This window comes from Bradyrhizobium sp. CFUWI (genome assembly GCF_056429085.1).
Window position 1 is genome coordinate 283,249 of sequence record NZ_JBWJZE010000004.1, and the last position, 115,343, is coordinate 398,591.

At 62.8% G+C, this 115,343-nt stretch carries 95 protein-coding genes, 1 tRNA gene and 3 pseudogenes (2 of these 99 only partly in view); 31 read left to right on the top strand and 68 right to left on the bottom strand.

What is annotated here, in order from left to right; all coding sequences use genetic code 11:
- On the top strand, positions 1 to 555 hold the 3' portion of the coding sequence (locus AC066S_RS11765) for an acyl-[ACP]--phospholipid O-acyltransferase (RefSeq protein ID WP_478269726.1). It extends 2,850 nt beyond the left edge of the window; the window shows 555 of its 3,405 coding nt (coding positions 2,851–3,405); its start codon lies beyond the left edge, outside the window; the stop codon is at positions 553 to 555.
- A gap of 169 nt (positions 556 to 724) precedes the next feature.
- On the opposite strand, the gene tcuB is transcribed toward AC066S_RS11765, so the two are convergent.
- Together tcuB and tcuA are read right to left on the bottom strand one after the other, a co-directional pair.
- A complete protein-coding gene (gene tcuB / locus AC066S_RS11770; RefSeq protein WP_478269727.1) occupies positions 725 to 1,825 on the bottom strand; it encodes a tricarballylate utilization 4Fe-4S protein TcuB in 1,101 nt (366 codons plus the stop codon).
- Positions 1,812 to 3,203 (bottom strand): FAD-dependent tricarballylate dehydrogenase TcuA, encoded by a 1,392-nt coding sequence (gene tcuA, locus AC066S_RS11775; RefSeq protein ID WP_478269728.1) that lies wholly within the window; start codon positions 3,201 to 3,203, stop codon positions 1,812 to 1,814. The genes tcuB and tcuA overlap by 14 nt, the downstream gene beginning before the upstream one ends.
- Before the next feature lie 153 nt (positions 3,204 to 3,356).
- Here tcuA and AC066S_RS11780 point away from each other — a divergent pair, with 153 nt between their 5' ends.
- Positions 3,357 to 4,040, top strand: a complete 684-nt coding sequence (locus tag AC066S_RS11780; RefSeq protein ID WP_478269729.1) for a GntR family transcriptional regulator — start codon at positions 3,357 to 3,359, stop codon at positions 4,038 to 4,040.
- An 8-nt stretch (positions 4,041 to 4,048) separates the two neighbouring features.
- Here the strand turns inward: AC066S_RS11780 and AC066S_RS11785 are convergent, their stop codons facing one another.
- The 10 genes from AC066S_RS11785 to mobB form a co-directional block, all read right to left on the bottom strand.
- The gene (locus AC066S_RS11785) at positions 4,049 to 5,134 is read right to left on the bottom strand and encodes a HupE/UreJ family protein (protein WP_478269730.1); all 1,086 of its coding nucleotides are present in this window, start codon (positions 5,132 to 5,134) and stop codon (positions 4,049 to 4,051) included.
- 18 nt (positions 5,135 to 5,152) lie between these two features.
- Complete coding sequence (gene ybaK / locus AC066S_RS11790; protein WP_478269731.1) at positions 5,153 to 5,626, bottom strand: Cys-tRNA(Pro) deacylase; 474 nt, start codon at positions 5,624 to 5,626, stop codon at positions 5,153 to 5,155.
- Positions 5,627 to 5,849: 223 nt separating this feature from the next.
- Positions 5,850 to 8,618 (bottom strand): formate dehydrogenase subunit alpha, encoded by a 2,769-nt coding sequence (fdhF, locus tag AC066S_RS11795; protein WP_478269732.1) that lies wholly within the window; start codon positions 8,616 to 8,618, stop codon positions 5,850 to 5,852.
- On the bottom strand, positions 8,615 to 10,318 hold the full coding sequence (locus AC066S_RS11800; RefSeq protein WP_135170458.1) for an NADH-ubiquinone oxidoreductase-F iron-sulfur binding region domain-containing protein: 1,704 nt from the start codon (positions 10,316 to 10,318) through the stop codon (positions 8,615 to 8,617). Before AC066S_RS11800 ends, fdhF begins: the two co-directional genes overlap by 4 nt.
- Positions 10,319 to 10,644: 326 nt before the next feature.
- Positions 10,645 to 12,297 (bottom strand): OFA family MFS transporter, encoded by a 1,653-nt coding sequence (locus tag AC066S_RS11805; RefSeq protein ID WP_126259888.1) that lies wholly within the window; start codon positions 12,295 to 12,297, stop codon positions 10,645 to 10,647.
- A 345-nt stretch (positions 12,298 to 12,642) separates the two neighbouring features.
- Entirely contained in the window at positions 12,643 to 14,667 is a 2,025-nt protein-coding gene (locus AC066S_RS11810) for a sensor histidine kinase (RefSeq protein WP_126259890.1), read from the bottom strand.
- The gene (locus AC066S_RS11815; RefSeq protein WP_126259892.1) at positions 14,660 to 16,093 is read right to left on the bottom strand and encodes a sigma-54-dependent transcriptional regulator; all 1,434 of its coding nucleotides are present in this window, start codon (positions 16,091 to 16,093) and stop codon (positions 14,660 to 14,662) included. The genes AC066S_RS11810 and AC066S_RS11815 overlap by 8 nt, the downstream gene beginning before the upstream one ends.
- A gap of 124 nt (positions 16,094 to 16,217) precedes the next feature.
- The gene (locus AC066S_RS11820) at positions 16,218 to 16,451 is read right to left on the bottom strand and encodes a sulfurtransferase TusA family protein (protein WP_028134664.1); all 234 of its coding nucleotides are present in this window, start codon (positions 16,449 to 16,451) and stop codon (positions 16,218 to 16,220) included.
- Between the two features lie 45 nt (positions 16,452 to 16,496).
- A complete protein-coding gene (locus AC066S_RS11825) occupies positions 16,497 to 17,753 on the bottom strand; it encodes a molybdopterin molybdotransferase MoeA (protein ID WP_126259894.1) in 1,257 nt (418 codons plus the stop codon).
- 9 nt (positions 17,754 to 17,762) lie between these two features.
- Positions 17,763 to 18,290, bottom strand: a complete 528-nt coding sequence (gene mobB / locus AC066S_RS11830; RefSeq protein WP_126259896.1) for a molybdopterin-guanine dinucleotide biosynthesis protein B — start codon at positions 18,288 to 18,290, stop codon at positions 17,763 to 17,765.
- A gap of 210 nt (positions 18,291 to 18,500) precedes the next feature.
- Between mobB and fdhD the strand changes: the two genes are divergently transcribed.
- Positions 18,501 to 19,391, top strand: coding sequence for a formate dehydrogenase accessory sulfurtransferase FdhD (gene fdhD, locus AC066S_RS11835; protein ID WP_478269733.1), 891 nt, complete (start codon positions 18,501 to 18,503; stop codon positions 19,389 to 19,391).
- A complete protein-coding gene (gene mobA, locus AC066S_RS11840) occupies positions 19,372 to 20,013 on the top strand; it encodes a molybdenum cofactor guanylyltransferase MobA (protein WP_478269734.1) in 642 nt (213 codons plus the stop codon). The genes fdhD and mobA overlap by 20 nt, the downstream gene beginning before the upstream one ends.
- A gap of 5 nt (positions 20,014 to 20,018) precedes the next feature.
- Here the strand turns inward: mobA and AC066S_RS11845 are convergent, their stop codons facing one another.
- Positions 20,019 to 20,318 carry a hypothetical protein gene (locus tag AC066S_RS11845; RefSeq protein WP_235885161.1) on the bottom strand — a complete coding sequence of 100 codons (300 nt, stop codon included), beginning with the start codon at positions 20,316 to 20,318 and terminating at the stop codon, positions 20,019 to 20,021.
- Between the two features lie 109 nt (positions 20,319 to 20,427).
- On the opposite strand from AC066S_RS11845, the gene AC066S_RS11850 reads away from it, so the two are divergent.
- Positions 20,428 to 20,664 carry a hypothetical protein gene (locus AC066S_RS11850; protein ID WP_126259900.1) on the top strand — a complete coding sequence of 79 codons (237 nt, stop codon included), beginning with the start codon at positions 20,428 to 20,430 and terminating at the stop codon, positions 20,662 to 20,664.
- A 40-nt stretch (positions 20,665 to 20,704) separates the two neighbouring features.
- Here AC066S_RS11850 and AC066S_RS11855 read toward each other — a convergent pair whose 3' ends face one another.
- From AC066S_RS11855 to AC066S_RS11865, 3 genes are read right to left on the bottom strand one after another with little or no spacing between them, the layout of a single operon-like run.
- Complete coding sequence (locus tag AC066S_RS11855; protein ID WP_478269735.1) at positions 20,705 to 22,654, bottom strand: molybdopterin biosynthesis protein; 1,950 nt, start codon at positions 22,652 to 22,654, stop codon at positions 20,705 to 20,707.
- A gap of 12 nt (positions 22,655 to 22,666) precedes the next feature.
- Complete coding sequence (locus AC066S_RS11860) at positions 22,667 to 23,773, bottom strand: molybdopterin-binding protein (RefSeq protein WP_478269736.1); 1,107 nt, start codon at positions 23,771 to 23,773, stop codon at positions 22,667 to 22,669.
- 54 nt (positions 23,774 to 23,827) lie between these two features.
- Complete coding sequence (locus AC066S_RS11865) at positions 23,828 to 24,655, bottom strand: ABC transporter substrate-binding protein (protein WP_478269737.1); 828 nt, start codon at positions 24,653 to 24,655, stop codon at positions 23,828 to 23,830.
- A gap of 267 nt (positions 24,656 to 24,922) precedes the next feature.
- On the opposite strand from AC066S_RS11865, the gene AC066S_RS11870 reads away from it, so the two are divergent.
- Together AC066S_RS11870 and AC066S_RS11875 are read left to right on the top strand one after the other, a co-directional pair.
- Positions 24,923 to 25,816, top strand: coding sequence for a helix-turn-helix transcriptional regulator (locus tag AC066S_RS11870; RefSeq protein ID WP_135170450.1), 894 nt, complete (start codon positions 24,923 to 24,925; stop codon positions 25,814 to 25,816).
- Positions 25,817 to 25,916: 100 nt separating this feature from the next.
- Complete coding sequence (locus tag AC066S_RS11875; RefSeq protein ID WP_478269738.1) at positions 25,917 to 27,146, top strand: ABC transporter substrate-binding protein; 1,230 nt, start codon at positions 25,917 to 25,919, stop codon at positions 27,144 to 27,146.
- A gap of 69 nt (positions 27,147 to 27,215) precedes the next feature.
- On the opposite strand, the gene AC066S_RS11880 is transcribed toward AC066S_RS11875, so the two are convergent.
- The gene (locus tag AC066S_RS11880) at positions 27,216 to 28,178 is read right to left on the bottom strand and encodes a TAXI family TRAP transporter solute-binding subunit (protein ID WP_478269739.1); all 963 of its coding nucleotides are present in this window, start codon (positions 28,176 to 28,178) and stop codon (positions 27,216 to 27,218) included.
- 105 nt (positions 28,179 to 28,283) lie between these two features.
- Here AC066S_RS11880 and AC066S_RS11885 point away from each other — a divergent pair, with 105 nt between their 5' ends.
- The 3 genes from AC066S_RS11885 (at position 28,284) to AC066S_RS11895 (ending at position 30,287) form a co-directional block, all read left to right on the top strand.
- The gene (locus AC066S_RS11885) at positions 28,284 to 29,258 is read left to right on the top strand and encodes a Bug family tripartite tricarboxylate transporter substrate binding protein (protein WP_478269740.1); all 975 of its coding nucleotides are present in this window, start codon (positions 28,284 to 28,286) and stop codon (positions 29,256 to 29,258) included.
- 346 nt (positions 29,259 to 29,604) lie between these two features.
- A tRNA-Ile gene (locus tag AC066S_RS11890) sits at positions 29,605 to 29,680 on the top strand.
- A 160-nt stretch (positions 29,681 to 29,840) separates the two neighbouring features.
- Positions 29,841 to 30,287, top strand: a complete 447-nt coding sequence (locus AC066S_RS11895) for a site-specific integrase (protein ID WP_347338961.1) — start codon at positions 29,841 to 29,843, stop codon at positions 30,285 to 30,287.
- A gap of 180 nt (positions 30,288 to 30,467) precedes the next feature.
- Here AC066S_RS11895 and AC066S_RS11900 read toward each other — a convergent pair whose 3' ends face one another.
- The 3 genes and pseudogenes from AC066S_RS11900 to AC066S_RS11910 all read right to left on the bottom strand — a co-directional run.
- Positions 30,468 to 31,826, bottom strand: coding sequence for a metal-dependent hydrolase family protein (locus AC066S_RS11900; RefSeq protein WP_126259918.1), 1,359 nt, complete (start codon positions 31,824 to 31,826; stop codon positions 30,468 to 30,470).
- 755 nt (positions 31,827 to 32,581) lie between these two features.
- Positions 32,582 to 33,871, bottom strand: a pseudogene (locus AC066S_RS11905) (GntP family permease); the annotation flags it as partial.
- Positions 33,870 to 34,571, bottom strand: a pseudogene (locus tag AC066S_RS11910) (patatin-like phospholipase family protein); the annotation flags it as partial. The pseudogenes AC066S_RS11910 and AC066S_RS11905, both read right to left, overlap by 2 nt.
- Positions 34,572 to 34,809: 238 nt before the next feature.
- On the opposite strand from AC066S_RS11910, the gene AC066S_RS11915 reads away from it, so the two are divergent.
- Complete coding sequence (locus AC066S_RS11915) at positions 34,810 to 35,829, top strand: Lnb N-terminal periplasmic domain-containing protein (protein ID WP_478269741.1); 1,020 nt, start codon at positions 34,810 to 34,812, stop codon at positions 35,827 to 35,829.
- Positions 35,830 to 36,955: 1,126 nt separating this feature from the next.
- On the opposite strand, the pseudogene AC066S_RS11920 reads toward AC066S_RS11915, so the two are convergent.
- The 4 genes and pseudogenes from AC066S_RS11920 to AC066S_RS11935 form a co-directional block, all read right to left on the bottom strand.
- Positions 36,956 to 37,128: pseudogene (locus tag AC066S_RS11920) on the bottom strand (isochorismatase family protein); the annotation flags it as partial.
- A gap of 274 nt (positions 37,129 to 37,402) precedes the next feature.
- Positions 37,403 to 38,845, bottom strand: a complete 1,443-nt coding sequence (locus AC066S_RS11925; RefSeq protein WP_478269742.1) for a DUF1254 domain-containing protein — start codon at positions 38,843 to 38,845, stop codon at positions 37,403 to 37,405.
- Between the two features lie 113 nt (positions 38,846 to 38,958).
- Entirely contained in the window at positions 38,959 to 40,416 is a 1,458-nt protein-coding gene (locus AC066S_RS11930; protein WP_478269743.1) for a DUF1254 domain-containing protein, read from the bottom strand.
- An 839-nt stretch (positions 40,417 to 41,255) separates the two neighbouring features.
- On the bottom strand, positions 41,256 to 42,329 hold the full coding sequence (locus tag AC066S_RS11935; protein WP_478269744.1) for a SphA family protein: 1,074 nt from the start codon (positions 42,327 to 42,329) through the stop codon (positions 41,256 to 41,258).
- Between the two features lie 201 nt (positions 42,330 to 42,530).
- Here AC066S_RS11935 and AC066S_RS11940 point away from each other — a divergent pair, with 201 nt between their 5' ends.
- Positions 42,531 to 42,809, top strand: coding sequence for a hypothetical protein (locus AC066S_RS11940; RefSeq protein WP_167772156.1), 279 nt, complete (start codon positions 42,531 to 42,533; stop codon positions 42,807 to 42,809).
- A gap of 169 nt (positions 42,810 to 42,978) precedes the next feature.
- Here AC066S_RS11940 and AC066S_RS11945 read toward each other — a convergent pair whose 3' ends face one another.
- The 9 genes from AC066S_RS11945 to AC066S_RS11985 all read right to left on the bottom strand — a co-directional run bounded on the left by AC066S_RS11945 (position 42,979) and on the right by AC066S_RS11985 (position 51,340).
- Positions 42,979 to 43,425 (bottom strand): hypothetical protein, encoded by a 447-nt coding sequence (locus AC066S_RS11945; RefSeq protein ID WP_478269745.1) that lies wholly within the window; start codon positions 43,423 to 43,425, stop codon positions 42,979 to 42,981.
- Positions 43,422 to 44,351 (bottom strand): DUF2950 domain-containing protein, encoded by a 930-nt coding sequence (locus tag AC066S_RS11950; RefSeq protein ID WP_478269746.1) that lies wholly within the window; start codon positions 44,349 to 44,351, stop codon positions 43,422 to 43,424. Before AC066S_RS11950 ends, AC066S_RS11945 begins: the two co-directional genes overlap by 4 nt.
- The gene (locus AC066S_RS11955) at positions 44,348 to 46,012 is read right to left on the bottom strand and encodes a DUF3300 domain-containing protein (protein ID WP_478269747.1); all 1,665 of its coding nucleotides are present in this window, start codon (positions 46,010 to 46,012) and stop codon (positions 44,348 to 44,350) included. The genes AC066S_RS11950 and AC066S_RS11955 overlap by 4 nt, the downstream gene beginning before the upstream one ends.
- Positions 46,013 to 46,125: 113 nt before the next feature.
- Positions 46,126 to 48,018 carry an ATP-binding protein gene (locus tag AC066S_RS11960; RefSeq protein ID WP_126259928.1) on the bottom strand — a complete coding sequence of 631 codons (1,893 nt, stop codon included), beginning with the start codon at positions 48,016 to 48,018 and terminating at the stop codon, positions 46,126 to 46,128.
- A gap of 93 nt (positions 48,019 to 48,111) precedes the next feature.
- Positions 48,112 to 48,399, bottom strand: a complete 288-nt coding sequence (locus AC066S_RS11965; RefSeq protein ID WP_126259929.1) for a hypothetical protein — start codon at positions 48,397 to 48,399, stop codon at positions 48,112 to 48,114.
- Entirely contained in the window at positions 48,396 to 49,133 is a 738-nt protein-coding gene (locus AC066S_RS11970; protein ID WP_478269748.1) for a DUF2092 domain-containing protein, read from the bottom strand. The genes AC066S_RS11965 and AC066S_RS11970 overlap by 4 nt, the downstream gene beginning before the upstream one ends.
- A gap of 132 nt (positions 49,134 to 49,265) precedes the next feature.
- Positions 49,266 to 49,679: a hypothetical protein gene (locus AC066S_RS11975; RefSeq protein WP_478269749.1), complete on the bottom strand. Its 414-nt coding sequence runs from the start codon at positions 49,677 to 49,679 to the stop codon at positions 49,266 to 49,268.
- A 22-nt stretch (positions 49,680 to 49,701) separates the two neighbouring features.
- Positions 49,702 to 50,937 (bottom strand): HlyD family secretion protein, encoded by a 1,236-nt coding sequence (locus tag AC066S_RS11980; protein WP_478269750.1) that lies wholly within the window; start codon positions 50,935 to 50,937, stop codon positions 49,702 to 49,704.
- On the bottom strand, positions 50,930 to 51,340 hold the full coding sequence (locus AC066S_RS11985) for a hypothetical protein (protein ID WP_478269830.1): 411 nt from the start codon (positions 51,338 to 51,340) through the stop codon (positions 50,930 to 50,932). The genes AC066S_RS11980 and AC066S_RS11985 overlap by 8 nt, the downstream gene beginning before the upstream one ends.
- 184 nt (positions 51,341 to 51,524) lie before the next feature.
- On the opposite strand from AC066S_RS11985, the gene AC066S_RS11990 reads away from it, so the two are divergent.
- Positions 51,525 to 51,977, top strand: a complete 453-nt coding sequence (locus AC066S_RS11990; protein WP_126259938.1) for a hypothetical protein — start codon at positions 51,525 to 51,527, stop codon at positions 51,975 to 51,977.
- A 28-nt stretch (positions 51,978 to 52,005) separates the two neighbouring features.
- Entirely contained in the window at positions 52,006 to 52,806 is an 801-nt protein-coding gene (ppk2, locus tag AC066S_RS11995) for a polyphosphate kinase 2 (protein WP_126259940.1), read from the top strand.
- Positions 52,807 to 52,878: 72 nt separating this feature from the next.
- Here ppk2 and AC066S_RS12000 read toward each other — a convergent pair whose 3' ends face one another.
- The 5 genes from AC066S_RS12000 to AC066S_RS12020 form a co-directional block, all read right to left on the bottom strand.
- Positions 52,879 to 53,313: a hypothetical protein gene (locus AC066S_RS12000; protein ID WP_126259941.1), complete on the bottom strand. Its 435-nt coding sequence runs from the start codon at positions 53,311 to 53,313 to the stop codon at positions 52,879 to 52,881.
- Positions 53,314 to 53,346: 33 nt separating this feature from the next.
- Entirely contained in the window at positions 53,347 to 55,047 is a 1,701-nt protein-coding gene (locus AC066S_RS12005) for an aspartate:alanine exchanger family transporter (RefSeq protein WP_478269751.1), read from the bottom strand.
- A gap of 19 nt (positions 55,048 to 55,066) precedes the next feature.
- A complete protein-coding gene (locus tag AC066S_RS12010) occupies positions 55,067 to 57,820 on the bottom strand; it encodes a decarboxylase (protein ID WP_478269752.1) in 2,754 nt (917 codons plus the stop codon).
- A gap of 143 nt (positions 57,821 to 57,963) precedes the next feature.
- Positions 57,964 to 59,667 carry a SulP family inorganic anion transporter gene (locus AC066S_RS12015; RefSeq protein ID WP_126259948.1) on the bottom strand — a complete coding sequence of 568 codons (1,704 nt, stop codon included), beginning with the start codon at positions 59,665 to 59,667 and terminating at the stop codon, positions 57,964 to 57,966.
- On the bottom strand, positions 59,667 to 60,344 hold the full coding sequence (locus AC066S_RS12020; protein WP_478269753.1) for a YoaK family protein: 678 nt from the start codon (positions 60,342 to 60,344) through the stop codon (positions 59,667 to 59,669). The genes AC066S_RS12015 and AC066S_RS12020 overlap by 1 nt, the downstream gene beginning before the upstream one ends.
- Positions 60,345 to 60,479: 135 nt before the next feature.
- Here AC066S_RS12020 and AC066S_RS12025 point away from each other — a divergent pair, with 135 nt between their 5' ends.
- The 4 genes from AC066S_RS12025 (at position 60,480) to AC066S_RS12040 (ending at position 64,274) form a co-directional block, all read left to right on the top strand.
- Complete coding sequence (locus tag AC066S_RS12025) at positions 60,480 to 62,168, top strand: aspartate-alanine antiporter-like transporter (protein WP_478269754.1); 1,689 nt, start codon at positions 60,480 to 60,482, stop codon at positions 62,166 to 62,168.
- Positions 62,169 to 62,179: 11 nt separating this feature from the next.
- Positions 62,180 to 63,067: an alpha/beta hydrolase family protein gene (locus AC066S_RS12030; protein WP_135170435.1), complete on the top strand. Its 888-nt coding sequence runs from the start codon at positions 62,180 to 62,182 to the stop codon at positions 63,065 to 63,067.
- A 31-nt stretch (positions 63,068 to 63,098) separates the two neighbouring features.
- Positions 63,099 to 63,680 (top strand): invasion associated locus B family protein, encoded by a 582-nt coding sequence (locus tag AC066S_RS12035; protein WP_478269755.1) that lies wholly within the window; start codon positions 63,099 to 63,101, stop codon positions 63,678 to 63,680.
- A 162-nt stretch (positions 63,681 to 63,842) separates the two neighbouring features.
- A complete protein-coding gene (locus tag AC066S_RS12040; RefSeq protein WP_478269756.1) occupies positions 63,843 to 64,274 on the top strand; it encodes a hypothetical protein in 432 nt (143 codons plus the stop codon).
- 206 nt (positions 64,275 to 64,480) lie between these two features.
- On the opposite strand, the gene AC066S_RS12045 is transcribed toward AC066S_RS12040, so the two are convergent.
- A complete protein-coding gene (locus AC066S_RS12045; RefSeq protein ID WP_126259960.1) occupies positions 64,481 to 65,116 on the bottom strand; it encodes a response regulator transcription factor in 636 nt (211 codons plus the stop codon).
- A gap of 239 nt (positions 65,117 to 65,355) precedes the next feature.
- Here AC066S_RS12045 and AC066S_RS12050 point away from each other — a divergent pair, with 239 nt between their 5' ends.
- On the top strand, positions 65,356 to 66,036 hold the full coding sequence (locus AC066S_RS12050) for a helix-turn-helix domain-containing protein (RefSeq protein ID WP_126259962.1): 681 nt from the start codon (positions 65,356 to 65,358) through the stop codon (positions 66,034 to 66,036).
- A gap of 12 nt (positions 66,037 to 66,048) precedes the next feature.
- Here the strand turns inward: AC066S_RS12050 and AC066S_RS12055 are convergent, their stop codons facing one another.
- From AC066S_RS12055 to AC066S_RS12070, 4 genes are all read right to left on the bottom strand, one after another.
- Positions 66,049 to 66,738 (bottom strand): MarC family protein, encoded by a 690-nt coding sequence (locus tag AC066S_RS12055; protein ID WP_135170433.1) that lies wholly within the window; start codon positions 66,736 to 66,738, stop codon positions 66,049 to 66,051.
- Positions 66,731 to 67,237, bottom strand: coding sequence for a potassium channel family protein (locus AC066S_RS12060; protein WP_126259966.1), 507 nt, complete (start codon positions 67,235 to 67,237; stop codon positions 66,731 to 66,733). Before AC066S_RS12060 ends, AC066S_RS12055 begins: the two co-directional genes overlap by 8 nt.
- 138 nt (positions 67,238 to 67,375) lie before the next feature.
- The gene (locus AC066S_RS12065; RefSeq protein WP_478269757.1) at positions 67,376 to 68,239 is read right to left on the bottom strand and encodes an alpha/beta fold hydrolase; all 864 of its coding nucleotides are present in this window, start codon (positions 68,237 to 68,239) and stop codon (positions 67,376 to 67,378) included.
- Between the two features lie 9 nt (positions 68,240 to 68,248).
- The gene (locus tag AC066S_RS12070; protein WP_478269758.1) at positions 68,249 to 70,756 is read right to left on the bottom strand and encodes an alpha/beta hydrolase; all 2,508 of its coding nucleotides are present in this window, start codon (positions 70,754 to 70,756) and stop codon (positions 68,249 to 68,251) included.
- A gap of 132 nt (positions 70,757 to 70,888) precedes the next feature.
- Here AC066S_RS12070 and AC066S_RS12075 point away from each other — a divergent pair, with 132 nt between their 5' ends.
- The 5 genes from AC066S_RS12075 to AC066S_RS12095 all read left to right on the top strand — a co-directional run bounded on the left by AC066S_RS12075 (position 70,889) and on the right by AC066S_RS12095 (position 74,276).
- Entirely contained in the window at positions 70,889 to 71,815 is a 927-nt protein-coding gene (locus tag AC066S_RS12075) for an alpha/beta fold hydrolase (protein WP_478269759.1), read from the top strand.
- Positions 71,812 to 72,420 (top strand): hypothetical protein, encoded by a 609-nt coding sequence (locus tag AC066S_RS12080; protein ID WP_478269760.1) that lies wholly within the window; start codon positions 71,812 to 71,814, stop codon positions 72,418 to 72,420. Before AC066S_RS12075 ends, AC066S_RS12080 begins: the two co-directional genes overlap by 4 nt.
- Positions 72,421 to 72,501: 81 nt before the next feature.
- A complete protein-coding gene (locus AC066S_RS12085) occupies positions 72,502 to 73,149 on the top strand; it encodes a CoA transferase subunit A (protein ID WP_126259976.1) in 648 nt (215 codons plus the stop codon).
- Positions 73,150 to 73,153: 4 nt separating this feature from the next.
- Positions 73,154 to 73,804, top strand: a complete 651-nt coding sequence (locus AC066S_RS12090; RefSeq protein ID WP_135170427.1) for a 3-oxoacid CoA-transferase subunit B — start codon at positions 73,154 to 73,156, stop codon at positions 73,802 to 73,804.
- A 13-nt stretch (positions 73,805 to 73,817) separates the two neighbouring features.
- Positions 73,818 to 74,276 (top strand): MaoC family dehydratase, encoded by a 459-nt coding sequence (locus tag AC066S_RS12095; RefSeq protein ID WP_126259980.1) that lies wholly within the window; start codon positions 73,818 to 73,820, stop codon positions 74,274 to 74,276.
- A 187-nt stretch (positions 74,277 to 74,463) separates the two neighbouring features.
- Here AC066S_RS12095 and fabI read toward each other — a convergent pair whose 3' ends face one another.
- The 5 genes from fabI to AC066S_RS12120 all read right to left on the bottom strand — a co-directional run bounded on the left by fabI (position 74,464) and on the right by AC066S_RS12120 (position 80,836).
- Complete coding sequence (gene fabI, locus AC066S_RS12100) at positions 74,464 to 75,252, bottom strand: enoyl-ACP reductase FabI (RefSeq protein ID WP_126259982.1); 789 nt, start codon at positions 75,250 to 75,252, stop codon at positions 74,464 to 74,466.
- Positions 75,249 to 76,463, bottom strand: coding sequence for an acetate/propionate family kinase (locus tag AC066S_RS12105; RefSeq protein WP_135170426.1), 1,215 nt, complete (start codon positions 76,461 to 76,463; stop codon positions 75,249 to 75,251). The genes fabI and AC066S_RS12105 overlap by 4 nt, the downstream gene beginning before the upstream one ends.
- Before the next feature lie 5 nt (positions 76,464 to 76,468).
- Positions 76,469 to 77,431, bottom strand: a complete 963-nt coding sequence (locus AC066S_RS12110; RefSeq protein ID WP_126259986.1) for a phosphate acetyltransferase — start codon at positions 77,429 to 77,431, stop codon at positions 76,469 to 76,471.
- A gap of 29 nt (positions 77,432 to 77,460) precedes the next feature.
- Positions 77,461 to 79,680: a DUF3141 domain-containing protein gene (locus AC066S_RS12115; RefSeq protein ID WP_135170425.1), complete on the bottom strand. Its 2,220-nt coding sequence runs from the start codon at positions 79,678 to 79,680 to the stop codon at positions 77,461 to 77,463.
- 64 nt (positions 79,681 to 79,744) lie between these two features.
- Entirely contained in the window at positions 79,745 to 80,836 is a 1,092-nt protein-coding gene (locus AC066S_RS12120) for an AI-2E family transporter (protein ID WP_164718880.1), read from the bottom strand.
- A gap of 160 nt (positions 80,837 to 80,996) precedes the next feature.
- Here AC066S_RS12120 and AC066S_RS12125 point away from each other — a divergent pair, with 160 nt between their 5' ends.
- The 3 genes from AC066S_RS12125 to AC066S_RS12135 all read left to right on the top strand — a co-directional run bounded on the left by AC066S_RS12125 (position 80,997) and on the right by AC066S_RS12135 (position 83,857).
- A complete protein-coding gene (locus tag AC066S_RS12125) occupies positions 80,997 to 81,518 on the top strand; it encodes a GNAT family N-acetyltransferase (protein ID WP_135170424.1) in 522 nt (173 codons plus the stop codon).
- A gap of 77 nt (positions 81,519 to 81,595) precedes the next feature.
- Entirely contained in the window at positions 81,596 to 81,973 is a 378-nt protein-coding gene (locus AC066S_RS12130; RefSeq protein WP_235885158.1) for an HdeA/HdeB family chaperone, read from the top strand.
- Between the two features lie 270 nt (positions 81,974 to 82,243).
- Entirely contained in the window at positions 82,244 to 83,857 is a 1,614-nt protein-coding gene (locus tag AC066S_RS12135) for an MASE4 domain-containing protein (protein ID WP_135170423.1), read from the top strand.
- A gap of 310 nt (positions 83,858 to 84,167) precedes the next feature.
- On the opposite strand, the gene AC066S_RS12140 is transcribed toward AC066S_RS12135, so the two are convergent.
- From AC066S_RS12140 to AC066S_RS12180, 9 genes are all read right to left on the bottom strand, one after another.
- On the bottom strand, positions 84,168 to 85,490 hold the full coding sequence (locus AC066S_RS12140; protein ID WP_478269761.1) for an NAD(P)/FAD-dependent oxidoreductase: 1,323 nt from the start codon (positions 85,488 to 85,490) through the stop codon (positions 84,168 to 84,170).
- Positions 85,491 to 85,656: 166 nt separating this feature from the next.
- Complete coding sequence (locus tag AC066S_RS12145) at positions 85,657 to 87,120, bottom strand: aldehyde dehydrogenase family protein (protein ID WP_478269762.1); 1,464 nt, start codon at positions 87,118 to 87,120, stop codon at positions 85,657 to 85,659.
- A 38-nt stretch (positions 87,121 to 87,158) separates the two neighbouring features.
- A complete protein-coding gene (locus AC066S_RS12150) occupies positions 87,159 to 88,328 on the bottom strand; it encodes an alanine racemase (protein ID WP_478269763.1) in 1,170 nt (389 codons plus the stop codon).
- Between the two features lie 26 nt (positions 88,329 to 88,354).
- Positions 88,355 to 89,227 carry a GNAT family N-acetyltransferase gene (locus tag AC066S_RS12155; protein ID WP_478269764.1) on the bottom strand — a complete coding sequence of 291 codons (873 nt, stop codon included), beginning with the start codon at positions 89,225 to 89,227 and terminating at the stop codon, positions 88,355 to 88,357.
- Positions 89,228 to 89,413: 186 nt separating this feature from the next.
- The gene (locus AC066S_RS12160; RefSeq protein ID WP_478269765.1) at positions 89,414 to 90,724 is read right to left on the bottom strand and encodes an NAD(P)/FAD-dependent oxidoreductase; all 1,311 of its coding nucleotides are present in this window, start codon (positions 90,722 to 90,724) and stop codon (positions 89,414 to 89,416) included.
- 67 nt (positions 90,725 to 90,791) lie between these two features.
- Positions 90,792 to 91,670, bottom strand: a complete 879-nt coding sequence (locus AC066S_RS12165; RefSeq protein WP_126260000.1) for an ABC transporter permease — start codon at positions 91,668 to 91,670, stop codon at positions 90,792 to 90,794.
- Positions 91,671 to 91,707: 37 nt separating this feature from the next.
- Positions 91,708 to 92,658 carry an ABC transporter permease gene (locus AC066S_RS12170; protein WP_126260001.1) on the bottom strand — a complete coding sequence of 317 codons (951 nt, stop codon included), beginning with the start codon at positions 92,656 to 92,658 and terminating at the stop codon, positions 91,708 to 91,710.
- Positions 92,659 to 92,729: 71 nt separating this feature from the next.
- Entirely contained in the window at positions 92,730 to 94,397 is a 1,668-nt protein-coding gene (locus AC066S_RS12175) for a peptide ABC transporter substrate-binding protein (RefSeq protein ID WP_478269766.1), read from the bottom strand.
- Positions 94,398 to 94,433: 36 nt separating this feature from the next.
- Entirely contained in the window at positions 94,434 to 96,095 is a 1,662-nt protein-coding gene (locus AC066S_RS12180; protein WP_478269831.1) for an ABC transporter ATP-binding protein, read from the bottom strand.
- 649 nt (positions 96,096 to 96,744) lie between these two features.
- On the opposite strand from AC066S_RS12180, the gene AC066S_RS12185 reads away from it, so the two are divergent.
- Together AC066S_RS12185 and AC066S_RS12190 are read left to right on the top strand one after the other, a co-directional pair.
- Positions 96,745 to 98,070 carry an NAD(P)/FAD-dependent oxidoreductase gene (locus tag AC066S_RS12185; protein WP_478269767.1) on the top strand — a complete coding sequence of 442 codons (1,326 nt, stop codon included), beginning with the start codon at positions 96,745 to 96,747 and terminating at the stop codon, positions 98,068 to 98,070.
- Between the two features lie 115 nt (positions 98,071 to 98,185).
- Entirely contained in the window at positions 98,186 to 98,662 is a 477-nt protein-coding gene (locus AC066S_RS12190) for an Lrp/AsnC family transcriptional regulator (protein ID WP_126260007.1), read from the top strand.
- A 34-nt stretch (positions 98,663 to 98,696) separates the two neighbouring features.
- Here AC066S_RS12190 and AC066S_RS12195 read toward each other — a convergent pair whose 3' ends face one another.
- Positions 98,697 to 100,073, bottom strand: coding sequence for an aminotransferase class III-fold pyridoxal phosphate-dependent enzyme (locus AC066S_RS12195; protein WP_478269768.1), 1,377 nt, complete (start codon positions 100,071 to 100,073; stop codon positions 98,697 to 98,699).
- Positions 100,074 to 100,411: 338 nt separating this feature from the next.
- Here AC066S_RS12195 and AC066S_RS12200 point away from each other — a divergent pair, with 338 nt between their 5' ends.
- Positions 100,412 to 101,101, top strand: a complete 690-nt coding sequence (locus AC066S_RS12200; RefSeq protein WP_135170415.1) for a haloacid dehalogenase type II — start codon at positions 100,412 to 100,414, stop codon at positions 101,099 to 101,101.
- A 134-nt stretch (positions 101,102 to 101,235) separates the two neighbouring features.
- On the opposite strand, the gene AC066S_RS12205 is transcribed toward AC066S_RS12200, so the two are convergent.
- From AC066S_RS12205 to AC066S_RS12215, 3 genes are all read right to left on the bottom strand, one after another.
- Positions 101,236 to 102,693 carry an NAD-dependent succinate-semialdehyde dehydrogenase gene (locus AC066S_RS12205; protein ID WP_478269769.1) on the bottom strand — a complete coding sequence of 486 codons (1,458 nt, stop codon included), beginning with the start codon at positions 102,691 to 102,693 and terminating at the stop codon, positions 101,236 to 101,238.
- A 206-nt stretch (positions 102,694 to 102,899) separates the two neighbouring features.
- Positions 102,900 to 103,256 (bottom strand): cupin domain-containing protein, encoded by a 357-nt coding sequence (locus AC066S_RS12210; RefSeq protein WP_478269770.1) that lies wholly within the window; start codon positions 103,254 to 103,256, stop codon positions 102,900 to 102,902.
- 13 nt (positions 103,257 to 103,269) lie between these two features.
- The gene (locus AC066S_RS12215) at positions 103,270 to 104,193 is read right to left on the bottom strand and encodes a 2-hydroxyacid dehydrogenase (RefSeq protein WP_478269771.1); all 924 of its coding nucleotides are present in this window, start codon (positions 104,191 to 104,193) and stop codon (positions 103,270 to 103,272) included.
- A gap of 375 nt (positions 104,194 to 104,568) precedes the next feature.
- Here AC066S_RS12215 and AC066S_RS12220 point away from each other — a divergent pair, with 375 nt between their 5' ends.
- A complete protein-coding gene (locus AC066S_RS12220; RefSeq protein WP_478269772.1) occupies positions 104,569 to 105,447 on the top strand; it encodes a GNAT family N-acetyltransferase in 879 nt (292 codons plus the stop codon).
- 125 nt (positions 105,448 to 105,572) lie between these two features.
- Here the strand turns inward: AC066S_RS12220 and AC066S_RS12225 are convergent, their stop codons facing one another.
- The 7 genes from AC066S_RS12225 to AC066S_RS12255 all read right to left on the bottom strand — a co-directional run.
- Positions 105,573 to 106,901, bottom strand: a complete 1,329-nt coding sequence (locus AC066S_RS12225) for an aspartate aminotransferase family protein (protein ID WP_478269773.1) — start codon at positions 106,899 to 106,901, stop codon at positions 105,573 to 105,575.
- Positions 106,902 to 106,981: 80 nt separating this feature from the next.
- Positions 106,982 to 108,112 (bottom strand): phosphotransferase enzyme family protein, encoded by a 1,131-nt coding sequence (locus AC066S_RS12230; protein ID WP_478269774.1) that lies wholly within the window; start codon positions 108,110 to 108,112, stop codon positions 106,982 to 106,984.
- Positions 108,113 to 108,771: 659 nt separating this feature from the next.
- Positions 108,772 to 109,947, bottom strand: a complete 1,176-nt coding sequence (locus AC066S_RS12235; RefSeq protein WP_478269775.1) for a Gfo/Idh/MocA family protein — start codon at positions 109,945 to 109,947, stop codon at positions 108,772 to 108,774.
- A 13-nt stretch (positions 109,948 to 109,960) separates the two neighbouring features.
- Complete coding sequence (locus tag AC066S_RS12240; RefSeq protein ID WP_478269776.1) at positions 109,961 to 111,016, bottom strand: sugar phosphate isomerase/epimerase family protein; 1,056 nt, start codon at positions 111,014 to 111,016, stop codon at positions 109,961 to 109,963.
- Between the two features lie 480 nt (positions 111,017 to 111,496).
- The gene (locus tag AC066S_RS12245) at positions 111,497 to 113,215 is read right to left on the bottom strand and encodes a PHA/PHB synthase family protein (RefSeq protein ID WP_478269777.1); all 1,719 of its coding nucleotides are present in this window, start codon (positions 113,213 to 113,215) and stop codon (positions 111,497 to 111,499) included.
- A 112-nt stretch (positions 113,216 to 113,327) separates the two neighbouring features.
- On the bottom strand, positions 113,328 to 114,704 hold the full coding sequence (locus tag AC066S_RS12250; protein WP_126260026.1) for a sigma-54-dependent transcriptional regulator: 1,377 nt from the start codon (positions 114,702 to 114,704) through the stop codon (positions 113,328 to 113,330).
- A protein-coding gene (locus AC066S_RS12255; RefSeq protein WP_478269778.1) for a sensor histidine kinase crosses the window boundary here: on the bottom strand, positions 114,694 to 115,343 show its end. The gene runs 1,192 nt beyond the window's last position; the window shows 650 of its 1,842 coding nt (coding positions 1,193–1,842); the start codon falls outside the window, past its right edge; it ends in the stop codon at positions 114,694 to 114,696. Before AC066S_RS12255 ends, AC066S_RS12250 begins: the two co-directional genes overlap by 11 nt.

Sequence of the window (115,343 nt, forward strand, 5' to 3'; positions counted from 1 at the left end):
GGCACCGTCGGCCGCCTCTCGCCGCTGATGGAAAGCCGCCTCGATCCGGTCCCCGGCATCGAGGAGGGCGGTCGCCTCTCGGTGCGCGGCCCGAACGTGATGCTCGGTTACCTCAGGGCCGAAAATCCCGGCGTGCTCGAAAAGCTTGCCGAGGGCTGGCACGACACCGGCGACATCGTGGCGATCGACGCCGCCGGCTTCATCACCATCAAGGGCCGCGCCAAGCGCTTTGCCAAGATCGCGGGCGAAATGGTCTCGCTGTCGGCGGTCGAAGCCATCGCGGCGGCGTTGTGGCCGCAGGCGGCGTCCGTCGCGGTGTCGATCCCGGACCAACGCAAGGGCGAGCGCATCGTCTTGCTAACGACGCAGAAGAACGCCGAGCGTAGCGCGATGCAGGCCCAGGCCAAGGCGATCGGCGCGTCCGAGCTGACGGTGCCTGCCACGATCATCGTGGTCGACAAGGTGCCGCTGCTCGGCACCGGCAAGACCGACTATGTCACGGCAACGACGATGGCCCGCGAGCAAGCGTCCTCGCCCGAGCGCGACGTAGCGTAACCCGGCTCGTTCACCTCTCCCGCTTGCGGGAGAGGTCGCGCCGAAGGCGCGGGTGAGGGCTTTCCCCTCTTTGGGGGTTGTCCCACTGCGGAGCGACCCTCTCCCGCAAGCGGGAGAGGGAGCGCACTTCCATCGTTGAGCCGACCAAGCCTCATCCCATCATGCCTGATCACGCCGCCGATCGCCGCTCCTGTGCATAGCGCACCAAGGCGGCAAAGCGATAAATGCCGTGCACGAACTTGCCGTAGGGCATGGTGATGAACAACGCGAACACGGCGCCGAGATGCAGCGCGAGCAGCGGCCCCATCGCGCCGGTCTCGCGCAGGACCAGCAGCAGCATTCCAGTGCTGCCGGTCAGGAACAGCATGGCGATGAAGCCGACATCCATGCCGTAGCGGCTCTCATCGAGCAGCGCCGGATCGCGCCGCATCTTGGCTGCGAACAGACCGATCGGGCCAATGATCAGCCCGATGCCGCCGAGCGTGCCCAGCACCACGGGCAAGTCCCACCACGGATACGGCGCCTCGCGGCCGAGCAGATAGTGGTAGAGCGTGGCCACCGATGTCGCGGCGAAGCACAGGATGAAGCCGTAGAAGGTCAGGTGGTGATGCAGCTTGCGCCGGTCGGTCGGCTTGTCGTCCTCGTTGTAGCAGCCGACGCCGCCGCCATCGAGATAGCGCAGCTCGCCGGCGTCGCGGATCGCCTGGAAGATCGAGCCGCCGTCGGCACGGCCGCCGATGGGCGGGCCGATGTCGCGCCAGAAGGCGCGCAGGCTCATGAAAAGCGCGATAACGGCGTAGAGAAAGGCAGTACCGAACAGCGCGGCCATCACATGGTGCGGCATCAACTTGTAGAAGGCACCAGGGCCGGTGTGCACGCCGAACAGCACGCTGCGGTCGCTCAACGCAGCGAAGCCGAGGATGAAGGCGGCCATGCTGAGAGCTGCGACAAGGCTGATGACGAGACCGTTGCGCGCGAAGGCGCCGGACAGCGCGCCCGGCCAGGCATAGGCCGCATAGGATTCCGCGCGCGCGACCGCGAGCGTCTTCGGGACGTTGACGTTGAACTCGTGCGGCGGCGAGAACTGGCAGTCGACGTAGCAGGCGCCGCAGCCATGGCAGAGATTGGCGAGATAGTTGAGGTCGCCGTCAGAGAAGGCGCGGCGCATCTCCATGGCCGGAAACACGGCGCAAAGACCTTCGCAATAGCGGCAGGAATTGCAGACCGTCATCAGACGGTCGGCTTCGTCGAGGATTCTAGTTCCGTGCATGCTTTGCCGCTTCCCGCCCTGCGATTCGTCCGAACACGCTGCCGATGGTCATGCCCATGCCGGCGGCATAACCCTTGCCGAGCACGTTGCCGGCCATGATCTCGCCGGCCGCGAACATGTTGGCTGACGGCTTGCCGCCTTTCATCAGCACCCGCGCCTCCTTGTTCACGCGCGTGCCGAGATAGGTGAAGGTGATGCCGGGCCGGACTGGATAGGCGAGATAAGGCGGCGTCTCGATCTTGCGCGCCCAGTGCGTCTTGGGTGGCGTGATGCCCTCGGTCACGCAATCATCCAGAACGGTGTGGTCGAAAGTGCCTGATAGCACCGCGGCGTTGAATTCGGTGATGGTCTTTTCCAGCGCGGCCGGATCGAGCTCAAGCTTTCCGGCAAGCTCCGCCACCGTCCGGCCGGCAATCGGCGGGAACAGCGTCGGCATGAAGCTGGTGACGACAGTGGAATCGAAGATGATGTAGGCGATCTGGTCGGGCTGCGCCGCCACCAGCCGGCCCCAGATGGCGTAGCGCTTCGGCCAGATGTCCTCACCTTCGTCGTAGAAGCGTTGCGCGTGCTTGTTGACGACGATGCCGAACACGACGGAGTCGTGCCGCGTGATGATGCCGCCGTCGAACTTCGGCGCCCGGGCGTCGATCGCGACCGCATGGCACTGGGTGGGATCGCCGACCTCCTGCACGCCCTTGTCGAGCAGCATCTTCAGGATCGAGCCGCGATTATAGGGTGTGCCGCGGATCAGGAAGTTGTCGGCGGCCTCGCCCCAATATTGCTTCAGCCACTCGATGTTGGCCTCGAATCCGCCGGCCGCGGCAACCAGAGAGGTGGCGCGGATCTCGGTCTCGCCCTTGATCGGCCGCTTGAGGCGGGCAGCGAGGAACATGCCGTCCTTGATCACGAGGTCGGTGACCTCGGCATCGTATTCGACCTCGACGCCGAGGCGTTCGGCGGTGAGATAGAGCGCGTTGAGCATCGCGCGGCCGCCGCCGAGAAAGAAGGAGTTGGTGCGGCCAAGGCTCAGCGTGCCGCCGAGCGAAGGCTGCCAACGCACCCCCTGCTCCACGATCCAGTTCAGGATGTCCTTGGATTCCCGGATCATGTGGCGCGCCAGCGCCTCGTCGGTCTGCCCGCCGGTGACGCGCAGCAGATCCTCCCAAAACTCCTCCTCGGTGTAGGGACCGGTCAGGATTTCGGTGGCGGCGTCGTGGGCGCAGCGCATGTTGCGGGTGTGACGGGTGTTACCGCCGCGATAGAATTTTGGCGCGCCCTCCAGCACCAGCACAGACGCTCCGCCGCGCCGCGCCGCGATCGCCGCGCACAGCGCCGCATTGCCGCCTCCGATCACCAGCACGTCGTACTTGCTGCTCATGCCGCTCGTCCGATGCGACGAAATTGGAAATGGTCCTGCCGGCCGGCGCGTGCCGACTGCTTACCATTGCGTACTTTTGTATACAAAGATATACAGCAATGTCGCAAGCGGCATCTCTGCATGGCAGGATGCGTCGCGCGCTTCGAGGGCACTATGGCAAGACGCCCGGCAAAGACAGACGGATCGATCGTGCGCGGCGGCAGCGTTGCGCTCGGTGAAGCCGTATTCCGCTCGCTCTGCGAGGCGCTCCAGGCCGGCAGCTATCGTGCCGGCGACCGCCTGCGCGAGGAGGAGGTCGCGCAGCGGCTCAAAGTCAGCCGCACGCCGGTTCGCGAGGCGCTGGGCCGGCTCGCCGCACGCGGCTTCGTCGAGCCCGCCGCCGGCCGCGGACTGATCGTCCGCAACCTCGACATCTCCGAGGTGCTCGAGCTCTACGCCATGCGCGAGATCATGGAAGGTGCCGCCGCGCGCCTCGCCGCCGAACATGCCTCGGCCACCGAGATCGAGGCGCTCGGGGACATCGAGCAGGCCTTCGTCGAGGCTTCCGCGACGGACGCCGCCGAGATGGCGCGGCTCAACCGCGCTTTCCACGAGGCGATCTGCCGCGCCGCGCGCAACCGCTATCTCGACAACGCTTCGCGGGAATTGCAGGACTGGATCGCCCTGCTCGGCCCTACCACCTTCACCGTATCGGGGCGTCCCTCGACCAGCCACGACGAGCATCGGGCCATCATCGACGCCATCGCCGCGCGCGACGGCGACAGGGCCGAGCAGCTCGCGCGCGCCCATATCCGCGAGGCGCTGCGCTGCCGGCTCAAGCTGTTGCAGCAGCAGTAGCCGCCGGCTCAAGCCTCGAGGAGGCGCGTCAGCAGCCAATAGCCACCGAGCAGGCCGATCACCGCGGACATGGCGTAGACCAGCCTCGCCGCGCGCGCCGGCTCCTCCCGCCCGACCACAGTCAGACGATCCAACAAGCCAAGCACCGGCAGCATCAGCGCGACGATCGCAATCTGCCCGACCTCGACGCCGAGGTTGAAGGCGGCCAGCGCCGGGACGACCGCATCCGGCGGCAAGCCGATCTCCCGAAGCACGCCGGCGAAGCCGAAGCCGTGGACCAAGCCGAACAGGAACGCCACGCGCCAGCGCTTGTCGACATCGCGCGAGAAGAAGTTCTCGACCGCCACGAACACGATCGAGGCCGCGATCGCCGGCTCCACGATGTGGCTCGGGATGACCAGGACATTCAACGCCGCGAGCGACAATGTCAGGGAATGAGCGACGGTGAAGGCGGTAACGATCTTGACGACCGGCATCAGCCGGCGCGCCCATAGAACGATTGCGGCCAGGAATGCGACGTGATCGTAACCGAGGAAGATATGCTCGATGCCGGTCAGGAGATAGCGCCACATGGTCGAGGCCAGCGACGGCAGCTCCTTCGAGAGCGTGACCGTGACATTCTCGGAATCGAGCAAGGCCTGCGCCTCGGACTTGCCCTGCGCAACCAGCACGACCTGACGCGCAGCCTTGTCCCGTTCCGTCAGCACGGTGGAGCGGTAGACGATATCGCCGGCCGTGCTCGCGCAAGCAAAGCTGTTGCGATAGACGATGCCGTCACCATCGGGCAGAATCGCAGCATTGCCCGGCGCACAGGCCGCGCCGCCCCCCGTCACGGCCATATGCGTTTCGAGATAGGCGAGGATTGCTGCGCTGGCCGCTTCGACCACAGCGGGATCGACCGCGTCCTGCTTTGCGTCATACGTCCTCGTGCCGATCAGGCGATCGACATCGCTGCCCTTCAATCCGAGCTCGACCTTCACGATGCGATCGGCGGTCACCGCCACGCGCGCCGTGACGAGGTTGACCTGATGCGCCTCAGCCGGACGGTCGATGCCGAGCAGAATCGCAAGCCACAGCAGAAGCAGCCACCTCACGATCTCGCTCCACCGCCGTCACGCCAGCACATCCGCGACCACCGCTTTCACGACGTCCCGCACGTCGGTGGGCTTGAGCCGCACCTGCAGGCCGCGCTGGCCGCCATTGAGATAGACGAGATCATGCGCGAGCGCGCGCTGCTCGATCACGGTACCGACCTGCTTGCGCTGACCGAACGGGCTGATGCCGCCGACCTTGTAGCCGGTGACCCGCTCCGCCTCCGGCGGCTTCATCATCTGCGCCGACTTGCCGCCCACGGCCGCGGCGAGCTTCTTCATCGAGACTTCCTGGTCGGAGGGGACGACCACGCAGACCGGCTTGCCGTCCACCAGCGCCATCAGCGTCTTGAGGACGCGCGCGGGGTCCTCGCCGAGCGCGGCGGCCGCCTGCATCCCGATGCTCTCGGCATCAGGATCGTAGTCGTAAGCGTGGGCGGTGAAGGCAACACCGGCGGCCGTGAGCGCGCGGGTGGCTGGGGTGACTTTGGACATGCGCCAAATCTACCACCCTGATTGCGAGGAGCGAAGCGACGACGTGGGCACATTTGTCCACCGCACAACTACTGTCATCGCCCGGCTTGACCCGGCGATCCAGTACTCCGAGACAGTTATGGCTCAATGGATGAGCCGCGGCGTACTGGATGCCCCGCCTTCGCGGGGCATGACAGCGGTTTGTATGGCAAGTCTCGTGCGCGCGGTAACGACGAGACCTTCCCTACTCCGCGGCGTCCCGCATCTCCGCGCGTTCGGCTCTGACCGCGCAGAACTTGAACTCCGGTATCTTGCCGAACGGGTCGAGCGCCGGGTTGGTGAGCAGGTTCGCCGCCGCTTCCGCGTAGCAGAACGGCATGAACACCATGTTCTCCGGCACGTCGCGGTCGGAACGCACCTTGACCTCGACCGCGCCGCGGCGGGTCTCAAGGCGAATGAAATCGCCGGGCGCAAGCTGCATCTTGCGCATGTCCTTCGGCGACATGAAGGCGACCGCCTCCGGCTCGATCTGGTCGAGCACCTGGGCGCGGCGGGTCATCGAGCCGGTGTGCCAATGCTCCAGCACGCGGCCGGTCGAGAGCACCATGGGATATTCCGCGTCGGGGATCTCGTCCGGCGGGATGACCTTGGCCGGCACGATCTTGCCGCGGCCGCTCGCGGTCGGGAAGCCCGTGGTGAAGATGATCTCGTTGCCGGGCTGGTCTGGCCCATCGACCGGATAGGTCACCGCGCCTTCGCGCACCAGCCGCTCCCAGGTGATGTTCTTCAGCGACGGCATCAGCTCCGCCATCTCGGTGAAGACATCGCCGGGACCGGAATAATTCCACGGCAAGCCCATGCGCTTGCCGATCTCCTGAATGATCCAGAGATCCTGCCGCGCATCGCCCGGCGGCTTGATCACCTGGCGGGCGAGCTGCACGCGGCGATCGGTGTTGGTGAAGGAGCCGTCCTTCTCCGCGAAGGCCGAGGCCGGCAGGATCACGTCGGCGTGGAACGCGGTCTCCGTGACGAAGAGATCCTGCACCACGAGATGATCGAGCATGGCGAGCGCATGGCGCGCGTGCTGCAGATCAGGATCCGACATCGCGGGGTTCTCGCCCTCGATATACATGCCCTTGATCTCGCCGGCATGGATCGCGTTCATGATCTCGACCACGGTCAGGCCGCGCACGGGATCGAGATCCTGCTGCCAGAGCTTCTCGAAGCTGGCGCGCAGATCGTCGCGCCCCACCGGCTGATAATCCGGCAGGAACATCGGGATCAGGCCGGCGTCGGAGGCGCCCTGCACGTTGTTCTGGCCGCGCAGCGGATGCAGGCCGGTGCCGGGACGGCCGACCTGGCCGGTGATCAGCGCGAGCGCAATCAGGCAGCGCGCGTTGTCGGTGCCGTGCACATGCTGGCTGATGCCCATGCCCCAGAAGATGATCGACGATTTCGCCCGCGCATAGGTTCGCGCGACCTCGCGCAACGTCTGCGCCGGGATGCCGCAGATCGGCTCCATCTTCTCCGGCGTGAACTCCTTGATCTTCTCCTTGAGGTCCTCGAACCCCTCGGTGTAGCCGGCGATGTACTGGTCGTCGGTCAGGCCTTCGGTGATGATCGTGTTGATCATCGCGTTCAGCATGGCGACGTCGGAGCCCGGCTTGAACTGCAGATGCTTGGTGGCGTGGCGCGACAGCGACTGCCGGCGCGGATCCATCACGAACAGCTTGGCGTCGTTCTGCTTGACCGCGTTCTTGATGAAGGTCGCGGCGACCGGATGGTTCACGGTCGGGTTGGCGCCGATCACGATGATGACCTCGGCATCCATCGCCGCCGAGAAAGGTGCCGACACCGCGCCGGAGCTCAGGCCCTCGAACAGGGCCGCCACCGACGAGGCGTGGCACAGTCGGGTGCAATGGTCGACGTTGTTCGAACCGAAGCCGGTGCGCACCAGCTTCTGGAACAGATAGGCCTCTTCGTTCGAGCCCTTGGCCGAGCCGAAGCCGGCCAGCGCCTTCACACCCTTCTCGTCGCGGATCTTGACCAGGCCCTTGGCGGCGATGTCGAGCGCTTCGTCCCAGCTCGCCTCGCGGAAATGAGTGAAGGGGTTGGCCGGATCGACCTGGTCGTTGGCATCCTTCTTCGCATTCGGCAGTCGCACCAGCGGCTTGGTCAGGCGATGCGGATGGTGGATGTAGTCGAAGCCGAAGCGGCCCTTGACGCAGAGACGGTTGTGATTGGCGGGACCGTCGCGGCCTTCCGCATAGATCACCTTCTCGTCCTTGACCTCATAGGTGACCTGGCAGCCGACGCCGCAGAACGGACAGAGCGAATCCACCTTCTTGTCGGCATAGGTGACGCGGGTCTGCTTCTCGTCCAACATCACGGCCGGCATCAAGGCGCCGGTCGGGCAGGCCTGCACGCATTCGCCGCAGGCAACGCAAGTGGACTCGCCCATGGGATCGTCGAAGTCGAACACGATCTTGGAATCGTGATTGCGATAGGCCATGCCGATGACGTCGTTGACCTGAACCTCGCGGCAGGCGCGCACGCACAGGCCGCACTGGATGCAGGCATCGAGGTTGACGCGCATCGCCGGATGGCTGGCGTCGGTCGCCCAGCGTTCGGCTGCGGGAAAGCGGCTCTCGGTCACGCCCGTGGCCTCGGCCCAGTGCCAGAACTTCGAATCCGGATCGTGGCTGGTCTCGCGCGCCGGCTGGTCGGCAACGAGCAGCTCCATCACCATCTTCTGCGCGGACACCGCACGCGCGCTCTCGGTCTTCACCTTCATGCCGACCGACGGCGTGCGCTTGCAGGACGCTGCGAGCACACGTTCCCCCTCGATCTCGACCATGCAGGCGCGGCAATTGCCGTCGGGGCGATAATCGGGCGCCGGCGAATAGCACAGATGGGGAATGTCGCGGCCCTGCCGCTTGGCCACCTGCCAGATGGTCTCGCCGGGCTTGGCCTCGACCTGCTTGCCGTCGAGCTCGAACGTAATCTTGGTCATTCGGCCGCTTCCTTGAACTCGTCAGGGAAATATTTGATCACTGAGGACAGCGGATTCGATGCCGCCTGTCCGAGCCCGCAGATCGAGGCATCGCGCATCGCCTGGCTCAATTCTTCCAGCAAAGCGCGGTTCCAGACCGGCTTCTGCATCAGCAGCGCCGCCTTCTGGGTTCCGACGCGGCACGGCGTGCACTGGCCGCAGCTCTCGTCCTCGAAGAACTTCATAAGGTTCAGCGCCGCCGCGCGCACGCTGTCCTTTTGCGACAGGATCACGATCGCAGCCGAGCCGATGAAGCAGCCGTATTTCTCCAGCGTGCCGAAATCGAGCGGGATGTCGTCCATCGACGCCGGCAGAATGCCGCCGGACGCGCCGCCCGGCAGATAAGCGTAGAACTGATGGCCATCGGCCATGCCGCCGCAATATTCGTCGATCAGCTCGCGCACGGTGATGCCGGCGGGCGCCAGCTTCATGCCGGGATTCTTGACGCGGCCCGAGACCGAGAAGCTGCGCAGGCCGTGACGCTCGTGCCGGCCGTTGCCCTTCCACCAGTCGGCGCCCTTCTCGACGATGTCGCGCACCCACCACAGCGTCTCGATGTTGTTGATCAGCGTCGGCAGGCCGAACAGGCCGACCTGGAACGGATAAGGCGGCTTGTGCCGGGGCAGGCCGCGCTTGCCCTCGATGCTTTCGAGCAGCGAAGATTCCTCGCCGCAGATATAGGCGCCAGCGCCGCGGCGCATGTGCAGCGTCGGTCCGCCCGGCGGCAGCTTTGCGATCTCGCGCTCCAGGATCTCGCGCGAAGCCGGATATTCGTCGCGCAGATAGATGTAGACGTCGGACGCCTGCACCACATGCGCGCCGATCAGCATGCCCTCTATGAATCGGTGCGGGTCGCTTTCGAGATAGTAGCGGTCCTTGAACGTGCCGGGCTCGCCCTCGTCGCCGTTGATCGCCATCAGCCGCGGGCCGGGTTCGCCCAGCACGGCGCGCCATTTGCGTCCCGTGGGGAAGCCGGCGCCACCGAGCCCGCGCAGCGAGGCGTCGTCGAGCGACTTCAAGAGATCGTCCGTCGACAGCTCGCCCGAGCGCAGGCGGCCCAGCAGCTTGTAGCCGCCGCCGGCGACATAGGCGTCGTAGCCGACATAGTTCGGCAGATGGGCGTGGGTGTCGCCGGCCTTCGCGACCGCCATCACATTGGCGACGGTCGCATGATCGACGAAATTGTGCCCGACCTCGGCTGCAGGCGCGGTATCGCAGCGCCCAACGCAGGGCGCGCGCACGACGCGGATGCCGGGACCTGACGCGCTTTGCAGGTCCTCGAGCAGCTTCTCACCACCAAGCATCGCACAGGTCAGGGAATCGCAAACGCGGATCGTCAGCGGCGCGATGTCAGGCTCGCCCTCCTTCACCACGTCGAAATGCGCGTAGAAGGTCGCGGTCTCGAACACTTCGGCGAAGGCGAGCTTCATCTCGTCGGCGAGCGCAGCCAGATGCGCAGCCGAGATCTGGTGATACTTGTCCTGGATCAGGTGCAGATATTCGATCAAGAGATCGCGCCGCCGCGGCCGGTCGCCAAGCAGCTGCTCGATCTCGTGCGCGGCGGTGGGATCGACCTGCCGCCCCTTGGGCGTGGCCTTGGCGCGCCGGCGCCCCTCGCCGGGATGCTCGAACGGGCGGACCTCATGCACGTCGTGGCTCATCGATTCGTCTCGATCTCGTCGTTTAGAACAGGTCCAGTTCTAGCTCCTGGCATGCCAGATGCCAAGCAAATTATCATGCTCACGGAAGCAGTTAAGCGCAGTCCAAAGGCAGCCCTGGATCGCTGCCCGGAAAACGGCCTGGCGTTCGTCCAACGCGCCAATCGATAGAACGAAGCCCGAATTGATCCGGAGATCAATAAAGGCATCCTATGCTGCGATTGCGAAGTCGTATCGAGCTCCCGGCTCCGAGGCGACCGGTGTCCCCTTCACACGAAATCAGCGGCGGGAGCGCGAAAGGCCGCGCTCCCGCTCGCGAAGATGTGCGATCAGAAGATCTTCACCGCGCTCTCCAGCGTCTTCCAGACGCCCCAGGCCAGCGGCACGCCGACGAAGGCCCAGAACATTGCGGCACTGGCGTCCAGGCCGCCCTTGCCGATGCCGAACGAGCCGTACTGGATCGACGCCGCGCTCTTGGCACTCGCCGCCTGCAATTTGGCGACCTCCTCCTGGCTCATGTTCCACTTCGGATCGACCGGCTTGATCATGTAGTTGCAGATCAGACCGGCGATCAGCATGGCGCACAGGATGTACATCGTCGTGTTGTAGAGCTGGTCGCGTGGCACGCCGGCAGCGAGCTGGAACTCGCGGATGTAGTTGACCACCACGGGACCGATGATGCCGGCCGTCGACCAGGCCGTCAGCAGCCGGCCGTGGATGGCGCCGACGAACTGCGTCCCGAACATGTCGGCCAGATAGGCCGGCACCGTCGCGAAGCCGCCGCCGTACATCGACAGGATGATGCCGAAGCCGAGCACGAACAGCAATTTCGAGCCCATCGCCGCGAAGGTCGGCGCCAGCGCGTAGAGCGCGATGCCGAGGAGGAAGAAGGTGTAGTAGGTGTTCTTGCGGCCCATGAGATCGGACATCGAGGCCCAGAAGAACCGGCCGCCGATATTGAACAGCGACAGCAGACCGGCAAAGCCGGCGGCGATCGCTGCGATCGCAGCCTTCTGTTCACCCGAAAGCTGGCTGAAGCTCAGCTCCGGATGCCCGATCAGCTTGCCGGCGAAGATCTCCTGGAGCATGGGCGAGGCCATGCCGATCACGCCGATGCCGGCCGAGACGTTCAAGCAGAGCACCCACCAGATCAGCCAGAATTGCGGCGTCTTGTGCGCGTTGTTGAGATGCACATGGTGCTCGGTGATCATCGACTTCTTCTCGCTTGGCGGCGTCCAGCCCTCGGGCTGCCAGCCGGGCGGCGTGACCCGATACGAAAACGCGCCGATCATCATGAAGACGAAATAGATCACCCCCATCACGACGAAGGTCTGCCAGACGCCGACGTCACTTGTGCTCTTGAAGTAGTTGATCAAGAGATTGGCGAGCGGCGCACCGATCATCGCACCACCGCCGAAGCCCATGATGGCCATGCCCGTCGCCATGCCGCGGCGATCGGGGAACCATTTGATCAGCGTCGACACCGGCGAGATGTAGCCGAGGCCGAGCCCGACGCCGCCGATGACGCCGGCCCCAAGCCACATGATCCAGAGCTGGTGAACGTAGACGCCGAACGCGCCGATCAGAAGACCGCCGCCCCAGCAGCAGGCGGCGACAACGCCCGCCTTGCGCGGGCCGGCGCGCTCGAGCCAGCCTCCCCAGATCGCGGCGGAGACGCCGAGCAGCACGAAGAACAGCGTGTACATCCAGCCGAGACTTGCGACCTTCCAGTCGCAGGTCGTGGTGAACAGCTCCTGCCACAGCGAGATGTCGGCGCAGGCCTTGCTCTGCGAGATGCCGATCGCGCGCGACAGCGGCAGCCAGAACACCGAGAAGCCATAGGCCATGCCGATGCAGAGATGGATGCACAGCGCGGCCGGCGGCACCAGCCAGCGATTGAAGCCGGCCTTCGCGATCGTGCGTTCACGATCCAGCAGGCCGGGAGCACCAACCGGTGCATAAACGGTATCGGCAGTCGTCATAAGCATTTCCTCCCAAGCGCGGCCTTGCCGGCACATCGGTTTGAGACCGCTCGTGTGCGGGCCTGGCAGCCCGCGCATGACCGGTCGGATTTCATGCCGAAGTGGAATCGTCTGGCACGCATCGCCTCGTGTGCGCCGAGCAAGCAACTGATCGCGGGCGACGTCCCTTCGCCTTGCAAGCAGCGCGTTGCAGCGACGGCGATCGCGCCCTCGTCCCCCTCAACACCCTGTCTTGAGATGAGCAACGCGCGTGCCAGAAAGCGCATCGTGATGATTCAACGACTTCCCGCAGCGCAATGTGCCGCGCCGGACAGAATGTCTGGAATCCCGGGACAAAATGTCCAATCAGCTCGCTTCCGGCAGCCACATCGTGAATGTACTTCCGGAACCGAGATGGCTTTCGGCCGTGATCTGTCCACCCTGGCGCTTGATCAGCGTCTGGCTGATGGAGAGGCCGAGCCCGGTGCCTTGCCGCCGTTTCGTGGTGTAGAAGGGATCGAATATCTTTTCGATCACCTCTTCGCTCATACCGATGCCGGTGTCGGTGACCTCGATGGCGACGCCTCGATGGCCGTCGCGCTCGGCATCGAAGGAGCGAAGCGTCAGGGTCCCGCCGTCCGGCATGGCGTGGATCGCGTTGACGATGAGATTGACCAGCACCTGCTGCAGCTCGTTCCGGTTCATCAGCACGAGCCGATTGGCGCGATCCTCCCTGACCACGGCGATCTCGGTCTTGTTCAGAAGATGCTGCACCAGCGGCAGGCAATCGGAGATGACGCTGGCCGGCGCATGGCGCTCGACATAGCCGGCATATTCCTCCGGCCTTGCAAACTGCAGCAGCTTGGTCACGATCTGGCTGATGCGGTGAATCTGCTCGTCGAGCAGGCGAAACTCGACCTTTGCCTTGTCGGCATCCGCCCCGAACACGCTGCGGATGACGTCGAGGTTGCCCTGCATCACCGCGATCGGATTGTTGATCTCGTGGGCAACGCCGGCGGTGATCTCGCCGATCGCCGCCAGCTTCTCGGACATGATGAGCTGCTTGGTGGTCGCCTCGAGCTTGAGATTGGCGTGCTCGAGGTCCCGGGTGCGCTCCAGCACGCGGACGTTCAGCTCCTCGTTCCATTCCCGCAGCTGCCGGTCGCGCTCCTGGATCTGGTCGAGCAGGCCGTCGAGATGAACCGCGACGCGGCCGATCTCGTCACCCGACACCGGCATCTTGGTGCGGGCGGACAGGTTGCCGCGCTCCACCTCGGCGATCGTCGCCGTGACGCGCTCCAGCGGCATGAAGATGGAGCTAGCCCAGCGCAGGAAGATCGGTACGGTCGCGGCGGTGATGGCGATGAAGGCCGCGATGATGATCAGCAATGTCTGGTATTTGGCCTCGCTGAACGGCTTCTCCAGAAAGCCGACATAGAGCATGCCGACCCGCTTGCCATAGCTGTCGACCAGCGGCTCGTAAGCGGAGATGTACCAGTCATTGACCACGAAGGCGCTGTCGAGCCAGGTGCGCCCCTCGCCCAGCACGGCCGAGCGCACCGCCGCCGACACGCGCGTGCCGAGCGCGCGCCGTCCCTCGAACAGACGGACGTTGGTCGAGATCCGCACGTCGTCCAGGAACAGCGTCGCGGTACCCTGGCTGCCCTCCGGCAGGCTCGCGGCGCGATAGACGAGGTCGTTGATCGTGTCGATGAATTCGAGATTCTGGTTGAGCAGGGTGCCGCCGACCAACGCCGCGGCGCCGCCGTCGCGCAGCGTCGCCCGGCTCGCCGTATGCACGACCATGCCGCGCGTCTCCGTGCTGCGGTCGGTCGGCACCGCGTTCGGGGTCGGCACGAGATCCAATCGCGCGCGCTCGGCCAGGGCCGGCGAAATCGCGGCGAGCTCGTCATTGCCGAAAATATCGACGCCCGTCGCGGCGACCTGGCCCGACAGCGCCGACACGATGATGGGCCAGTCGCTTCTCGGTTGGTGCTGCAGCGGCGGCGACGAGGCCAGGACCTCGCCGCGATCGTTGCTCAGATACAGGAAGTCGAGACCGATTTCCTTGCGGGTCTCGTCGAGCAGATCCCGCAAGGAGCCGCGCGCATCCGGCGCCAGCACCTCGTGGAAGCGGGCCGAGAGGCCAAGCGCCCGGACCTGGACGCCGGTCTTCTCCAGGATGCGGGCGAGATATTGATGGGCGATGGTGAGATCGCCGTTCACCTTGGAGATCAGGGTCGCGTCGAATTTCGCGTTCCAGCGATAGATCGCAACGCCGAGCAGGAGCGGCAGGATGACCAGCATCGGCAGCAACGCGATCGCGAGCAGCCGGAAGCGGACGGAGCGTCCCCGCACCAGCTCGCCGCTACGGCCGGCGCCATCAGACATCCCACAACGCGCATTTGCGGTCGATGGTCTTGCGCGAGATACCGAGGCGCCGAGCCGCCTCCTCGCGATTGCCGTTGACCTCCTTCAGCACGCCGAGAATGTGACGGCGCTCGAGCTCGGCGAGGCTGTCGGCAGGCGCCGACTGACCATCGTTGCGGGAGCCGGCGAAATCGTCGGGGAAGGCACCGAGGATCAGCGTGCGCTCGATCAGATTGCGCAGCTCGCGCACATTGCCCGGCCAGTCATAGCTTGCGAGCGCCGCCCGCACCGAGGCGTCGATTGGCACCGGCGGCATGCCTAGCTGAACCGACAGCTTGCTCATGAAGATGCCGGCAAGCTCCAGCACATCGTCGCCGCGATCCTTCAGGAGCGGCAGGCGGATCTGCATCACGTTGAGCCGATAGAACAGATCGGCCCGGAAACGGCCCCTCTCGACCTCCTGCTGAAGCTCGGCATTGGTCGCGAAGATGAAGCGCAGGTCGACCGGAACTTCACGCTCGGAGCCGACCGGACGGACGCGGCGGTCTTCGAGCACGCGAAGCAGCTTGCTCTGCATCGGCAGCGGCAGCTCCCCGATCTCGTCGAGGAACAGCGTGCCGCCATGAGCGTACAGGAACAGGCCCTCGCGGCCCGAATCGGCGCCGGTGAAGGCGCCCTTGATGTGTCCGAACAGTTCGGCCTCGATCATGTCGGGCGGGATCGCCGCGCAATTCACGGGCACGAACGGCTTGTCGGCGCGGTCGGACAGCGAGTGGATCGAGCGCGCCGCCACTTCCTTGCCGGTGCCGGATTCGCCGGTGAGGAGGATCGAGGTCGGCAGGGGCGCGACCCGTGCGATGGTCTCGCGCACGCGCAGCGTCGGCGCCGACTGCCCGATCAGGTTGTCGCGCAGAAAGGCGCGGTCGGAGGAGGCGCGCAAGGCATAGCGCAGGACATAGTTCTCGCGCTGGAGCCGGACACGGTCGAGGCATCGCGCCACCGCATTGAGGATCTGGTTGGAGCGGAACGGCTTGAGCACGAAATCGGCCGCACCCGCGCGCAGGGCCTGGATCGCGGTGTCGAGGTCGGCAAAGGCGGTAATCAGGATGGCGTCGGCGAAAAAGCCCACGGCGCGCTGCTCGGCGAGCCAATCGACGCCATTCTTGCCTGGCATGATGTTGTCGAGAATGACGACGTCGTAGCGGTTGGAATCGAGCTTGCGCGAGGCCTGGTCGGTATCGGCCGCCTCGTCCACCAGCTTGCAGCGCGGTCCAAGCGTGCGCACCAGGAAATTGCGCATGCCCGGCTCGTCGTCGACGATCAGGATGGAGGCCTGCGCCAGCGCGCCGAACTCCGGCCCTGCCGCCGTCTTGCCGGGCTTGACGGCAGGCTCGCGGCCCGCTGCGGAAGGTGCGGCTGCGCTTGCCCTCGATGTTGAGAAAGTCATGCCCGATGTCTTAGGTTTGAGATCATCCACGCAACAGTCGGCGCCTTTCGCATTGCAGCGAAACCCGGCCGTTCCCCCGCCGGCGCAGCATAGTCAAACGCCGCCGCCGTGAATATGCACCTTTCTACGGCCCATCGCCCTTTTCGACCAGGAACACGATGCGGGCCTCATTGCGCTCGGTGATCTCGACCTTGTCGCCCGTCTCGCGGATCAGATTCGGAATGTCAATCACCGACAGGGGATCGGTGCAATGAACCTCGAGCTGATCGCCGGGTTGCAATGGCTTGAGCGCCTTGCGCGTCTTCAGGGCGGGCAGCGGGCATTTCAGTCCGGTGAGATCGAGCATCGTTCTGGTCATGGGCGCAACATGGCGGGACGAAGCGATGGCGTCAACGCAAGGCCGCTAGAGCAGATCGGCGTAGGACAGAAAGCCGACATCCTGCCCCGGCTCGACGCCCGTGATGCTCTCACCGAGTTCGACGAGGCCGTCAGTCTCGACCAGCGAGGACAACAGCCCGGCTCCCTCGCGCGGAAACTTGATGGCCTCGAGCCGGCCGTCCTGCGCGCGGCGCAGGGAAACGCGCACATATTCGCGCCGGCCTGCCTTCTTCTTGTAAGTGAACGCAGCGCGCAGCGGGATCGGCGTCAACGGTTCCGGCAGGCCGCCCGCCAGCGCAAGCACCGTCGGCCGCACCACATGGACGAACGTCACGAAGCTCGCGACGGGATTGCCGGGCAATCCGATCAGTGGCGTGCCGTCGATGATGCCCATCGCCACGGGCCGCCCGGGCTTGATCGCCATCCGCCACAGCACCAGCGAGCCGACGCTCTCGACCGCCGCCTTGACGTGGTCCTCCTCGCCGGTCGAGACGCCGCCGGTGGTGAGGATCAGGTCGTGGCGACCCGCAACCTGCTTCAAGCCGTTCGCAAGCGAGGTACGCTCGTCGCGCAGAATGCCGAGGTCGCTGACCTCGCAGCCGAGCCGGCGCAGCATCGCCATCAGCATGAAGCGGTTGGAATCGAACAGCTGCGAGGGCGCGCGCGGTTCGCCGGGCGAGGCCAGCTCGTCGCCGGTCGAGAACACCGCGACGCGAATGCGCCTGACCACGTCGAGTCCCGTCAGACCGAACGCAGCCGCCAGCGCGACGTGCTGCGGCCGCAAGCGCTGGCCCGCGCGCAGCGCGACATGTCCCTGCGGGATGTCCTCGCCCGCGGGCCGGACATTGGACCCAGGCTTCAGCCCCGGCGGCAGCACGATCCTGCCGGCCTCGTCGACGCGGACATCTTCCTGCATGAAGACGGTCTCCGCGCCCGGCGGCATCGGCGCGCCCGTGAAGATGCGCGCGGCGTGGCCGGGCTTGATCGGTGCCTGTGCAAGCCCGCCGGCCGGGATGCGGCCGTCAAGCGGGACTGCCTGCTCGGCGCCAGCAGGAAGGTCGGCATTGCGCACGGCGTAGCCATCGACGGCCGAGTTGGTGAAGGGCGGCAACGGCAGCGGCGCCGCGATGTCGCGCGCCAGCACGCGCCCGTCTGCGTCGGTGAGCGCCACCGTCTCCAGATCGGCGATCGCGTTGACGCGCGTCGTGATCAGGCCGACGGCGTCGTCGACCGACATCATCGGGCCGCCGAAGGCAAAGCAATCGTCCGAGAGTTGCGCCATGGTGCCTCGTCAGCGTATCGCGGCGCTCTTTGCCACCACTTCCTCGACCGGCATCGCCGCGCGCAGCAGCAACGCCGCAGCGGCCTCGATGTCGTCGAGATGGACAGTCGGCAGCCGAGTGTCAATGGCGGCGTCGGTCGCGATCCCGGCAATCCCGGGATCGTCGGGAAACAGCAGCGGCTTGCCGTTTGCCGCGCGATGCACCTCGATCTTGCGATGCGGCTCGCGCTTGAAACCCTCGACCACGACGAGATCGACCGCGGACAGCTTGCCCAATAGTTCCGGCAGCCGCGGCTCCGCCGCGCCGCGCAGTTCGTGCATCAGGGCCCAGCGGTTTGACGAGGCAACCAGCACCTCGGCCGCGCCGGCCTCGCGATGGCGCCAGGAATCCTTGCCGGGCACGTCGACGTCGAACTGATGGTGCGCATGCTTGATCACCGAGACGCGCAGACCTTGCGCGTTGAAATGCGGGATCAGCCGCGCCAACAGCGTGGTCTTGCCCGCCCCGCTCCAGCCTGCCAGGCCGATGACTTTCATTCCAGCTCCGTCGCTGCGCACGCCTCAGTCCTTGGGTGGAACCGCCGGTCCAACCCCGTCATTGCGAGCGCAGCGAAGCAATCCAGAGTGTCTCCGCGGATGCATTTCTGGATTGCTTCGCTGCGCTTGCAATGACGAACGGAGGCATTTTGTCCATTCCCCGCCATGCTTATATCGGCTTGACCCGAATGTCATGCTAACCTCGCGGCCATGATGAAGATCGACAAAGCCCCGGTGCCCCTGATCGTCCCCAACCCGGACGACCCGCGCCTGACCCAGAGCGTGACCGGGACCGACCAGACCGGCGCCAGGGTCGAGATCAAGGTGCCGATGGAGCGGCCGCTGACGCTTTACCTGAACGCCCAGGAGATCGTCACCATGATGACGATCGGCGACTATCCGGAATATCTGGCGCTCGGTTATCTTCTGAACCAGAACATGCTGAAATATAACGACGCGGTCACCGAGGTCGAATACGACGACGATCTCCAGGTGGTCGTGGTGCGCACCGAGCATCACACCAATTTCGAAGCCAAGCTGAAGAAGCGAACGCAGACCTCGGGCTGCGCGCAGGGCACCGCTTTCGGCGACCTGCTCGAAGCCGTGGAGAGCGTCGCGCTGCCGAAGGCGGAGCTGCGTACATCCTGGCTGTACCAGATGACGCAGACCATCAACACCATGCCCTCGCTCTATCTCGAGGCCGGCGCGATCCACGGCTGCGTGCTGTGCCAGGAGGGCACCCCGCTCTGCTACACCGAGGATGTCGGCCGCCACAACGCCGTCGACAAGATCGCCGGCTGGATGTATCGCCACGGCGTCGACGCTTCCGACAAGATCCTCTACACCACGGGGCGCCTCACCTCGGAGATGGTGATCAAGACGGTCCGCATGGGCATTCCGATCCTGGTGTCGCGCTCCGGCTTCACCGCCTGGGGCGTCGATCTCGCACGTCAGGTCGGACTGACGCTGGTCGGCCGCACCCGCGGCAAGCGCTTCATCGTCCTCGCGGGCGAGGAGCGCATCGTCTACGACCAGAACCTTGCTTACGTCGAGGAAGAGTCGGCGAAGCACAAGCGCAAGGGTGAAGCTGGTGACGACTGAATTCCCGGCCACGCAAGGTGTGCTGCTCGCCGGCGGCCTCGCCCGCCGCATGGGGGGCGGCGACAAGCCGATGCGCACCATCGGCGGCCGCACCATTTTGGAACGCGTGATCGCGCGCCTGAAGCCTCAATGCAGTGGATTGATCCTCAACGCGAACGGCGATCCCGCGCGTTTCGCGGCCTTCGGCTTGCCGGTCGTCCCCGACGACGTGCCCGGCTTCCCCGGCCCGCTCGCCGGCATCGTCGCGGCGCTGGACTGGACCGCGGCGAACCGGCCGGACGTCGAATGGGTGCTCAGCGCCGCCGGCGACTGCCCGTTCTTGCCGCGCGATCTGGTTGCCCGCCTGCATGACGCGCGCGCGCGCGAGAACGCGCAGCTCGCCGTTGCCGCATCAGGCGAGCAGTCGCATCCCGTGATCGGCCTGTGGCGGGTCGCTTTGCGCGACGAGCTGCGCCACGCGCTGGTCGTCGAAGACCTCCGCAAGATCGACCGCTGGACCGCACGCTATCCGCTGGCGACGGTGACGTGGCCCGTCGAGCCGCTCGATCCGTTCTTCAACGCCAACACGGTCGAGGATATCGCCGAAGCCGAGCGGCTGGCGGCACTGGATGATGCGGCCTAGCGGCGTTACGATTTCGGAAACTCGTTGAGAAGCTGCGCCCAGATGATCGCGAAGGCGATCAGGCCGCAGAGACCGAGGGCCGTGTTGAATCGCGGCAGACGGCCGATCGCAACCAGCAGCCAGGCCGGCAGAAAGAACGCCCCAAAGACCATGCCGAGCGGAAACACCGCAAGCCATTGAAAGCCGCTGCCGTCCCCCTGCGGGACATTCGCGATGTGATAGAAGGTGTAGAGCCAGAACAGCGTTCCGGCCGTCGCGATGAGTGCAGCAAGCTTGCGGAAATTGAAGGGCATCGATGCGGTCATGACCTGGCTCATATTCCTTGGTCGTAGCGGCGGCCATCCAAGTTCATGACGTCCTGAACCGGACCCGGGACCGCAGCGACCACTGACCGAACCCTGCCCCGGATGAGCCATGGCCGACTCGCTCTTGGATGTCATTTTCGATGTTGTCGATCTCGCGCTCGATGTTTCGGAGGTGATCGATCGCACGAAGCAGTTGAGCAAGCCCGACACCGTCGAGGTCCCGCCGGATCCAAAACCGCTACCGGCCGCCGCGCAGCGTGCGCTGGCCGAAGCCGAGAAACTGGAGCGCAAACGCGATCAGCCCGATCAATCCGCCAGCGGCACCGACCAGGCGTCGTCGCCGTAGACCTGCGCCAGATGTTGGCGCGCGATGTCTCCAGCACCCGCTACGCGGGCCGGAAGCCGGCCCGCTCCAGCGCCGCACGCGCCTCGTCCGAGCCGAGGGCATCGAGCAACGCCTGCACCGCTGGACGGCCTTTGCGCGCCGTCACCAGCGCAAAGTCATAATGCTCTTCCGCGAGCGGAATGAAACCGAGGCCGGCCGCATCGGCGACCGGCGCAATGGTCATGCCCCAATCGGCGCGCTGCTGCGCGACGGCCGCCGCGACGGCGTTGTGCGAGCGCGGCTGGTTCCAATAACCTTCCGGGCGCGCGCCGCCGAGCAGCCGGTCGATCAGGATGCGGGTGCCGGCACCCTGGTTGCGGTTGACCATGATGCAGGCGGGATCAGAGAGCGCGCCGGCCACCGCCTCCTTCGCATCAAGGCCCTCGAAACGCCTGTCGCCCTTGCGGAAGACAATGCCCTGCATCCGCCGCCAGCCTGGCACGAGCTCGAGGCCGTCGACGAGATAGGGCGAGTTGTAGGTCTCGCTCTTGTCGTCGAACAGGTGGATCGGCGCGACATCGCATTCGCCGCGCTTGGCGGCTGCGAGGCCACCGAGGCTGCCGACGGCGATCGAGCGCACGGTCAGGCCGGCATGCGCGAGCCCAGCGGTGACGAGATCGAGACCGGTGCAATGGCTGCCGAGGATGACGAGATCCGGCACGCGCACATGCGGCGTGAACAGCGTCACCTCGGTTGCGGTCCCGGCCGGCATCTGGTCGGCGAGCGCGTCGATGCGCAAGAAACCGTCGGCCTGCGCGAAGGACGTGATCGCGCCAGAGCCCTTGCCGGAGGGATAGGCGACTAACCCATTCTTGCCCTCGACCAGCGAGACCATGACGAATTCGGTGCGGCCGAGCTCGGACGCAATGCGCACCGGCACCGTCGCGTTCACCTTGGCATCGGAGCGTGGCGGCAGGCCGGCCAGCCTGCGCAGCACCGGCACAATCATGTCGTGAAAGGTGAACATCGCCGAGGTCGGAAAGCCCGGCAGGATCACCACCGGCTTGCCGTCGCACACCGCAAGGCACAGCGGCTTGCCGGGCTTGAGCGCGACACCATGCGCGATGATGCCGGGCTTGCCGAGCCGGCCGATGATGCGATGGGACAGGTCGCCCGCGCCTTTCGAGGTGCCGCCTGACAGCACCAGCATGTCGGCATCCGCGAGCGCGCCGCGCATGGCAGCTTCGAGCTTGGCTTCATCGTCCGGAATGGCGCCGAGGAAGGCCGCCTCGCCGCCGTTCTCGTCGATCGCGGCCGCGACGATGGCGCCGTTGGTGTCGTAAATCCCGGCAGGCGCGAGCCTCTGCCCGGGCTGAACCAGTTCATCGCCGGTGGAGATCACGGCCACAAGCGGCTTGCGCGCGACCTTCACCTCGGCGATGCCGCAAGCCGCCAGCATGCCGATCTCGCGCGAGCCGATGATGGTGCCGGCACGCAGCAGCGCCTCGCCGCGCGCGATGTCGGATCCCGCATAGGACACGAATTGCCCCGGCGAGACGGCACGACGAACCTCGATCGTGTCGGACCCCGCCGGCTGGGTGTGCTCGACCATGACGACGGCGTCGGCGCCACGCGGCAGCGGACCGCCGGTGGCGATCGCCGTCGCGGTTCCCGGCGCCACTTGCAGCCTTGGCGCGGTGCCGCACTGGATCGTTTCGCCGTTCAACCCAAGACGCACCGGCTTGCCTTCGCCCGCCGCGACGAGATCCGCCGAGCGCACGGCAAAGCCGTCGACGTTGGAGCGGTCGAAGGGGGGAACGTCGATCGGCGCCGTGACGTCTTCGGCGAGCGCTGCGCCGAGCGCATCGGCAAGCTTGCGCCGCTCGGCTGGAATCGAACGCGGGAACAAGGCTGCCTCGAAGCGCGCCAGGGCCTCCTCCCGCGAGAGGATCTTGAGGAACTGCGCCTGTTCGAAGGCGCTGCGGTCTTGCGACTGGGGGATCATCGTCATGCCGAACCCATATCACTCCCGGATCAGATAGGCATCGACCGGCGTTCCCGCCGCAAATCCCTCGCTGTCGCCGGGAACGAGCAGCCATGCGTCCGCACCGGCCATGGCGTGGAAGGGCCATTCCCCGACTGCGAGCGGCGTCCAGGCGTCACGCTCCTCGGCCAGCAGAACGATCTCGGCGATGCCGCCGCTGGATGCGATCTTGCGTGCCAGCGGCAAGGTGATCCGTCGGCGCGTCCGACGCGCTGTCAGGCGATCGACGAGCGGCTGCACCAGCGCGAGCCAGGCCGCGAGCGCAGCATCGGGCGAGCCGGGCAAGGCCAACACGGGAACCGGTCCGAGCCGGCCGACCGCGGCAGTACGTCCAGGGTGAAGCGCAAGGCCGTGTGCCTTCACCTCGCCCCGCCGGGCCAAGGCCAACACGGCAGCATCCCGGCGGCCGACGCCGCTGCCGCCGACGGTCAGCAGGAGATCACAAGAGGAGGCGTCAAGCGCGTCGGCAATCGATGCTTCGTCGCGCGCACCGGCTTCGCGCGGTTCGACGTCCAGTCCTGCCGAGCGCGCGAGACCGGCGATCATGTGCATCGTTGCCGTTGCACCCGGCACATTGACGATGCGCAATCGCGGCCGCCGCACGCCGAGCTTCGCCAAGCCCGCAACACGTGCGAGCAGCAGATCGGACGCACCGACGGGAGAGCCCTCGGCCCCGGCAGGCGTGCGTGCCGTCATGTCGCTGCCTGCGCGCCTGACGCCCTGTCCCGGCACGGCTTCCGCCAGCACCTGCACGAGCGGCCCGGACACCTCCACCGCGTCGGCATCGAGCACACAGTCGCATCCCGCCGGCATCGCTTCGCCAGCCTCGATCCATGCCGGGGCTTTCGTCAAAGGCAGCGGCGAATAAGAGGACGCACCGACAAGATCATTGGCGCGGAGCGCCCAGCCGTCCGTGGCGGCAATGTCGTGCGGCGGATGGGCCGCAAGCAACGGAGTGCCCGCCGCGATGCAGCCGGCCGCATCGATCAGCGGCAATTCCACCGGCGCAAGCGGCGCGAGCCCGTTCAGCAATGCGGCGAGCGCGGTGTCGAGCGGCGTCAGCGATGGCGGCAGGCGCTGGGTCATGCGCCATGGTGGACCATGCATCGCCCGCTTTGGCAACCGCCGGCGATGCGGGCCTCAGCCGCCGGACCTGTCCGAATTCGGGAAGAACAGCTGCTGCCCGTCGACCTTGTAGCCGGCGATCGCCGCCTGCCCCTCCGGCGAGGTCAGCCAATCGATGAAGCTCTGCGCGAGATCCTGCTTCACGTTCGGAAACTTCGCAGGATTCACCAGCATGACGCCATACTGATTGAGCAGCCGCCGGTCGCCTTCGACGACGATGTCGAGATCGCCGCGATCCCTGAACGAGATCCAGCCGCCGCGATCCGACAGCACATAGGCATTCGCGGCACGCGCGGCGTCGAGAGCCGAAGCCATGCCCTGCCCCGCCTCGCGATACCAGGCGCCCTTGGCCGCCGCGATGTCGATGCCGGCGACGATCCAGAGCGCGAGTTCCGCGGCGTGGGTGCCCGACCGATCGCCGCGCGTCACGAACGGCGCGCCCTTGGCTTCGATCGCCTTCAGCAAGGTCACGATGTCCTTGCCCTTCACCGCCGCGGGATCGCTCTTCGGCCCGATCAGAACGTAGTCGTTGTACATCACGTCGAAACGCTTCACGCCAAACCCGTCGGCGACGAATTTCTCCTCCTGCGGCCGCGCGTGCATCAGCACGACGTCGGCCTCGCCTCGTCGCGGCCCGTTGAGCACCTCGTCGGCGCGCCGCGCGATCACGGTCACCTCGATGCCGGTCTTGTCGTGGAAGATCGGCAGCAGATAGTCGAGCAGGCCGGACTCCTGGGTCGCGGTCGTCGTGGCGAGGACGATGCTGCGGTCCTCGGCGAATGACGCCGCAACGCCCACGGTGAGACCGCAGAACAGCGCGAATGCAACGGACAGGCGGCCCATGATCAGGTTCCCATTGGCTATGACGCCTTCATGATGCTGATCGAATGCGCCGCACTCGTGACGCGTTTGCGCGCTCCGCGCTCTCCAATCGGGAAATTTCGGCAAGGCTTCGCGCTTCGGAATCGTTCACCAAAGCAAAAATCGCATGCGAGGATGTGTTGCAAAGCAGCGACTTGATCGGGCATGGTTCCCGCGAACTCTTGAAATGCAGAATATCCACCTGCGTCGAACGTCAAGAAGAAGTAAGAATTTGCATAGGAATGCAGGATGGAATTCCTGACGACCAGCGAAGCCGCCGACTATCTTCGGCTCGGCGAACGCAAGCTCTATGAACTCGTCACCACCGGCGCGATCCCCTGCACCAAGGTGACCGGGAAGTGGCTCTTCCCGCGACACGAACTCGATCTCTGGGTGCTGTCGGGCCTCGCGCGTCCGGCCGGCATGCTGATTGCGGAGCCGCCGCCGGTGGTGGGCGGCAGCCAGGATGAACTCCTGGATTGGAGCCTGCGCGAATCCGGCTCGGGCCTGGGATCGATCAGCGAGGGCAGCGTGCGCGGGCTCGAGCGCCTGCAGCGCAACGAAGTGATGGCGGCGGCGGTGCACTTTCACGGGCAGGACGCTTCCGACGATGTCGCCGGGGATGCCAGTGTCGAGGCGCTACGCGCAGCTCCCGACCTGCACGATGCGGTGCTGGTGGCGTTCGTGCGCCGCGAGCAGGGGCTCGTGCTGCCGCCAGGAAATCCCAAGCAGCTGCACGGCCTGACCGACGTGCTCGCGCTCGGCGCCAGGGTGGCGATGCGGCAACAAGGCACGGGGGCGCAGATGCTGCTCGACGTGCTGCTGAAGCGCGCCGGCGCCACGACGCGGGATTTGCGCCGGGTCGAGACGCCGGCTCTCACCGGTCCGGACCTTGCCGAGCTGGTCCGCGCCGGCCAGGCCGATTGCGGCATCGCGACCCGCGCCAGCGCGCGCTCGGCGGGGCTCGATTTCGTGCCGCTGGTCTGGGAGAACTTCGACCTCGCGATGCGGCAGCGCAGCTATTTCCGCCCCGCCATGCAGGCCCTGCTGCGGTTTCTCGCCGAAAGGCGGCTGCGCCAGCGCGCCGAGGAGCTGACCGGCTACGATCCTTCGGCCGCCGGCCAGATCCGGTTCGCAGCCTGACATTGACGCCCGCCCCCAAATAGTTGCAAAAGAAACCAATTCAGCCGGGGGCACACCCGGAGCAACACCGGCCAACGCGCCGGATCAGGGGAGGAGACACGTGAATCCAACGAGATTTGGACTACCGGTCGCGGCCGGCTTTGCAGCAACGATCCTGGCGGCGACGCTGACGTCGGGCGCCGCCATGGCGCAGGTTTCCGACGGCGTCGTCAAGATCGGCGTGCTCACCGACATGAACGGGCCGGCGTCGGCGCCGACCGGCCAGGGCTCGGTGACGGCGGCGCAGATGGCGATCGACGATTTCGGCGGCACCGTGCTCGGCAAGCCGATCAGCGTCGTGGTCGGCGATCATCAGCTCAAGGCCGATATCGGCGCCTCGCTGGCGCGGCGCTGGTTCGACGTCGAGCAGGTCGACCTGATCGTCGACGTGCCGGTCTCGGCGGTCGGGCTCGCGGTGCAGAACATCGCCAACGAGAAGAAGCGGCTGTTCATCACCCACTCCACCGGCACCGCGGACTTCCACGGCAAGTTCTGCTCGCCTTACGCGATCCAATGGGTGTTCGACACCCGCGCGCTCGCGGTCGGCACCGCGGACGCGGTGGTCAAGCGCGGCGGCGACAGCTGGTTCTTCATCACCGACGACTACGCCTTCGGCCATTCGCTGGAGCGCGACGCCTCCGCGGTCGTCACCGCCAATGGCGGCAAGGTGCTGGGCTCGGTGCGGCCGCCGCTGGCAACGCCGGACCTCTCCTCCTTCGTGCTGCAGGCGCAGGCCTCCAAGGCCAAGATCATCGGCATTGCCGCAGGTCCCCCCAACAACATGAACGAGATCAAGACCGGCTCGGAGTTCGGCGTGTTCAAGGGCGGCCAGCAGATGGCGGCGCTGCTGGCGCTGATCACCGACATCCACGGTCTCGGCCTGCAGGCCGCGCAAGGCCTGCTTCTGACCACCTCGTTCTACTGGGACATGGATGACAAGACCCGCGAATGGTCGAAGCGCTACTTCGCCAAGATGAACAAGATGCCGTCGATGTGGCAGGCCGGCGTCTATTCGAGCGTGATGCACTATCTCAACGCCATCAAGGAGACCGGCAGCGACGATCCGCTCAAGGTCGCCGCCAAGATGCGCGAGAAGCCGATCGAGGATTTCTTCGCCCGCAACGGCCGTTTGCGGGAGGACAATCTGATGGTGCACGACCTCTGGCTGGTGCAGGTGAAGACGCCGGAGGAGAGCAAATATCCGTGGGACTATTACAAGATCCTGACCACGATCTCCGGCGACAAGGCGTTCGGCCCGCCGGACCCCGCGTGCCCGCTGGTGAAGAAATGAGAGTGGCGAATGGCGAATAGGGAGTGGCAAATGGACTAACTCCATTCGCTACTCGCAACTCGCCATTCGCTATTTCGTCACTCCGATCTCGCGAAAATACTTCATCACGCCGGGATGGATCAGCTCCGGCCTCGGCGCCGCCGCGACGGTGTTCGAGGCCGTGGTCTCGCAGGCCTGGGCGAGCTTCTTGCAGAACGTCGCCTCAACGCCGTGCAGCGTCTTCGCCAGGCGATGGGCGACGTCGTCAGGCAGATCCTCGCGCGTCAGCACGAAGCTCCACGAGCCCAGCGAAGCGATCGGCGCGTCCTGCTTCGGATAGCTGTTCGCCGGCACCAGCAGCGGCTTCAGGAACGAATGCCTGGCGCGGATGCGCGTCATCTCCTCGACATCAGGCGCGATGAAGCGCGCGCCTGACGCGCTCGATGCGACCGCGGCAAAGCCGGGCCAGCCGATGCCGGCGCCCCAGAGGGCAGCGACGCGGCCGTCCTCGACCATCGCGGGGCCGTCGCCGGCGCGGTCGAGATAGACGGCCTTGAAGTCCTCGTCCTGCTTCAGGCCGATGCCGTCGAGCACGTAGCGCGCCAGGATCGGCAGGCCCGAGCCCCTGGCGCCGAACGCGACGGGCTGGCCGACCAGATCGCGGATGGTCCTGTAGGGGCTGTCCGCGCGCACCACGAACATGCCGGGATTGGAATAGATCGCCGTCAAAATTTTCAGCCGCGCCGGCACGCGGCCGATGCCGGCGAAGGCCTCATAGGCCGGCTCGCCCGCGACCAGCGCGAGATCGAGCTCGCCCTTCTCCAGCAGCGGGATGTTCTCGTTGCTGCCCTTGGTGTTGCGCGGCGCGATGGAGAGGTGCGGATCGGCCGCGTTCATCACCTCGGCAAAGGCATTGCCATAGAGCGGAAAGCCGCCGCCGGGCGTCGCGGTGCCGAGGCTGAGTGTCGTGGTCGGAATGGCCGTGCCTCCGGTCTGAGCGGCAACCGGGCTCAAGAGCAGCGCCGCGCTGACGAGGATGATTGCGAATCTCATGGTCGTCCCTGAGGGCTCGCGTCAACACCGACTTGCGGCGATGTAGGCAGGGAGCCGATTTTGTGAAAGCATGCTCCCAACGACAATAGAACAACGGGAGGCGTCATGTTGCGCATTTTGCGGTGCGGTGTTTTCGGGCTCGCGGTCCTCACAGGTCTTTTCAGCGTCACGCCTCCAGCCTCCGCCGCCTATCCCGACCGCCCCGTGCACTGGCTGATCGGATTTTCCGCCGGCGGCCCGGTCGACATCGTGGCGCGGATCATGGCGCAGTGGCTGTCGGACCGTCTCGGCCAGCAATTCATCGTCGAGAACCGCACCGGCTCCGGCGGCAACATCGCCGCCGCCGCCGCGATCAGCTCGCCGCCCGACGGCTACACGCTGCTGTTCGTCGCGCCCAACAACGCGATCTCGACCTCGCTCTACAAGAAGCTGCCGTTCGACTTCCTGCGCGACACCGTGCCGGTCGCGAGCATCATGCAGCTCACCAACATGCTGGTCGTGTCCAACGCGTTCCCGGCCAAGACGGTCCAGGAGTTCGTCGACTATTGCAAGGCCAATCCCGGCAAGATCTCCTTTGCCTCGTCCGGCAACGGCACCTCGGTGCACATGTCGGCCGAACTGTTCAAGGTGCTGACCAAGTGCGACATGGTGCACGTGCCCTATCGCGGCTCCGCGGTCGCCTTCCCCGACATCATCTCCAACAAGGTGCAGCTGATCTTCGACAACCTGCCTTCGGCCATGGAGCAGGTGAAAGGCGGCAATGTCCGCGCGCTGGGCGTGACCTCGCCGCGGCGTTGGCCGAGCGTGCCCGACGTGCCCGCGATCGCCGAGACCGTGCCGGGCTTCGAGTCGGTCGGCTTCTACGGCATCTCCGCGCCGAAGGGCACGCCGAGCGAGGTGATCGAGACGCTCAACAAGGCCGTCGGCGAAGCGCTGAAGGACCCGAAGCTGGTCGCGCGACTCACCGAGACCGGCGGCATCCCCAAGCCGATGACGCCCGCCGAGTTCGGCAAGCTGGTCGCCGACGAGACCGAGAAGTGGCGCAAGGTGGTGGAGTTCGCCGGGGTCTCGGTGGATTAGCGAAGGGCCCAGCCGCGAGCCCGCCGTTCGCCGGCCAGACATCGGAGGGGACCGACAGGCCCCCTCGCGTCAAAAGTCGCAAAACAACCCCATGCACAGTAGACGAGGCCAACAATTTCAATGGGTTACCTGACCCGAGAAAGTCGGCCGTCGCAAGAACAGTTTGCGTCGGGCAAAACAGGGCTATGCAGGCATCAACGCCCGATTTCGGTTATTTACAAATGAGCAGCGATGCCGCCGGGGTGTTGCCGCCCGCCAGGGCCAGCATTGCACCCCCGCCTCCATCCCTGTAAACGAACCGCGCACCGTTGCCGGCCGCGCAAGTCCCGCGAGCCGCCGCGCGGCGGGGCCTGTAGCTCAATGGTTAGAGCCGGCCGCTCATAACGGTCTGGTTGCAGGTTCGAGTCCTGCCGGGCCCACCAGCCTTCGCTCGCGAAGCGAGTGAAGGCTGCCGCGCCGAAGCCCACTTGGGTGAAGGCGGGCGCTGCACGCGAGCTACGGCTCGGCAAGCCACCCTGCGCCCAATCAAAATATCGAAAAACAACCCCATGCAAAGTAGCCGGTGGTCGCTGGCATAAATGCTTGAAGCGAATCCAGCGAGATCATTTTGACACGTCGGGCAAATCAGTGGCACTAATGCATCGTCGCGCAATTCGAAACGCCGACCGGCCCCCCACAGCAGCAGGCTCTTCGGCGCGATTGCAGGCAAAACCTATACAAAACGTGCATGATCTCGATCAAGAACCGCTGATTTTGCTTGGTTTCCCGACAGAGCCCGCTGCCAGACTTGACGGCAATGTTACTCTCCACACGCTAAGCCATACGGCAGCGACCTGGCTCATGCAGCTAGGCACTGACCCATGGCAAGCGGTGAAGGTTATGATCGACACCTACGGTCATCACCATTCCGATTACTTGAAGGAGGCGTCCGGGGCGATCACTCGCAAGCGGGAGACGCCCAAGCGCGTCGTCGGCACCCGCGAGGCGGCCAAGCCAACCATCCGTACTCGCAGCATTCGAGCAATCTAGGCCGTGAAACTATAAATCTGCCGGCGGAAGGCTTGCCAAAGTCCGCTATGCCCGGATAGCAGGTTTCGCAGCGCAGCGAGTCAATCCTGCTTCGCTCGCTATGCCTTGTACGGTGCGCGCAGATTAGGCATGGAATGATCGCAAATCGGCAGTCGACATGCTTGTTCACAGAATCCTAGTCTAACGGGCTAGCGTATTCTTGTAGATATTTCCGTCCTTCATGATGATCTTGAAGTTGTTGGCGGGATCGGCAATCAGGTTGATATTGTCCAATGGATTTCCATCGATAAGGAGCAAATCCGCGAGTGCGCCCTGTTCCACGACGCCGAGTTTGCCGGGATAAGGATTCCGCTTACCGGACAGCCCCAGCAGTTCGGCGTTTGTCGATGTCGCCATGATCAGCGCTTCCGCGGGGGTGTACCAGCGTGAAAGCGAGGCGAGGATGGCCCCTTGTTGGCGTGCCAGCGCGGCGGAGAATAGGACGTCCGTGCCCCACGCCGTCTTGATCTTGTACTTCTTCGCCAATTCGTAGGACCTGGCTATGCCGGGCCAGACCTCATCGGCCTTGGCTCGCTGGACGGAGCCGACTGGAAAGCCCAGTCTCAAGTCCTCGGGGAGAGGCTGCATGCTCAGCCAAACACCCTTCTCTGCCATCAGTTTGGCTGTTGCTTCGTCCACCAGGAAGCCGTGCTCGATACACTTCACGCCAGCCGCAATAGCCCCCCGGATCGCAGCCGTTGTAAAGGCATGTGCGGCGACGTACGTGCCCCAATTCTCGGCCGCTTCAACCGCGGCGCGCAGTTCGGGCTCGGTAAAGGTGGTCACGTCGATCGGACTGAAGGGGGACGACACTCCGCCGCCCGCCGTCAACTTGACCTGGGAGGCGCCCTGCATGAGCTGTTCGCGGGCGCGCACGCGCACCTCGTCGGGGCTGTCCGCCACCATTGCGCCGCCGGTCTGCTCCATGCGGGTGGGCATGCCGCCGATCGTCCGCGGCAGGTCAGTGAGCTGGCGGAAATCCCCATGCCCGCTCGTGACGGTAATGACGGCGCCGGACGGATAAATGCGCGGGCCCTTGACGATGCCCTCGTCGATGGCGCTCTTGAGACCGAACACCGGCCCGCCCACGTCGCGAACGGTAGTGAAACCGCGCATCAGAGTGTCGGTGGCCTCGGCGCCGGCCAGGAGATTGAGGTAGCCGACGTCGCCGAGCGACTGTGCCGGTGTGACCCGGATCAACATCGCATGCCAATGGTTGTCGATGAGGCCGGGCATCAGCGTGCGCTCGCCGCCAGCGATGATGCGTGTATCGGCGCGGCGATCGACTGCAATTGGGGCGGTCGAGATGCGCTCGATAATATTGCCCCTGATCAGGACATTTGACGGGGCGGAGAGCGCGGCGCTCTTGCCATCAAAGATGCGAACGTTCTCGAAAAGCGTGACGCCGGATTGTTCCTGTGCGCCGCTTAGCTGACAGAAGCCAATGGATAGGGCCGAAAGCAGCGATGAAAATGCGGTTTGTCGAAACCATTTTCTCATTTCGCGCGCCTCACTGTTCCGACCGAAGTTCAAAGCCTATGACGGTTGGCGTGATCTGTTGCAAGAAAACGCCACAAGATCGCAGGCATTTCGCTCGAGCGAATGGGAGCCAGGCTCGCTTATGAAAGCAACTCAATTTCGCCACACGTTTCCTGCGCGATCCCAAACCTAGCGATGAATGTATCGCCTTCCGACAACTCGGCCGGATCGCTCGTCGATGGTTAGTCGCAAAAGGTCGCGCCCACGTCGCGTTTCGCCGCTAACAATCCAATGTCGTCCTCGCACACTCGCGCTTCTCACGCGATTGATGCCGTTCCGTTGCGCGATGCGTATCGCCTCACGCCGATCGATTCCACGCGATCTGCGATCGATGCGGATGCCGTCACGGTCGATCGTCACGCTTTGTGCCAATGCTGTCGAGACAGCGGGCATGGTGGGTGCGCAAAGACAAAGAACTAAGATGACAAGAGCAAGGTAGCTGACCTTTCTCATGACGCGTCCTCCACGTACTCAACGCGTGTGGCACATCCTTGCAGTCCGATCGCGGCCCTTCGAATCAACCAAAAGCCGGCAAAAATGAGGGCAGCTTCCCGGCTCGCGGATGGCAACTTTACCGTGTTATTCCTGGAACTTAAACGACAGGTAACCTGACACATTGGAAGACAGCATCTGGCCGATATTCCCATTCAAAAGCATCGTCGGCTCCTGCTGAGCCGGCGTTGATCGCTGCTTCAGCACGCTTCCCGCGTCAGGGATCAGAACGAGCCAAATGATGAGCCAAGGATGATGATTGCGGCGAGCGCAATGATCGGACCGACGATGCCGACTTTCACGGTGGGTTGATCCGCAAACGGTGAGCAGTGTAACCACCGCACCGTTGTGCGGTAGACTATCGAGTGTGCCCGAACCGATCACTGCTACGCGGTGCAGCAGCGCGGGATTGAGGCCAACTTCGGCAGCGCGCTGAATGTAAGTCGTTCCGAGTGCATCAAGGGCAATCGTTAGTCCGCCCCATGCCGACCCCGTGAGTGCCGCGAGCAGGTTCGTTGCGACCGCCAACGAGACGAGCGGACCGCCGCCGATATTCAACACCGCGTCCCGCACCACGCCAAAGGCGGGCAGCGCCGCGACCACCGCGCCAAAGCCGACCAGACTTGCGACGCTGATCGCAGGAAGAACCGATGCATTTGCGCCGGCATCCATCGTCATTCGAGGTGTCGGCAGCCGCTTCCTGTTGAGCGCAATGACGGTCGCAATCGCACATATCAGGGCCGTCATGACGGCCCAAACGCCACCAACAGCCGCCAGTGATGTTCCCCCCAACGAGCTTCCGCGAGGAATGATGTATCGAGAGAGGCAAGATGAGAGCCGACATTGTGAGATTGACACCGATGACAACGACGAGGGGCAGCGCGGCGAACGCTAACGACGGCGGGACATCGGTCATCTGACCACGCGAAATCTCTGCCGGATCAAAGTCGCGTGACGCCGTGGCGCGCTCTCGAAGCTTTTCGTCGTCGGCGAGACGATCTGGTGAAAACAGCACGTCGTCGCCGAAGCCTTCAGCATGTTTTCTGGCGCCGTCTCTTCTCGATTGAGCCACCAAAGCCCGAATGCCAGCATGATCAGGGATGCCAGCACGCCCAGTCCCGGAGCAGCGAATGGAGTCGTCCCGAAGAAGGGCATCGGAATAGCATTCTGGATCGACGGCGTGCCTGGCAATGCCGACATGGTGAACGTTGATGTGCCCAGCACAACTGCGGCAGGCATCAAACGCCGTGGAATGTCAGCCGAACGGAACAGCTGCTGCGCCATTGGTGCAAGCACGAAAAAGCGACGAAAAGGCTGACGCCGCCGTAGGTGACGAGTGCTCCTGCGCATACGACAGCAAGCACCGCTCGCTGCGAACCCAGTTGGTAAGTCATGAAGCTAGCGATCGCTCCAACCGATCCGCTATCCTCCATTAGCTTTCCAAATAACGCCCCAAGCAAAAATAGTGGAAAGAACTGCGCAAAGAAGCCGGCGGCGCTTCCCATAAAAGTCTTCGCGTGGATTGATCTGCACCAGGATCGTGTCGTGGGCGTCGCTCTCTCTCACGAGCGGTGTGATGGTCGGATTGCCGACATAGCCGCCGTCCCAGAAAAATTCACCGTCTATTTCAACGGCCTGAAACATCGTCGGCAAACACGCGGATGCCATGAGAACGAACGTCTGGAGTGATCTCCGAATTGCGAAAAATATGCCCGCGGCCAGTGCGGACGCTGGTAGCGGTAACGAACAGCCGCACCGGGGAGCGCGCGAGGCGTTCGAAGTCTATGCTTTTGGCGAGAATGGCACGCAGCGGATTGTGGCCGAACGGATTGAGATTGTAGGGTGAGAAGACGCGCGACGTCATGTCCATCGCAAGATAAAGCGGAGAAGTGTCGAGCGTCCAACGACCCATCAAACGGTCGAGAGGCGAACGTTGCAAGGGACTGAAAACGCTGCTTGCGATACCTGTCTCCAATAGACATCGAGCGCCGCCCGGGCACCCGCGGCTCCGCCCTTTGTCCATCCGTCCGCCAGCACTGCGGCGTTCATCGCTCCGGCGGAGGTCCCGGAAATTGCTTCGACGCGCAGCCAGTCCTCCTCGAGCAGCCGGTCAAGAGCGCCCCAGGTGAAGGCGCCGTGAGAGCCGCCGCCCTGCAGGGCAAAGTCAACGAGAACGGGCGTGCGGGAGGAAGCCTCGGTAAGCTCTTGCTGCATTTTCGGCTCCTTGTATTCGGAGGCAGCGGCAGGCTTTGTTGCAGCTTTGATTTCTCAAAAGCGCTTATTATCTCTCACCAAGATTGCGGCCCGATTGTCCGGTCTATACCACAACTCAAGCAAGAGGCGCCAATCAGTGTACACTGCCGGCTGACGCCTCTCTAGCAATATAGTGCGCTCGCCCCGGTGTCCGGCGCACCGATTCTGGGTTCGGCACTGATGCGGCAGGAGGAGGCAGGTGAGTTCAGTCCGGAAGTTCGTATCCACGTCGTTCGGCTGGTCGACCGAAATAATTGGCTTTCTCTGCCGGATCGTACTCGTCACATGGGCCGTTCTGGCCATCTATTACTCGAACTTGCCTTGGGGCGGGCCACGTACCATCTTGGCCGGAGCGTTTGCGGCGTTCGCGATTTGGGCGCTCTGGCTCTCGCGCCAACGGCGCATGTCCGTTGTCTTCCTCGTGATGTTTTCCGCTGTCGTCGCATGGTGGATCGCAATCCCACCCTCGCACAACCGCCATTGGCGGCCGGAAGTCGCGGTGATGCCGCGCGCGGTTATCGAAGGCGACCACGTGCGCCTGACCGGTGTACGTAACTTCGACTACCGAAGCCGGAACGACTTTACTGTGCGCTACGAGGAGCGCGTGGTGTCGCTGTCGCACTTGATTGCCCTTGATTTCTACGTTTCCTACTTTGCCGAGGGGCCGGTCGGACACACGTTCGTGAGTTTTATCTTCGACAATACGCCGCCACTGGCTATCTCCATCGAGACGCGCCCCGAAGTCGGCGAAGGCTTTGCGCCCGTTGCCTCCTTGTTCAAGCAATTCGAGTTAATCTACGTCGTAGGTGAAGAACCTGACGTCGTAGGCGTGCGTACCAACCATCGTCAGGAGCCGGTGTACCTGTATCGCCTCAATGCATCGGCCGAAGACGTGCGCCGTCTACTGCTGGTTTATTTGACGCGCATCAACGAACTCGCCGATCAGCCAGAGTTCTATCATCTGTTGACCAACAGCTGTACGGTCAACATCGTGCGCTATGCGAATGCGGCCGGCCGGAGGGGCCGGTTCGACATTCGCCATCTCCTCAACGGACTGATCGACAGCTACCTGTACCACTCGGGCCGGATAGACACGACGCTGCCATTTGATGAACTGAGGCGAGGATCCCTGATCAACGAAGCCGCACAGGCGGCCGATGGCGGAGCCGATTTCTCGCAGCGGATTCGCTTATCCTTGCCGACAATAGTCCTGCCTTAACTGGAGAGGACTCATGAGCTTGTGGGTCTAATCGCTGATCTACGACCTCTCGCGGAAATAGCAAGTCCAGCCATGTCCCCTATGCCGCCGAAAACGGAAGCAGATTCACAGCATTGGCTGGAACGCAGGGCATGGCGGTTGATCTCATATGATGCCAGCCGTTCTCCTTTGTTCTTCGGGTCCTGTCGGGGTCCCGATTGGGTCCCGCATGAACCTGAACGAACGCAGAAGATCGCAAATTGTCGACGTAGAAAACCTCGAAAAAACAAGGGCGTTCTGCTGATCCAGGCCGCTCATGCAGTCTGGTTGCAGGTTCGAGTCCTGCCGGGCCCACCAGCGGGATCAAGCACCTAGCAATCGCTGAGAGCGGTCGTGTACCGAAAGGTGCGCGGATTGATTTTCGGTCATTCGACTTGGCGCGCTACGGTTTCTCCGCCGCAATCCGACCATCCGGATCCATTTTCAGATGCTCACCGCGATCGGTGGTGAAAGCCGTGGTGCTGGGCAACGCCAGGCGCTGTCTCATAAGCCCTGTTGGGCCCAAACACGGGAGCCGCGCCGCCGGGGCGTTCCAGGCCCATTCTGCCTGCTGGAGTCAGTTCGCAGTCGTTCAACACATCCCGATCGGGATATTGCGCCTGAAACGAATTTGGATCTTGAGTCGCCCACAATGGGCACTGGGCGCTTGCAGAGCTTATCGCGCCAATCGACATCATCGCTGCAATAACAAAGGTCCTGAATCCAGTCATGGTCGTGCTCCTAACGGCTGTTGTTTTTGTGCGGAGCATTCGCGCTGGTTCGAATCGGCTGCTCTGTTGAACGCGTTTCCTTCGAGTTTCTTGGATGAACATTAGGTGGGTATGCGCTCGGGAAAAACACGCTGTGAAAAATCACAGCTGCGCGAATGGCAAATCGGTATGCTCACCATTGCGTGACGCACACCCCCATCCCCGCATGTCTGAAGCCGCGTCACATCGGACACGTTCGCCAGAGTCGCTCCAGCATCGGCTGCTGAGTGCAGAAGCCATGCGAGATCGAATATGATCAACCAGGCAGTTGGACTGTGGTGACAGCGCTGGCCTGCACCCCAATGTATGTCACCTGGAATTGACGCTCATGCGAAGGCTCACCCGGAGGAGATCACGGCAACAGCTTCGTTCGTTGTCACAATGGCACTGGCGCAGTTCGGCATGTTGACTCCAGCGCTGCGTGCATCTCCCGATCCGAGTAGCTCGCGATGGCGTCGCTGACCACCGTGACCGCGTAACCGAGCTCGGCAGCGAAGCGCACCGCCGCCTCCGCTTTGGATATCAACGGGCGTAGCGGATGAAGACGTAGTCGCGATCCTTAGCAGGCTCGTGGCAGGAGAAGCAGGCCTTGTGCACCGCCCTCGCTGGCAGGCTTGCCGTCCTTGAAATCGGTGGGACAGGGCGAGATTGCGGTCTCCGGCACGTGACCTGGTCGAACACGTTGGGCGCAACCTCAACGACCCGCGAGATCACGACAAAACTTCCCGACGGCGTCAAATAGTTCACCGGCGGCGGGACCAATACACGGGCTGAAATTTGCAGCTCTACGAAACCCTCTTTATTCCGGGCGGCTGCCAGGTTCCTTCGCCCGCGGGCAGGATCGAAGGTGGCTCTGTCTTCGGCCAGTAGAGCCGCATCACCAGATAAATCGGGCCGTCCGGAGCCGGCAGCCAATTGGCTTCCTTGTCGGTGCCCGGTGACTTGTTCTGGATGTAGAACGTCAGCGATCCATCGGTGCTGGTCTTCATGCCGGACAGCATCGGTGAATTGATCAGGTACCGGTTGATCGGGTTTTCGATGAGAAGCTGCGTTTTTCCGTCGTACATTGTGATGGACCAGAAGGCATTCACCGGCGGCTGCTGACCCGGAGCGAATGTCAGCGTGTAGGTGTGCTTGCTGCCATCGAGTGTCTGGCCATCACTGTCGGTGCGAGTGAGCGGGTACACCGCCTCCACTGCATCGTTGCCGTAGATGCCGGCCTTGGCGGCGACAGCGCGCTTCAGCCAGTCGCCGTTGTAATGCGCGCTATCGCCCGGCAACGAACTGACCCGCCAGCCGTTGACATCCTTGCCGACCGACGCGACAGCCTCATCGATCTTCCGCTCCCCTTCCTTCATTCCCAGGCCGATTTCGAGCTTCTGCTCCAGCGGCAGGTCTCTGAAGTTGAAGGTCTTGCCGGGTCCAACGCCGATGGTGGCAAGCTTTGCGCGCATTTCCTTCTCGTTCTCCTGGACGGGAGCAAACTGTAGGGCAAAATCGAGGAATTCGAAGAAATTGGTCTTCACGAGCTCCTTGTCGATCTTTGGAAAATCGATTGTCGCCGCGGCAGTCGTGACCGGTTGTTTCAGATAGGCAGAAAGCGTCTGTACTTTGTACCCGTCTTGCACCTTCTTGACGTTGTCGAGGTCGTCGGCGTTGAAAAGCTGGGTGCGATAGCCGGCAACTGAAAACTGCGTGCTTGACCGGAACACCTTCTTTATTCCAGGCGGGGTCGCACCCTTCCAGTCCGGCCCCACCACCATGTAATCGCCGGCCTCGCTTCCCGTGGCACGGTTACCGATGTAGCCGTAGTTGTAGGTGTTGCCGTCGCAGAGCATCACCGAATAGTAGCGCTTAGGGTCCACTGCCGGAACGGAAAGAATGATCGGCTCCGCCCGCAGGTCCATCCACACGAATGAATAGGGCGTGTCGCTGTTCGGCGTTACGATGGCGGTGTCCTTGTAAGTGAACACGTTGGGCTCGTTCTTTATCTGATTGAACGGCGCCTTGAACTGCCCCGAATTGCGATCCACGGCGTATTCATACATGACGGCATAGTTCATCACGATCGGCAGGCCGTAGATGAAGCCTGCCTCGGCAACGTCTTTTGCCTTCATGAAGCCCGGTCGGTCGGCGCTGGCCTGGGCAAACGCCGGCACGGTCCTTGTCGCTGCAAGGGTGATCGTCGTCATTGCAGCAGTGCGAAGCAGTTCACGTTTGGTCAACATGTGAATCTCCTTCAGGATCAACCCGCTTCAGCTTCGAACGATCGGTCTTCCAGAGGTGTTTGTGCTCGTGCGGTCGAACGCCGGCGCCAAAGCGCCGGCGTTCAATTCAACTTTTATTGAGCCAAGCCCACCGTTCCCGCCTGCGTCTTCACGACCGGCGGCGGATTCCATTTTCCGGTTAGCGCATCGGACTTCGGGCTGTAGAGGCGCATGGTCAGATTGAAGGCTCCCTTCGGCGCCGGAAGCCAGTTGGCATCCTTGTCCTTGCCCGGACTATCGCTCTGGAAGAAAATATCGAGCGACCCGTCTGCGTTGTACTTGAACGGCATCCAGCTGCTCACCGCAAAACGGTTGAGCACGTTGCCGACCTGGAAACCTTCGGGGTCGTATAGCGTGATCGACCAGAAGGCATTGACCGGCGGGGCGGCGCCCTTCTCAAACGTAATTGTGTACTTGTTGGCTCCATCCAGCGGCTTGCCGGTCTCGTCGCCGAGATTGAGCGGATAGATGGCATCCTCGGGCAGGTTCGCGCCCAGCCCAAGTTGGGCGACGATGGCTCGCTTCAAATAGTAGTTGCCGTAGACACCCATCGTATCGGTGTTCATCGACCAGCCGTTCGCGACCCGCGCCAGTGTCGGCACTTTCCATGCCATCAGCTTCTGGCCATCCTGCGGTGCGGTCTCCAGCGCCCGTTGCAACACCGGATCGAGCTTGCCGATGTCAAAACTCTTGCCAGGCTCGATGCCGATCTTCTTCATCCGCGCGACGATCGGCTCATCGGTAACGTGCGGCGGGTGAAGCTTGAGCAGCTCTGCGGCGTTGGCGAAGTACACGCCGGCCGACATGGTGTCGACCTGGACCTTCGGCGGCGTCTTCATGTCGATGCCTGGGTCCGGCTTGAATTCGACCGGCTTCGGTGTCTTGCCGTACTCGGAAAGCAACGTGACCTTGTAACCGGCCTGAATCTTATGGACGGCATCGTAATCCGGCGGGCCATCCGTCTTGGTGCGGCCGATCACCCAGACATAGGGCGTCGGCGCTTCAATGCGTTGGGTGTCGCCCGGAAGCCTGAATTCTTCCGCGAACCTGTCGCGCAGATCGGGCCGCCAGCCCGGGGGTGTGATCAGAAACGTACCGGCCTTGGTGCCCGTCGTTCGCCAGCCGGGCGATGCGAAGACGTCGGTCCACATGTCGAGCATCGGCAGCAGATAGTAGCGCCCATTTGTATCTGGTACGGAGATGACGACGGGCTCCTTGGTCATGTCCAGCCAGGAGGCGGAATACAGCGTATCGAAGTTCGACCGCACAACGCCCTTGAAATCCGCCGGGGGGTATTCCGGCACGTTGACAAAGGTATTCATCGGACCTCGGAAATCGGTCGTGCCGTTGGTGAATTGCTTTCTCGTGATGTCCATCGACATCAACGAGTAAAAGTAGACATAGGTATCCACCGCGATGGCATGCGCCTCTTGTTCGGTGATGGCCGATGCAGTGCCCTGCGCCCGCGCGGCAGGCGCGGCCGCCGCGCCGAGGCAAAGAGAAATTATCAGCGTCAGAATTCCTCGAAACATGTCGAATCCTCCTCTTACGATTTGGCGATTTCTGATTTCCACGGGAATTCGATACGAACAGCGAAGACACGATCTCCGGCTTGACCGCCGCCGTGGACGTACCGATTGTTTTCAGGGAATGCGAGACCGGCGGTGTTGCGCAACGTCTGCCTCCATACCCCCCAACACCATCGTTGCCAGTAATTCAGCGATCTGAACCAGTTTTGCACGCTTCATGTTTGCCTCCTCCTGTTTGGGAGGTTCGGCAGGCTTCCCGATGATTTTGTCTGCAAGCAGCCGATCGGTGGCCGGCGAGAAATCGAACGTCGGCGCCAAAGCTCTGACGCTTCACCCTTCACTGAGCCGACAGCGCGGCAAGGCAGAAAGATAAGGTCAGTCCTGGGACCCGCAGGAGCATGTCAAACACCCTTTCTGACCTTCACTATGATGCGTGGGATCTTCATCCCACAGGGCCGTCGCGCTACTGCGCGAGAAGGACATGCAACATCGCCTGCCGAAAACGCTGCATGGCGTCCGCAGAGATCGAAACGGATGCGCTGGTCTTGCTGGTGATAAGGTGCTTGTCGCTAAACGTGGGTGCGAAAAAATATTTCGTCAGCCTCTACGAGCACGACGCTAGCACAGCACGCCAGCTCCGGCCATGATCTTGTTCCACGTCGCGCCCGCGCTGTAGCAAGTCGTTCGAAGAATGCAGCTCGTGCGACTTAGCCAATGTTACGGGAAACCTTGTTGATTCCCGACGACTTTTGCTTCGCAGTATTTCCCGCAATTTTTAGTTGTCATGTGCCGTGGCGCAGCGACTTCGCTGCGTGATTTGGTCGCACCGCCGCGTGCCTCTCTTATTTCGTAGCTATTCGCCGCGTCGGCGCCGCAGTGCTCGTGGGCGCCATCGGCGACAGCGAGAAAGTCAGCCACGTGTTCCAGCCAGCCGGCCGATTTTCTGCGGCAAACTCGCCGTACCCTTTCAGGTTCAGATATCCCTGCATGTCGCCGACCGGAAACAGGTATCCGATCTGAGGACCGACTCCCACCACGCGCGACCGGAAACCACCCAGGATCGGGGGCTGGCCGAAATCGTCCGTGATCTGTTGGTAGTAGTAGCCGACCGCCCCGACGAAGAGCTGCTTCGAGAGAAACTGCGAAGCGCCCCAATCGATGTGGAAATCGATGCCACTTTGGTACTGCGTGTCAGGGTTCTTGAAATTGTAGGTAAACCCGGCAACCGCCGAAAATTCGTGCCCCAGTTTCTCATTGAAATAGGTGTAGCCACCGCCGCCGTCGATCGCGCCGTGACCGATGCCAAGGTTTGCAAGACGATTTGCAGAGTATGCGCCAACCGGAATGTCGCCGGTCAAATAGGTCATGAAATTGTGGACGCCAGCGTTCCACTTCAGCGTCACCTGCGGATATAGGTCGCCGATGGAGGAGACCGAATCGGAGAGGGTGCCGGTGCGTGTTGTCGCAAAGGGCCCAACTGCCGTTGTCAGCGTTCCATCGAGCGCTGCAGCGGATCGGCCAAACAGGCCGGTCATGCCGATCGCCAATTGTCCGCCGAGCACCGGCGTCGCGAACGTATAGGTTGGGTTGAGCAAGACAAGATCCGCCTGCGCGTTTAGACGCAGACTCAAATCGACATTGACGTTAGCGGGGATCCGGCCGACGCGAACTTCTCTTGCCGCGGCTGCGTTACCGAAGGCGGACACGGTCGTGTGATAGTAGACCTCGGCCATCGACCAGCCCGGGACCGCGGGGACTGCCGCGAGGCTGCTGAAACGCCCCGGAAGCCAGTACGAGACGCCGTCCTCGTCGGCATACGCAGCGTCGGACAAGAATCCGGCCATCGCCGTAGCCAGGCCGAAAGCTGCGCGGATGAGCCGATAACGAGACTTTGGTTCGGAGATGCATCGCGTCATTTGCTTGTCGTCCCCGCCAGCAAATGACAGTGTATCAACCCGCGATAGAATGTCTCGCTCTATGGTACTGTACCCTCAGATTTGACACTCGATGTTGCTCTGAAGGCACTCAAGCCCGCCGCTTATTGCGAGGACCGGGAGAAATACCGACAGCACGGTTGACCAGAAAGAAGGCCTGTAGCGTTTGAGAGGGAGGGATATATGTCGAAGCTCGTTGGTATCGTCCTGGCTCTGGCCGTCGGCAGTTCGGGAAGTAGTCTCGTGGGATCTCCCGCACGCGCGATCGAGGAGACGCCGCAGGTCATGCTGGCTGCCCAGATACGCATGCAAGGCAATGATTGCGGCAAGCCGCTCAGTGCAGTGAAGGACGCGAAGCGATCGAAGCCCGACCACGAGGTCTGGGTTCTCAAATGCAGCAACGCGACCTACAGAGTAAGCCGCGTCCCCGATATGGCGGCGAAGGTGGAGCGGCTCCGATAGCGTTTCCAGCTTCGCTCGTAAACGACATGCTACTTGCGAAGATCATTTTCCGTTCCTCACCCGATAGCGTCGGCTATGGGCCCCCACCGTACGAGTGGCCACTAGACTGATGGATCGCAGACCGCACCAGGTTCGCACCAGAAACAACCTCAACAAGGCTCCGTGCATCTCATTTGAGGCTTATCGTGATCGCGCTGACGTTGGCCGCGAGTTCGAGGCCAGCCTTGGGTCCCCGCAGAACCATGTTCACGCCCTTCTCGTTGCGCAGCTGGACGCCGTTGGCGCCGCCGACGAGGGCAAAGCCGCCGCCGACAGAGCTGTAGGTGCCGGCGAAATCGCTGACGTCGCGGATGCCTGAGGCCCAGCCGTCGAGCCGGCCAACGGTGGCTCCGGCGGTGATGCCGACGCTCATGCCGGTGATTTTGAACGGATAGGTCTTGCCGCGATAGGTCAGCACGCCGCTGCCGGCACCGCCGCCGACCAGGAGGCCGGCTTTGACGATCCTGGCGTGGACGTGCCCGGCGGCCTGCGCGAAGGATTGCGTACACGGCGCGACAAGGGCGAGCGCCAGCACGACGACCGCGGCGACGGGAGATGCGCGCCCTCGCAGCATCATTCGCCGTTCAAGGGTTTTGCGGCATCGACCTTTTTCCAGGTCTGATCGGGATTGAACAGCGTGGTACGCGAGGCGACGAAATCGGTTCGGCTGCCGAGATCCTTCTCGTAGACGGTGCCGGCATGGTTGACCAGGAAGGTCTTCACGCCGGAATTGCCGTATTCCGCAGGCCACGCGATCAGCGCGAAACCGCCGATCATCTTGCCCTTGACGACGTAATTGAGCGCGCCGCCGGGCGCGTCAGGGCCTTGTCCCTTCAAGATGTGGAAGTAGTAGCCATGATACGGTGCAGGACCGGCATCGCCGGCGCGATAGCCCTCCTTCGAAGCCTCGGCCACGAGCGCGCCGAGCGGGCTCGGATCGCTGTCGTCGCGCCAGAACAGGCCGTCTTTCTTGCCGGGTGAAGAGACGATGCGCTGCGCGTAGACGCCGGCGCCGTCGCCGCGATCCTTGTCGGCATACTCGTTCTGGGCATCGACAAAAGCGAGCGCGGTCTGGATCGCATCGAGCTCGTTGCGGCCGATGCGGCGGCGAAGCACCTCGATGCGTCCCTCGTCGGTGTCGAACTCCCAGCCGGTCCTGGTGTTGACCAGCGGAATCGGGAACGGGAAATCGTCCTGCCCCAGTAACAGGGTCGCGGTCTTATTGCCCTCGGCCTTGATGCCGTGCTTGGCGTCATACATGGACACGAAGCGCTGGCGTATGTTGTCGTCGGCAACCTCATCGCCGGAGAAGACGAGGTCCTCGGCTGCCTTGCCGAGCACCTTCAGGATATCGCGCGGTCCGCTCTTGACCGCGGCCGCAAGTGCCGTAGCTGCGTCCTCCGGTGTCTTGTAGGATTGCTGTGCCTGTGACGCGGAGCCAAGCAGCGCCAGGGCCATGATGCCCGGCAACAAGGCACGACGAAACGATGTCAGACCTGTCATGGCGTCACCTCCGCAGGAATCCTCTCACCGTCGGCGATCCAGTCGCGGTAAGTGCGGAATTTCAGACCAAGCTTCTCGTAATAAACCCGCAGATACCCGTCGCTGCCGCGCGTCACAGCGTTCGGCGCAACTTGTTCGACCTCCTGCGCCATGACGCCGACATAGGCCTTGTCACTTCCGATATAGCTGAAGCGATAGTAGCCGAGCCCATTACCGAGATGGCCAAGCAGGACGACATCATGCTTCAGCGCCATGTCCGAGCGCCGGCCGCCGCCGCCGCCTCCGCGGAAGCCGCCTCCGCCGCCACCGCGGAATCCGCCACCACCGCCCATCGACATTCCGCCGCCGCCACGGCCGGCCATGCTCGGTCCGCCACCGCCGCGCGGCATGCTCGCCATGCTGGATCGTCCACGCGCCGACGCCGCGGCCGCGGAGCGGCCGGACGAGACGTTCATCGCGCTGCCGCGATTTCCACCGCCGCCGCGGTTGGCCGCACCGCCGCCGGCGCGATTTGCAGCCTTCGCACGATCACCGCCGCCCTTGGTCCGGTTGCCGGCACCCTTGGCGCGATCACTCGCAGCGGCTCGATCGCCGCCGCCCGGCCGGTCTCGCGTACCTGCACCGGCGCGATCACCTGCTCCCGAACGATCGCCGCGGTCTCCAGCGCGGTCTCCGGCCCGGTCACCCGCGCGATCTCCCGCACCCTGGCTCGGACGCAGCACCTGATTGCCGTCACGGCCTCGGAAATCCATTCGATCCGACGCGCCGGCTTTCAGATTGTTGTTGCCGAAACGCTGCTGAACGTTGGTGTTGTTGTAGCGCACGCCCTGACGATGTGCCGGATTGTGCTGCCAGCCGTTGCCGACGTTGGTGGTGCGATGATTGACGTAGACGTTACGGTTACCCCAGTTGCAGCCGCCGCCCCAGTAATTGCCCCAGCGCCCGATCGCCCAGGCGGTGCCGAAGGCAATGCCGGCCGCCACCATGCCGGCGCCTATATAGGATGGGTAGCCCCAGTAATAGGGCGGGTACTCCGCATAGGGCCAGCCGCCATAGACCGTCGCGGGATCGTAATACGGCACGTACATCGCCGAGGGATCGGCCTGCTGGATGACGACGACCTGCTTGCCCTCCTGAGACTGGACGCTGACCTTCTGCTGCTTTGTCGTGACCAGCTTCTTGTTGTCGTAGGCCTTGTTGCGCAGGCGTTGGATCGCATCCATCACGTCCGCCTGCTGCGCGAGGAAGGCGTCACCGAGCTTCTTGGTCCATTCGAGCTGGTCGCTCATCATGGTCAGGACGTCGGCGGTGCTGCTGAGCGCCTTGACGCTGTCGTCCCAGGCTTGCTTGTCCACCTGGGTCTTCAGCGCATCGCCCTTCAGAGCCTTGTTCTGCTTCAACCAGCGGTCCGCTTGCACAACTTCGAGCGGATAGGTCGAGGCCGCCAGCACGTTGGCAAGCAGTTCGTCGGGATAGAGCGCGATCGGCGCGACCAATGCCTCAAGCTGCTCAGGCTTCAACAGGTCTGCGGTCGGAGCTGGCGGAGTGGCGGGCTGGGCCTGTGTGCTCGGCGACACCGGCGCTGGGGTCTGCGCCGTCGCTGCAACGGGAACCGCAACGACCAATGCAAGCGCCATAAAAGTCTTACAGCAGCGAAACATCACTCCCTCCATTGCACGTTCGAGCGGGAGGATCGGGCTGGCCGTCAGACGTTTGTTGATCGAGATCAATGAAATGGCGTCACGCCTTCGGCGTGCCGCCATGATGGTTTCAGCTATCTGCGCATGATCGGGAGCCGGATCGTGAAAAGCGCCCCACCTGAGGATCGGTTCGCGGCAGAGATCGTGCCGTCATGGGCCTCGATGATCGTCCTGGCGATCGCGAGCCCAATACCTATCCCTTGCGGCTTGGTGGTGAAGAACGGATCGAAGACCTTCGCGAGATCGGAGGCCGCGATTCCCGGACCAGTGTCGGCGACTCTGATCTCGGCGTGGGCGCCGGCCCGCACGGTGCTCACGCTAACCTCGCGCTTGACCATTTCCGCATCCGAGATCGCGTCCATCGCATTGATGACCAGATTGAGGATGACCTGCTGGAGCTGGACCGGGTCGCCCTTGACGTGAAGATCAAGGAGGACCGGCATGAAGGTCAATGCGATCCTCCGTCCGTTGGCGAGGGCAACGACAAGCCCAATCGCGTCCCGCACTGTCGCGTTGAGCTCGATATCCCGGACCTCGAACGGCGTCTTCCTCAGAACGCTGCGCAGCCTGCGGATCACCTCGCTCGCCCGCTGATCGTCGCGCCTGATATCGGCGAGGATCTCGCCGATCTCCTCCAGGTTGGGCGAGGCGCCCTTCAGCATGAGCTCTGCGGTTTCGGTATTGGTGAGGATCGAGCCGAGAGGCTGGTTCAGCTCGTGCGCGATCGAGGCCGTCAGCTCGCCGGCAGCCGCATAACGGTTGACGTGGGCAAGCTCGGCAAGTCGCTGGCGCGATTCGACCTCGGCACATTGGCGGCGCCTGCGCTCGTGCAGCAGACCACCGATCAGGCCGCTCTGCACCAGGATCACGCTCGCCAACAGCAGCACCTGCCACCTGTACCTTTCCCAGAGCGTCGGCTCGCGGAACAGGATCGCACTGCCAGGCGGCAAATTGCCTTCACTGATGTCCCAGCGCCGCAGTTCCCGCCAATCGTATTTCGGTCGGGCAAATCCAATCGGCGCGTAGGTGATATCGACCGGCTTCTCGCCGCCAAGAATCTTTGTCACGGCGTCGACGGTCTTCGAGGTCGTTTCGGAGACGGAATGCATCGGACCTCCGACCGTGCTGCCGCCGAAAAACGGTTCCTGGTAGGAAAAGATCGGCACATTCGCGACGGCATGAAGGCTTTGCAGGGCGATGTCGCCTTCGTGCACGATGCCCGCGGCGTCCACCGACATCAGCCCCCAGAACAACACAGTATGCTGTGGAAGTACTGACGCACGCTTGAGGATATCGTCGAACGACAGGTCGGAGTACCAAACGAGGTCGATCCGGCCCTCCAGCGGCTTCAGCTCTCGTTTCACCTCCTCGATCCAGAACTTCTCCAGCGGCGAGGCACCGATCACGACGGCCACCGTCCTGGTATCCGGAAGGAGCTGGAGAATATTGTTGAACGCGGCCACGAAATCGTTGCGGACCGCCACGACGACGTCACGGTCGGTGAGATCAACAGGATTCACCAGCCGCTGCTCGACCACGGTCACGACGGTCGGTGTATCGGGAAACAGTTTCGCTCTATATTGCTGCACGAAGCGCGCGGCAGGTGCGCCGATGCTCACCACGATATCGGGCGGCGCACCCTGATAGAGCGAGCTGAGATATTCGACGAAAGGCGCTTCGGGACCTGGATTGTTGAAGCGTGACGTGAGCAACGTGTGCTCCTGGATGTCGAGCGGCCAAGGCGATTGCCGTTCGAGCTCGGCCTTGATGCTCCGCGCATATTCGCTCCAGGGTCGGAATTCCCGCCCGAAGGAATGCAGCAGCAGCACGCGCTTCAGCTCGCGATAGCGAGGTTCGGCGCCGGCCGGCCCAGATGGGGTGCATGCAGCGAGGATCAGGCCGAGCCACAGCATGATCGCCGTGGCCCGCCGGAACTTAACGGTCCGATTGGTCCCGCTCGCGCTCATCATCATTCCCGCGCGGGTTCGAACGCCGCTTTCCGGAGAAATTCTAGCGGGAATTGCATAGCGCCGCCAGCGTCCGCGCGACCGTAACTCGTCTCAGCAGCGCGTGACGATGCGTCCGTAAGCATCGACGACCTGAACGCAAGACGATCCATAATAGGCTCCGGCCGCGCCCGCCGCGACGCCCGCCCCGACCACCGCGCGCCGCGTCGTCCGCCGGGCCACACCGGCATAGCTCATCGGTGTCAGCGGCCGGCCCACCCTGGCCTCAGCCTCCGCAACGAAGCTGCGGTCGAAGACTCCGCCTGTGTCATTCCAGAACAGGCCGGCAGCAAAGGCGGTTGCCGCCGAAGTGCCGATCAACAGTTTCCGCAACATGATCATTTCTTGGCTCCTGAAGGTGTGCCGGGGGGAAGCTCGTCGAATTCGATCATCGCCGCCGAATCCAGTGTCACCTTGGTCGCGCCGGCGGGCACCTTGAACACGAAAGTGTCGGGATCGGCGAAGGCGTCGGTCTTCCAATCCTTGATGCGCAGCGTGTATTGCGGCGCACCGGTCAGCGTCTTGCTGGTGATCACGTATTTGCGGGGCACCGGACTGGCGCCGATCTCGATCCAGATCTGCCAGTCGGTGTCGGCTGTACGGAATGCCAGATGTTCGCACTCGACGCCGTCAACCACGCCGTGGCCGATATGCTTGCCCTCCGTCGCGGTCTGCACCAGTTCTTCGTACGCATTGGAGAGCAACAGATCGGTGCCTGGCATGGCTGCGCCCGACGATGCCTGAAGCGTGTCGATCACCTTGTCCACCGTGTCGGGCGCATCTGCCTGCATGTAGGACTTGGCGTCGTTACCGTAGAGCGACACCGTCTTGCCGTCATAGACCAGCTCGACGTCGGCGTAACCGCCGGTGCGCCTGACCCGCAACTTGTCGGGCCTGCTCAGCTTGAATTGCCCTGAGCTCGCGAACTGAATCTTCTGAAGCTCAGGTGTAATGATCTCAATATCGCTGTCGAACGAAGCCGACAGGGATTTCTGGCTCGCCAGATAATCGGCCATCGACTTGAGGATCTTCGCCGGGTCATCAGCGCAGGCCGGTGAAATGGCGGCGAGCAGCAAGGCCGTGCCGACTGCTCCAATTGCGGTTCGTATGGTTGCTGCTTGGCTCATGCAATCCTCCCGAGGTGACGGAATTCAACGCATCCTCTGCGCCGCATTGCTTGACATGAATCAAGCGAAGCGAGCCTGTCGCTATCTGGCGGGGCAGCGTTGATAGCGAATTTCCATATCTTCCATACCCGGAAACAAGCGAGCGAGACTGTTCGCATCCAGCTCTTTCAAACTGAATTGAACACTTGAAAGCATCATGTCGGTGGCGCAGCTAGCGATCAGGTTGACGTTCGCCCCGCTGTCTTTCCTTGTCTTGATACGGCAGCGCGCAAACTTGCCGATGATCTGGTCACCGTCGATGATGAAGCCGCCGCCATAGACATCCGACATGTCGGTAAAACCAAGCTGCGCGCCCTTGCGTTCAAACACCTTGGCGCAATTGTCGGCATCGCTGACCCACGCCCCGTTAAGGTCCAAGGCATCAGTGCGACCAGACATGAGTAGCAGCGAGACCAATATCGCGCCGAGCACCATTAAGAAATGATGTGAACTCATTCGATTGGCCTTTCTTGTGCCCTCAATGGCCGCCGCTGAACACCAGGGTCTGGATCGGAAGCAGTAACGCCTGGATGCGCAGCAAGAGTGCGTGGACCAGGCCGACGCCGTCGACGACATGCAGCGCGACCTTCCGGCTGGTCGGCGTATCCTTGGCCGAGATTTCCTCGTGATTGCTGGTGTAGGCATTGACGATACAGCTACTGCCCGGCGTTACGCCGTCGAGCCCGCCCTTGTAGAGCGGCTCGAGGAACACCAAAATCGTGCCAGGCCGGACGTTGTTCTGAGCCTCGATCAACTGCTCGCCGGACCGAAACTGTCCGGCGGCGATGTAATCCTGCACGGTCGTGATCACGAGGGGGATGATGACCCAGGGCTTCGAGATGCAGGTCGCCTCCGCCACCATACCTTCCTTCATCACTTGCGCTTCGATCTGGCCGAAGCCCGCCTGCAGCGCCTTGCGACCGGCGCCCTCCGGAACAAGCACGCCGGCCGGCCGCATCAATTGGTTGACGACGTCGCCGGGGCGAATAAGGAACTGCTCGACCCTGCCGTCCACGCCGGCGCGCACGAAGGTCTTGTCGAGGTCGACCTGGGCCTGATCGAGCGCGGCCTCTGCACTGGCTTTCTGCGCCGGCAACAAGGTGGATACCTGCAGCGAGGCGGATTGCCGCGCTGCCGTGGCCGCGTCCAGGCTGGACTGACGCTGATCGAGCAGCACCTGGAGCTTTTCGATGTCGCGCTGCGGAACGATTCCGGGATTGCGGCGCTGCAGCTCGGTCTTGACGTCGAGCTCGTCCTTGGCCTGCTGATAATTGGCCTTCGCCTCACCGATCTGCGCGTCGGCCTTGACGACCTCGGACTGCGCCGCCAGCACGGCTGCATCGATCTCCGCGATCTTTCGCTTCGCAGTCTCGTACGCGGCCTGTTGCTTCGAACTATCGAGCGTGAACAGGACGTCGCCCTTCTTCACGGGAGCGCTGAAGCCAACCTTGACGTCGGCGACGCGGCCCGAACCCTCGGGCAGGATCGGCACGGTCCGAAAATACAGTGTTGCCGACGACGTCGTCGGGTGGAAGTAAAAAATCATCGTGATCAGCGACACCGTCAGCATCAGGCAGCCGGTGATGCCCCAACGGAGCTCGTACCAGATCGAGAAGAAGGTGATCTCCTTGCCGAAGCGCTTGCCCTGGCCGTAGCGGCGGTAGAGATAGTCGGGCAGGATGGTGACGAGGGAGCAAATCATGAGCTCAAGCATGATCGCGCTCCTTCTCCCGCTCGGGACTGACCACCGGTGGACGCGTCGGGCCTGATTGCTCAGGCTCCTCTTCGTCAGGCGCCGCATCGGCGATCTTCTCAACGGAATTGGCGATGCTGCGCAACGGCGTGCCGAAATCTGGAATATCGATCATCGCGAGTAATAGCCCGGCAATCCAGAAGACGTGCATGTGCGTGAACAGCGAAATGATCCCAAGCACGGCGACGATCTCGAATTGCAGCTTCTGCGACTTGTGCGCCATACGCTCCGGCAGGCTGTGTAGGCGCCAGTAGAGCGTGCCGACCCACAGCACGGTACCGATCAGGAACACGCCCATCACGACCATCATCGTGTCGGTTCCGCTTCCCGGTGCGAGGTAGAAGGGAAGATGATGCGGGGCCATCGGATGAAGCTGCTCGCCCAATATAATCTCCCACAAGCGACCGAGCCGACCGCGGCCCGCTACGGTCACGATCATTCCCTGGCAGAGGGCAGCTCTTGATCTGGATCAAGGGAGCGTCTCCACCCGGACCTAGCCTTCCGTCAGCGCATAAGTGGACACACCCCAAAGCAGGGAGCCGTCAGTCATGTCCGGCCTCGATGATCTCATTCCCAATGCCACTCAGATTCGGAAGGAAGCAGCCCTCAAGGAGGCCGAGAAGGCCGACGCGTACGCGCGCGCCGCTGCGGCCGCCGAGGCGGAGAAACGCGCACTGATTGAACGGCTCAGTAAACCTTCCGGCAAGACCGAGGAGGAGAAAATCAAGCTGGCCTCGACCATCATCCAGCGTGCGGTGCGGAACGGCCTGACCGAGGTCCAGGTCTATCGTTTCCCCAACACGCTGTGCACCGACAAGGGCCGGGCCATCAACCAGATGGAAAAAGGCTGGGAGGACACGCTCACCGGCATTCCCAAGGAGATATTCCAGCTCTGGACCGACTACCTTAAGCCGCGCGGCTATCGCATCGCGTATCAGATCATCGACTTTCCCGGCGGCGTACCGGGCGATATCGGCATCGTCATCTCCTGGGGGGATTGAGTGCCGCTCGAACTGGTGAGAGGACCGGATGGCAAAGGGCGAGCCCGCGGAGCGGATGAAGCGGAAGGACTATGAGAAGCAATTGGAGAAGCTCCAGGTCGGGCTTTGCCATCTTCAGGAATGGGTCAAGGCCCAGAAACTAAAGGTGATCATCATCTTTGAGGGCCGCGACGCCGCTGGCAAGGGCGGGACGATCAAGGCATTGACCGAGAAGGTGAGCCCCCGCGTGTTCCGCGTCTGCGCCCTGCCCGCGCCCTCCGACCGGCAGAAGTCCCAGCTGTTCATGCAACGCTATATCGAACAATTTCCGGCCGGAGGCGAAATCGTAATCTTCGACCGCAGCTGGTACAACCGCGCCGGCGTCGAATATGTCATGGGCTTCTGCTCGCCCACCGAGCACAAGCGTTTCCTGGAATTGTGCCCTCTGGTCGAGAAATTCGCGGTGGACGCCGGCATCGTCCTGATCAAGCTGTGGCTGGAGGTCGGGATGGAGGAACAGGAGCTTCGCTTCCAGGCGCGCATCGAGGATCCGCTGCGACAATGGAAGCTGAGCCCGATGGATACCGAGTCGTTCGGCCGCTGGTACGACTATTCCCGCGCGCGCGACATGATGTTCGAGGCGACCGACACCAAGCATGCGCCGTGGCGACTGATCCGCTCCGACGACAAGCGGCGCGCGCGCCTCAACGCTATCTCGCATATCCTGCAGACCATTCCCTACAAGAAGATCAAGCGGGAGAAGGTCAACCTGCCTTCGCGGTCGCATAAGGGACGCTATAACGACCAGGCCAGCCTGCGTGGTCTGAAATTCGTTGAAGAGCGATACTGAAACGCCCTGGATCCCGAAATGAAACGGGCTGCGGTGGCGCGGCCCGTTTTGTTGTGAGCCCGTTTGCTCTGCCTATTTCAGACGGATCGTGACGCCGCCGACTGCAGCCGAGACTTCCGCCCCGATCTTCGGACCACTGAGTTGAAGAATCACGCCATTGGCGTTCTGCAGCTGCACGGCACCTGCACCCGCTGCGACGGCCCCGCCTGCTCCGCCCACAGCGTAGGAACCTTCAATCGATGCCGGCCCTCTGAGATTGAGGGCCCGACCCACGAACTTGGTCGTGGAGGCACCGATTGTGAAGCCCACGCTCATGCCAGAGACAGTGAACGGATACTTCTTGCCCCGGTACAGCAACACGCCCTCGCCGCCACCGACGCCGACGATGAAGCCGCCCTTGGTGAAGACGACGGCGACCTGGCCGGTGTCGGCACGCGATGGCGTGCTGAAACCGGCAACGACGGCGAGCGAGGTAGCTAGTACGGCGCCGATAGCAAGCTTTCTCATGATGTCACTTTCCCTTTTGATTTGTTGCGTCGGCTATTGAGCCAGGATCATTGCGAAATAGCCGAACACGGTGAGCAGGATGCCCGAGACGGCATAGGCGACCGGGAATCCGATCCAGGGTACCGTGCTCTGGATTTCGACTGCCGCTTCACGACATGGCCCGGAATGCGACCGAGCGCCGGCAACGCCGCCCATCAGCACGGCCGGGTTGATCTTGAAGACATGGAAGCCGATCGCCCAGACGATGAATGGAGGGATCGTGCAGGCGATGAAGCCGGCGATGAATATCTTCAAGGCAATCGCGCCGGTGAGTTGCGCCAGGAGTCCGGCACCGGCATTGATGCCGACGATGGACACGAAGACGACGAGCCCGAGATCCTCCAGCACGTTGCGCGCCGCGTTCGGCGTGTTGCCGAAGAAGCGCAACCGCGACACGATCGAAGATACGATCACGCCGGACAGCAACAGGCCGCCGGCATTGCCGAGGCCGATCTTGGCACCGAACGCGGGGAATTCGATCCGGCCGATCAGGAATCCGAGGATCATGCCCACGGCCAGCGTCAACAGGTCGGTCGACGTGTTGGTCCGCGCAATGCGTCCCCACATCTCGCCGAGCTCATTGACGGCCGACTTGAGGCCGACCACCGAGACGATGTCCATCCGCTGCAGTTCGGTCTTGAGACCGGCGGCCAAAGGTACACCACCACGCTCGACCTTGGTGACCTGCAACTGGCCGGCGATCGCCGTGTCGCGGAAGGATTCAAAGGTCCGTCCGACCATCTCCTTGTTGGTGACAAGAATATCCGCCTGATCCATGGGAATGCCGAGCGCCGCGGTATCGGCCACCTCGGGCCCGATCAGGCCCATCTTGTCGGTGAGATGCTCGGTCGTGCCGCCGAGCGCGACGACGTCGCCCTTTTGCAGCACCAGATCGGGATCGGCTCCCTGTGGCTCGCCACCGCGCGCCACGTTGACGATGCGGTACTCCGGATGGATCGAACGGAACTTGGCGATGCTCATGCCGACCTGCGCCGGATTTTCCAGTCGATAGGCACGCAGACCGAACTGCCGATAACCGGTCAGGCCGCCGCCCTCGAGATCCTTGACGCCAAAATCCTTCTCGTACTTTTTCGCCGCCGCCTTGGCATCGATGCCCCACCAGCGCGGCAGGTATTTGCAGATCAGGATGATGCCGACGGTACCCCAGATGTAGGTGATACCGTAGGATAGCGCGATCATGCCCGTCGCATCCTCGGGCTTCATGCCTTCAGGCAGCTTGACGACACCCGAGGTGATGGCCTGTTCAGCCGAGCCGATCGCAGCCGACATGGTCTGCGAGCCCGCTAACATGCCGCCGGCGGCGCCAGTCGGGAGATCGAAAAGCTTGGCGAACATGACGACCAGCGCGAGGCCGAGAACGCTCGACACCACCGCCAGGAACACGAACTTGATGCCGTCTCCCCTCAAACTGTTGAGGAAGGAAGGCCCGACCCGCAAGCCGACACCGTACATGAAGAGATAGTAGAACAAGCTCTTGGTGAAATTGTTCAGCTCGAGCTTCACGCCGTAGCTCGAAGACCAGACCGCAAGCCCGGCGCCCACGACGATGGCACCGGCGACCATACCGAGGCCATAGCCCTTGATGCTGGCCCGGCCGATATAAACGGCGAGCCCGACGACGAAGAACAGCAACAGATACGGATTCTGCTGCAAGAATGTAAAGAACGGCTGCATGGTCGTCCCCTCTAACGGATTATGACGCGGCCTTGAGCTTCGGCGTTGCCGTCGGCTTTGGTCTGCCGAGCTTCGCCAAGGCTTCGGTGCGCACCAGCTTCAGCCCCTCCTTGGCGTCGTAGCCATGGATCTCCTTCACATCGAGCTTGCGCATGAAGTCGATCGTCTCCTGGGTGATGACCTGCCCCGGCACCATGATCGGGAAGCCCGGGGGATAGGGAATCACGAAATTGGCGGAGACGAGCTCGGGCCCGGCCTTCAGCCGCCGGTCGATCTCGGGATCGTTGAGGCGAATGTGCTCACAGCCCACCACGTCATAGGCGGCGTAGAAGCCGCTGCGGATGTCGCCTTCATTGGTCTTGGTGCCGGCATCGCCGCGGAAGCTCGGATGGAAATGCGAGAAGTTCGGCAAGTCAGGCACGTCGGTCATCAAGCTCTTGACCCGGGCTTCGAACGTCTTCTTCGCGTTGGCGCCGCCTTGCGCGAGTCCGCGATCGACCTCGCCCGCGATCTCGGCAAGGACGCGGATCAGATGCGCGACGTCGCTGCGGGTGTTGTTGATGTTGGACTGCACCAGCACCGAGTTGCGTGAGGTCTTGTTGACCTGGATGTTGTACTCGTTGGCGAGGATGCCCTTGAACTGGGTGCCGTCGTAGCCGGCCGTGCCGCACACCAGCGTCATCCGGGTCGGATCGAGGCAGAACTCGTCCTCGTCCAAACTCTTCAGCGTATTCGCCCAGTTGACGCCCGGTGCGAGATAATCGGTGAAACCGCTCTGGCGGTACTGCGCCGGCACCATGACGTCGGCGCCAAGAATGCGGAAATACTTCGAGAGCAGCGGGTTGTTGTTGACGGCGTGGCGGATGGCGAGCGCGATCTCCATCGCATTGGCGACGAGGCCATACCCTTCCAGCTCCATCTGACGCCGCGAGATGTCGAGGCTGGCGATGAGCTGCTGGTTCGGGCTTGTCGAGGCGTGAGTAAAGACGGCCTCCTTGAACTGCTGCTCGACGGTGTGGAATTCGACGTCCTTGACCGAGAGCATGGAACCCTGCCGGATCGCCGACATCGATTTGTGGGTCGAGTTGGTCTGATAGACGCGCAACCGGATCTGGCGCGGATCTGGAATCAGCCGTGTCTTGAGCAGCGCGTCATCCGACGGAGTCTTGCCGAGCTCGGCCCGCTGCTTCTCATAGGCCGCGACCGACTTCGGATCGTGCATCCAGGCCTCGATCTCGTTGGCGGCCCCCATGGCTGTGCGCCGGCGCAGGAAGGGCGAGAAGCGCGCGAAGCCGAACCAGGCTTCATCCCACAAGAAGATCAGGTCGGGCTTGATGGCGAGGCATTCCTCCATCACTCGGCGGGTGTTGTAGATATGGCCGTCAAAGGTGCAGTTGGTGAGGTCCAGCATCTTGACCCGCTCAAGCCGGCCGTCGGCCCTGGCGCTAAGCAGCGCCTGCTTGATCGTCTTCAGCGGTACGGCGCCGTACATCGAATATTCGGTCATCGGGAAGGCTTCGACGTAGAGCGGCTGAGCGCCGGCGAGCACCATGCCGTAATGATGCGACTTGTGGCAGTTGCGATCGACAATCGCGATGTCGCCCGGCGCAAGCAGCGCCTGCACCGCCATCTTGTTCGAGGTCGAGGTGCCGTTGGTCACGAAGAAGACACGATCAGCGCCGAGCGCGCGCGCTGCCTTCTCCTGCGCCTTCTTGATGTTGCCGGTCGGCTCCAGCATGCTGTCGAGGCCGCCCGTGGTCGCGCTGCTTTCGGCCAGGAACAGGTTCGGGCCGTAGAATTCGCCCATGTCGCGGATCCAGTCCGACTTGAAGATGGATTTGCCGCGGGCAATCGGCAGCGCGTGGAACGTCCCGATCGGGCGCTGCGCGTACTTCTTCAGATTGTCGAAGAACGGCGTATCGTAGCGATCCTGGATGCCTTCGAGGATCGACAGATGCAGCTCCAGAAGTTCCTCAACCGAATAGAAGATGCGACGGACCACGCTGGCTTCGGGGTTTCCGGCGAGCTCCTCGACGTCGCGATTCGAGATCATGTAGAGATCGAGCTCGGGCCTGACACGCTTGATGATCTGGGCAAGCCGCAGCGCGGACGCGTCGGACTCGTCGTTGAGGCCTGCCGTGGCCGTGATCGAGCGGAGCACCGGCGCGTTATGCCGCGAGCGCAGTCCAAATCCCTCGTTGATGATGACAGCGCCGATGTTGGGATTGAGCATCGTCGCACAGAAGGCGTCTTCGAGGCTACCGACGATGACCGGCTCATAAATGAAAGCATCGACCGGGCGCCGCAGCTTGCGCCATTCGGCAGCGAGCGCCGGCCATTGGCCTGGAGATACCCCGGTGACGATCAGGGTCTCGAAATAGGGCCTGCGTGTCGTATGCGCACCAAAGGTCGGTGGGACCAGCTCGGGCACATCGCCATTGCCTTCGTCCTTCGCGCTCCAGTCGCCGGCATGCTGGCGGAAGGATCGCGTCGCCAACGCCTGGGTGATCCGGGTCGCAAGGGCAAGCGATGTTGCCCCATCGCCGGCGGCCGCCGCTTCACGCAGCGCCGCCATCAATTGCAGGCCGGGATAGCCGTGAAACTCCTCGGTGACCGAGAGATCTGCCAGTGCTGCATCGTATTTTGCTCGGTCGCCGCCGCGAGCCCACGTCTTCGCAGCGTCGACAAGATCACGCCAATCGTCTGCCCGTGCCCCCGGGCCCGAAAAGAACTGATCAATGCGCTTCTGTGTGGGCTTGGCGTCTTTGGACATGCGTCTCTCCCGATCCCTGAGGCGAAGGTTGATGCGGGATCGTGGGTGCGGCGCCGGATGCACCATTGATCCAAGTCAACGGTCGCGCCATTCTGAGCAGGCCGCGATCGCTGCGATGCCAGTTGCATCGCAACACGGAGCCGCTATGGCGTTCGCCTGCTCGAAGCGTGCTGGTCGTCGCCCAAAACGGCATCCAGCGATCGCAGCCATTGGCCGCTGTCGGTCTTTTCAGCCAATCCTTCCGCCCGCAGCAGGTCCCGCAGTTGCGCATGCGCGCCGACGATGCAGAAGCTGGCGTGGCGGAGCGCGAGCTCATCGTTGAGGTCGCGCAGCATGCGCGCGCCAGCGAGATCAATGTAGGGCGACGCCGAGAGGTCGCAGACTACGAGGTGGAGGCGCGGCGAGTTCCGCAGTGCGACCAGCACCGTGTCCAGGATCGTCTCGGCATTGATGTAGAGCAATGAGGCTTCCGGGCGAAACGCAATGACGCCGACCAGCGGCTCGACATCATCGTGCCGCGCGCTGTCGGAGTAGCGACCGCTTCCCGGCAGCCGGCCGAGAAATGCCACGTTCGGCCGCGAGGCTCGCGCGAGCAGCAGGAAGATCGACGCAATCGAGGCCAGCAATACGCCCTGGAGGATGCCGAGCAGCAGCACCGACACCAGGGCAATGGCAGCGGCATAGAAGTCGATCCGGCTGACTTGCCACATCCGCAGCAGCGCGCGGAGGTCGACAAGCCTGTAAACGGCCGCAAAGACGATGGCCGCCAGCACCGCCTTCGGCAAGTTGGTCAACAGCCCGGTGAAGAACAGAAGGCATAGCCCAAGCGCCACCGAGCAAATCACCAGCGCCAGCGGCGTTCGTGCGCCGGCATTGTCATTGACGGCCGATTGCGACAGTCCGCCGGCGACGGGGTAGCCATGGCCAAAGGCGGTCGCGAGGTTCGCGGCGCCCAGCCCCAGGAACTCCTGCCGGACGTCGAGGGAATAGCCGTGCTTGGCGGCAAAGCTGCGGGCGGCAGAGACACCTTCTATGTAAGCCAGTAGGACGCATCCGGCGGCGAGCGGAAACAGCTCGTCGAACTGCAGAAGCCCGAATGCCGGCATCCCCAATCCCGGCAAACCCTCGGGGATCTTTCCGGTGACGGGCACACCAAGCGCCGGCAGGCCGAGCAGCGTTGCCACGACGATCGCGAGCGCCACGATCGTGATGCCGACCGGCTTGCCCGGCAGAAGCCGCTCGCCGAGCAGGAGGAGCAATAGCGCGACTGCGCCGATGGTCAGCACCAGAATGTCGATATGTCCGAGTTGCCCTGCCAGCTTGAGGGCACGATCGAAGAAATTGTGCCCGCCGCCGGCGACACCAAGCAGGCTCGGCAACTGGCTCATGATGATGGTAAGCCCGGCACCGGCCTTGAACCCGATCAGGATGCTGTCGCTGACGAGGCGAACCAGCACGCTGAGCTTGAACAGCCACGCGATGAAACAGAGCACCGCCACCGCGAAGGCTGTGAGACTTGCGATCTGTACATAGCGCGCTGCATCTCCACCGGCGAGTGCACCGACGCTGGCGGCAATCATCAGAGAGATCGCAGACGTCGGACCAATCGCAAGTTGCCGTGACGAGCCAAACAGAGCGTAACCGATGCCGCCGAGCATGTAGCCGTAGACGCCGATCTGGGGCGGCAAGCCGGCCAGCGCGGCATAGGCGAGCGAGACGGGAATCGCGTAAGCGGCGAGCGTGATGCCGGCGACGGCGTCGGAAGTCAGCCACTCGCGTCGATAGGCGGCGAGCCATTGCGCCGGCGGAAAGAGCCGGGTCCAACTCCGCTCGGGCGAGGCCTTCATCACGTCGCCTCGCGATGCGGCGTCTCGCATCGCAGCAGAACGATCAGCAGCGCGACCACGGGAATGGCGAGCGCGAGATCGGGAATGCCCTTGGTGGCGAAGGCGCCGACGGCTGCGCCAAAGCCGAACACCGCACACAGAGCGAAAAAGATACCGGACCGGCGCAACGTCCCTGGCGCCGCGCCTCCGGACGCAACCGCAAAAATCGTCTCGATCGCCTGGCGCATGTTGCCGGTGATCATCACCGTGCTGCAGATCGTGCCCTCGACCTTGCTAAAGGCCGCGGCCTGCATGGCGGCGACGACCGATATGCCGAGCGTGCCGGCGAGATCCGGCAGCCGGTTGTGCAGGATGCCTATCGCGATCAGCAACAGGATCTCGAGCAAGGTGCTGATTGCGCCGGCTCGCTCGCCGACGATGCGGCGCAGCCATGCCGCGATCACGATTCCGACCGCAAACGCCAGGATCGGAGGCACGAAGTGAAGTGCCTTCGGCCAGTCGCCTGCGGTCGCATAGACCCAGAGGAAAATCAGGTTGGCGGTCTGGGCGTTCGCCATCACGCCGTGGATGATCCAGGTATAAGCGTCGATAAAGCCGCCGGCAAAGGCGAGCAGCAAAACGATCTCGACCGTCTCGTCGCGGCGGATCGCGCCAGAGGCGACCTCCATAATACTCATGGCGGCAATGCGGGCTGGGGCAGGTTTCGCATGCCGTGATTGGCCGCGCCTTGTCGCCGGCAAGGCTTGATCTGGATCAAGAAACCGTCCGCGGTCACCAATCAAATCGGTGGCAGCTGCCGGGGGAATGCGATCATGGATACCGTCAGGTGGATCATCACCGCCGCACCGGAAATCTTTCTGTTGCTGGCAATCGCAATCGGCACCCTTCTCGGGCGGATCAGGTTGCGCGGTTTCGCGATCGGCACCACGGCCTGCATTCTGATCGTCTCAGTCCTGATCGGACAACTCGGGACCTTCACGTTCCCGTCCCTGCTGCGCGTGATCCTGTTCAGCCTGTTTGTGTTCACAATCGGCTACCGGTCCGGACCGGAGTTCTTTGCCTCGCTCAGCATGCGTACGCTGGCGCAGGTCGCCATGGCGCTCGTGCTCGGAGGCACGGGGCTTGCTATCGTGCTCGCATTTGCCTTCAGCTTTCAGCTTGATCCCGGCACCGCGTCCGGTATCGCCGCGGGGGCACTGACCCAATCCTCGGTGATCGGAACCGCATCCGGCGCGCTGGCTCAGCTTGGCCTGCCGAGCGACGTGTTGAAGCAGCAGGAAGCCAATATCGCCGCCGGCTATGCCGTGACCTACGTGCTTGGCTACATCGTGACCCTGCTCTTCGTGCCGTTTGTCGCGCCGAAACTAATGAGGGTCGACCTGAAAACCGAAGCGAGGAAGCTGGAGGCGGAGCTTTCAGGCGGTGAAGCGCCATCGACCGAGAATTTTGCCTACCGAAAATTCCAGGCCCGTGCCTATCTCGTCTCGACCGCAGCGGGCCGAACCGTCAAGTCGCTCGAGGAAGACCTCGGCAGCCGCACTGTGGTCGAGCGCATTGTCCGCCAGGGCGTGGACGTCGAGCCTCATCTGGATACGACGCTCGAAGCCGGCGACAACATCGTCATCACGGGACGAACCGCAGCCATCGTTGCGGCCAGGCCGATCATCGGCGCCGAGATCGACGCGGACGAGATCATCAAGGCGATCCCTGGCAACGTGGTCGAGGTGCTGGTCGACAACCGCCAGCTTCACGGGCGCTCCATCAAGGACGTGGCCGAACGCGTTGGCGGCAATGCGCGCGGCGTGTTCCTGCGCGCATTGACCCGGATGGGTCGCGAAGTGCCGCTGAGCCCTGATACGCGAGTCTATGTCGGCGACGTCATGACCCTGGTCGGCAGCACGCGCAACATCGAGCGGGCTGCCGCAAATGTCGGCCAGATCCTGCGCGCCGGCGACCGCACCGATGTCGCCTTCCTTGCCACCGGGATCGCGGTTGGCCTCCTTGCGGGCCTCGTCAGCGTCAAGATCGGCAGCGTCGCACTGACGCTCGGCGGCGGCGGAGGCGCGCTGATTGCGGGTCTGGTCTGCGGGTGGCTCCGCTCGCGCCGTCCGACCATGGGCGCGCTGCCACCCGCCGCGCAGCAGATATTGAGCGATCTCGGTCTCGGCGGCTTCATCGCCGCCATTGGGCTTGGCAACGGCGCCGCCGCCTGGGCCGCGATCCAGGCGCACGGGATGCTGCTGGTCGGCATGGGCCTTGTCATTACGCTGGTGCCGCTGATCGTCGCGACGCTCTTCGCCCGCTACGTGCTGCGCATGAATCCGGTCGTGACCTGCGGTGCACTGGCCGGGGCCATGACCGTCGATGCCGCGGTCACTGGTGCATGCGAGGTCGCCGAGAGCCAGACGCCTGTGCTCGGGGTTGCCGTGCCTTACGCGGTCGGCAACGTGGTCCTGACCGTGCTCGGTCCAATCATTGTGGCAGCCACCTACACCGGCTGAGGGGAGCGCTCATGCGTCCTATTCACCTGTTGCGCTGGCTGACCGCAGTTCTCGTGGCCGTCGCTGCGGCCCCCACCGCCCGCTCCGCTGATACGACGGAGACAATCCGCATCCAGGAAGAGATTTGGGCTCTGCCCCTGCCCTTGCCGATGTTCGCCTATGTCGTCCGGCCGGTCGGCAATGGTCCCTTCCCGCTGGTGATCATGAACCACGGCGTCTCGCTCGATGCGAAGGAACGCAGCTTTTTCCCGCTGGTGGAATTCCGTGATGCAGCGAAATGGTTTGCCAAACGGGGCAGCATGGTGGTGGCACCAGTCGGTTCAGGCTACGGCGCCGCCGCGATCGACATACCCGAGCGCGCGGTATTCGGCCCGTTCTTCTCCAAGATTGGCAAGTGCACCAACCCCAATTTCCATGACGCAGGTCTTGCGGTCGCTCAAGTCGATCTCTGGATCATCGATTACCTGGCAGCCGAGAAGCGCATCATACCGAAGGACGTCATCGTCGTCGGACAGTCTGCCGGTGGCTGGGCCTCGATCGCCCTGTCTAGCGTCAACCCGCCGCAAGTCAGGGCGGTCATCATCTTTGCCGGAGGCCGCGGTGGCCGCGTCGGCGGCAAGCCGAACAACAATTGCGCGCCCGACAAGCTGATCGAAGCGACAGCTGATTTTGGCCGGACGTCGCGGGTGCCGATGCTGTGGATCTATATCGAAAACGATACCTTCTTCGGCCCCGACCTGTCGAAGCGAATGCATGAGGCCTTCACCGCGGCGGGTGGCAAGGCCGAGTACCATTTGGTGCCGTCGTTCGGCAGCGAAGGACATTTCCTGATTGGCTCACCTGACGCGATTCCGATCTGGTCGCCGCTGGTGGCGAAGTTTCTCGACGCGCAGAAATAAGCGCGCAAGTGCCGATCCCAGAGGTGCATCCATGACCAATGCTAGTCATTGCCTGTCGATCCTGCTGATGGCCCTGCTTGCCACCCCTGCGGCCCCCGGCATCGCCTCGGCAAAACAGAAACCCCAAACCGCCACGACCGCCGAAGCCCCACGTGGTCAGCGCGAGGCAAAGGACATCACCTACGGCGATTGGAAAAAGCTCTGCTTCAAAGCGGGTGGCGCGCCCCTGCTTTGCCGGACGTCGATCACCGGCAGCTTTGCGACCGGACAGCTGGCAGTGCGCATAGACCTGATCGAGCGCGAAGGAGACAAGAGGGCGCGATTACAGATGTTTGTCCCTGTTGGCATGTACCTGCGGCACCCTGCCAAGCTGAGCGTCGATCAGGGCGGCACCTATCGGGTGCCGTATAGCTGGTGCGTGACCAATGCCTGCATAGCCGCGGATGTTGCCGACCCGAAGCTCATTAAGGAGATGGAAGCCGGAACGAGGCTCGTGCTGGAGGTCGTCGATTCCAATCTTCTGAATCTGACAACCGCGCTGCCGTTGGCAAGGTTTGCGTCCGTTCGCAATGGTGCGCCGGCGCAGACGCTGGAGCAGGATCTCGAAGAATAGCAAGACCGGCAGCTCGGGGCGCGCTTGCACGGATCTTCATCGTGTTCACTTCGTTGCTCCATCGACAAACTGCGTGCAGTCGCAGCAAATATCGCGACGAGCTACAGGCGCGGCACGGCAGCGATTTGTCGATTAATCGTTCCGGCGAACCAGGCCGGCTTCTTGATTCATATCAATGGTTGTCTCACCGCTTCGAAATCAACTGTCCTCGATGTCACCTCCAGACGGGAGATCAACATGCGGTTGTGGGTCATAGCGGCGATCGTCAGCCTTACGCCGGTTTCGGCTTTCGCCGTGTCCGACTGTCGGGTCACAGGCAATCCATCGGTATTCGGTGTCGACATGACTGCCTATGTCGCAATCAAGTCCGGCGAAACATGCAATTTCCCGATCCGAATTCCAGGCATAATGAACAACGCGGGCGTTGCCAGCAAGCCTGCACACGGGATATTGAAACAGCTCAACATAACGACTTTCAGATACACCGCGAAATCCGGATACAGGGGCAATGACACCTTTGCGATATATGGCGAAGGCAAAGGTCCGTTCGGCTCGGGCAGATCGGTCATCACAGTGAACGCAACCGTCGAATAGCGGTGAAGCAGTGCGCGCACAACGCGACCATACAACGTCGTTGGTTGCGATGCGCTACGCCATCCATCAAGCGGCGTGAGGATCGCGTGTCCTGCACACGGTCAATCTCGAAAGACCCAGCGCGCTCCAAAGAATACCTTGTCGCAAATCTTTTGTATTGTCCCTGGGAACACGGCTGTCCCGATGAGGGAAAGCTACTGAAATACCTACGGGCTCGCTAGGTTGACGTTCGCTTCGAGCAGTCCAAGACGTTCCGCGATGGAAACCAGTTCCGCCAGCGACCGAGCCTGCATTTTCTCCATCACCTGGTGACGGTGCGCCTTGATGGTTCGCTCGGTCGTTCCAAGATCGTATGCGATCTGCTTGTTGATCTTGCCGCGCACGATCAGGTCGAAGACCTGGCGCTCCCTTGGCGTCAGCAGGCCAAGCAGGGCACGCAGTCCATCGAGCTTGTCGCGCAGACTGCGAGCCTGGGATTGGTTCGCCAGCGCACGCTCGATCGCATCGATCAATTGCGCGGACGAGACAGGCTTGGTCAGGAAATCCTCGGCGCCGGCCTTGATCGCCCGCACGGTCGTCTGGGTATCGGCATGGCCAGTGAGAAAGACGATGGGAAGCGATGACCCCCGCTCGAGCAGGCGGCTCTGAAGCTCAGGTCCACTCAATCCCGGTATTTGCACATCGAGCAGGATGCATCCCTGCTGTTCGTTTCTAGGCAGACACTCCAGCAGATCCAGAGCCGATGCATAGGTCGCCACTTCAAATCCGGCAAGCTTCAGCCGCCGCTCGATGGCCGTCCGAAAAGATGCGTCGTCATCCACGACGTAGACGAAGCGAGACAATTCCGAACTCCCGATAACGACAACTTTCGGCAAAACAAATTTCCAATTAACAACAACCCCTGCTTCTCATTCCGTGCACGAAATTGCGCGGCCTGTCCTTTGGTACAATGTCCGTTGGAACAATGTGAGAAACCTCACCTTTATCGTAGATAAACCTGGAGGCGTGAGTATTACCTCTCAATTCTCATAATGGAATACCTGACTAAGACCAATTCGCGATCGGCGTTGAGGAGTTGGCCATGTTCGTACGCACGACCGATCCGCTCCCCCGCCCTAGTTCGCTCCGCGCCCTGGGAATGAGCAGCGGTTCAGATCCAATTGTCCGCCTCAACGAGATTACATACAAAAAGGGCAAAGAGATCTATGGCGAGAAGGAGCCTGCTGAATACGTCTACCAGGTCAAGACCGGTGCCGTGCGAAGTTATAAGTTGCTGTCGGACGGCCGGCGCCAGATCGGTGCATTTCACCTCGCCGGAGACATTTTCGGGCTTGAGAACGGCACGACGCACCGTTTCACCACGGAGGCCGTCGTCGATACGACAGTACTCCTGATCAAACGGCAGAGCCTGGAGACGGTCGCCGAAAGCGACGCCATGGTTGCCAAGAACCTTCTCGGCATGACCACGACCAACCTCCAGCATGCGGAAGATCACATGCTGCTGCTGGGACGCAAGACGTCGCTGGAGCGGGTCGCCGCTTTCCTGATTGAGATGGACAAGCGGCTAACCGCCGCAGGCGTGCTGGCGCTGCCAATGTCGCGGCGCGATATTGCCGACTATCTTGGCCTGACGCTGGAGACGGTGTCGCGAGCCATCTCGCATCTGCACGAACTCGGAGTGCTCGGCTTCGTTGGGAACACGCAGCGCCAGATCATATTGCTCGACCGTCATCAGCTCGCGAGCCTTGATCTACAACCCTGAACGCTTCAAAACCTATTGGGTAACGCGCGACGCTCCATCAAGAATGGTGCGCGCGATCTCCGATGCGCCGGTGATGATAATCTGGACACCGATGCAAAGCAGCAGAAATGCCGACAGCTTGGTCACGACGCTCGTGCCCTCCTCGCCGAACAGGCGAGCCATTGCGCTCGATTTCCGGTAGGCATGGTAGATCGCAGCGGTCACGGTGAGCGCGACAACCATGGAGACGATGGACGATGCGAACATGGCATCGAGGCTGTCGGACCGGCTTATCCCAATTGCGATCGCCGTCGCAATTGTCCCCGGGCCGGTCGTGAGCGGGATCGTCAGCGGAAAAAAGGCCATCCGTTTCATTGTTGCGAGATCCGCCGACGAAGCCACGGGAGGCTCCGCTGCGCCCGGCATGGCGTGGAGCATGGACCAACCGGTCGCCGCCACGACGAGGCCGCCGGCGATTCGGAGCGCCGGGATGGTTACGCCGAAAAAGTTGAGAATCTGGCTGCCGAGAAACAGCGATACCAGCAGGACCAGGAAGGCATAAGAGGCAACCCGCAAGGCAAGCTTCGCGCGCTCCTTCTCCGAGAGCCCCTTCGTTCTGTCGAAAAAGATGAAGGCCAGCCCATACGGATTGATGATTGCAAACAGCGCCCCAAAGCCGAACAGGAAGTCGGCAACCCATCGCGATGCTGCGAGTTCAGGCATGGGGGCCCGGGTCGTCTGTTGCGCCGCGGCCGAGCATGGGTGCATCGGGTTGGCGAGAGCCCGAAGCAGGCATGTCAATCAGTCCGACGTGATCGAGTGTCTTGCGCAGGACCTCGAACAAGATTGCCGCCGACCACCCAAACAGCAGGACGCCGTTCATGGCGGTCAATGGACCCATCAGCCGCCATTCGGGCACCGGCGTGATGTCGCCGTAGCCGAGCGTGGTATAGTTGACGAAGGCAAAATAGAGCAGATCGCTGCCGGGTGCGGCGGCCCGGACGAGGCCGTACGTCCAAGCCCACACCAGGATTTCGACCGTGTGCGCAACCTTCAACACCGCAGCCGTCGCGATCATCACGCCCATCAGGTGCAGCCTGGGTCTCTCGGTTCGCCGCAGCCCTGCGCCGCGGGCAATTCCAACCGCAACGATCGTGACAAGCGCGTGAAGGCCGATATTGACCACGCTTACCGAGCCACCGACCAGCAACTGCAACAACATAAGGATCGACCAGGCTTCAAACGTGCATAGCGGGCTTGCCCACGGTTCTTGCCTGATCGGTCATCGCTCGCGCGTGGCTCTGCAAGGCTCGGGCTGATGACCATTGTTCATGACAAGCCTCCTTCCAGAGCTGGGTGATTACGCGCGAAGTCCTCCAAACCAGGCACCGAAATAGCCGGCATACAGAGCCGGCACTTCAACATTCATCGAGTGCCCGACACCGGGCACAACCACGAGCCGGCAGTCCGGCATCGCCTCGGCCATGACGCGGAGATCGGCCGGAGGAATCCAGCCGTCCCGCTCGCCCCACAGGACCAGGTGCGGATGTCGAATTTCCGCCATGCGCCGCTCCAGTTCGCGGCTTGCTTTCTCCTTGGTCAGATTGACCGGCGTACCGATCCAGACTCCCTCCGAGACGCCGAAGGTCTGCTCGATGATCCGCTCGAAGAGCGCCTGACACTCCCCAAGGCCCGCGCGAAAGCGAGGAATTGCGTTGGCGGCCATGCTTTCCGGAACGAACAGCGAGGACGCCGCCGTGGCCATGACGGTCCGCGTCAGCTCCTTGCTTGCCATCATGGCGCGGAAGACGCCAATCTGGTCGTCGCTGAATAACATGCCCAGCGGCGTTACAGGATCGAGCGCGAAGACGCGGCCGAACCGCTGCGGCTGCATCAGCAGCATCCGCGCGGCGATGATGCCACCGGTCGAATGGGTTGCCAGGTGACAATACCGAATGTCGAGCGCATCAAGCGCCGCCAGCATGTCCTCAGCGTGCTGCTGCATCGCGTAGTTGGAATAGTCAGTCGTAGGCGTTGGCCGATCGCTGTCGCCGCAGCCGCGCCAATCGATCCCCACGACGCGGAGATCAAGGGGAAACAGCGGTGCGGCGAGCTCGATCCAGTCTTTGCTGGCGAGATTGCCGTGGACGAAGACGACGGTGACATCGCCTTCTCCCCACTCCCGCCAGCCCAGCTGGACCTCGCCCGCCCGCACTCTCGGCATCGGTCTATCCTATTTGTTCAAGCCGGCCGTCGGCGCGGCGCCTGGCGGCGTCGGCGCCACCGGCAGGGCCGAGACCACGGCTCCCTTGATCATGCGGTCGGTGCCGAGGGGGGACGAGGTGTCCACGGTGCCTTTGGTGACGAAATCCACCACGTCGGCAGAATATTCGACCGGATTGTCCGTGTGGATGAAATGACCTGTCTCCGGATAGACCTTCAGCATCGGTCGGTTGCCCGCATTGGTCATGCGGGTCATGAACGGCGTGATGACGTCGCGTCCGAGGTCCGTCAGCCCGTTAAAGGCGGGCGTCGGGATGAACGGCTCCTTGTCGCCGAAGGCCAGGAAAATCGGCGCCTTGATCTGTGTTAGCCGCTCGTAGAGATTCTTCGGATCATCCTGCTGGAGCTCGGCCCCGATCGTGTAGACGTCGAAGATGAAGACGTTGCACCACTGCTCGAGCTCCTTCGGGTTGCCCTTGGTCAACCCGACGCGCTGCTCGGTGTGGAAGCGGGCATATTCGCTGTCGCCGAAGAAGTAGCCGCTCTTGGCCGCGGACACGGCGTTCGTGTCGGGGTCGCGCTTCTTGAAGTAGAAGAAGTCGCGGATGTTCTGCTCGTTCCGCGCCTTCTCGGCGGCCAGGATCCCGGTCTGGTCCCAGGCCTGCTTCCACTTCTCGAAGTCACGGCCGAAGGCGTCGTCGAACAGGCGCGCCTTCTTGTCCTTGGCGATGGTGATGTCGCGCGGATATTCCTCAAGGCCGGACGGCGCTTCCAGGGCGAGCCCCTGCACCGCATCCGGCCACGTCAAGGCGTAGCCCATGACGAACTGGCCCCCGAGCGAATGGCCGAGGTAGTAGGCCTTCTTGACGCCGAGCTGGTTGACCACGAGGTCGTAGATGACCTCGCGCATATCCTGCATGGTGCGTGCCGGGCTCTTGTCGAGATTGCCGGGTCCGGACATGCCGTAATGCGGCAGATCGGGCACGATGACGCGAACTCCGTTGCGCAGGGCATACCGCATGACGTTGCCGTAATGCCCGCCGAAGGCACCCTTGCCATGGATGATGACAAGCGTCTTCGGGTCCCTGTCGGTCCCCGCATATTCGTCCATGTAGCCGATCTGCCAGGTGGTGCCGTTCTTGTCCTTCGCGTTGGCGTATTTCACCGGATAGGGATAGGTCACGAAGTCCTTCCAGAAGGACTTGCTCGGGTCGATCTTCTCGGCCACTCCAGGCACGCGATAGTTCTTGTCGACGAACTTTTGTGCACGATCGAGCGCTGCGACGTCGTCCATGAAGGCGACGAATTTCGGATCGTTCTTGCGCTGGTTGATGATCGGGAAGACGCCGTAATGGGCGACCGGGCTTTCCTGCGCGATAAGGTCCGCGCCGGGCACGCGATCGACAGCCTTCTCGGCCAGCTTGAAGTTTAGCCAGAGATCGTTGGTGATGTGCATCACCAGCGTCCGCGCCTGGATGCGGCCGAGATAAGGATTGACGTTGTGCGTCTCGCCAACCCGGTTGCGCCAGACGAGATCGACCGCGTCGTAGAGCTTGGCACGATTGGTGACGTTCAAGCCGGCCTTCTCGTTCGGCGAGTCCCAATAGAAAATTTCGGGCTGGACGGCAGCCCAGTTCTGGCTCGTGCGGTAGGCGAAGTCATACCCCGTCATGCCGAGAATTGACCAGCCGAACGCCACGCCGGGGACCGGATGCTTCTCCTTGGGCAGCTTGTAATAATCGCCCTTGCTCGCCTGCCACACCGGATCGGATTCGATCGCCGCCGTCATCATCTGGAACGTCCAGTTGCCGACGGGGTCGTCGCCGTCCGACTGCGTGGTGCCGCCGATAGGCATCAGCGCGTTGATGTATTCCGGATGCATGACGCCCCAGACATAGGTCTGCGTGCCACCCATGGACACGCCGGTCACCAGCGCGACGCGCGCAACCTTCAGCTCGTCGCGCAGCAGGCGGTAGTTGGCCTGCACCATGTCGTAATAGCTGTACTGCGGGAACTTGATGCCGAGGCCGTCGGACGGCTTGCTTGCGCCCCACGTACCCAGCGGATCGACCATGATCACGTAATAGCGGTCGGTATCGATCGGCCGGCCCGGGCCAATGATCGGCACGCCGCCCGAGAGCGGTGCGCCCTTGACCCACTGCTCGTACATGTCGGTGGAGTCGCCCGAATAATAGGAGTTGATGACGATCGCATTGGTGATCTCGCCGGCGGCGTTGCGGCGTGCATTGCCGATCGCGATGTAGCCGGTCCGCAGCTTACCGCCGCCGAGCGATTCCAGCGTGACGCCGCCTTCACCGCCGCTCTCCCATTTGGACGGATTGGTGAGATCGTACTTTCCCCCGAGGCGGAAGTTGGAGATCTCGTAGGACTTCTTCAAACCATCGTGCTGCATCTGCGACGAGCGCCGCGTGAAGGGCTGGGCAACGGCTAGGGCCGTGCCGACCAGCAGCAAAACGAGGGTGACGAGGCAATGCCTCAGAGCGCCTCTCCCGGACATGACGTATCCCTCCCGATGATGTTTCTTGCGAAAACGCTAGGTGGGGCGACATGGGGAGGCTTGATCTAACTCAATGGAATCCTCTTCCGAGGATCGAGGATAGCGCGACAGAATATCTGGCTGGTCGTCCCAATGCCTTTCCTCGATCATGGCTCATATCGGATACGCTATGAGCTGGAAGGGCCGGCCGGCGCGCCCACCTACGTCCTCGTCAACGGCCTGACCCAGTATGCCGAGTTGTGGGCCGCCTACCGCGATGCACTCGTGGCCCGACATTTTCGCGTTGCGACATTCGACCTGCTGGGGCAAGGCGGATCCGACAAGCCTGCCCTCTTCATCAACCAGGATGACCAGGTTACGGCACTTCGTCTCCTTATCGACGAACTGGGCGACGGACCGGTCTTCCTCAGTGGCATCAGCTTCGGCGGCCTGATCGCGCTGCGCTATGCCATCGCGCATGGCAAGCGTCTGTCCGGCCTGGTGCCCATGAGCTGCTTTGCGGAACTCTCGCCGCAATTGCTGCTGATCGGCAATGCTTTGCGCACCGGACTGATTCTCGGCGGCACCGGCTATCTCCAGGATCTGCTGCTGCCCATGAACCTGTCCGACCAATGGTTGACGCCGCTCCTGGACAAGCTCGACAGCGTCAAGCGGCAGGGCTGGCTCGTCAACGACGTCTACGCGCTTCAGAACCTGATGGAATCTTTCCTCGACTTTCAGCCACTGACGCCGCAGCTCTCGTCGATCTACGTCCCGACCATGATCCTCAACGGCGAGTTCGACTTCCTGACGCCGCGGCCTCTGCATGAAACGCTCAGGGTTGAAATTCCGGACAGCGCATTGGTGATCATTCCGAAGGCGTATCATGCGTTTACGCTTGAAAGAGGCGCACTCACGGCCGACCTGCTGGCACGCTTCGCCGAGAACGTGCTGGCCGGGCACTGGCAGGGCAACAAGGCAGTCTGGATCGCCCCGGAAGACCCGGGCGGCGAGCTTACGCCGTTCCCGGCCGGCTACGATCATCTGCGCGCGATCCCCGTTCAGAGGACGGCGACATGAGCGGATTTTTCGGCCCGCTCGATTCCGAGGGCCGCGTGCCGGCGAACCAGCAGACGCGCGTCGCGGCCTTCCTGATCTCGGCCCATGGGGCGCTGGCGCGCCAGTTCGCATTCACTCTGCCCTTGAAGCTCGACACCGCCTGGCAGACTGAACTGAACGCACAGCTCTACCGTGAGGCCGAGATCGTCTCGCTTCTGATGCGCGCGACGGCATGGGTGCCTGATCTTGCCCTGGGTTATATGGTTGCATCCTGGGAGACCGCCTGGCTTCCCGCACCGATCGACGGCGTTGCAGACCGTTCTCTTGCAGGCGCGATCCACCTCGCGACGCTCGCGCACGCGATTCATGCCGGCATCCGGCCGGCGGCTCTTTTGCCAGTGAACGCCAAGGCCGACGACCCCTTCGTCATGGCGCTGCGCCGCATCGAATTCGAGAGCGGCCGGCTGCTGCAGGGCCAAATCTTGTTCCTGAAAGGTCCCGAGCTGGTGCCCTTGCGCGATGCCGTGAGCGCGGCGCTCGAAAAGCGCCACGCCGCCGTGCGCAAGCTCTGGCGGGAAGCGCTGGAAAGCGTCGGTATCACGTTCACGAATGATGCGGAGCGTTGACGCAGATCAAAGGACCGAAGCAACCGCCGACCAACATTCCCGCACCGCCGCCTTCGACACGCCCCGACCGGAGTTTCAATCATGAAGGCCGTCTCCATCGAAGAAGCCGTTGCCATGATCCCATCGGGCGCGACCGTCATGGTGGGCGGGTTCATGGGCGTCGGAACGCCGGAGCGACTGCTCGACGAGATGGTCCGGCAGCATAAGACCGGGCTGTCCCTGATTTCCAACGACGCAGCGACGCCAGGTAAAGGTGTCGGCAAGCTGTTCGAGGCTTCGCTGGTCTCCCGATTGACCGCGACCCATATCGGCCTAAATCCGAAAGCGCAGCAGCAGATGCTGACGAACCAGATCGCCGTCGATCTCGTGCCGCAAGGAACCTTCGTCGAACGCATTCGCGCCGGCGGATGCGGCCTGGGTGGCATCCTGACACCGACGGGCGTCGGCACCCTGGTTGCAGAGGGCAAGCGCCAGATCGAGGTCGACGGCAAGCCGTTCCTGCTCGAGACCGCATTGCGAGCCCAGTTCGCGCTGGTGCACGCCTTTCTCGCGGATTACCTTGGCAACCTCGCCTATGCGCTGACGTCGCGCAACTTCAACCCGATCATGGCGATGGCCGCCGACACCGTGATCGTGACGGCGGAGCACATTGTGCCCGTCGGCGTCATCGCACCCGACCACGTCGTGACGCCTGCACCGCTCGTCGACTACCTCATTGCGAACGGGTGACATCATGGATCCGCAGATCGTCATCGCCCGCCGCGTCGCCAAGGAGCTGAAGAGCGGCGACCTCGTCAATCTCGGCATCGGCATTCCGACGCTGGTTGCGAACTACGTGCCCGCCGAGTTGAAGGTGTTCTTTCAGTCGGAGAACGGCCTCATCGGCACCGGTCCGATTCCGGAGCAAGGCATGGCGCATCCGACACTGACCGATGCCGGCGGCCGCCCGATCAGCGCACTGCCGGGGGCTTCGGTGTTCGACAGCGCGATGTCGTTCGGGTTGATCCGCGGCGGCCACGTCGACGTTACCGTGCTCGGCGGGCTTCAGGTCGACGCACACGGCCATCTCGCCAATTGGATGATTCCCGGCAAGATGGTGCCGGGCATGGGCGGCGCGATGGACCTCGTCACTGGCGCCAAGCGGGTGATCGTCGCCATGCAGCACGCCGCCAAGGGCAAATCGAAGATCGTCAAGCAATGCAATCTGCCCCTGACGTCAGCACGGCAGGTCGACCTGGTCGTGACCGACATGGCCGTGATCGGTTTCCCCGAGGGCAGGGCCACCCTGCTGGAGACCGCGCCCGGCGTCAGCGTCGGCGAGGTCCTGGCGGTAACGGAGGCCGAGCTCGTCGTACCCGACAACGTTGCGGAAATGAAGCTCTGACGAGGCCACGATCATGCGGATATTCGGCGACTTCAACGAGATCAAATCGGCCGTCGGCACTGAGATCGGAGCCAGCGACTGGGTTGAGGTGACGCAGGACCGGATCAACCAGTTCGCGCAAGCGACCTGCGACGAACAGTGGATCCACGTCGACCAGGAGCGCGCGGCCAAGGAGATGCCCGGCGGCAAGACCATCGCCCACGGCCTGCTCTCGCTGGCGCTCGCGCCGCTCTTCATCCGCTCGGTCATCGGTCTGAAGGGGCTGCGCAACACGCTCAACTACGGCGCGGACCGGATCAGATATCTCGCGCCGGTGCCGGCGGGGTCAAAGCTGCGTGGCCGCGTCACCGTGGCGGAGACCGAGGACGTGCCGCCGGACGGCTTGCGTGTGAACTACCATCTCGTGATCGAGATCGAGGGCGGCAAGAAGCCCGCTTGCGTCGCCGAGCTGATCGCCCTGCACTATCGCTAGCAAAAAAAGGCGAAAACAACCCCATGCACAGTAGGCTGGGGCTTGAAGTCATTACGTTTTGTCGGTCGGCGACAGTCAGCCAGAAAGACGGTTGCTCCGTCGGGCAAAACACCGACATAGGTGGCATGATCAGTCCCTCGTCTCCGAGACTGCCGGACGCGACAGCAACAAGTCCGCGCTCCGCGCCTCAATCGATGATGTGATAGCCGCCGTCGACGTAGAGCACGCCGCCGGTGATCAGCTTGGCGCCGTCGAGTGCGAGGAACGCCGTGGCATTACCGACATCTTCGATGCTGACGAGGCTGCGGGTCGGCGCGGTGGACTGTGCCTTGTCCATCAGATCGTCAAACTCGGGGATTCCCGACGCGGCACGCGTGGCGAGCGGCCCCGGGGAGATCGCGTGGACACGGATGCCCTTCGGACCAAGCTCGGCTGCGATGTAGCGGACGGCGGCTTCAAGAGCGGCCTTGGCTACGCCCATCACGTTGTAGTTCTTCACGACCATCTGGCTGCCGTAATAGGTCATGGTGAACATCGTTCCGCCATTCTTCATGAGTGGCTCGGCAAGATGTGCCATCCGCATGAACGACCAGCATGAGACGTCCATTGTCTTGAGGAAGCCGTCGCGGCCGACGTCGACGACACGGCCGTGCAATGCTTCCTTCGGCGAGAAGGCGATCGAGTGCAGCAGGAAATCGAGTTGCCCCCATTCCTTCTCGATGCGCTCGAATACCGCCTCAGTCTGCCCCTCGACCATCACGTCCATCGGCATGAAGATCGGAGCCTCCAGCGCCTGCGCCAAGGGCTCGACGTGCTTTTTGGCCCGATCGTTCAGATAAGTCACCGCGACCTCGGCGCCGAGAGCGCGGAACGCCCTGGCGCATCCCCACGCGATCGACTGATCATTGGCGATACCGACGACGAGGCCCTTCTTGCCCTTGAGGGCAACCTTGCTGTCCGGGAAAACGGGAATCATGACACCCTCTTGGTTCTGGAATCGTGCGATTTGCCGTTCATCAGGAGCGCCAGCGTGTGCTGCGCAATCATCAATTCCTCGTCCGTCGGCACGACGTAGACGGGAATGGCACTGTCGGGACGCGATATCAGTCGGGCGTGACGCGCATTCTCGGCTGCATCGAGCGTAACGCCGAACCAGCCGAGGTGCTCCACAACGCGCGCGCGGATGCCGGCGGAGTTCTCGCCAATGCCGGCGGTGAAAACGAAGGCATCCAGGCCCTGCAGGGCGGCGGCGAGCATGCCGGCATTGAGCCCGATCCGATAGACGAAACAATCGATCGCCAGTTTTGCGTTGAAGCTGTCGCTGGCTTCGAGCTCGCGCATGTCGTTGCTGATGCCGGACAAGCCTTTCAACCCGCAATCGCGATAGAGAAAATCCTGGACCTTCGCGGCGGACAGCCCCTTCTCCGACATCAGGTAAAGCACGACGCCGGGATCGAGCTGGCCGGGCCGCGTCCCCATCGGAAGCCCATCCAGCGCGGTGAATCCCATGGTGCTTTCGACACTCTGTCCGCCCTTGATGGCACACATCGATGCGCCGCTGCCGAGATGGGCGACAATGATCCGCCTGGTCGCGATCTCAGGGGCAATCTGGGGCAGCGTTTTCGAGATATATTCGTAGGAAAGCCCGTGGAAACCGTACCGCCGCACGCCTTCCGAATGAAGCTGATGCGGGATCGCGTAATGGTCCGCGACCGCGCTATGCGTGCGATGAAACGCCGTATCGAAGCAGGCGACCTGGGGCAGCTTCGGAAAGTTGACGAGGATCGAGCGGACTGGAGCCAGATTATGCGGCTGATGCAGCGGTGCCAGCGGGACCAGGCGATCGAGACGTGCCACCACGCCATGATCGATCAACACCGGCCGGTCGAACTCCGCGCCGCCGTGCACGACGCGATGCCCGACTGCAAGCGGATTGACCTGCATCTCGTTCCGCAGCCAATCGCCCGCGACCTCCATCGCGGCCGGAACGTTTGCCACCGCCTCGATCGGATAGCAGCGGTCGGCCCGCGAATCGCCGTTTGCACCACTGGCCCGCAGGCGCGGCCGGGTGCCGATGCCATCCATCTGGCCTTTGATCTGACGGCGAAGAGTGCCTTCGCCCTCGACCGAATAGACCTGGAACTTCACACTCGATGAGCCGGCGTTGACGACAAGGATCGTATCCATGGCGATCACGCGGCAATCGTTGGCGTTTTCAGTCGTCTCGCGTTGGCGTAAAGCGCGGCGACCGCGCAGGAGGCCATTCGTGCACGTGGCGAGTCGGCGCGCGAGGTCAGAACAACCGGCACCCGGGCGCCGAGCACGATACCCGCACCATCCGCCTTGGCAAAATAGGCGAGGTTCTTCGCCAGCATGTTGCCGGCCTCGAGATCGGGGACAACCAGGATCTGGGCCCTCCCCGCAACGTCCGACTTGATGCCCTTGATGCGCGCCGCCTCCGGATCGATCGCATTGTCGAAGGCCAGCGGACCGTCGAGCAGTCCGCCGGTAATCTGGCCGCGATCGGCCATCTTGCAGAGCGCCGCAGCCTCGATGGTCGACGGAATCTTGGAAGTGACGGTCTCGACGGCGGAGAGGATGGCAATCCGAGGCAGCTTTCCGAAGCCGGTCTGCGTGTAGAGGTCGATTGCGTTCTGGATGATATCGCGCTTGGCATCGAGATCCGGGAAGATGTTGATGGCCGCGTCCGTCACGAAGATGGTCTCGGCATAGGCTGGCACGTCCATGACGAACACATGGCTGATGCGCCGATCGGTGCGCAGGCCGCCGACCTTCGCCGTGACGGCGCGCATCAACTCGTCGGTGTGCAGGCTGCCTTTCATCAGCAATTCGCCTCTGGCGGCATGAATGAGTTCGACGCCCTTCGCTGCCGCGGCGTCGCTGTGCGCGGCATCGACGATCTCGTATCCGGAGATATCGACGCTGAACCTCGCGGCCGTCTCCCTGATCTTGCTAGCGGGCCCGACCAGCACCGGCGCGATGATCCCAGCCTGGGCGCTCTCGACCGCGCCGCGGAGCGAGGTCTCGTCGCACGGATGCACCACGATGGTCGGGGCGGGCGATGTCGCCCTGGCTGCCGCGATCAGCCGATCATATTTGCTAGGAGACTGTGCCGGTCTCGTATCGGCTGACATGATGTCGCCCTCCATCCTTCCAATATGCGTCAGGACGCCCTCGCCTTGGGGTCGAAAGGGGCAACGTTCGACGTTGTCTCTCCCGAATCCACGCCGAACAGATCGGCAATGCGCTTCAGGCGGTCCGCACGTTCTCCGGAAATCGCCTCGCTGGCCGACAGCACCTCGCGGATGGCGGCAAACGCTGCGCGCCTTTGATTCAAGTCGTCGGGCAGCAGCTTGGGAATCGCGGCCAGCGTTGCGTCCCTATCCAGCAGCAGCATGAAGAACTGCTCGCGCACCAGCGTTTTGAACTCGGCAAGCGTCAAACGCGCGCCGCCATGTTCGCGGCGAACCTGGCGCAAGGCCTCGATGCTGCGCTCGTCGACCATGCCTCGCGCCGAGCCCACGTAAAGCAGCGCACGCAAGGCCGCTTCGCGGAGTCCGCCCTCACCGATTTTCGCCTTCAATTCGGCGATCCGCTGCTTGAGCATGGCGCGGTGTTCGGGCGACATCTCCCGCCGGCGTGATGGCTCGGACGTCGGATCGACCCCGACAGCCGCCTGCAAGAGAGGCGAACCGTAGACGTTGAGGAAGATCGCTTCGCTGAGCGCCTCCTGCGAGTCGCGCCAGCTGTCCAGCACGTGCACGATCTGCTTGGACATCTGCTCCTGGAACGCCAGGAACGGATTGTCCTTCGCGACAGGCTTGCGGTTCTCCTCGACCCCCTCTGCCGCGGACTTCACCATCGCCATCCAGGGATTCTGGCTGCTGAGCGCTTCATACTGGAGGCGCAGCGGATGCAGATTGCGCATCGCTTCGGCCAATTGCGGGGTCGTCATGCTCTTGATCCAGGGCTGGACGAATTTCTGGTAGGCAGCAAGATTGAGTTCCGAAACGCGCTTGGCAGCCGCGAAGCGTCGCTCGTCCTCGGGCGAATTGCCGCCCATGGCGCGGATGTCGTCGAGCGTGCGCGCCTCGCAGCGCATGACCCATTGGCCGACGACGAGATCCGAACTCGTGGTCTCCTCGCCCTTGGCTTCGAACGTCGCCTCGTAGAGCCCCGGCGGCAGCACGTCGATCAGGTCAATATTGCTGGAGAATTCGGCATGCTCTTTCTTCGCGACACCGCCGGAGACGAAAATGCCGAGGTGCCCGATGCTCTCGTGAACCGTGTAGACGATGGTCTGCCCGTAAGCCCTGATCTCATCGACGTCGGCATAGCAATCGAGGATCCAGTGCAGCGCTTGCTGCGGCGGCGTGACGTTGTCGCCCTTGGAGCAAAACACCAGGATCGGCGACCTGATGTTGCGCAAATCCACCTTGCGGCCGTCGGACATCTCGATCTTGCCCGCCGCGAGATTGTTGCCGACGAAGAGCTCGTCGACGATGAACTGGATCTCCTCGGCGTTGAGATTGACGTGCCCGCCCCACCAGCGTTCGAACTCCAGGTAGCGGTCGGCTTCGGTGTCGACCTTGGAATAGACGTTGTATTGCTTGGTCCAGAGCGTATTCGAGGGATTCTGGCTCTCGAAGTTCTGCACCAGCCACGCGCCGTCGAACTTGCCGGCGCCAAGATCGCTGGTCAGCGCCGTCAGCCAGCTTCCACCAAGCAGGCCACCGGCATAGCGCATCGGGTATTTTCCGTGCACGCCGGCCCAGTAAGCGAGCGGGGCCCCGGCAATGATCAGCGGACCGAACAATTCCGGACGTAGCGAGGCTAGGATCATGACGGCCCAGCCGGCCTGGCAATTGCCGATCACGCACGGCTTGCCGTCGGCCTGCGGATGCAGGCTGATGACTTTCTCCACGAACAGCGCTTCAGCTCGAGCGATCCGCTCGATGGTCTGTCCCGGCATCGGCTCCGGCAGGAAGCCGACGAAATAGCAGGGATGCCCGGCCTTCATCGCGACGCCGATTTCGCTGTCCGCCTTGAAGCCGCCGATGCCCGGACCGTGGCCGGCGCGCGGATCGACCACGATGAACGGGCGGCGCTCAAGATCGAGTTCCACCCCCGCCGGCGGGATGATGCGCACCAGCGCGTAGTTGACGGGCTCGTCGAGCTTGCGGCCGTCCATGATCAATTCGGCAGCATATTGCAGCACATGCGGCGCGGTCTGCGAGACGTGCTCGCGGTACTGGTCGCCGCGCTGGCGCATGATGTCGAGAAACAGCACGCTGCGCTGGCCTGCATCGACCATGTATTCGACAGCGGAGGCAACGACCCCGGACAGCGGGCCGCCGGGCAGGCTTGGGATTTCCATCGACATTTTCGGACCTCATCACCGCGCGGCTTGATCCAAGGCGCTCGGGGACGGCCGACGTTGATTTAGGTCAACGTTCGGGGACTGCATGCCGCGCCGGGCTGGTGCGGTCGGTCCCGATCCAGGCCACCGCAAGTTCCCAGGCCACCGACAGGATGATCGGTCCGATGAAAAGACCGATGATCCCGTGGCCCAGGGTGCCGCCGATGACGCCGATGAGGATGACGAGCGTCGGCGTCGTCAGGCCTCGCCCCATCACCATGGGCTTCAATATGTTGTCGAGAATGCTGACTGCGCCGAGGAACAACGTCAGTAGCACGGCCGTGGAGACGTCCTTGTCGGTCCATATCCATATGATGACCGGGAGCATGACGGGGGCGGCGCCGATCTGGACAATCGAGAGAAGCAGCACCACGAGCGCCAACAGGCCGGCGATCGGGATGCCCGCCAACTTGAAACCGATACCGGCCAGCAGCGCCTGGATGACGGCTATGCCGATCACGCCTTGCGCTACCGCCCGAATGGTGGCGCCTGCCAGATCCAGAAAGTGCTCGCTCTGCTCGGGTACGATCCGCGACAGAAAGCCCCTGCCTGCCGCGACCAGCTGCGCCCCATAGGGAAAGATGAAGCCGGCGACCGCGACCGAGAGCAGAAACTTGATCGTGCCTACGCCGGCATCGCCTGCAAGACCAAGCAGCGTGCCGGCGAATGGCTTGAGATACGGCGCGATCATTTGCAGAACCGGTCGCAGATTGGTCGAGGCCTGATCCCAGAGCTCGTAAAACTGCGTGCCGATCAGGGGCCAGCTCTTGATCGCCTCGGGCGGCGACGGAACCGCCAGTTCGCCGACCGCCAATTGGGCTGCAAAATCCTTGATCCCGTCCGCCGCGCCGAGGCCGAGCCAGGCCGCCGGCCCGATGACGACGGCGAAACTGGCCGCCGTGAGAATAGTCGCCGCGAGCTTCGGGCGGCCGCCCAGGAGCTTGGCGAGCAGGACGAAGGCTGGATTGAGCGCGACCGCGAGCACGAGGGCCCAGACCAGAATCGTCACGAACGGGCGGATCAGGTAGAACGTCCAGAAGATCAACAGCGCGAGTAAGCCGAGCCGGATCACCAGCTGGATCACGTCCTCTCCGGTGAGAAGCTGGCGAAGTGTCTTCACGGGTGCCCTCAGCGGTAGCCGCGCATGCTGCGCAGGAAAGGCTAGCCCGGGGCGTCGTTCAGCCTGCTTGATCCAGATCAAGCGGAGTGCGGGCGCCCCTGCGTCTCATGAGCGGCATCCCCGGCAGTACGCTGTCCGGCCCGCTGAGACGAGAGCCCGCATGTCGAACGTCGCCACCTACAACGTATGCGAGCACCTACGGGACGGCAGCCGGGTCGAAATCCGGGCGCTTCGGCCGAACGACGAGGCCGACATGCTTGATGCACTGGACCAGACCAGCGCGCAATCGTTGCAGCGGCGATTTTTCGTCACCAAACGCCATTTCTCCGACAAGGAGCGCGCGTTCTTCATGAACATCGACTTCAGCAATCACGTCGCGCTCGTGGCCGAGGCCGAGCAGGCCGGCCGTACAATGATCATAGGAGGCGGCCGTTACGTCGTCTTTGAGCCCGGGAGGGCCGAGATGGCGTTCGTCGTCATCGATGCCTGGCAGGGCCGCGGCGTCGGCGCCCTGCTGGCGCGTCACCTCACCGCACTCGCTCGCAAAGCCGGGCTCAAGGAGCTGACAGCAGAGGTGCTGCCGGAGAACAGCGCTATGCGGCGCATATTCGAGAAGCTCGGGTTCAAAGCCGCGGCCACGCCAGACCCTCAGGCGATTCACTTGGTGCTGAAGCTGAGCTGATTGGATCAAACCGGGTCCACAACGCAGCGCGGATCCGACCGGTCTGCCCTGCGTCATTGTATGAGCAACTCATTCCTTTGATCCAGATCAAGCGCAAGGCGTTCCCCCCGCCGAACCCTCCGCATGAGCGGATGATCATTGTGGGACTTCAGATGGTTGGGTTCAGATTACGCAAGCTTGTCTTCGCATTGTTCGGCGCAACGGCTGCGATAGGAGCAGCCGAAGCCCAGGTCATGGTCGACGTTTCCAAAATTACCTGCGATCAATATATCACGCAGCGCATTACCCACAGCCAGACCGTCAATGTCTGGCTGAGCGGCTTTTACGCCGGCCGTCGGAACAATCCTATGGTCGACACTCAGGCTCTCAGCCGCAACGCCAACAGAGTTTCGCGGTTCTGCGAATCCCATCGCGACATGCAGCTTCTCGACGCCGTGGAAGCGGTAATGAAGTGACGGCGATGCCGATGCCACGTCTCGGTCAAGCTCCTAGTCCCACGCGTTGACCTCATCGAGCTCGCTGGCAAGGCCGGGTTACGGCCATGGCCAGCGGAGGTGCTCGCCGGCGTTGAACGTCTCCGCAAGCCAGGCTTCGAGCCGGCCTCCGGGAGCTTTTGGCATGAAATCGCGTTGTGACGCTCCTCTAGAGAACCGTCCACTTGACGCTTACGCTCAACTCGTTCTCACTGGCGGCGGCCGACCGGTTAATGTCATTGGGCTTCCTCCATGCCGGTAGATTCTCCTCACGACCTCCCGCTCGTGATCTCGTCGCTGCCTCCGACGCGCCAGCAGCGGGTCGCAGCTTCGGCTGCTGCGATCATCCTGCTCGTGATCGCCATGCTGGTTGCTCCGTTCGCCCACCTTCAGCTCGCACGGATCGACGTGTTCGTTCCGGTACTCCAGACGGTTCTGAGCCTGGTCGACCTGCTCACGGCGATCCTTTTATTTGCACAATACGCGATTCAGCCCCACAGGGCGCTGCTTGCCGTGGGCAGCGCTTACATCTTCAGCGGCGCCATGGCCTTTCTGCAGACGCTGACCTTCCCCGGCGGCTACGGGCCCGCCGGTGTGATCGGCGACGGCAACAACAGCCCCGCCTGGTTCTTCGTGCTCTGGCATACGACTTTTCCTCTCTGCATCATGGCTTACGCCTTCCTGAAGGACGAAAAACCGACCTCTCGAATTGCGCCGGCGAAGAGCCTCGCGATGACGATCTGCGGCGTGGTGGCGGCGATTGTTGTGCTGGCCTGGCTGGTGACGGCAAACGTCGCACTGCTGCCGCCATTTTACACCGGCAGCATCACGCAACAGACACGGTTCGGAAACCAGATCAATATTGCGCTGTGCCTGCTCGGCGCGATTACGCTCGCCGTACTGTTTGTCCGCCGACGCACCATTCTCGACCTCTGGCTGATGGTGACCTTGCTGGCCTGGATTCCGAATTTCCTGGTCGCGGCGGTCGCGAGCTCGGTCCGCTTCTCCTTGGGCTGGTATGCCGCGCGTGGCTTCGCACTCGTCGCGAGCTCACTGCTGTTGAGCGTGCTTCTGACGGAAACGGCATTGCTCTACTCGCGCCTCGCCAGCGCGTTGACGATGCTGCGACGAGAAAGGGGCAACCGGCTCATGAGCATCGACGCGGCCACCGCGGCGATCGCCCATGAGATCAGATCGCCATTGGCGTCGATTCCGCTAAACGTCGAGGCCGCGCGCCTGCAGCTTGGTATGGAGCCTCCAGACCTGGCCAACGTCGATGTCATTCTGCAGGACATCGAGGCGGCAAGCCTGCGGGTCAATGCAACGATCTCGAGCGTCCGAGAGCTGTTCAAGGGCTCGGGAACCGTCACGACCACCATCCACGTGGAAGCCGTCGCGCTGCAAGTATTGCGCCTCCTCGAGCACGAGCTGCAGCTCCACAAAATTCAGGTCGCGGCGAATTTTTTCACGCCGGGCCACTATGTGCACGCAGACCCCACGCAGGTTCAGCAGGTCATTCTCAACCTGGTGAAAAACGCGATCGAGGCAATGAGCCCTGCATCGGGCAGGCGGGAATTGACATTGTCCTCACGGTCCGAGCGCGGCTCTGCGCTCCTGATCGTCCAAGATACAGGACCCGGTGTTGCTCCCGCGGATCAAGAGCGAATATTCGAACCGTTCTTCACCACGAGGCCAAACGGCATGGGTCTGGGCCTCGCGGTCTGCCGAACGCTTCTCGAAAGAGCGGGCGGCAAGTTGGCTCTTGCTCGATCAGGCCCCGAAGGGTCGATCTTTGAGGTCAGACTTCCCCTCGCACAGAATGAATCCAGCGCGTCCAAGCACGATCCGGGGCGGGACCTGGCATAGGCGAGGTCTCGTTCTCGACCTGTTTCGACGGTAGTCGAACGAGGCGATTCCGCGCCCCTTGCGGCATAGACCTCGTCGCAACAGGTGCTCGCACCGCGCTGACGAGAATTTGGAGTTCGTACACAAGCCCTTCCGGACGATAGGTGACTTCCACACGATCGGCGAACCGCGTCGCCATTCCGCTCAGAATGGTAGTGCCCCAGGCTTAAATCCCGGGAGCGCAAGGACAGCCGTGATCTAGCCGACCGCCCGCACAGCTCCGAGTCCTTCTCGCCAGGGTGCGCGTCAGGCCAGGCTTCCGGCTCGATCTTCAGATGGCGGCGATGTCCAGCTTCGAGCCGTCGACCAGACGTGACAGCCGGAATGGTGTGGGATCGACGCTTGGCGTGTCGTTTACGACAAGCTCCGCAGCCAGATAGCCGAGCCCCGGACCCAAACCAAAACCGTGCCCCGAGCAGCCGGCCGCGAGGACGAGGCCTTCCACCCCGTCCACCTGCGACACCACAGGCACCGCGTCCGGCGTGCAATCGACGAAGCCGCCCCAGGCGCTATCGATCTTGATTTCGCCGAGCTGGGGGAAGGTTTTCCGGACACTCTCCACCACTTGGCTCACCAGCCATTTCAAGGGCGGTGGATCCAGCACGCGATTCTGTTCGAAGATCCGATCGTCGTTGGTCAGCAGCGCTGGCATCGAATCCGGCCCCGAAACGAACGATCGGCCGACGCCGAGCCTGACGTTCTTCAGCCGACGCAAGAACTGCGGCATGAATTCCCGGCTGTACCGGATCGCCTGGGGCGTGATCTCGAGGTTCGCCTTGCCGCTGATCGCAAGCGTGTAGCTGCCGTCCAGTCGGCGCGTGATCGTGCAGTAGGGTGTCGAGACCGCCTCGCCGATATTGATCGTGGGGGTGGAACGCAGCGCGGTCTGTCGGATGCTCGCTTGGGGGAAGCTGATCCCGAGGGGCCGAAGGAAGCGCGAGGACCAGGCGCCGGCGGCGCACAGCACCGCGCTGGTTCTGATGTAGCCCTTCTCCGTGTGCACGCCCGCAATCTTGCCATTGGCCAGGTCGAGCGCGCGCGCGGCGCATCCCTGGTGGATCGTGGCGCCCAGCACTCTGGTCGCATCGGCGATAGCCGGCGCGGCCAGCGCAGGTTCGGCCTTGCCGTCCCGCTCCGAATAGGTCCCGCCGACCCATTTGTCGCGCGCTTCGGGGACGCGCTCGGCCACCTCCGCCCGGCTCAGCACGCGGGTATCGACGTCGTACTCCCGGGCGACCTCGCGCCACTTTTCCCAGCCGGCGAGCACAGCCTCGTCATGGGTCGCATAGACGAGACCGCAGCGCCGAAATCCAAGGTCCCGATTGATATCGCGCGTGAGCTCGTCCCAGAGCCGCATGGAGAGCACCGAGAGCGGAAGTTCGCGCCGATCGCGGTTCTGCTGGCGGCACCAACCCCAGTTTCGGCTCGATTGTTCACAGGCGACGTGGCCCTTCTCGAGGAGCGCCACAGAGAGGCCGCGCTTCGCCAGGTAATAGGCGGCCGTAGTGCCGAGGATGCCGCCGCCGACGATGACGACATCGGCCTCGGCCGGAAGGCGCTCATCGCTGTGAATGCGCTCGACGTGGGGCGACATGTTCCAACGAACCTTGGCTGCCAAGAATGCGGAAGCAAAGTTCCGATCAGCCCTTCATCGCACGATGCACCCGATAGAATGTGCTGAAATCATCCAGGACTTCGCAAGATGTTGGGGTTTTGGGCCGCTTGATTGATCGAAGCTGCTCTCGGTAGATCGCTGGCCTTCATCGGTAAAATCCGAGGACGGCCTTGGTCTCAAGATACTCCTCCATGCCCTCAAGGCCGTATTCCCGGCCGTTGCCGGAGCGCTTGTAGCCGCCAAAAGGTACGTTGGGGTCCCAGTCGGGATGGTTGAGATGCACTTGACCCGACCGGATTTGATGGGCGACCGCCCGTACCGTCTTCATGTCAGTGCCTTGTACATGGGCGCCGAGACCGTAGACCGTGTCGTTGGCGATCTCGATCGCCTCCTCCACGCTGTCGTAGGGAACGATCGACAGCACCGGGCCGAAAATCTCCTCCTGCGCGATCCTCATGTCGCGACGGACGTTCGAGAAGATCGTCGGCCGCGCATAGAGGCCAATCTGAAGGTCGTCGGGCCGCCCCGGCCCGCCGATGACGAGCTTCGCGCCTTCCTTCAGACCGATGCTGATCATGGTCTGCACGCGCTCGAACTGCGGCCGGTTGGCGATGGGACCATGGGTCGTACTTTCCGCAAGGGGATCGCCGACCACCAATTCAGAAGCGGCGGCCGCCGCCAGAATCTCGATCTCCTCCATCTGTGAGCGGGACACAAGCATGCGCGTCGGTGCGCTGCAGGATTGGCCGAGATTGCGGAAGGCGGCGCCGACGCCGAGCGGAACAGCACGGCTGAGATCGGCGTCCGGCAAAATAATGTTCGGCGACTTGCCGCCGAGCTCCTGGGCGACGCGCTTGACGGTGGGCGCCGCGGCCTGCGCCACGAGAACGCCGGCCCGGGTCGAGCCGGTGATCGAGATCATGTCGACCTCCGGATGCGACGCCAGAGCGGCGCCCACGATCGGACCTGTCCCATTGACGAGGTTGAAGACGCCGGGCGGACAACCGGCATCGTCCATTACCTCAGCGAACAGCAAGGCGCTCAGCGGCGATAGTTCGCTCGGCTTCAACACCACCGTGCAACCGGCCGCGAGCGCGGGGCCGACCTTGGCTGTGATCTGGTAGAGAGGCCAGTTCCAGGGGGTGATGAGGCCGCAGACCCCGATCGCCTCGCGCATGATCGCGGTGCTGCCGCGTCGGGTGACGAACGGATAGTTGGTGAGATTGTCGCGTGCGACACGGATATGTTCGGCAGCCAGCGGCACCTGGGCTCGCCGCGCATAAGTGATGGCAGCTCCCATTTCGCACGTGAGAGCCTGCGCCAACAACTCCAGCCTCTGAAGAAGCAAACCATGAACCCGGTCGAGCAGCGCCGCTCTGTCGGCAGGCGCCGTCATGGACCAGCCGGCGAAGGCTCGTCTGGCGGCTGCGATGGCGCAGTCCACATCATCGTCATCGCCGAGCGCAACCTCGGCGATCGGCTGCTCCATCGCCGGATTGACGACGGTTGCTGCTGCCGCAACTGATCCGATCGGCTCCCGCCATTCTCCGTCGATGTAGAATTTTCCGAGGAAGCCGGCTTCCGTCAGGTGTCGGAGGGGAGAGGTCATTGGAAGCGATCCTTGATCCGATAATAGGTGCCGACCGCCTACCAGCCGCGCATTCGTCGCCATCGCGCTTGGATCATTTCGCTGCCGGCGGAGACGACGATGTAGACCTCGTGTTGCGAGGCCGTTGCGCAGGCGTGATTGGGCAGGATCCTGACTTTTGCGCCGATCGAAAGATCCGGCAAAGCCTCAGCCGATCGGGGCCTGATGGCGAGGGTGCCGTGCTCCTGACTCGCCTGCACAACGATAAGGTCGGGATAGATCTTGCCGGAGAGATCGCAGACCAGGCCGTACCCCTGATCGACCCGCTGCGCCGCGGTGCCGCGATCGCGTGACAGCGCCATCCAGCCCGCGTCGACCAAGATCCAGCCCTTCTCCGGCTTCGTGCCGATCACGGTGGCGAGCACCGAGATTGCGATGTCATCGGTCGTGCAGACACCGACACCGTGCATCACGAGGTCGAAGAACATGTAGACGCCGGTCCGCACTTCCGTGACGCCGGTCAGGTCTTTCGCGAAATGGGCGGTCGGGGTCGAGCCGACGCTCACGACAGCGCACTCGTGCCCTGCCGCCCGCAACACCTCCGCCGCCGCGACCGCGACCGCCCTTTCATTTTCCGCGGCGGCGATGAGGGCCTCGGGCGTGCTGAGGCTGTAGGACTCGCCGGCATGGGTGAGAATGCCGGCGAGCTTGACGCCGGCTTCGGCCAGGGTGGCCGCGACCATGCCGAGCTTGGGATCGGCGGCGGTCAACCCACCGCGGTGACCGTCGCAGTCGATCTCGATGAAGGCGGACGGGGTCACGCCGGCGGCGCGACCGGTCGCACCCAGCATCGTCGCCTGTTCAGGGGAATCAAGCAGCACCTTGAGATCGATGCCCGCTCTTCGCAGACGCATTGCTCTCTCTGCGGTGTGCGGCGCCAGTCCCACGGCATAGGTCATGTCCCGGAAACCGTGCCGGGCGAAGTATTCCGCCTCCGCCAGGGTGGAGACGGTGATTGGCCCGGCACCCGACCGATGAGCGCGTCGAGCGACGTCGATGGATTTCGCCGTTTTCATATGGGGACGCAGTACGACGCCGCGCGCTTGCATACGCGAAGAGAGGCGGGCGAGATTGCGATCGAGCCGGTCGCTGTCGAGCAGGAGGGCCGGCGTTGCCAGCGCGCCGATCGTTTCGGCCGTCTCACCGTTTCGGATATCTGCCTCGCGCATCTCCTGGCGTAGCACGTCGACGTCTCCTAGCCGAACGACTGGTTGGCGAGCGCGAACAGGCGCGCCGTTCCGGTTGAGTGCGCCGGTGTCCCCAGGATCATGGTGGTGGCATCGCTGACTTGCTGCAGGCCGATGCCTTCGAGCCACTCTCCGAGCTGCGATGTGGTAGAAGTGTCGATGCGGACGAAAGCACGCTCGAGACGTACGAGCGCAGCTTCGATCAGCGCGCGGGCATCGGCCGGGTTTTCGGCGACGACAGGGCCGATGACATGTCCGCGGCCGAAGAGGCGGCAGATGGCGTAGCCGCGCGGCGTGCCGTCACGCAAGAGAACAAAGCCATCACCGCTCTGGAGGAGCCGGTCCAGCATCCGTTGCCTGTCCAATCCCGTAGCTTCCTGATCGAGCCGCGTGATGGCCTCAAAATCCGATACAGCCATCGGCCTGATGAAGCCGGAATGCGGCGCCTCAAAACGCCCGCTTGGGATGCCGTGATGCTGATGGATGATCCCGATGGGGACGAAGCCGCGGCGCCGGTAGAGCATGATGCCTTCGGCCGTCGAATTCAGCGCGATGGTTCGTGGATGCGCCGATGCCAGCAACGCATCCATCAGCCGCGCCCCATAACCGCGGCCCTGAGCGTCTTTCGCGACGATGATCATGCCCGCGGACGCATGGGTGTCGCCGTATGGCCACCAAGCCGCTGTCCCGATCACCACACCGGCACGCTGCAACACAAAGCCATGGCCCAACTGCAGCGCGACGTCCCAATCCTCAAGCCGATAGGGCCAGGACATCTCTTGCGAGAGCTTTAGGGCACCTTCCAGATGCGCTCTGGCGAAGGGAACCAGGACCACGTTCTCTTCGACACGATCTCCGTCCTGGTATGCTGCTCTTGTCATGATACGCCGATGTCTCTTGCTCGGAGTTGCCCGACTAATCGCCAGTGGCCGACAGGAACGACGGCAATCTGATGATCCTCTGATCGTCTGCAGCGTATCTTGAACTCGACGGCATTATGCGAGCAACCAGGAGCAAAGTTCGGTATAGTATTTCGTAGATGATGCAGCATCGCATCCAATATGCCGTCAACGGCTGGCGCGCCACATCGCGATTCGGTCACGCATCCGGTAGCCCTGAATGAACGCAGGCATGAACCAAGGATTGCCGCGATAAAACGGGATGAAAGCCGGAGGCCGGAAGTCAAATGCACTGCGCGCCCGCTCCTCATGTCCCATTAGCTTGTGGGCCGCATGCATGCCGATCCATGGCGCCCAGACCACGCCCGAACCGCAGAAGCCGGTGGCATAGACGATGCCGTCCTTCTCGAAGATGCGGGGTATCATGTCGCGGTTCATCGCCACATTGCCGAACCAGCTGTGCGAGAGGCGAACGTTCTCGAGCTCAGGAAACAGATTGACCAGCCCCCTGCGCAGAAGCAGTTTCGGAGCCACGGGATCGCCGACACGCGAGCTGTCACGTCCACCGAGCAGAATGCGTTTGCCGTCGGGCGATGGACGGTAATAGAAGCCGATCTCTCGGTTCTCGGTGATCATCATGCGTTTCGGCATCAGCCGCGCCATGACTTCGGGCGCGAGCTCCTCGGTCGCAATGATCCGGCTGCGAACCGGGACCAGCCTGCGGCGCAGGAAGGGGACGACGCCATCGGTATGGCCGTTCGTACAAACCAGCACCTGACGCGCCTCTAGCGCGCCGGCTGAAGTCACGACGCGGAATCCGGAGCCATCCCTCTCGATCGAGGTGACTGGTGTTCGGCCGTGGACGGCCACCCCCGAAGCGAGTGCGACACGCAGGAGTTCTGCGTGGAACTTCGCCGGGTGCAGCCCGCCGATGTCCATCCGAACCGTACCGCCGCGGTAGACATCGGTACCGATGTACTTGCGCTGCTCGGCATAGGGAACTGCATAAGCCTCGATTCCCAGTTTCTTCGCGAGTCTCTCCGCGCTGCGTCCCATGGCTTCGTATTGTTCGTATCCAAACGCGCCTTTGAACTGTCCGACCAGCTGGAAGTCGCAGGCGAGCCCTTCCGTCTTGATGAACTCGTAGAGGAATTCGCGCGCGGCCCTGCCCTCCGCCTCGATCGCCAGCGCCTTCTCTTCGCCGAACCGCCGCGCCAGCGTGTCGTAGTCCGGCCGAATGCTTCCGCTGGTGATTCCGCCGTTGCGCGTCGAAGCTCCCTCGCCCGGATTCATTGCGTCAAAGGCCGCGACCGAGCGTCCCTCGCGCGCCAGCATCAACCCGGCCGCGAGTCCAGCATAGCCCGCGCCCACGATCAGAACGTCAAGCTTCTTGGGCAATGGCTGCTCAGGCAGCGGCGTAAGCGGGGCGGCTTCCCACCAGTAGGGCGTCGCCTTCTCGGCAATTGTCGGCGCGTGCATGGCTTATGGCTCCTAGATGTTCAGGCGACCGCAGGCCTGCACCTCGGCTTGCATTGAACTCAAACCGTCAAAAGTGGTCGTTTCGAACGTCAAGGGCATCTCGGAGCCCATCGCCGATGAAGTTGAAGCTCGTCACCGCGATCGTGATTGCAGCACCGGGAATGATGGCGAGCCATGGAGCGCTGGCCAGATATTGCTGCGCGCCGTTGAGCATGTTGCCCCAGCTCGGCAGCGGCGGCTGAATTCCGTAGCCGAGGAAGCTGATATAGGCTTCCAGCAGAATCGCGCGGGCGACCGCCAGGCTCGCGGCGACGATGATGGGACCCATGGCATTGGGCAGGATCTCCCGGAACATGATATGCCTCCGGCTCAGTCCCACCATACGCGCGGCTTGGACAAATTCACGCTCGCGCAGCGAGCGGACCTCTGCCTCAACGATCCTGGCAGTCTCCATCCAGCTCGTGACCGCAATGATGACGGTGATCATCACCGGGCTGGGCCGCAACGTCGCGGCCAACGCGAGCACGAGGAAAATCGAGGGATAGGAAAGGAACCCGTCGACCACGCGCATCAGCGCCGCGCCGATCCAGCCGCCGCGATAGCCGGCCGTTACGCCAACCAGCGTCCCGATCAGCGTTGACAGCAGCATCGCAGAGAATCCCACCAGGAGCGAGACGCGCCCGGCCATCAGCAGCCGCGCAGCCAAATCACGCCCGAGGGGATCGGTGCCGAAGTAGTGATGACCGCTTAGCGGTGGGGCAAAACGAGCGCGCAGATCGATGTGGAGCGAGTCGTAGGGCAACGCATATGGACCGATGGTGCATGCCAACACAAGCAGGGTGATCATCGTGACCCCCACGAGCGCCAGATGATGGCGCATGAAGCGGTACACCGCACGGCTGTGCCACCAGCGAGTTGGAGGTAGATGCGCGGCAATTGCGGTCATTCTGCTGCCTCCTGTTATCAGGCGTAAGTCCGCGGGCTCAAGCCAGGCGAATGCGCGGGTCGACGATAGCGATAACGATGTCTGCGATCAGGTTGCCCGAGACGACCAGAACGGCCGAGAAGATCAACAGCCCCATCACGACCGGATAGTCGCTGTAACCAAGGCTGTCGAGAAACAGCCGCCCCATTCCCGGCCAGGTGAACACCGTTTCCGTGACCAGCGCGCCGGTCAGAATGCTGGGAAGCTGCATCCCAGCCAGCGTGATCATCGGTAACAGCGCATTGCCGACCACATGTTTCAGCAAGATGCGGCGCTCGCTCACGCCCTTGGCTCGGGCCGTCTTGACGAAATCCTGGCTTAACGCGTCGAGTGTCGCCGTGCGCATGTAGCGGCTCCAGATCGCGACATGAACCAGCGACAGCACCAAGCTCGGCAAGATCAGGTGATGCAGGTAGTCCATGACCGACCCGTCGCCGATCGTGTACATGTTGCCTGCGGGCACCCAGCCGAGCTTCAGCGTGAAGATGTAGATGCCGATGAGGCCGAACCAGAATGTCGGGACCGACAATGCGACCATGGCACAGATCGTCGCGCAGTAGTCGAACAGGGAATAGCGATGGGTGGCACCGCGGATTCCGATCCAGGTGCCGACCGCGATCGCCAAGGCGGTGGACGTGCCCATCAGCAGCAGCGTCGCCAGGAGATGCCGGCCAATCACCGCGAGCACCGACGAGCCATCGCGGAAAGAGTGGCCCCAGTCGCCCTGAATCAGCCGCCAGGCCCAGTCGAGATACTGGAGCCACAGCGGGCGGTTCAACCCAAGCTGCTCTGCGAGCCGCTCGACGTCCTTCTGGGTCATGCCGGGATCAAGCCCGAACTGCGCAAGAGGACCGCCCGGCATGAGGTTGAGAACCGTGAAACCGATGATCGAGACGATCACAAGCAGCACGATGCTCTGCGAGAGACGATTGAGCAGGAACCCGGACATTCGAGTCTCCATGTAAGTTGGCTGTACCAGTTCGCCGCCGTCCTCCGGCTATGCAGGCCTCGGGCGGCCGGTCAACTCGTCCAATACCAGGCCAACGCGTTCCATGATTCCGTACGGGTATTCCCGTTCGGCACGACACCCGAAATCCCCTTCTTGTTACCCTGGACCGCATTGCTCTGGTACAGCGGAAGGAAGGGCAGGTCCCGGCGAACAAGCTCCTGTACCTTATGGTAGATCCCGCGCCTCGCTTCCGGATCGAAGGTGCGCGCGCCCTTGTCGAGCAGGGCATCGACCTCTGGATTTGAATACTGCGCATTGTTCGAGCCGCGCCCGCCCTTCGCTGCGATCGAACGCGAGTGCAGGCGGTTGGTAACATCAGGATCAGCGCCGATCAGATAGGTGCTGCCGACGATCACGGAATCGAATTGCGATTGCTGCCAGAACTCACCCCACATCACGGCGGCGGGCAAGTTCGATATCTTCATCTCGATGCCCAGCTGAGCAAATGCCTGCTGCAAGAACTGCTGCGCCTGCTCGCGAAGCGGATCGCCTGATGTTGTCGAGTTGGCGAAGGACAGGCGGACGCCGCCTTTGGCCCGAATGCCATCCCGTCCAGGCACCCAGCCGGCCTGGTCGAGGAGCTTGCGCGCGCGATCGAGATTGAACTCGTGGGCCGGCAGATTGGGGTTATGATACAAGGACTGCTTGGGCATGAAGGTCTCAGTCGGCGTCGGCACTCCGTAATAGAGCCCCTGGATGATTGCCTCCTTGTCGATTGCCGCGTAGAGCGCCTCGCGAACCGCAAGTTCCTTGAACTGGGGACGCTCGAGGTTCAGGTAGAAGGACTCGAATGAGCTCCTTGGGACCAGGGCCACCACTCGGTTAGGCAGCGTCTTGGCTTCCCCGTAGTGGTCAGGTGTGATGTAGGGCTGCCCCACCAGATCCACATCGCCGCTCTTGAACTGAGTGTAGAGGACGGTGACGTCGGGAATGTATTTGAAGACCAGCCTCTCGATGTGAGGGCCTTCACCAAAGTACTCGAGATTAGCCACGAGCTCGAGATGATCGCCGGCAACTCGCTTGCCCCACTTGAACGGACCGGTGCCGACCGGCGCCTGGTTGAAGGCGGCGTTGCTCGGATTGGCTTCCTTCTCGAGTATGTGCTTGGGAACGATGAAGGTTTCGGTCAGGAACGACAGATAAGGCGCAAAAGCCTCTTCCATTCGCCACGAGATCTCCGTGGACGAGATCACCGTGATGTCGCGCACGAGAGCATGGCCGGCCGTGCGCCAGCTGCGGAAGTTGGGATTCATGATCAGCTCGAGCGTGAACTTCACGTCCTCGGCGCTGAAAGGCTTGCCGTCGTGCCAGCGGACATCGTCTCGCAGGCGAATACGCCATTTGCGACCGTCCTCCGAAATGCCACCATTCTTCTGGTTCGGCACTTCCACGGCCAGATTTGGTTGAATGACGCCCTGAGGATCGATGCGGAAGAGCGCATCGAAGACCGAGAAATGCACGCCATCATCTACTTCGATGTGGACCATCAGCGGATTGAAGACGGTCGGCTCCTGCCCAAGTCCGACGATCACCCGACCGCTCGGTTTTGAAGACGTCCGAGCGAAGGCAGGCTTTCCCAGCAGATTGGGCGCGATCAGACCGGCAACTCCGCCGATCGCAACCATTCGCAGCGCGTCGCGCCGCGAGTAGCTCGATTGAGTCGTCGAACGCTTGCTCATGACCTCTCTCCTCGCTTTTGATGTCCGCCGTGGGGTTTATGGATTTGCTACGTGTGCTGCATTCGCCGGCTGCTCCCCCGGGATCGCCGCCACCAGTTCTCGCGTGTAGGTGGATTTCGGGTCGAGGAAGATCTGCGAAGGCGGCCCATGCTCCACGATGTGTCCGCGATGCATGACGGCGATTTCGTCGCAGATCTGACTTGCAACCCGCAGATCATGCGTGATGAAGATCATCGAGACGCCCGTCTCGCGCTGAATCCGGTCCAGCAGCTTCAGGATCTGAGCCTGGATCGACACGTCGAGCGCCGAGACAGCTTCGTCGGCAATCAGCAATTTTGGCTTGAACATCAGTGCCCGGGCGATGCCGATGCGCTGGCGCTGCCCGCCGGAGAATTCGTGCGGATAGCGGTCAAAAGCTCCTGAATCCAAGCCGACATGGGACAGAAGCTCTCGCGCGCGCTCGGCAGCCTCGCCGTAGGGCATCCCATGCGCGACCGGACCCACCGTGAGGATTTGGCCCACCGTCGATCGCGGATTGAGCGAGGCGAACGGATCCTGGAAGATCATTTGGATCTTTGGCCGCAAGGGCCGAAACTCGGCTTCCGAAAGCGCGGCGATGTCGCGGCCTTCGAACAGGATCGAGCCGCTGTCGCTGTCCATGAGCTTGATCAGCAGCCGACCCAGCGACGATTTGCCCGAGCCGCTTTCCCCGACCACGCCCAGCGTGCGCCCGGACGCAAGATCGAACGTGACGCCATTGACCGCCGCAACGATGCGCTGCCTGCCAAAAAGCGAGCTGCCGCTGCGATAGGTCTTTGCGAGACATTCCACCTTGAGGATGGACGTTCTGTCCGCGGGTCGCAAAGCAATGCGGTCCTTGCCGGTGAGGTGTGGCACGGCCGCGATCAGGCGGCGAGTATAGGGGTGGCTCGGCGACTTGAGCACCTGCTCGGCGGTCCCCTGCTCCACGCAATGGCCCTTTTCCATCACCACAACGGAATCGGCAATCTCCGCCACGACGCCGAAGTCATGGGTGATGAACATGACGCTCATTCCCTTGCGGCGCTGAATGTCGCGGATCAATTGGAGGATCTGCGCTTGGGTCGTCACGTCCAGCGCCGTGGTCGGCTCGTCCGCAATCAGGATCGCAGGCTCAAGCGCCAGAGCCATGGCGATCATCACCCGCTGCCGCTGCCCGCCGGAAAGGCGGAAGGGATATTGGTGATACATCAGCTGCGGATCGGGCAGTCCCACTTCAATCAACAGGTCGATGGCCCGGCTGCGCCGGGATTTCGGCGTGCCGACATCGTGCGCCGCCATCACCTCCTCGATCTGTGCGCCCACGGTCATCAGCGGGTTGAGCGCCGAAAGAGGATCCTGAAAGATCATTGAAACGACGCGGCCGCGCAGGCTGCGGAGCTTGATGGGCGAGAGGCCGACGATGTTCATCCCGTTCAGGTGGACCGCACCCGAGGAGACCCTGATCGCCTTCGGCAGAAGCCCCATGATCGCGTTTGCCGTGACCGATTTGCCCGATCCGGATTCTCCGATGATGCACAGGATCTGACCGCGCTTCAGATCGAAGGAGACGTTCTCGACGGCGTAAGCTCGCTCCATTCCCTCAGGCAGACTGACGCTCAGGTCGCGCACCGAGAGCGCAACATCGGCGGGGGCCGCAGCCTGCACGTCAGAGGCCATAGGAAGATCCTCCCCTATTGACCGGGTTCGGTCATGCGGCTGCAAATCGAGCCTTTGGCTCTTTGCGTTGCCACGCTCCTTCGACAGGTCGACAATTTGCCGCTCAACTTGCCATTCCTTCGTTGGAGGCTGCGACATGATTCAGGCCTCCTCGCGCAACAAGCAAGAGCTGTCGTTCAGAGCGCGGCGCCGACCGAATTGGTCAACCCGATCGAAGCGAAGCACAGATGACACCCGCGTCATGGCTTGATCGCTTCTGCCAAGGTGTGCTGCTGGGCTCATGCAGGTTGCCTCTATGGACTTCGCCCCACCGATCGAGTGGTTCTCCCGATATTGGCGATTTCGATCTCCCCGGAATCGCCGAAAGCGGGCATCCGGGCAGCAGGAACTTCCGAAAACGAAGTCCGATTTGGCATTTCACTCTGTGCCGCCAGGCCAGCAGCAGCGCCTGCCCAGAAGGGAAGCCCATCGATTGCCGAAGCGCATGCATCGGTCTCGCCGCCCGCTAGCCGCAGCATGCACAATGTTTTCGCAATAATAGCCTGTGTCAAAGGCAATGAACCGCAGGAAATTCGGTCTGATCGCGAAAGTCCGCGAGGGCTGCCACTTCTTCTCGAATACGTTACGGCAGCCACCGGAGACCTGTCTGATGAGCGCGCCGCTCCTGCATATCGAATCCAGCCCGTTCCTGCCTGGCGAGGCCGATGTCGTGGTGATTGGCGGCGGCGTGGTGGGCGTATTCACGAGCTATTATCTCGCCTGCCGCGGCATCAAGGTCGCCTTGCTCGAAAAGGGTCGCGTCGGCGCCGAGCAGTCCAGCCGCAACTGGGGATGGTGCCGCCAACAGAACCGCGATGCGCGCGAGCTGCCGATCGCAACCAAGAGCCTCGACCTCTGGGAGAGATTTGCCGAGGAAACGGGTGAGGACACGGGTTTCCGCCGTTGCGGCCTTCTGTATCTATCGAACGACGAAACCGAGTTGGCGGGCTGGGCAAAGTGGCGCGATTTCGCCAGGACCGTCGGCGTCACCACACATATGCTTAGCGCGGAAGAGGCGAGCGAGCGGGGCAAGGCGACAGGCCGCAAGTGGAAAGGCGGCGTCTTTTCTCCAACGGACGGAACGGCAGATCCCTCGAAGGCAGTGCCCGTTGCCGCCCGCGCGATCATGGCGGCCGGTGGCACGGTACACCAGAATTGCGCGGCGCGCGGCATAGAACTCAGTGCCGGCCGGGTCAACGGAGTGGTGACCGAAGCGGGCACGATCCGTACGAAGATCGCGGTCATGGCGGGAGGCGCGTGGGCCTCTTCGTTCTGCAACCAGTATGGAATTCGTTTTCCGCAGGCGTCCGTGCGCCAGTCCATTCTCGCCGTCGACCCCGGCGCCGCCGGTCTGCCCGACGCCTTGCATACCGCGCTCGTGTCGCTCACCCGACGCGCGAACGGCGGATACACGCTGGCAATCAGTGGGCGCGCGCGAGTCGATCCGACGCCGCAACAGTTCAGGTTCGGCCGCGAATTCCTGCCCATGTTCGCCCGTCGGTGGCGAAGTCTTGCCCCGGGAGCGTTCGAGGGTGTGCGCCATGGCCATGAATCTCTTGCAAAATGGGAGCTGGATCAGGCGACCCCCATGGAGCTGAACCGGACGCTCAATCCCCGTCCCGACATGGCGCAGATTCGGCTGACGCATCGACGCGCCTGCGAATTGCTGCCGGAGCTCGGGCGCGTCGCCATCTCGAACGTCTGGGCCGGCTACATCGACAGTACGCCGGATGGCGTTCCGGCAATCGGTGAAGTCGATGCGATTCCAGGTTTCATCCTCGCGGCGGGGTTCAGCGGCCACGGCTTTGGAATCGGCCCCGGCGCTGGGCATATGATTGCCGACATCATCACTGGTCGCGCGCCGATCGTCGACCCGCGTCCCTACAGGCCGGAGCGGCTGAAAAGGGGGGCCTGGGGCAAGGTCGCCGAGTTCTGAAGGGCAATTTTGCCGCTCAGTGGGCAAAGATGCGGGTTGGTGCTATGACAATGTGTATGACGCTGAAGCCTCACAGCCTTGACGCTGCCGTCCTCCACAATCTCAAGGCATCGCGATGAAGCTCGACAAGATCGACATCAGGATTCTATGCGAACTGCAGAAGAACGGGCGGATTTCCAACGTCGAGCTCGCAGAGCTGATCAACCTGTCCCCGAGCCCATGCCTGATGCGCGTCAAGAGGCTTCAGACCGAGGGCTTCATCACCGGCTATTCCGCCCAGATCGACGTTGCCAAGCTCGGACAGACACTGACGGTGTTCGCCGAAATCACTTTGAAGAATCATCGACAGATCGATTTCGCGCGCTTCCTCACGACGATTGAAAAGATCGATTCCGTCGTCGAGTGCCATCTGGTTTCGGGCGGGTACGACTATCTCGTCAAGTTCATCACCTCAGGGATCAGTGAATACCAGGCGATCATGGAGCGCCTCGTCGAAATGGATATTGGCATCGACAAATACTTCAGCTTTGTCGTGCTCAAGTCTCCTATCGTGAAGTCTCACCTACCCCTCGAGAGCATCTTCAACGGCTGAAGAACGATCTGGCCGCCGATCGCGAGCGCGCCGATCATCCTTTCATCGCCGCGCGGACGTCGCTGTCTTCGAGCGTCTGGTCGAGCGTGGTCCTTGTCCGTTCGATGATGCCGTGGATCTCCGCATCGGTGCAGCAGAGCGGCGGTGCATAACCCAGCACGCCCTGAGCAAAGGCGCGGATGACAAGTCCATTGTCCCAGGCGCGGTCGAAGATGCGACGTGCCGCGTCGGCTTCCGCCGGCAGGGGCGTCTTGCATTCCTTGTCGGTGACAAGCTCGATTGCGGCCAGCATGCCGCGACCACGGACGTCCCCGACAAGCGGATGATCGACAAGCGTCCGAAGCCCTTCCATCAGGCGGTGGCCGGCCTTACGGCCGTTTTCCAGCAAGCCGTTCTCGTAAAGGTCGAGGCATGCGAGCCCGACGGCTGCGCTGACGGGATGTGCGGAATAGGTGTAGCCGTGACCGACGGCCGTATTGCCGGCGCCGTCAGCGATCGTGTTGTACACGCGGTCCGACATGAGAACGGCCCCCATCGGCACATAGCCGGAGGTCAGTCCTTTTGCCGTCGTCATGAGGTCGGGCACGATATCGTCCTCTTCACAGGCGAAAAGCGGACCGACCCGGCCAAAGCCGGTGATGACCTCGTCGGCAACGAACAGAATGTCGTGCGCCTTGCAAACGGCGTGCATCGCCTTCAGCCAGGACGGCGGCGGAACGAGGACGCCTCCTGACCCCTGTATCGGCTCGACATAGAAGGCGGCAATGCGGTCGGCGCCCAGCTCGGCGATCTTGGCCCGCAGGGCCGCAACCGATGCAGCAATGATAGCTTGGGGATGGGTACCGACAGGATTGCGATAGGCATAGTGCGACGGGATCTTGTGCTGCCAGCTATAAGGCACTCCGAAGCCCGTGTGAAAAGCGGGCAGCGCAGTCAGGCCGGAGCCCGTCGTTGACGAACCGTGATAGCCACACTCGACGGAAATGAACTGGTCCTTCTGTGGCGTACCCTTCGCATGATAGTAGTACCGGATGAACCGGATCGTGCTGTCGACGGCATCGGAGCCGCCCAAGGTGAAGTAGACATGGTTCAGATCGCCAGGCGCCAGTTCGGCGAGCCTCGCCGCCAACCTGATAGCCGGGTCGGAGCCCAACCCAAAATATCCCGTCGCGTATGGCAGTTCGCGCAGTTGCCTTGTGGCCGCTTCAATGATGCTGTCCTGGCCGTAACCGGCATTGACACACCACAGACCCGCGAAGCCGTCGAGCAACTGACGTCCCGAGACATCCGTCAGCGTGGCGCCTTTGGCCGATTTCAGCACCCGCACGCCCGCCTTCTCATGGCTGCGGTAGGATGAGACCGGGTGAATCAGATGCGCCCGATCGAGTTCAGTCAGCGAGTTGCTCAACATGTCGTCCTCCAGCTCGGCCGCGACGCTGTGCGGCCGCCCGATCTTTTCGGATGCAACGTACGGCGACGGAGACAGCAGTTGCTCGCATGCAGCGTATGGATGGAGGAAGTTTTGACTTTCATCGATGATCGCCGCGGGATTTTATGCCGGTGCCGAACGACCGCCCGGATGACGCTCGCATTCGACGCGTCTGTGGGCGCAACTCTCTGCCAAAGCTCCGACCCAATACGAAACAATCTGCTTCGGGTCGCCGCGACAGCGGTGCTTTATCTGGTTGCTCGCTCGCTATGATGATTGTCGTGCCGGCAAGCGGCGCATGAGGACTGAGAGGACGAGCGATGGCAACGTTTAGACCCAAGTACATCACCTTCGACTGCTATGGCACGCTGACGAATTTCGACATGGCCGGCGCCGCGACCCGTGTCTATGGCTCGGAGCTTTCGGCCGCGGCGATGGCAAAGCTCATCAAGGATTTTTCGGCCTACCGCCTGGATGAGGTCCTGGGCGCCTGGAAGCCGTACTTCGAGGTCGTGCACAATGCGCTGGAGCGCGCCTGCAAACGCAACGGTATCGTCTTTCGGCCGGAGCATGCCCAGCGCATCAATGAAGAAATCCACACGTGGGGTCCGCATGCCGACGTGCCGGCGGGCCTGGCCAAGGTTGCCAGGGAGATTCCGCTGGTGATCCTGTCGAACTCCATGAAGAACCTCATCATGTCGAACGTTGAGAAACTCGGCGCTCCCTTCCACATGGTCATCACGGCGGAGGAGACCGGCGCGTACAAGCCGCACATGAAGGGCTTCGAGTATATGCTGGACAAGCTGGGCTGCGGCCCGGAGGACATTACCCACGTCTCCTCCTCCTTCCGCTACGATCTGATGACCGCCTACGACTTGGGCATCAAGAGCAAGGTCTGGGTGAACCGCGGTCACGAGCCCGCCAATCCCTTCTACGAATACACCGAGGTCGCTGGCATCGACGGGCTTGCTGCGGCAGTCGGGCTGGAGCCCCTGCGCAAAAGCGCTTGAACGCATTCTTTTTGGGTTCTCTCGCAGTGCTTCAGCTCTGCGAAAGCTTCAATAGAGATCGGTGCACAGTGAAGGAAAAAAGGGGGCGGTCGACCGCCCCCTTTCTTCTTTCGGCTGCCGATCCGATGGGCCGCTCAGTCCAGCCCGCCGACATGGAGCGCCTTGGTCTCGAGGTATTCTTCTATCCCCAGCTGCGCCCCCTCACGTCCGAGACCCGACTGCTTGACGCCGCCGAAAGGCGCAACCTCGGTCGAGATCAGACCGGTATTCAGCCCGATCATGCCGAACTCCAGCGCCTCGGCAACACGCCACGAGCGCCTCAGATTCTCGGTGTAGAAATACGCGGCAAGGCCGAATGGCGTGCCGTTGGCAATCGCTATCGCCTCGTCCTCGGTCTCAAAGCGGAACAGCGGTGCGACCGGCCCGAAAGTCTCTTCCGAAGCCAAGAGCATCTCGGTCGTCGCCTCGCCGAGCAGGAGAGGACGGGCATATTGCCGACCTTCCGGCATCGCCTCACTCTCCGAGATGATCTTCGCGCCTTTGTCCAGGGCGTCCCTGACATGCCGCTTGATCTTCTCGATCGCCGCCGCGTTGATCATCGGCCCGATTGTGACCCCCTCTTCCGTACCCGCCCCGACCTTCATCTTCGCGACCCGACCGGCCAGCTTCTGTGCAAAGGCTTCGTAAATGCCCGACTGCACGAGAATTCGATTGCAGCAAACGCACGTCTGGCCGCCATTGCGAAATTTGGACGCAATCGCGCCCTCGACGGCCCGATCGACATCGGCATCATCAAAGACGATGAACGGCGCGTTGCCGCCGAGCTCGAGGCTCAGCCGCTTGATGCTGTCAGCAGCACCTTTCATCAGCAACGCGCCGACGCGGGTCGATCCGGTAAAAGAGATCTTGCGGACAGTTTCGTTGGCCATCAGCTCCGTGCCGATGTCCGTCGGCATGCCCGTCACGATGTTAATCACGCCAGGTGGAATTCCCGCCCGCTCCGCCAGTACACCCATGGCAAGGGCTGAAAAAGGTGTGAATTCAGAGGGCTTGATGACCACGGTGCAGCCCGCGGCAAGCGCCGGTGCCACCTTACGCGTAATCATCGCGTTGGGGAAATTCCAGGGCGTGATGATCCCGCAGACGCCGACCGGCTCTTTCAGCACCAGAATGCGGCGATCGACGCTGGGCGCCGGGATCGTCGATCCGTTGATGCGGCGAGCCTCCTCCGCAAACCATTTGACGAAGGATGCCCCATAGCGGATTTCTCCGAGCGATTCAGCAAGCGGCTTGCCTTGTTCCAGCGTTAGCAGAAGCGCCAAATCCTGCTCATGGCGCCGCATGAGCTCATACCAGCGCTCCAGCAGCACGGCACGCTCTGCATGAGCCTTGGTCTTCCACAGTTTGAACGCAGCCGCCGCGGCGTCGACCGCCGCCCTCGTCTCGTCTCGGCCCATGTCGGGGATGGTGCCGAGCACTGTCTGGCTCGCAGGATCGGTGACTTCAACGGTGGCTTTCGTGCTCGCATCGCGCCAGTTGCCGCCGATCAGTGCTTGCTGGCGAAACAGATCCTTGTCCTTCAACGCAATCATGGCTTGCTCCTTGTCTTCGGCCCTCCCCGCCATCACAGCCGGGATTTGCGATTGGCGAGACGATGCCGCCTCATGCGAGCAGTACAGGACCGTACGCCGCATTTTTCATCGAGAATGACTTGCTTGGCGGCGTTGCATCCGGTCAGACGCGGCCCTGAAGGTCGAATATTCGGTGCGCCGTTTCCAGTGCGGCCCTCGGCACCGCCTCAGTCAAAATGGCAGACGTAGATCTTTCGCACCGTCTCGATCGTGCGCCAGACTCCGACGAAGCCGGGTTTCATCACAAAGCTGTCGCCGGCGCGGTACCTCCTGACCTCGCCATCCTTTTCCTCGATTTCGATGAGGCCCGAAAGGATGTGGCAGAACTCGAAGGTGGTGCCCTTGATGGAATGGGTCTCGCCCGGTGTCGCTTCCCAGACGCCGGTCAGCACCTTCTCGCCTTTCGAGGCATCCTGCGCCCAGGTCTTGAAGGATGGACTGCCCGAAATGAGCCGTTCCGGAGCGGGCACGGCGTGCTTTGGTTCGAAGTCCGGATTGGTGTCGATGGTGACCAGAAGTGACATGGCATCTTTCCTGTTAGTAGCCGAGTGTTCGATCGACGAGGCCGATCGGAATTTGCCCGGCGCGGTGGCGCCGGATGTTCTCTATGACGGATTGTGCCGCCGTGTGCGGTTGTGTCACGGACGCGATATGCGGCGTGATGATCACCTTCGGATGGGACCAGAGTGCATGGCTCTGCGGCAGTGGCTCGGGATCGGTGACGTCGAGCATGGCTGCTGCCAGATGCCCGCTGTCGAGCGCCTCGATGAGTGCGCCTTGGTCAAGCTGCGGGCCGCGGCCTACATGCAGCAACCTTGCTCCCGCTGGCAAACGCGAGAAGAGCTTTGCGTTCAGGATGCCGCTCGTTTGCTCTGTCAGGGGGAGAAGACAGACAAGGATATCCGTCCCTTGCAGGAATTCGCCAAGCTGGTCGTCGCCCTGAAAGCAGGCAACTCCTTCGACCGTTTTCTTGCTGCGGCTCCACGCAGCAAGGGGGAATCGAAACGGCTTCAGGCGATCGATTGCAGCTTGCGCCAGCCTGCCAAAGCCCAGGAAACCCACGCGCCGATCGGTCGCCTGTGGCGTTGCCAAGGCCTGCCAAAGTCCCCTTCTCTGCTGCTCCCCATAGGCGAGCATCTCGCGATGCAGCGTCAGCACGCCAAGGACGACGTATTCCTGCATCATGCGTACGATGCCATCCTCGACCATGCGCACCAGCTTCACGTGATCCGGTATGGCCTCCGGCTTGAACTGATCGACCCCCGCACCGAGCGAGAACAGCACTTCCAGATTGGGAAAGCGCGAGACATCCTCTGGCACGTTCCAGGTCAGCAGGTATCGTATGCTTTCCGGATCGATGGATTCGCTACAATGGTAGAATTCCAGATCAGGAAGCTCACGCGCGAACGCCTCGCGGAAGACCGCCCCCCTGGCCGCGTCAGAATTGAAGAGAAAGGCCATCGATGCACCCGCCGTGTCACGCGGACAGTCGCGTACCGGGATCCTCGGTCATTCTTGGGCATGAGGCGGCTTCATTTGGCACTTCGCCGCTGACAAAAGCGAATTGCCCCGCAAGATCTCTTCTAGCACTCATGGTGGCCCGCTCTGTCTGCGCAATTTGCGAATTTCGAGAGGGTAGCCGCAAGAAGGAGCTTTCCCTGCCGAATTGCGCTGCACGACAGCCTGAAGATTTCGAAAACTTGCCCTAAACCGGCGAAAACTGCTGAGTATTCGTGCCATAATGCGGCGGAGCACGTCTGCTGTCCTATTGTGCTAGGGGACAAGAGGCAGGATGTCCCAGAGGACTTGGCATCGTGCAAGAATGGATGAAGCTGAATGGGACGAACGGTACGCGTGAAGTCCTTTGAACTCGCTGCGAAGGACATCAACGAAGTCGATGTGAAACTGCTCCATGCGCTCTCAATTGGGGTCGGCTGGCCGCATCGGCCCAAGGATTGGGATTTCTTGCGTCGCGCAGGCCACGGCATCGTCGCGGTCGACGGCATCGGACGCGTCTTCGGCAGCGCGATGTGGTTCCCACATGGCCGCGAGTTCGCGACGATTGGCTTGGTGATCACATCGCCTCGCACCCAGGCGCAAGGCACGGGGCGATGGCTCATGGAACAGGTCTTTGAGCGCTGCGGCGGTCGGAATCTGAGCCTCAACTCCACTGACGCCGCGTATCACCTCTATCTGTCGCTGGGCTTCACTAAAGAAGCCGTCGTATATCTTTGGCAGGGGGAGGTCGTATCATCTCTCCCGGCGGTGCCAGTTCTGGACGGCGAATTGCACTCGCTTTCAGCAGAGAATGTTGAAGAGATAGCGGCACTGGATGAGCGCGCCTTCGGAACGAACCGCCAGAAGCTGCTTGCGTTGCTTGCGGAGGGCGCATCGATCTGCGTTCTGCGCCGCGGCGGCGAGACCGTCGGCTACTCCATGAACCGCGAATTTGGACGCGGTCATGTGATCGGCCCCATCGTCGCCAACAATGATTGTGACGCGATCCATCTCACGGCCGTGCATCTCAGGGATCTCGTCGGACGATTTGCCCGCGTGGATACGCGTGAACAGATGGGCCCCTTTGCCGACTTTCTTCAACAAAGCGGCCTCGCAATGAGCGATACTGTCACGACCATGTCCAAGGGACGGCGATTCCTCAACCGAAATGAAAACGAGCCGTGGGTCTACGGATTGGCCGGTCACGCCCTGAGCTGAATCCGCTAAGCGAACTGCGCCATTAATCGCTACAGCCCGCGCCGTATCGCGGACGGTTGCCATTCGGCTTTAGCGCACGCATTCGGCCCGAACTGGCGCATATCATCGGCTCGCAGAGTATGTATCTAGCCTGCGACCCTGATGAGGGCGCGCTCCATGGATGCAAGGAAGAGATCAACATGCTCCGCTTGGCAAACGAGCGGAGGACGCACCTTTAATGTATCCTCGTTGGCCCCTGTGGTGCTGATAAGTACGCCGTCGTCCCGCATTGCGTTGACGACATCCAAAGCTATTGCGCGCCGGCCTGCCGCCGGGGTGCCCTCCGCCCCCATGTCGACGCCAAAGAAAAGACCGGCGTTTCGGATCGCGCGCACCTCATGACGCTGCTTTGCTAGCTTCTCCAGTCCGGCGCGGAGGCGCTCGCTCACCGCGAGTGCCTTTTGCGGGATTTGGTCACGCTGCAGGATCGTTAGCACGGCCTCCGCGGCGGCTATTCCGACTGTGTTTCCGGCAAACGTGTTCGAGTAGCGAGAGGTGGCACCAAATTGCTCCATCGGCGCCCTGCGACCAACCACAGCGCCAATCGGAAATCCATTGCCCATCGGCTTGCCGAGGGTAACGAGATCCGGAACGATCCCATGTCGCTCGAAGCCCCACATGTAAGCGCCGGTTCGCCCAAAGCCCGGTTGAACTTCGTCGGCAATGACCAGACCACCGGCCTCTCGCACCGCCGCAGCTCCACCGGCAACAAAGCCGGGAGGATCTACCCACACACCATCGCTAGAGAAAATACTGTCGATGAGCAGGGCCGCAACGCCAATGCCACGACGCTTCAGGTCCATGATGGCCGAACGAATCTGCATCTCGAAGAAGTCCGCAGCCTGGGCTTCCGGTACGCCCGCCGGCCCAGGCAGGGACACCATCCGCACGAATGGGCTGAGCTTGACGGCGTCTCCCAGGTTTGGCGAAACCGCGGCGGTCGCCGCGCTAGTCCCGTGATAGGCATAGGTAGAAACGATCACGCCTTCCTTGCCGCTCGCGCACCGCGCAATACGCAGGGCCAGATCGTTGGATTCACTTCCCGTGCACGTAAAAACCACCCGATCGAGCTTGTTCGGGAAAGTACCGACCAGCCGCTCGGCATAGTCGACAAGCTTTGGCTCCAGATAGCGCGTGTTGGCGCTTATTCGGCCCGCCTGATCGGCCATTGCCGCGTTTACTTCCGGGTGGCAATGGCCGAGACACGGCACATTATTGTAGAAGTCAAGATAAGCTCGGCCGTCGGGATCGTAGAGCCACATACCCTCGCCGCGAATGAAGTGCACGGGCCGTCGGTACTGGAGCCGATAAGAAGCGCCCAGAACCTTGTCACGGCGAGCGATGAGCTCGGATTCACGCCTGGGAAGCTCGGACTCGCCAGGTCGGTAGCGATTAGGCATGAGGTCTGTGGACATGTGCTGCTTGCCTTTTTGAAAGGGTACCCTGGTCACTTCGCAATTCTGCGATCCTGTTGATCGAGCGAACCTAAACGGCGCTACGGCAAGGCCGATGACGCAGCTGCCACGACTGCCGCCTCGCCCGAGGTCACATCGAGAGGCGTTAGGATAGAAAGGCCGCGCTCGGCACGCGCGACGTTCTTCTTGATGTACTGGGCCTCGGCCGGAAAAAGGTGGGAGCGCCAACAGTTGACCAAGATCAATGCGCTTTGTCGCGCTCGCATCAGTCCGACCAGGAGTCTTGCTTCCAGCCTCGAAAGCGGAATGACAGAAGCATAGCCGGCAATAAGATGTTCGGCCCCGCCCAATGCAAGGGTGGGATCCGTTACGACGTGACTTGCTGCGATCGCCAGATCCTGGATCCTTGGGCTCCAGCAGCCGTCCCCAAAATCGATGAAACCTACTGCCTGACCAGTCACAATCATGTTGAACGGGCTGGGATCGTTATGAGTGACCTGCCAGACGAGGCTCGAGATCTGTGGTTCAACAAACTCCACATACTCCACCATCGCGGCGCGAACGCTGTCCGCAATGCCCCCGCTTGGCAGGTACTGCTCTAGCTCCAGCAACCGCGACCAGCATCCGACATGCCAAAGAACGGGCCGATGGGCTGCGAGCACGTTGACTTGCGCGAGGGCTAAATCAAGCCGAGCGAGGGCGCGACCAGTCTGAAAAAGCAGGTCTGGACTGTGCATCGCTTGGTGCAGCGGAATGCCCTCGATCCGGGTCTGCAGGTACCCGCAGACTCCCTCCTGCTCAAACATCAATGCGCCGGCGCTCGTGCGGAGCACTGTGGGTGCAACAAAGCCAGCCGCCCCTTGTAAGCCTGCTATGGCCCCGGTTTGGAAACGAAAGCTGTCAAGCGCCTCCGGTCTTGTCGACGTCTTCAGGATTAGCCGTCGACCGTCTGGTAGGTTGACTTCAACGGTGCGCTCGACCTCGGAGCACAGGTTCGCGATCGAAGCCTTCAATCCGTAGTGGCGCTTCAGCAATGTCTCCGACATATCCGGTTCGGAGGTGTCCGACCGCATGGTCAGGGCTGCGGCAGCCGCGCGAAAGTAGGCTTCCGTTGAGTGGGATGCACAAGAAAGATGGTCGCGCCTCGCGACAGCCGAGCCATTGCATTGCACTACTTCTGCATCATTCACCGGTCCGCCACGATCAGCCATTTTGAAATAATCCCAAGCCGTTCGTCGGCGTGCCATGGCAATTAGAAGTCACGCATTTCCGCCGGAAGCGGCCCTGTCGTTGGCTCCTATCCGTCTGGCTTGTTAACCGAGCATAGCCGTAGGCATCCGGCAGAAAGTGCCGCAATCCACACTCATTCAGCAGAACGCCCTCCGGCCCCCTGGAAAACCGGCATGACCTTCCGCGACACTCGATGCAGCGTGAGCGTGCTCGCGCTCGATCCGCCAGAACGCGATTCGTTCCTGCGACGCGATCGGCAGACTACTGGAGAGTTGAGCACACCGCCGGCTATTGGCAATTCGAACGCGACGAGAGTTGAGTGCGCAACGAGCATCCGGTCGAACGGGGCCGGGAGACTGCGGCGGCCGGCTAGCCAGCGTAGATGTGACTCGGGTGGCGGTCTCCGCGCCAGCTGGCGCTCCGTAGCCTTCTCCGATCATCGGCACACATGCTGATCGCCTTTTGCTTTTGAGCTGTCCCCCGTCGAGCCATGGCGCGCGGGACTCGCAAGCGATCGAAGCTAGCCGGCCACCCGCCCACCGAAGAGCGCATTGATCTGATCAGATTCGAAGCGGCGAAGAGATCCCGTGGAAGGGTACGTCGATGGCCTGACCGAGCGCCTCATGACAGACGCGAGCCGTTACGTGATCCGAACCCAGGTGCCTTTGCATGCCGAGGACTTTACAGCAGCATCGATGAACTTCACGCCCGCCAGGCCATCCTCAACGGTCGGGAAGATAACTTCGGGATCGGGCTTCTCACCGGTTCTTGCGCCGCGAATGGCGCGCGCGGCCTCGGCATAAATGGTTGCGAAACCTTCAAGGTAGCCCTCGGGGTGACCGGCGGGGATGCGGGTGACGCGGGCCGCTTCGCCAAAGGCACCAGCGCCGCCGCGGGTCAGCAGCTGCCTGGGCCGGCCGTAAGCCGTGAACCAGAGCTGGTTCGGATTCTCCTGCGCCCATTCGAGGCCGCCCTTGCTGCCGTAGACGCGCAGCGTGAGGCCATTCTCGTTGCCGACGGCGACCTGGCTCGCCCACAACATGCCCTTTGCGCCGCCTTTCCACTTCAGGAGTATCTGGACATCATCATCGAGGCGCCGCCCCTCGACGAAGGTCGACAGCTGGGCGAGCAGTTCGTCGAGCTCGAGGCCGGTGACGAAGCAGGCAAGATTATAGGCGTGGGTGCCGATGTCGCCGATGCATCCGCCGGCGCCGGACCGGGCCGGGTCCGTGCGCCATGCCGCCTGTTTGTGGCTGCTTGCCTCCAATCGCTCCGTCAGCCAGTCCTGGAGATATTCGGCCTGAACCAGCCGGATCTCGCCGAGCTCCCCGTTCAGGATCATGGCCCGGGCCTGCCGGACCATGGGATAGCCCGTGTAGTTGTGCGTCACCACGAACAACCTGCCCGTCTTCCTGACCAAGGCCACGAGCTCCTCGGCCTCTGCGACGGTCGTCGTCAGTGGCTTGTCGCAAATGACGTGAATTCCGGCTTCCAGGAACAGCTTCGCGACCGGACTGTGCACGTGGTTGGGCGTCACGATCGAGACCGCCTCGATGCCGTCCGCTCGGGCAGCTTCCGCCTTGGCCATCTCCTCGAAGGAGCCGTAGGCGCGGTCGTCGGCGATGCCGAGCTCCTTCGCGGAGGCCTTGGCCCGGATCGGATCCGAGGCGAGCGCACCGGCCACGAGCTCGAACTGGTCGTCGATGCGAGCGGCGATGCGATGGACTGCGCCGATGAAGGCTCCCTGGCCGCCGCCGACCATGCCGAGCCGGATGCGACCGCGATGGCCGGCTTCGTTGCTTGCTTCGATCGTCATTTCGTCTCCTCCCTCAGGAGATGCCGAGCATCTTGCGGTTCGCAGCGTCGTCGGTGCCGGCGCCTGCGAAATCGTCGAAGGCCTTCTCCGTGACGCGGATGATGTGGCTCTTGATGAACTCGGCACCTTCGCGCGCGCCTTGCTCGGGATGCTTCAGCGCACATTCCCATTCCAGCACCGCCCAGCTGTCGTAATCGTATTGCGCGAGCTTGGAGAAGATGGCGCCGAAATCGACCTGACCGTCGCCGAGCGATCGAAAGCGGCCGGCACGGTCGACCCAACTCTGGAACCCGCCATAGACGCCCTGGCGGCCGGTCGGATTGAACTCGGCATCCTTGACGTGGAATGCCTTGATGCGCTGGTGGTAGATGTCGATGTAGTCGAGATAGTCGAGCTGCTGCAGCACGAAGTGCGAGGGGTCGTAGAGCAGGTTCGCGCGCTTGTGACCGTTCACCCGCTCGAGAAACATCTCATAGGAGATGCCGTCGTGAAGGTCCTCGCCCGGGTGGATCTCATAGGCGAGGTCGACGCCGTGCTCATCAGCAAAATCGAGGATCGGCCGCCAGCGCCTGGCGAGCTCGTCGAAAGCGGTCTCGACGAGACCGGCCGGACGCTGCGGCCAGGGATAGACATAGGGCCATGCAAGTGCACCGGAGAAGGTCGCTTGCGCCGTGATCCCAAGCCGCCTGGACGCCAGGATCGCGCGCTTGACCTGGTCGACGGCCCACTCCGTGCGGGCCTTGGCGTTGCCGCGCACCTCCGGCACGGCGAAGCCGTCGAATGCCGCGTCATAGGCCGGATGAACGGCAACGAGCTGCCCCTGCAAATGCGTCGAGAGCTCGGTGATCGCGAGCCCGTGGCGGGCCGCGATCCCCTTCACTTCGTCGGCATAGTCCTGCGATTCCGAGGCCATCTTCAGGTCGAAGAACCGCCCATCCCAGCTCGGAATCTGGACCCCCGCGTAGCCGAGCGAAGCCGCCCATTCGCAGATCTTGTCGAAGGAGTTGAACGGCGCCGCGTCGGCCGCGAACTGGACGAGGAATATCGCCGGTCCCTTGATCATCTTCATCGAATGCTTCCTTATACGCGGGGTGCGCCAGGCGGCGCAGCCGCTGAGCTCCCTATCCTACCAAACGCTTCTCCCCGCGCTTGTTTCCAGACGAGATCTTCATACCCACTTCGGACATTACCGACGGGGCTGACGCGTCCCGCCTCACGGCGTTTCGGCGCCCCACATTGCCACTGTAAATTATCGTGTCTCATTGCAGGGGTGCAGTCCAGTGCACTCGATATCTCGACTGCACCCGCAGTCTCAAAGATTAAGTGCGGTCTACCGGACTTGATGATGTGATCCGCTTTTGCGTCGATGAGGTCGCGAAATTCACGATCTTCCTCGCTTTCCGACGAGGCCTCCGCCTGCACCGCCCAGCACTACATTGTCGACGGCGGTTGGGTGGGAGAAAGCCAATACCGCCAAACCAACCTCGCCGCTACGACTGCTTCGGAACGAACTCCGGCCTCCGGTAGATCCATGCGCGCCACAGCCGCGTCAGTCCGCCTTGGCCTTCACATATCGACCGGGTGCGGATTCGCCCGGCGGATAACGATTGCTGCCGAGCTGCGCGCGCGCCGGATGCTGCACTTCCGCCCATGGCTTTAGCCACGCGATCCAATCGTTCCACCAACTGCCCGGCTTCTCGTCCGCACTCGCCAGCCAGGCTGCCGGGTCGTCACATCGATCGGACGATATCCAATAGCTTCTCTTGTTCTTCGACGCCGGATTGATCACACCGGCAATATGCCCGCTCGCACCGAGAACGAAGCGGATGTCACCGCCGAACAGGCCTGTCGTGCGATAGGCGGACCGCCACGGCACGATGTGGTCTTCAACGGTCGCCAGGACATAGGCCGGGAGATCGACCCGTCCCAAATCGACCGGTGTGCCGCACATCGTCAACCTGTTCGGTACCCGGAGATTGTTCTCCAGATACATGTTCCTGATGTACCAGCAGTACATCGGTCCCGGTAGATTGGTGACGTCGGCGTTCCAGGCCAGAAGATCGAACCGCTCGGGCGGCCGTCCCTTCAGATAATTGTTGATCACGTTCGGCCATATCAGCTCTTTCGAGCGCAGGGTCTGAAAGACGAATCCGAGCTCCGCGCCGCGATAGATGCCACCTTTGCCGATCGTCTGCTCGCGCTGGCGCACGGTCTCCTCGTCCACGAACACGCCGAGATCACCGGGTTCGCGGAAATCGAGCATGGTCGTCAACAGCGTCGCGCTGGCGACCGATTCATCGCCGCGTGTCCGCAAGATTGCGAGTGCAGACGATAGAATGGTTCCTCCGACGCACCAGCCGACGGCATTGACCTTGTCGGCGCCGGATATCGAACGGGAGACATCGATGGCGCGCATCGCGCCATCCTCGACGTAATCATCCCAGCTGAAGTGACCGCACGAATGATCAGGATTGCGCCAGGACACCATGAACACCGTCAAGCCGTTGTCGACCGCAAAGCGCACGAAGGAATTGGTTGGCTGCAGGTCAAGAATGTAGAACTTGTTGATGCAGGGTGGCACGATCAGCAGCGGCCGAGCGGCGACCCGTTCGGTCGCCGGTTCATATTGAATGAGCTGAAGCAGATCATTCTCGAACACGACCGCGCCCTTGGACGTCGCGACGTCCTTGCCGACCTCGAACGCGCTCTCGTCCGTGATCGTCAGGTTGCCCTTGCCCAGATCGGCCATCAGATTGTCGAGGCCCGCCTTGAGGCTCTGGCCTTCGGTCTCGGTGGCAAGCTTGATCACATCGGGATTGGTTGCAACAAAATTGGTCGGGCTCATCGCCTCGACGAATTGACGCGTGAAAAAGCGCAGGCGGTGCTTTTCCTTCTCGTCCATGTCCAGCGCTTCGACGAAGTCAGTGCAGTAGCGCGAGTTCAGCAGGTAGCATTGCTTCAGTATGCGATAGAGCGCACTCTCCCGCCATTCAGTGCCATGGAACCGACGATCGCCGCGCGGGGTTTCGACACTCTCTTCACCCTGCCCTGCGCCTGCCGATTTGATGATGTGCTCCGAAAGCTGATACAAACCCTTAAGATAGTCGGCCTGCAGTTCGGCGATGCGTTCCGACGAACCCAGAGGTGAATTGACCGCCGTGCCCTCGCGCTCGCCATCCGCTGCCCCGCCCAGCGATCGCCAAAAGCTCGCGCCCGCCTTCATGAATCCATCGACAAATTCGTCCGGCATATTGAATGGCCGATTCATCAGATGCTCCTCACTCAGCAAAACGGGATGACGTGTTGCGTTTCCGATTCCGGGCAGCTTCTATCTGGCGCCCTTGGCTCTTGCATCCGTCAGTCGGATGTCATTGCCTTCGTCAGGTTCCGGAGCGGACGGTCGCGCCTTCGCGAATTCCGTCAACGTTCACGGCAAGGCGCTTGATCTTGTCGTATAGCGTCTGCTTCGGGATACCCAACAGCGCAGCGGTTGCCTGGACATCACCCTGCTTGCGCCGCAGCCCATCCTCGATGATCGACCGCTCGATGTTCTCGAGTTGGCGAGGCAGCGACGGATCCGAGGAGCCAAGCCCGGACTTTCCGATCGCCTTGCCGTCGAGAACGCCAAGCACAAAGCGGTCGGCAACATTGCGAAGCTCGCGTACGTTCCCCGGCCACGGATAGGCCAGCAGGTGCGACAACGTCTGCTCGTCCAATATCGGCGCGTCGCGCTCGAAGCGCCTCGCGGCATCCAGCGTGAAGTGCTCGAACAGCAGAGGAATGTCCTCGCGTCGCTCGCGAAGCGGCGGCAGCTCGATGAAGGCGACACCGAGGCGGTAATAGAGATCGGCGCGAAACTGCTTCTTTTCGCTCAGATCCAACAAGTTGGTCTTGCTCGCCGCCACGACCCGGCAATCCACGGAGATCGGCTTGTTGGTTCCGACACGCTCGATCGACCGATCCTGCAGCGCCCGCAGTAATTTCACCTGCACGCTCAGCGGCATACTTTCGATTTCGTCGAGGAACAGCGTTCCGCCATTCGCATATTCGATCTTGCCAATACGCTGACGGGTGGCGCCGGTGAACGCCCCCACCTCGTGACCGAACAGCTCGCTCTCGACGAGCGATTCAGGCAGGCCACCGCAGTTCACCGCGACATAGTTGCCGGCGCGGCGGCCGCTGTGATTGTGCAGACAGCGCGCGACGACATCCTTGCCGGTTCCGGTTTCGCCATAGATCGTGACGTCGACATTGGTTGCGGCGAGCGTAGACACGAGCCGGCGCACTTCCTGGATCTGCGGCGACCGGCCGAGCAGGCTCGCTTCGATCCCGTGGCGGTCCGACAACGCAGATCGCAACAAACGCACTTCGAGGGTCAGGCGCCGCTTTTCCACCGCCCTGCGCACCACCGAGACCAGCTGCTCCGAGGAACACGGTTTCTCGATGAAATCGTAGGCGCCGTTGCGCATCGCCTGCACGGCCATGGAAATATCGCCGTGTCCGGTGATGAGGATCACTGGCAGATCCTGATCCAGCCTGCGCAGATCGGATTGCCATTCAAGGCCGCTCTTGCCACGCAGACGCACGTCGCAGACGACGACAAATGGCATGTCGGAGCGTATGGATGCGCTGGCAGTCTCAACCGAAGCAAATCCCGAGACCGATAACCCGGCAAGTTCGAGCGCCTGAACGCCGCCTATGCGGACATCCTCGTCGTCTTCGACATAGATCACGCCGATTGATTGGTCATCGCACATGCGAAGCCGCCTCTGTTACGTCAGCCAACGGGAGGATCACGACAAACTCGGCACCGTCAGGCACGAGATTTCGAGCATGCAGTTCGCCGCCAAAGGAGCGCGCAATGTGGTTCGACAGCATCAGGCCGAGACCGAGCCCCTTGCCCGCAGGCTTGGTCGTCACGAATGGTTCGAACATGCGCTGCAGAACATCGGAGGCGATCGCGGGACCGCTGTTGCTGATCGTGATCCGGCAGCGGTCGGCCTGCCCCTCTTCCCTCGACGCCCGGATTAGGATCGATTTCCGCTCGACGCTCTCCACGGCGTCCAGTGCGTTCCCCACGATGTTGCCCAGCAATTGCTCAAGCCGCGTCTGATCGGCAACGACGTTGAGATTTGCGTCAATGTCCGTCACAACGGCAACCCCGCCCTCCTTGACACGCCCCGCGAGGATCTTGAGCGATTCAGCGACAGCATATTCGACGCAGACCGCGTCAAGCGGGCTGCTCGACTTGTAGGCGAAAACCCTGAGCTGGCCGGTCAGGCGCCCGAGCCGGCGCACCAGCTCGCCGATTCGGATGAGGTTTCCGCGAGCGTCGCCGACAGACCCGCGATCGACGAGCAATATTGCGTTGTCGGCCGCGGTCTGCAGCGCAGCCA

What these genes read in the sequence shown, in the direction of transcription:
- AC066S_RS12190 (WP_126260007.1), top strand. Translation starts at nt 98,186, where the DNA reads ATGAAGCTCGACAAGATCGACATCAGGATTCTATGCGAACTGCAGAAG.
- tcuA (WP_478269728.1), bottom strand. Translation starts at nt 3,203, where the DNA reads ATGAGCAGCAAGTACGACGTGCTGGTGATCGGAGGCGGCAATGCGGCG.
- AC066S_RS12140 (WP_478269761.1), bottom strand. Translation starts at nt 85,490, where the DNA reads ATGTCGCCCCACGTCGAGCGCATTCACAGCGATGAGCGCCTTCCGGCC.
- ybaK (WP_478269731.1), bottom strand. Translation starts at nt 5,626, where the DNA reads ATGTCCAAAGTCACCCCAGCCACCCGCGCGCTCACGGCCGCCGGTGTT.
- AC066S_RS12025 (WP_478269754.1), top strand. Translation starts at nt 60,480, where the DNA reads ATGGATACCGTCAGGTGGATCATCACCGCCGCACCGGAAATCTTTCTG.
- AC066S_RS12135 (WP_135170423.1), top strand. Translation starts at nt 82,244, where the DNA reads ATGCCGGTAGATTCTCCTCACGACCTCCCGCTCGTGATCTCGTCGCTG.
- AC066S_RS11975 (WP_478269749.1), bottom strand. Translation starts at nt 49,679, where the DNA reads ATGAGTTCACATCATTTCTTAATGGTGCTCGGCGCGATATTGGTCTCG.
- AC066S_RS12200 (WP_135170415.1), top strand. Translation starts at nt 100,412, where the DNA reads ATGGCAACGTTTAGACCCAAGTACATCACCTTCGACTGCTATGGCACG.
- AC066S_RS12215 (WP_478269771.1), bottom strand. Translation starts at nt 104,193, where the DNA reads ATGGCCTTTCTCTTCAATTCTGACGCGGCCAGGGGGGCGGTCTTCCGC.
- AC066S_RS12125 (WP_135170424.1), top strand. Translation starts at nt 80,997, where the DNA reads ATGTCGAACGTCGCCACCTACAACGTATGCGAGCACCTACGGGACGGC.
- AC066S_RS12225 (WP_478269773.1), bottom strand. Translation starts at nt 106,901, where the DNA reads ATGTCCACAGACCTCATGCCTAATCGCTACCGACCTGGCGAGTCCGAG.
- AC066S_RS12250 (WP_126260026.1), bottom strand. Translation starts at nt 114,704, where the DNA reads ATGTGCGATGACCAATCAATCGGCGTGATCTATGTCGAAGACGACGAG.
- AC066S_RS11815 (WP_126259892.1), bottom strand. Translation starts at nt 16,093, where the DNA reads ATGACTTTCTCAACATCGAGGGCAAGCGCAGCCGCACCTTCCGCAGCG.
- AC066S_RS12205 (WP_478269769.1), bottom strand. Translation starts at nt 102,693, where the DNA reads ATGATTGCGTTGAAGGACAAGGATCTGTTTCGCCAGCAAGCACTGATC.
- AC066S_RS12110 (WP_126259986.1), bottom strand. Translation starts at nt 77,431, where the DNA reads ATGTCAGCCGATACGAGACCGGCACAGTCTCCTAGCAAATATGATCGG.
- AC066S_RS12030 (WP_135170435.1), top strand. Translation starts at nt 62,180, where the DNA reads ATGCGTCCTATTCACCTGTTGCGCTGGCTGACCGCAGTTCTCGTGGCC.
- AC066S_RS11820 (WP_028134664.1), bottom strand. Translation starts at nt 16,451, where the DNA reads ATGACCAGAACGATGCTCGATCTCACCGGACTGAAATGCCCGCTGCCC.
- AC066S_RS12070 (WP_478269758.1), bottom strand. Translation starts at nt 70,756, where the DNA reads ATGTCCGGGAGAGGCGCTCTGAGGCATTGCCTCGTCACCCTCGTTTTG.
- AC066S_RS12115 (WP_135170425.1), bottom strand. Translation starts at nt 79,680, where the DNA reads ATGTCGATGGAAATCCCAAGCCTGCCCGGCGGCCCGCTGTCCGGGGTC.
- AC066S_RS12170 (WP_126260001.1), bottom strand. Translation starts at nt 92,658, where the DNA reads ATGTCCGGGTTCCTGCTCAATCGTCTCTCGCAGAGCATCGTGCTGCTT.
- fabI (WP_126259982.1), bottom strand. Translation starts at nt 75,252, where the DNA reads ATGATTCCCGTTTTCCCGGACAGCAAGGTTGCCCTCAAGGGCAAGAAG.
- fdhF (WP_478269732.1), bottom strand. Translation starts at nt 8,618, where the DNA reads ATGACCAAGATTACGTTCGAGCTCGACGGCAAGCAGGTCGAGGCCAAG.
- AC066S_RS12050 (WP_126259962.1), top strand. Translation starts at nt 65,356, where the DNA reads ATGTTCGTACGCACGACCGATCCGCTCCCCCGCCCTAGTTCGCTCCGC.
- AC066S_RS11955 (WP_478269747.1), bottom strand. Translation starts at nt 46,012, where the DNA reads ATGTTTCGCTGCTGTAAGACTTTTATGGCGCTTGCATTGGTCGTTGCG.
- AC066S_RS11805 (WP_126259888.1), bottom strand. Translation starts at nt 12,297, where the DNA reads ATGACGACTGCCGATACCGTTTATGCACCGGTTGGTGCTCCCGGCCTG.
- AC066S_RS12230 (WP_478269774.1), bottom strand. Translation starts at nt 108,112, where the DNA reads ATGGCTGATCGTGGCGGACCGGTGAATGATGCAGAAGTAGTGCAATGC.
- AC066S_RS12165 (WP_126260000.1), bottom strand. Translation starts at nt 91,670, where the DNA reads ATGACCGCAATTGCCGCGCATCTACCTCCAACTCGCTGGTGGCACAGC.
- fdhD (WP_478269733.1), top strand. Translation starts at nt 18,501, where the DNA reads ATGATGAAGATCGACAAAGCCCCGGTGCCCCTGATCGTCCCCAACCCG.
- AC066S_RS11885 (WP_478269740.1), top strand. Translation starts at nt 28,284, where the DNA reads ATGTTGCGCATTTTGCGGTGCGGTGTTTTCGGGCTCGCGGTCCTCACA.
- AC066S_RS11940 (WP_167772156.1), top strand. Translation starts at nt 42,531, where the DNA reads ATGTCGAAGCTCGTTGGTATCGTCCTGGCTCTGGCCGTCGGCAGTTCG.
- AC066S_RS11980 (WP_478269750.1), bottom strand. Translation starts at nt 50,937, where the DNA reads ATGCTTGAGCTCATGATTTGCTCCCTCGTCACCATCCTGCCCGACTAT.
- AC066S_RS12080 (WP_478269760.1), top strand. Translation starts at nt 71,812, where the DNA reads ATGAGCGGATTTTTCGGCCCGCTCGATTCCGAGGGCCGCGTGCCGGCG.
- AC066S_RS12035 (WP_478269755.1), top strand. Translation starts at nt 63,099, where the DNA reads ATGACCAATGCTAGTCATTGCCTGTCGATCCTGCTGATGGCCCTGCTT.
- AC066S_RS11990 (WP_126259938.1), top strand. Translation starts at nt 51,525, where the DNA reads ATGTCCGGCCTCGATGATCTCATTCCCAATGCCACTCAGATTCGGAAG.
- AC066S_RS11880 (WP_478269739.1), bottom strand. Translation starts at nt 28,178, where the DNA reads ATGAGATTCGCAATCATCCTCGTCAGCGCGGCGCTGCTCTTGAGCCCG.
- AC066S_RS12180 (WP_478269831.1), bottom strand. Translation starts at nt 96,095, where the DNA reads ATGGCCTCTGACGTGCAGGCTGCGGCCCCCGCCGATGTTGCGCTCTCG.
- AC066S_RS11800 (WP_135170458.1), bottom strand. Translation starts at nt 10,318, where the DNA reads ATGAGCCACGACGTGCATGAGGTCCGCCCGTTCGAGCATCCCGGCGAG.
- AC066S_RS11850 (WP_126259900.1), top strand. Translation starts at nt 20,428, where the DNA reads ATGGCCGACTCGCTCTTGGATGTCATTTTCGATGTTGTCGATCTCGCG.
- AC066S_RS12245 (WP_478269777.1), bottom strand. Translation starts at nt 113,215, where the DNA reads ATGAATCGGCCATTCAATATGCCGGACGAATTTGTCGATGGATTCATG.
- AC066S_RS11870 (WP_135170450.1), top strand. Translation starts at nt 24,923, where the DNA reads ATGGAATTCCTGACGACCAGCGAAGCCGCCGACTATCTTCGGCTCGGC.
- ppk2 (WP_126259940.1), top strand. Translation starts at nt 52,006, where the DNA reads ATGGCAAAGGGCGAGCCCGCGGAGCGGATGAAGCGGAAGGACTATGAG.
- AC066S_RS12060 (WP_126259966.1), bottom strand. Translation starts at nt 67,237, where the DNA reads ATGTTGTTGCAGTTGCTGGTCGGTGGCTCGGTAAGCGTGGTCAATATC.
- AC066S_RS11860 (WP_478269736.1), bottom strand. Translation starts at nt 23,773, where the DNA reads ATGACCCAGCGCCTGCCGCCATCGCTGACGCCGCTCGACACCGCGCTC.
- AC066S_RS12010 (WP_478269752.1), bottom strand. Translation starts at nt 57,820, where the DNA reads ATGTCCAAAGACGCCAAGCCCACACAGAAGCGCATTGATCAGTTCTTT.
- AC066S_RS12095 (WP_126259980.1), top strand. Translation starts at nt 73,818, where the DNA reads ATGCGGATATTCGGCGACTTCAACGAGATCAAATCGGCCGTCGGCACT.
- AC066S_RS12155 (WP_478269764.1), bottom strand. Translation starts at nt 89,227, where the DNA reads ATGACAAGAGCAGCATACCAGGACGGAGATCGTGTCGAAGAGAACGTG.
- AC066S_RS12055 (WP_135170433.1), bottom strand. Translation starts at nt 66,738, where the DNA reads ATGCCTGAACTCGCAGCATCGCGATGGGTTGCCGACTTCCTGTTCGGC.
- AC066S_RS12075 (WP_478269759.1), top strand. Translation starts at nt 70,889, where the DNA reads ATGCCTTTCCTCGATCATGGCTCATATCGGATACGCTATGAGCTGGAA.
- AC066S_RS12090 (WP_135170427.1), top strand. Translation starts at nt 73,154, where the DNA reads ATGGATCCGCAGATCGTCATCGCCCGCCGCGTCGCCAAGGAGCTGAAG.
- AC066S_RS12105 (WP_135170426.1), bottom strand. Translation starts at nt 76,463, where the DNA reads ATGGATACGATCCTTGTCGTCAACGCCGGCTCATCGAGTGTGAAGTTC.
- AC066S_RS11845 (WP_235885161.1), bottom strand. Translation starts at nt 20,318, where the DNA reads ATGACCGCATCGATGCCCTTCAATTTCCGCAAGCTTGCTGCACTCATC.
- AC066S_RS12005 (WP_478269751.1), bottom strand. Translation starts at nt 55,047, where the DNA reads ATGCAGCCGTTCTTTACATTCTTGCAGCAGAATCCGTATCTGTTGCTG.
- AC066S_RS12195 (WP_478269768.1), bottom strand. Translation starts at nt 100,073, where the DNA reads ATGTTGAGCAACTCGCTGACTGAACTCGATCGGGCGCATCTGATTCAC.
- AC066S_RS12085 (WP_126259976.1), top strand. Translation starts at nt 72,502, where the DNA reads ATGAAGGCCGTCTCCATCGAAGAAGCCGTTGCCATGATCCCATCGGGC.
- AC066S_RS12210 (WP_478269770.1), bottom strand. Translation starts at nt 103,256, where the DNA reads ATGTCACTTCTGGTCACCATCGACACCAATCCGGACTTCGAACCAAAG.
- AC066S_RS11865 (WP_478269737.1), bottom strand. Translation starts at nt 24,655, where the DNA reads ATGGGCCGCCTGTCCGTTGCATTCGCGCTGTTCTGCGGTCTCACCGTG.
- AC066S_RS12185 (WP_478269767.1), top strand. Translation starts at nt 96,745, where the DNA reads ATGAGCGCGCCGCTCCTGCATATCGAATCCAGCCCGTTCCTGCCTGGC.
- AC066S_RS12145 (WP_478269762.1), bottom strand. Translation starts at nt 87,120, where the DNA reads ATGACCTCTCCCCTCCGACACCTGACGGAAGCCGGCTTCCTCGGAAAA.
- AC066S_RS11930 (WP_478269743.1), bottom strand. Translation starts at nt 40,416, where the DNA reads ATGTTTCGAGGAATTCTGACGCTGATAATTTCTCTTTGCCTCGGCGCG.
- AC066S_RS12000 (WP_126259941.1), bottom strand. Translation starts at nt 53,313, where the DNA reads ATGAGAAAGCTTGCTATCGGCGCCGTACTAGCTACCTCGCTCGCCGTC.
- AC066S_RS11855 (WP_478269735.1), bottom strand. Translation starts at nt 22,654, where the DNA reads ATGACGATGATCCCCCAGTCGCAAGACCGCAGCGCCTTCGAACAGGCG.
- AC066S_RS11925 (WP_478269742.1), bottom strand. Translation starts at nt 38,845, where the DNA reads ATGTTGACCAAACGTGAACTGCTTCGCACTGCTGCAATGACGACGATC.
- AC066S_RS12015 (WP_126259948.1), bottom strand. Translation starts at nt 59,667, where the DNA reads ATGAAGGCCTCGCCCGAGCGGAGTTGGACCCGGCTCTTTCCGCCGGCG.
- AC066S_RS11950 (WP_478269746.1), bottom strand. Translation starts at nt 44,351, where the DNA reads ATGACAGGTCTGACATCGTTTCGTCGTGCCTTGTTGCCGGGCATCATG.
- AC066S_RS12235 (WP_478269775.1), bottom strand. Translation starts at nt 109,947, where the DNA reads ATGACGATCGAAGCAAGCAACGAAGCCGGCCATCGCGGTCGCATCCGG.
- AC066S_RS12160 (WP_478269765.1), bottom strand. Translation starts at nt 90,724, where the DNA reads ATGCACGCGCCGACAATTGCCGAGAAGGCGACGCCCTACTGGTGGGAA.
- AC066S_RS12175 (WP_478269766.1), bottom strand. Translation starts at nt 94,397, where the DNA reads ATGAGCAAGCGTTCGACGACTCAATCGAGCTACTCGCGGCGCGACGCG.
- AC066S_RS11965 (WP_126259929.1), bottom strand. Translation starts at nt 48,399, where the DNA reads ATGATCATGTTGCGGAAACTGTTGATCGGCACTTCGGCGGCAACCGCC.
- AC066S_RS11935 (WP_478269744.1), bottom strand. Translation starts at nt 42,329, where the DNA reads ATGACGCGATGCATCTCCGAACCAAAGTCTCGTTATCGGCTCATCCGC.
- AC066S_RS11945 (WP_478269745.1), bottom strand. Translation starts at nt 43,425, where the DNA reads ATGATGCTGCGAGGGCGCGCATCTCCCGTCGCCGCGGTCGTCGTGCTG.
- AC066S_RS12150 (WP_478269763.1), bottom strand. Translation starts at nt 88,328, where the DNA reads ATGCGCGAGGCAGATATCCGAAACGGTGAGACGGCCGAAACGATCGGC.
- AC066S_RS12240 (WP_478269776.1), bottom strand. Translation starts at nt 111,016, where the DNA reads ATGAAGATGATCAAGGGACCGGCGATATTCCTCGTCCAGTTCGCGGCC.
- AC066S_RS11780 (WP_478269729.1), top strand. Translation starts at nt 3,357, where the DNA reads ATGGCAAGACGCCCGGCAAAGACAGACGGATCGATCGTGCGCGGCGGC.
- AC066S_RS12220 (WP_478269772.1), top strand. Translation starts at nt 104,569, where the DNA reads ATGGGACGAACGGTACGCGTGAAGTCCTTTGAACTCGCTGCGAAGGAC.
- AC066S_RS11985 (WP_478269830.1), bottom strand. Translation starts at nt 51,340, where the DNA reads ATGGCCCCGCATCATCTTCCCTTCTACCTCGCACCGGGAAGCGGAACC.
- AC066S_RS11960 (WP_126259928.1), bottom strand. Translation starts at nt 48,018, where the DNA reads ATGAGCGCGAGCGGGACCAATCGGACCGTTAAGTTCCGGCGGGCCACG.
- AC066S_RS11900 (WP_126259918.1), bottom strand. Translation starts at nt 31,826, where the DNA reads ATGAGAAAATGGTTTCGACAAACCGCATTTTCATCGCTGCTTTCGGCC.
- tcuB (WP_478269727.1), bottom strand. Translation starts at nt 1,825, where the DNA reads ATGCACGGAACTAGAATCCTCGACGAAGCCGACCGTCTGATGACGGTC.
- mobB (WP_126259896.1), bottom strand. Translation starts at nt 18,290, where the DNA reads ATGAAAGTCATCGGCCTGGCAGGCTGGAGCGGGGCGGGCAAGACCACG.
- AC066S_RS12020 (WP_478269753.1), bottom strand. Translation starts at nt 60,344, where the DNA reads ATGAGTATTATGGAGGTCGCCTCTGGCGCGATCCGCCGCGACGAGACG.
- AC066S_RS12065 (WP_478269757.1), bottom strand. Translation starts at nt 68,239, where the DNA reads ATGCCGAGAGTGCGGGCGGGCGAGGTCCAGCTGGGCTGGCGGGAGTGG.
- AC066S_RS11810 (WP_126259890.1), bottom strand. Translation starts at nt 14,667, where the DNA reads ATGTCTGATGGCGCCGGCCGTAGCGGCGAGCTGGTGCGGGGACGCTCC.
- AC066S_RS11825 (WP_126259894.1), bottom strand. Translation starts at nt 17,753, where the DNA reads ATGGCGCAACTCTCGGACGATTGCTTTGCCTTCGGCGGCCCGATGATG.